Source organism: Dyadobacter sediminis (genome assembly GCF_005860765.1).
In the GTDB taxonomy this organism is placed as follows: Bacteria; Bacteroidota; Bacteroidia; order Cytophagales; family Spirosomataceae; genus Dyadobacter; species Dyadobacter sediminis.
This window is the reverse complement of the sequence record NZ_VCEI01000021.1, coordinates 519,045-634,387: the sequence shown is the minus strand read 5'-3', so window position 1 is coordinate 634,387 and position 115,343 is coordinate 519,045. Positions and strand designations below refer to the sequence as shown.

The following is a 115,343-nucleotide window of genomic DNA, read 5'->3' as shown; positions in this document are numbered from 1 at the left end:
GAAATTGTCCCGACCGAACGCGATACTTTTTTCCGGATGGCGCAGCTGCATGGCCAGGTTCACGACGAAGCCGCTGCCATGCTTGGTGGGCTCAGCGGACATGCCGGGCTTTTCGGCGATGCCAATGACGTGATGAAAGTCTGGCAAATGTATCTTCAGAATGGATATTACGGAGGCCAGCAGCTGCTCAGCAAAGATGCATTGATTGAATTTACACGTTATCAGTATCCGGAAGAAGGCAGCCGCAGAGGAATCGGATTTGACAAACCCACGTTCAAATACTCCGGCAATGCGCCGCGGTATGCAAGTCCGTCCAGCTTTGGACATACGGGTTATACCGGCATTATGACGTGGGCCGATCCCGCGTGGAAACTGAACTATGTATTTCTGTCCAACCGCGTGTACCCGACGCGGGAAAATTCCCGTATTTCCACGCTCAATATCCGGACTTCGATCATGGATGTGATTTATCAGGAATTATTAAAAAAACAATAAGCGGCTGTATCGCGGCATATAATTCTATATTTGCAATAAACATTTTTTATATGGCACAACATTACCGCTTTGACAGGGAAAAAGCTTCGCGGCGTCCCGGCATTACGCCTCTGAAAGAGGCCATTGACATGATGCTGGACAAATACAGCCTGCGAAACAGGTTTGATCAGTCATTTGTGGTTGCACACTGGGACAAAATCATGGGTTCTGCCATTGCCACCAGAACAAAGAAAGTGTACATTAAAGATCAGATTCTTTTTCTTCAGATTGAATCCGCGCCGCTGCGCAATGAACTGGTCAGGGCCAAGCCGAAAATCATTGAACTGATCAATCGTGAAATTGGCACGAACCTTGTCGAAGACGTAGTATTTATCTAAAAAATAACCCAATCCGGCATTCGCACATTGCTTTTTGTTTAATGAATGAAATTCAATTTCCGCCTTTTCTGCAGTCCGGGGATAAAATAGGGATCACAGCACCTGCAAGTGTAGTCAGATACGAAGATGTGCTTCCGGGAATCGGTCTTTTTACAAGAACCTGGGGCCTTGAAGTTGTCGAAGGAAAAACGCTTCACAGTTCTTTTAACCAGTTTTCGGATACGGACGAAGCCCGTCTTGCAGAGTTTCAGCTCATGCTCGACGACCCTTCCATAAAGGCGATTATTTCGGCACGCGGCGGGTACGGCTGCTCGCGCATTGTGGACAGACTGGATTTTACCGGATTTATGAAATCCCCGAAATGGATAGTCGGGTTCAGTGATCTTACTGTTTTTCTAGCCAGAATTCACAAGCTTGGTTTTGCCGGCATTCACGCCCAGATGGCAAAGTCCATCACTATTGAAGGCGGAACAATTGCTGCCAAATCGCTGCGACAGATGCTTTTTGGAGAACTTCCCTCCTACTCCGTTCCGGCCCATTTTCTGAACCGTACAGGAACAGCAAATGCGGAAGTTGTCGGGGGAAACCTTTGTATGCTGGCGCATATGATCGGAACGGAAACGGAAATGGATACAAATGGAAAAATCCTTTTTATCGAGGATATCGGCGAATACCTGTACAATCTGGACCGTATGATGATTCAGATGAAGCGTTCGGGAAAGCTGGACAGACTTGCCGGGCTGATTGTAGGACAATTCACCGATATGAAAGACAACAGCAAACCGACTTTCGGAAAAAATGCAAATGAGATCATTCACGAGCATGTTGCAGGTTACAGCTATCCGGTCTGTTTTGATTTTCCCGTAGGCCATGTTGCGGATAACCGGGCCATGTGCGTCGGGATGCATGCTACTCTGGAAGTAACTGAAAATTTGGTCAATTTTCAGTTTTCCCATGCTGCCTCAACAATCATTTAAGCTTTTTTGTCATGCAATCATTTAAAGATAAAGTTGTCTGGATCACCGGTGCATCTTCCGGGATCGGAGAAGCAATAGCCATGGCATTTGCCAATGAAGGCGCCAAACTGGTGCTCACTGCACGCAGGGAAGAAGAACTGCAGAGGGTAAAAAAAAGGACAGGGTTGCCGGAAACATCTGTTCTGGTGCTTCCGATGGATGTAACCCAGTTTGAAAAAGCAAAACCGGCGGCTGAAAAGGTCATTGCTCATTTTGGCCGCATAGATATTATGGTCCATAATGCCGGCGTAAGCCAGCGTTCGTACATTAATGATACCGATCTTGACGTTTATCAGATGCTGATGAATGTGAATTTTTACAGTACCGTAGCCATTACCAAAGCTATCTTACCGTATATGATCCAGCAGAAAAGCGGTCATTTTATTGTCATCAGCAGCGTTGCCGGCAAAATCGGAACCATTATGCGTTCAGGTTACAATGCTTCAAAACATGCATTGCAGGGATTTTACGATTCACTGCGCGCCGAAGGCTACAAGGACAACATCAAAGTGACAACGATCTGTCCGGGCTACATCCGCACGAATATTTCCCTGAATGCGCTGAACGAAAACGGAAGCAAATTCGGCAAAATGGACGCCAATCAGGAGAAAGGAATTGCTCCCGAAGAATGTGCTGCAAGAATTCTGGAAGCTGTCAAAAATGATAAAAAGGAAATTTACATCGGCGGCATGAAAGAAGTTGCCGCTATTTACCTGAAAAGATTTTTCCCGTCCTTTCTGTTTGACCAGATCAGAAAGAATATTCCGGAATAAAATCCGGAATACCTATTTTGACTTTGAACCGCTTTTGTCAAGATAATCAACGGCCAGCCGGCTGAGCGAACGAATGCCCAGCACAAGGCTTCCTTCATCCACGTAAAAGTCCGGCGTATGGTGCGGAGCTGCTTCCGCAACGTTTTTCCCTTTAGGCATGCCGCCCAGAAAGAAGAAAAATCCCGGCACTTTCTGCTGATAATAAGAGAAATCTTCTGCGCCTGTTTTGGCCGGGATCAGCATTACATTCTCTTTTCCGGCCACATTCTGCAGCGTACCGATCATTTTTTCGGTCAGTGGAACATCATTGTAAGTAACGGGATAAAGCACATCGATTTTCACTTGCGCCGAAGCGCCTGCGCTTTCTGCAATGTGCGTGGAAATGTCATTGACCCTTTTGTGGACATACGTATGCATGCCTTCATCAAATGTGCGGATCGTTCCGATCATTTTAACAGATTCCGGAATAATATTCTGTCTGATGCCGCCATTGATTGCACCGATCGTTACAACAGCGGGCGCCTGCGTAAGATTCAGATTTCTGCTGACGATGGTTTGCAATGCCGTTACAATCTGCGATGAAGTTACGATCGGGTCCACGCCCGACCACGGATAGGCACCGTGCGTCTGCTTTCCTTTGACATCAATGCTGAAAAAATCAACGGCCGCCATGGTTGCGCCGGGCCGGTAAGCAATTTTTCCGACTTCAATCTGGGAATCAATGTGCAATCCGAAAACAGCCTCCACTTTCGGGTTTTCCAGCACGCCTTCTTTCACCATCAGTCTGGCTCCGCCTTCTTCTCCTTCCGGCGCACCTTCTTCTGCAGGCTGAAAAATAAACTTGACGGTTCCTTTGATATCGCCTTTCATGGAAGAAAGCACTTCTGCCACGCCCATCAGGATGGCAATATGCGTATCGTGGCCGCAGGCGTGCATAACGCCCGTTTTCTGGCCGTTGTAGTCGGCAACTACCTTGGATTTAAAAGGCAAGTCTCCGCGCTCGGTTACAGGAAGTGCATCCATATCGGCGCGTAAAGCAACAACGGGTCCGGGCTTGCCGCCTTTCAGAATTCCGACTACGCCGGTATGCGCAATGCCGGTCTGTACTTCAAGGCCAAGCTGCTTCAGGTGAGCGGCCACTTTTTCAGCAGTTTTCAGCTCACGGTTGCCGAGTTCCGGATTCTGGTGAAAATCACGCCGCCATTCCACTGCTTTTTTTTCCAGCAACTGAGACTTGTCATCTATCCGGGAAACAAGTGAAGTCTGCCCATGTACTTTAAGTACAATCGGAAGTAAAAATAAAGGTAGTAAAACAAGTCTCATTAAAATCCCTGGTTTGATAATCTATATTGAAATAATACCATACAACTTAAAACCGCAGTCACCAATTTGCCGGATATTTTCAAAAATATTCGACTGAATCAATTTAGAAAAATTATTGATAACACTTTTGCCGGAACCCGGTGTGCCGTTCATTTTTCATTATCAATCTTAAAATCAGCAGAACGTAATAATACAAAAAAGTTAATAAAACAGGTATTCTGTTAACAATTATATAACGCTTGCTAAATTTTCAGGTTTTTTGTAGCAATTAATAAAATGGCAAAAAATGATCTAGTATATATATAATATTTGCTAAAATAACCCCTGATACCAAAGTAAATTTTGGAATTTCGCAATTAAAACGTTGTAATGGTTAAACTAATAATTAATTTTGCAATATTATGTTAACATAACAACCTAACTTTTTAAATCAGGTATGAGGAAGATTCTATTATCCTTACTGGGATGCTTGTTGCTGTTGAGTGCACAATTACATGCCCAGGATCGCGCAGTGACCGGTAAAGTCAGTGCCGAAGACGGCTCCGTGCTGCCGGGTGTGAACATTTCTTTGAAAGGTACTACTCGGGGTACAACTACGGACAGTGAAGGCGCTTACTCAATCAATGCTGAGACGGGCACGACACTTGTATTCAGCTTCATCGGCTTTCAGACGCAGGAAGTAAATGTAGGGAGCCAGTCAACAATCAATGTTTCCCTTAAAAATGATGTGGGCCAGCTGCAGGAAGTTGTTGTAACGGCACTCGGACAGGAGAGAAAGAGAAATGAACTTGTGTATGCTGCACAACAGGTTTCAGCCGAACAGATTACGCAGGCGCGCAGTACAAACGTTATGAATTCCCTTTCAGGTAAAGTCGCTGGTCTTGACATCAAAACCAACAACAACCTTGGCGGATCCACAAACGTGATTATCCGCGGATACAAATCCATAACAGGAAACAATCAGGCTCTCTGGGTTATTGACGGTGTGCCGGTTTCCAATGCAAATACCAATACCCAGGATCAGCAGACAGGTCGTCCGGGAACGGATTACGGTAATGCTGCTTCGGATATCAACCCGGACAACATTGCTTCTGTAAACGTTCTGAAAGGTGCTGCCGCAACGGCGCTTTACGGTTCACGCGCATCAAACGGTGTAATTTTGATCACGACCAAGCAAGGCCGCAAGAACAGCTTTGACGTTACAGTGAACAGCGGTGTTACCTGGGGTAAAATTGACAAAACTACCTTTGTAAAATACCAGAAAGAATACGGTGCAGGTTATGGCGGAGATGGCGCAAAAGACCAGTTTTACAGAGGAAATCTGGGATCGGGAGAAGGCGATATTACAGTCTTTGATGCGGATGCTTCTTTCGGTGCCAAGTTTGACCCAAGCCGTATGGTTTATCAATGGGATGCGATTGATCCTGCCAGCCCTAATTTTGGCAAAATGACGCCCTGGGTTGCTGCTCAGAACGGCCCGGACAAATTCTATGAAACTGCGGTTACCTCAAACCAGAGTGTAAACGTTACAGGCGGTGGCGACAACTCCACTTTCAAAATCGGTTTTACAAGAGCAGACGATAAAGGTGTTTTGCCAAACAGCAAGCTTGAAAAAAATCTTTTCAACTTTTCTGCTTCTTACGACCTGAGCAAAAAACTGACTGTTTCTGCAAACGCCAACTTTTCAAACATTAAAGGTCTGGGAAGATACGGAACGGGTTATAATGGTAAAAACCCTAACCAGCAGTTCAGACAATGGTTCCAGACCAACGTTGACATGCTTGAGCAAAAAGAAGCATATTTCAGAAACGAGCAGAACATCACATGGAACTGGAGAAATCCAACCGCTCCTCTGGAAAACAACGGGCCTATCTATTCTGAAAACCCGTACTTCTCCCGTTACCAGAACTATTCCAATGACAGCCGCAACAACTTCTTCGGTTATGCGCAGGCCGTTTATAAAATTGCTTCATGGGTTGATCTGACAGGCCGGTTTGCCTACAACGGCACCAATGATATGCAGGAAGAAAGAATTGCTTTCGGAAGTGCAGACCCTGCAGAATACATGCGTTATAACCGTTCGTTCAATGAGACTAACCTTGACGTAATTTTCAATTTCCGCAAGAGCATTACAAAAGATATCCATTTCTCCGGTTTGCTGGGAGGTAGCATGCGCAGATCTATGGAAGATGCGATCAGAGCGAAGACAAACGGCGGTATGGTTGTTCCGAACCTTTACTCTTTGTCCAACTCGGTAAACCCGATCGAAGCACCGTCTGAAACGTACAGACGCATTGGTGTGGATGGTCTTTATGGTCAGGCTTCTTTCGGTTACAAGGAACTTGTTAACCTTGACCTTACTGCAAGACAGGACAAATCCACTACACTTCCAACGGGTGCAAATACTTATTTCTACCCTGCAATCGGTGCAAACTTTAACTTCTCCAATCTGGAGTTGTTTAAAGTCAACTGGTTAACAATGGGTAAACTGAGTGCCAACTACGCTGAGGTAGGTAATGATGCGCCATGGGGAAGTATCTATGATGTTTATGACAAACCGACAGGTATCGGCTCGGTTCCTTACTTTACATTGCGTAATACCAAAAACAATGCAAACCTGAAACCGGAACGTACGAAAAACTACGAATTTGGTCTGGAAACAGCATTTCTTGACGACCGTCTGGGACTGAATGTGACGTACTACCGTTCAAGCACGCTTGACCAGATTCTGCCGGTAACCATTACTGCTGCAACGGGTTATGCTTTCAGATACGTAAATTCAGGAGAAGTACAGAATAAAGGGGTTGAAGTTTCAGCATACGTTACGCCGGTAAGAACAGGCAATTTCTCCTGGACAGTGAATGTAAACTTTGCACGCAACAGGAACAAAGTAATCAGCTTGTACGGCGAAGGAGAAAACAGAGTTAAAAACGTACAGATCTCTGCTCCGCAAGGAGGCGTTTCCCTGAATGCAGCAGAAGGACAGCCTTTCGGAGTAATCAGAGGAACCAACTTTGTGTACAAGGATGGCCAGAAAGTAGTGAGACCAAACGGTATGTATGAAGCTTCTGCAAGTTCTGCCGAAATCATCGGCAATCCGAACCCGGACTGGATCGGCGGGATCAGCAATAATCTTAAATACAAAAACGTTTCTTTGAACTTCCTGCTTGATATTCGCCATGGTGGAGATATCTGGTCACTGGATCAATGGTATGGAGAAGGAACGGGTATGTATCCGATCACAGCAGGCCTGAACGAACTTGGAAATCCAAAAAGAAGCCCGGTTGCACAAGGCGGCGGTGTTTTGTATCCAGGTGTACAGGCTGACGGATCTCCAAATACAGTAAGAGCTGAAAACCTGGACGGTAACGGAGCAACTGCTTACGGATACCCTGCCAACCCGCCAAGAGCCATGTACATTTATGATGGAAGCTACATTAAGTTGAGAGAAGTAGCCTTGACTTACAGCCTGCCTCAGAATGTAGTTTCCAAATTGCGTGCATTCAAAGCAATCGACCTTTCAGTAATTGGCCGTAACCTTTGGATCATTCACAAAAATATGGAATACTCGGATCCAGAAGAAGGTTTGAGCTCAGGTGTTTCCAGCGGTGCGGGTGGATACCAAAGCGGTGCATATCCGGCAGTAAGAAGCTATGGTTTCAATGTTAAATTCCGTTTCTAAAAATCATTATGAAAAAAATAATCGTTTTCTTTTTACCCATTCTGCTGCTGGCATCCTGTGTTGACAGTCTGGATGATTACAATGTGGATCAAAAGCGCCCTTCCGTGGTGCCGGCGGTTACACTTTTCTCCAATGCCCTGAAAGGCCTTGCAGATACGCTTACAATTCCGAACGTTAACGTTAATAACTATCGTTTGTATACTCAGCAATGGGCAACCACTACATACCTGGATGAGCCGAGATACAATGTAACAGCGCGTAATATTCCTGAAACTTTCTGGCGAGGAATATACAAAGGTGTGATTTCAGACTTGAATGAATCCCGCCGCATTATAAATGAAGATCAACTGCTTGCAGCTCCCAGCAAGCAAGTACAGTTGGCTCAGATTGAAGTTGTGGAAGTACTTGCATGGTCTGTTCTCGTCAACACTTTTGGCGATATTCCTTATACCGAAGCATTGAATCCTGAAAACCCGCTGCCAAAGTATGACGATGCAAAAACGGTGTATTATTCACTTCTGGATCGTTTGAATGCTGCAGTGCCAAACTTGAAAAGCGGTGGAACGCCGTTTTCAAATGGTGATCTGCTTTATGAAGGTGATGTAAACAAATGGTTCAAGTTCGGAAATTCGCTTAAATTGAAACTGGCCATGATTATTGCGGACAGCGATCCGGCAAAAGCAAAAACACTGGTGGCAGAAGCTGCTGCAAATGTATTTACTTCCAATGCGGACAACGCTGCTTTCCCATATATCAATACGCCTCCGAACTACAACCCGATTGCACAAAACCTGAATCCCTTGTATACAAGCCGTCAGGATTACGTAGCTGCTTCAACAATCATTAATCCGATGAATGAGCTGAACGATCCGAGAAGACCTGCATACTTTACAGAAGTTGACAAAAAGTTTGTAGGTGGCCAGTATGGATTTTTGAATACTTATTCTGCATTTTCACATCCAAGTGATTTAATTATCTCACCGGATCTTGAAGGCATAGTATTAGATTATCCGGAAGTTGAGTTCTTGCTGGCAGAAGCTGTTGAAAGAGGTTTTATTGCCGGATCAGCTGCTGAACACTATAACAAAGCTGTTACCTCGTCTGTAATTTACTGGACTTCAAAGCTGGAAGGTGCTACTGCTGCTTCGACTGCCGCCGCCGCTGCTGCATACCTTGCTCAGCCAAAAGTTGCATACGCTACTGCTGCGACCAACTGGAAAGAAAAAATCGGTTTTCAGAAGTGGCTTGCTCTGTACAACAGAGGTTGGGAAGCATGGGTGGAATGGAGAAGACTGGATTACCCTAAATTATTGCCTCCTTCCGGCGGTAACATCAATCCTGCAACTCCATTGTTTATTCCGGTTCGTATGATTTACCCGATCAATGAGCAAACTTTGAACGGAGCGAACCGTGAAGCTGCTGCGGCTGCCATCGGTGGAGATTTGACAACTACCAAATTATGGTGGGATAAATTCTGATCCATAGTTTAAAGTCAAAAAAGGCGGGCATATTCATTTATGTCCGCCTTTTTTTATGCTGTAATAACTGCAATGTCAATTTGATTCGCTTTACAAACGTTTTTATTTAACTTTGAAAAGTTATCCTGATCTTACACAATGGAAATTCTAAAAAGCCAGCGCCTCAACAATCTCAAATATGAAATTCGTGGTGCTACGTATCACAAAGCGCTTGAACTTGAAAGCCAGGGTTATAAAATTCATAACCTGAATATCGGAAACCCCGCTCCTTTCGGCTTCGATTCTCCGGATGAAATTGTCCATGATATCATCATGAACATCCGCAATGCCCAGGGATATTCGGATTCAAGAGGTTTGTTCGCGGCACGCAAGGCTGTCATGCATTATACACAGACAATCGGGATACAGGATGTGGAAATCAACGATATTTTTATCGGAAATGGTGTCAGTGAACTGATCCTGCTTTCCATGCAGGCTTTGCTGAATCCCGGCGATGAAATCCTGGTTCCTTCTCCGGATTATCCACTCTGGACAGCAGCCATCGCGCTCAGCGGCGGAACCCCCGTGCATTATGTTTGTGATGAAGCTTCCGACTGGAATCCTGATCTGGATGACCTTGAAAAGAAAATAACGCCGCGTACCAAAGGAATTGTTTTGATCAATCCGAACAATCCCACCGGTGCCGTTTATGAAAAGGACATTTTGGCTCGCATGGCAAAAATTGCCGAAGAACACGGCCTGATCCTTTTTTCGGATGAAATATATGACAAGATCCTTTACAACGGAGCGGTACATTATCCGATGGGCTCTTTTGTAACGGATACCTTGTGCGTTACTTATGGCGGACTTTCCAAAAATTACCGCTCAGCAGGTTTCCGCGGCGGCTGGATGATCCTCAGCGGGGCAAAACAAAAAGCAAAATCCTACATGGAAGGTTTGCTGCTGCTGGCCAGCATGCGCCTTTGTGCCAATGTCCCGACGCAATATGCCATTCAGACGGCGCTCGGCGGTTACCAGAGCATTAAGGAACTGGTGGTTCCTACGGGTCGGCTGCACAAGCAGATGAACCTCGTTTATGACCGACTGACTTCCATCCCCGGTATTACATGCGTACGGCCAAAAGGTTCTTTATATGTATTCCCGAAAATTGACCTGAAAAAATTCGGACTGAAAACCGACGAGCAGTTTGTTTACGATCTTCTGAGTGACCAGAAAGTACTGGTTGTGGCCGGAACCGGTTTCAATTACATCAGCGATGATCATTTCAGGATTGTGTTTCTGCCTACTCTTGATGAACTGAACCAGGCGATGGACAAACTGGAATTCTTTCTTGAAAACCACCGGGTATTATCTGCCAAAACCATTGAGAATGTAATTGCCTGAAACGGATCTTTGTCATTACCTCCTTTGTCAGTATATTATTAAATCCGTTCAATGACTATACCGGACCATTCAGTTCAGGAAGCTAAAAGACAGCGTCTTTTTCTTTTGCTATGCGGTATCTTCCTGACCAATGCGCTCATTGCCGAAATAATCGGCGGAAAGATATTTTCTGTTGAAACGCTGCTCGGGCTTTCGCCGGCACAATTGCCGATTGCCGGACAGAAACTTGATTTCAACATGACTGCCGGCGTCATCAACTGGCCGGTCGTGTTCATTACGTCGGATATCATTAATGAATATTTCGGGCGGAAAGGTGTGAAGCGCATTTCATTTCTGACAGCCTGCTTCATAGCCTACACGTTCATTACGATTCTGGCTGCCACAAAGCTGCCTCCCGCCAAATTCTGGCTGGACATCAACAATACGGACAGTCACGGAAATGTGTTTAACATCAATGACGCATTTACCAAAATTTTCAATCAGGGGCTTGGCATCATGATCGGCTCCATTGTAGCATTTTTGCTCGGGCAGCTGCTGGATGTGTTTGTTTTTTCATGGCTGCGCAGAAGAACCGGAAGCCGTTTTATCTGGCTCAGGGCAACGGGCTCCACGATGTTTTCACAACTTGTCGACAGCTTTGTCGTAATCACCATTGCGTTCTACGTTTTCGGGAACTGGAGTCTGAATCAGGTTTTTTCCGTTGGCAGCATTAATTACGTTTACAAAGGCATCGTTGCCATTTTACTTACACCACTTTTGTACGTAGCGCATTATTTTATAGATAATTATCTTGGAAAAGAATATGCAGAAGAACTGTCGCACAAAGCGGCGCACGAGTAATTAAAAGCTACCGCTTGACTGCATTCTGGCGACGCATATTGTCCAGCATAATAGCCGTTGCAATTCCGACATTCAGCGATTCGGCTTCTCCGATCCTTGGGATCGTAACTTTGTCCGTTACAAAAGCTTCGATTTCCTTGCTGATCCCGTTGGACTCGTTGCCCATGACAATAAACCCGCCGGAATTTGAAAAATTATAATCGTAAATGGATTTACCGCCCAGAAAAGCGCCGGCAACTTTCTTTTCCGCGGCATTGGCCGACAAGTACGAACCCAGATCGGTATAAAAAACAGTTACCCTTGTAAAAGATCCTTTGCTGGCTGAAATGACCTTCGGATTGTACATGTCCGTCGTATCTTCGGAACAGATTATTTTGGTGATTCCGTACCAGTCGGCAACACGTATAATCGTTCCGAGATTTCCCGGATCACGCACATCGTCCAGAATAAGCGCATATTCGGCCATATCGGGAGACAAAAAAGCATTATCCTTCGTTTTAGCAACGGCCAGGCACGAATCGTTGGTCTGAAATGAACCCAGGCCCTGAAGTTCCTGTAAAGTCACGGTTTCTGTTACAGCATTATGCCGGGATAAATTACTTGAGTATTTTTGCCGGAACTCTGATGTTGATAAAACAAACTCTATCTTAAAATCCGAATCAAGCAGTTCCAGCACACTTTTGGCACCTTCCACAATAAATGCCTCGTGCATTTGCCGGTACTTTTTGATTTTGAGAGCGTTAATATATTTAATACGATTTTTTGACAGCATTGAACAGTAATTACAGGATTATATATAGCTGGTTTATCTTCCTGATTTTGTCGGGAACATTTTCCTGTGCACCCAAAAACCCTTCCAATTCCAGAAGCTATTACTTAGGAAATTCCTCCATTAAAGGAAATCACATCATCAATGACTCCGAACTGGATGCATTGATTCCTCAAAAACCGAACCGGCGGCTTCTTGGCCTGCCGTTTTTCCCGTATGTCGGATTGTACCGATTCGGTGAACTGTTTTACAACAAGGAAGAAAAACAGCGGAATGTAATTGAAATCACGCAAAATTATCAGAAAGAAAGCCTTAATAAAGAAAATTCACCCCGAAAGCTGGACAAAATTCAGCGTAAGTATGCAAAAAAGCTAAAACGTGCGCAGGTGAAAGTGGAACAGGGCAATTTTTTTATGCGTGTGCTGGGTGAAGCACCGGTTTATTTCAACATCAACGAGGTTTCGCAGAATGCAGAAAAGATGCAGAAATACCTTTACAACAACGGCTTTTTTGAATCCGTTGTCACGTTCAAGCCGGATACGACTTTTAACAGGGTGAGGGTCAATTATCTGGTAACGGAAAACCGGCCGACGATGATCAAGGATATTCAGTACAAAATTAAAAATATCCTTGTCGACAGCATCATCCATGCAAACGGAAAAGGCGCTGCGCTGGTCAGCAAAAAAAGATATGACGGAGATTCTTTTGAAGAAGAAAGAATCCGGCTGGAAACCTTGCTCAGAAATGAAGGTTACTTCGGCTTTTCCAGACAAAATGTATCTTACCTCATCAATGATACGATCACCAACGCAGCTACAGACACTTTTTTCAAGTCTGTTGACGTGCAGGTCCGCGTGGATCTGCCCGGCCCGGCCAGCAAGCCGGATCGCTACAAGATCAATTCGGTTCATTTTGAAGTTTTGCCGCCTTCCGGATTGCCTGATTCGCTCTTTAGAAAAGACACGGTCCGTTATCAGGGCATTCAGTATGTTTTTTCGGATAAAAGATTTGCCACAAAAATACTTGACAGTAAAATTCAGGTTCGTCCGGGTGCTTTTTACAGCCAGAAAAAAGAAAGGGATACGCAGCAGCAATTGTCATTGACGGATCAGTTCCGTTTTGTCAATTACAGTTACACGCTTGATTCTACCGGAAAAGGAATCAACAGTTATTTCAAGGTTATTCCACTGGAAAAATATCAGATTTCAACCGATCTGGGTCTGAATGTTATCCAGCTTCAGGGCGCGCCGGGGCCATTTGCCAATCTTTCGTATAAAATCAGAAATGTTTTCAACGGACTTGAAAATTTTGAAGCCAACCTGCGCGGCGGCATTGAACTGGTTCCGGGTTTTCTGGGCGGGAACAATTCCATATACCGGAGCGAGGAAATCGGACTGAATACTTCGCTCATTTTTCCAAGATTGCTGACGCCGGGCAGCCTGTTGCAAAAGCAAACGGCGGCATACAACCCGAGGACACAGCTCGGGCTTGGCTACAACTATGTAAACAGACCCGAATACACGCGTACAAACCTTAAAGCTGCCATGACATACTCCTGGCAGCCAAGCAACACAACCCTGTTTAATCTTTCGTTAATTGATCTTAACGTTTTGAATACGCAGAATATCCGGGCCGATTTTGCAAGTTTGCTGGATACATTGCGAGATCAGGGAAATAACCTGATCAACAGTTTCAACAAATCCTTTGTATCGGATATTAATTTCAATTTCGTTTACAATACCAATTCGCTCATTGGTCCGCCGAAAAATGCCCGTTACCTGCGCATTGCACTGGAATCCGGCGGAACTTCCCTGAATATTCTGCCGAATCAGGAACGGGTCATCAAAGATGTTTTCAATGATAAAGACCTGCAGTTTTACAAATATTTCCGCATGAATGCCGATTACCGCCGTTACTGGCCGGTTGGCAGGCGGTCAGCGTTTGTTGCGAGAATAAATTCGGGGGCTATTTACAGTTATGGCAGCAACAAGGTTCCGCCGTATGAAAAGTACTTTTTCGCCGGAGGCTCAAACAGCTTGCGTGCATGGCTTCCGCGCAGGCTCGGGCCGGGCCGCTCAGAGCCCAGACGGACTTCCAACAATCTGTCGTTCGAATCACCGGGTGAATTTTTAATGGAAGGAAATCTGGAATGGCGGGGATTTCTAGCCAAATTCTTCGGGGATATCAATTATGCCCTTTTTATAGATGCGGGGAATGTCTGGAACCTCAACAGCAATGCACCCGTAGAACAAAAACTGAAAGCGGATCAGTTTTTAAAGGAAATCGCCATCGGGACCGGCTTCGGGATACGTTATGACCTTTCTTTCTTCATTTTGAGGTTTGACTTCGGAATAAAAGTTTACGATCCTTCTTTACAGCGGTTTGTACTGAATGAACTGGAACTCAACAAACTTTTCAAACGAACGCAATCCAATTTCCTGAATATCAATCTGGGCGTAGGATACCCGTTCTAACCATTGCATTAGGCAAGCAGGCTATGACAGTTTGTCAGTTTTCACCGAATTCTTTTTATATTTGTAATTCATTGCACAAGCCGGATCCATCTATTTTCCCTTGGCTTTGTCATTTATAATACGGGTTTAAGACTTTCCCTTCAAGATGGAAAACAGAATTACCGAGACTTTAAAAATACTGACCGACGCAGACAAGGAAGCCTGTGAAACGGTCCATATAACTGAAAACGAACCTGTTTCGCAAAAGAAAAGGCTCTTTATTGAAAGCTATGGCTGCCAGATGAATTTTGCGGACAGCGAAATTGTGGCGTCTGTCATGCGTGAAGCTGGATTTGCCACAACGTCGGAAGCAGAAAATGCTGATTTGATTTTTCTGAACACCTGCGCCATACGCGACAATGCCGAACAGCGCGTAAGAACCCGTCTGCGGCAGCTGAACGTTCTTAAGAAAAAACGTCCGGGCACACTCATCGGCGTACTGGGCTGCATGGCCGAGCGTCTGAAAGCCAAGTTGCTGGAAGAAGAAAAAATGGTTGATATCGTAACCGGGCCGGACGCTTACCGCGATCTTCCGCGGCTTGTTGAAGAAGCCGAAACCGGGCAGAAAGGGGTCAATGTGTTTTTGTCCCGTGAAGAAACCTATGCCGATATTTCACCGATACGCCTGAACTCCAATGGCGTAACTGCATTTATCTCCATCATGCGCGGCTGTGACAACATGTGCAGCTTCTGCGTAGTCCCGTTTACACGCGGCCGCGAACGCAGCCGGGACCCCTACTCCATTGTAAAAGAAGCACAGGCGCTGTTTAACGACGGCTATAAAGAAGTTACGCTGCTCGGACAGAATGTTGACAGCTATAAGTGGCTTGGACAACCCGGGATTTCTGCTGTAACTGAAGAACATACTGAAACTGTGTCCTCACAGGTTCAGGTCAATTTTGCTCAGCTTCTGGAAATGGTTGCGCTTGTCAGTCCTGAACTTCGTGTACGATTCAGTACTTCCCATCCGAAAGACATTACGGATGAAGTGCTTCATACGATGAAAAAACACGATAACATCTGTAAGTACATTCATTTACCTGCACAAAGCGGCAACAGCCGGGTTCTGGAAATTATGAACCGGACTTACAACCGCGAATGGTACCTGGAAAGAATCGACAGCATACGCCGCATACTTGGCGACGAATGTGGCATTTCTCAGGATATGATCGCCGGGTTCTGTACAGAAACCGAAGCGGAACATCAGGATTCCCTTTCATTGCTGGAATATGTAAAATTTGATTTTGGTTTCATGTTTGCCTATTCCGAACGTCCCGGAACGCTGGCTGCCAAAAAATTTGCAGATGACATTCCGGCGGATGTAAAGCAAAGAAGACTCGCAGAAATTATTGATTTACAGCAGCGTATTTCGCTGGAACGTAATCAAAGGCTTGTCGGAAAAATTCAGAAAGTCTTGGTTGAAGGCACTTCCAAACGATCGGAAGAAGATTTTACCGGCAGAAATGATCAGAACAAAAGAGTGGTTTTCCCAAGAGCGCATTTCAAAGTCGGGGATTATGTAAATGTCATGATCACGGATTGTACTGCTGCAACGCTCCGCGGCCATGCTGTTGTCGCCATGGAAGTTTTGCAATAATCTGGAATGAACAGATCAGACAGTATAATTTTAAAAATGTTTTAAAGGCTTACAGCAAGGCCAACAGCCATTTTCATGAATTCAGCGGAAATACAAGCAATAAAGAACCGTTTTGGCATTATCGGCAATTCACCCGGGTTGAACCATGCGATCAATGTAGCTGTACAAGTGGCAGCAACCGATCTTACCGTTCTGATTACCGGTGAAAGCGGCAGCGGAAAAGAATCATTTTCCAAAATCATACACAGCCTCAGTTCCCGTAAACACGGACCGTTTATTGCCATCAACTGCGGTGCCATTCCGGAAGGAACGATTGATTCAGAGCTTTTCGGGCACGAAAAAGGTTCTTTTACCGGCGCGCTGGACGCAAGGAAAGGTTATTTTGAAACCACCAACAGCGGAACAATCTTTCTGGATGAAGTCGGCGAAATGCCCATCGGTACGCAGGCAAGACTGCTGCGCGTTCTGGAAAACGGCGAATACATCCGTGTAGGATCTTCCAAAGTGCTCAAAACCAATGTCCGCGTAGTGGCTGCGACCAATGTAAATTTGCTGGATGCCGTAAACAACGGCAAATTCCGGGAAGATCTTTATTACCGGCTCAATACCGTTCCCATCTACGTTCCGCCACTGCGCGACCGCGGCGAAGATATTTTGCTGCTTTTCAGGAAGTTTACCAATGATTTTTCCGAAAGATACCGTACAAAGCCGGTCAGACTGGACGTGGAAGCACGCGATCTGCTGATGCAGTATGCTTTTCCGGGAAACATCCGCCAGTTAAAAAATATTGCCGAACAGATCACCATTCTTGAAACAGACAAAGATCTGCCGATCAGCCATGACACCCTGAACAATTATCTGAATCCCGTACAGCCTTCCAGCAGAAAAGCACTGGTGACGTTGCGCCAGGGAGAAAATACGGCCGAGTCTTTTTCCGAAAGAGAACTGCTTTACAAGGTTTTATTTGACATGCGCAGGGATATGACGGAACTGAAAAAACTGGTTCGCAACGTGTTGGAAAATGAAAAATACGGAGGCGATATCCTGAAAGATCATCAGGAACTTTTCAGCTCGCTCACCAATGCTGAGCCGGCTGTCACTTCACCCGCAACCGAGCCTGCGCGCCTACTTCCTCCGCCAATTTCCAGAACGGTGGATCTGGACCGGTATTCAGACGAAAGAAGTGAAATTGAAGACGTTGTGCATGTAACGGCAGAAGAAGAGTCGCTTTCTCTGGAAGACAAGGAAAAGGAAATGATCATTAAGGCACTGAGAAAAAACAACAATAAACGAAAGTATGCGGCCAGTGCATTGGGCATATCGGAAAGAACGTTATACAGAAAGATCAAGCAATACGACATTGAAGAATAATTTAAAAGCAGACCGGTATTTGAAAAACAGCATGGCGACATTCGCGAAAAAGTTTGTTCTTATACTCTTTTTCCTGCATTGCACCGTTTTTATCTCAGGATGCGGCGTGTACTCTTTTACCGGTACAAGCTTGTCGCCGGACATCAAGACTTTCAGTGTTCTTAATTTTACAACCGGAACAGCCGGCGGCCCCGCCGATCTTCCGCTCCGGCTTACCGAAGAACTGAAAGAATATTTTCAGCGGAATACAAGCCTGATCAGTCAGCCCGGTGGCGGAGACCTCATTCTGGAAGGTTCCATTACCGGATACGACGTACTGGCCGCTGCGCCGACGGCAAACGATCAGGCCGGATTAAACCGTTTGAATGTGACCGTACAAGTGCGTTTTACGAATGCAAAGGATGAAACCAAGAATTTTGACCAGTCATTTACTTATTACGCGGACTTTCCACAGGATCAAACGCTTAACCAGAACGAAGCGCGGCTTTTGCCTACAATACGGGAAAATTTGGTACAACAGATCTTCAATAAATCGGCGGCGGACTGGTAGAAGAATTTATTTTTGCCTAATTTCAATCCCCGGTTCCGGTAAAATAACAAAAGCAAATCATGGCCATTATTGAAAAAGAAGCATTCAGCCAATTGGTAAAACGTCCAAACGGAATCAATGCAGACATTATTCCGCAACTGGAAGCCACGATCAAGGCTTTTCCCTATTGCCAGATTTCCTATTCTTTACTGGCCAAGGCATCCAGCCTGGCAGGAACTGAAAAACTGGAAGAAACACGCCCGCGCGCTGCGGCTTACGCACTCAGCCGCATTGCCCTGCAGCAACTGGTTGAAAGCAATACGGAGCGTTACGACGCTACGGTGAACATAGAAGAAGCCATTGAAGCGCTGGAAAAACCGCTTGCCGAGCATAACCATGAAGTTGTTCTTACCGAGCTTGTTATAGAGGAAATTGCTCCGGTACAGCAGCAAAAATCAGAAGAGCAGAAAAAGCAGCAGCAGATCATCGAGGGTTTTATGAAGAAAAACCCGAGGATCATTCGTCAGGAAAATAACCTGGAAGCGGTATCCATCGACCTAAGCGGAAGAGTGGCGGAATCAGGTTCGGGAAGCATTGAAACCGAAGCTTTTGCGAAAATTCTGCTGCGTCAGGGCAAAATTGAGAAAGCAATTGATCTCTATCAAAAATTGATCTTGAAAAAACCGGAAAAAAGCAATTACTTTGCGAAAAAATTAAGTGAGCTTTATTCGGATGTAAAGTAACCAGATTTAAAGGTTGTAAAACGCGTTAACTCTCACATTCATTCATTCTATATTATTCTAAGGCATGTATTTGGGTTTGATTATTCTGGTTGCGATTGTCGCAGTATTGTTGATTCTGGTGGTGCTGGTCCAAAATTCAAAAGGCGGAGGACTTTCAAGCGAATTTAGCGGCGCAGGAACTACACAGATGTTTGGTGTAAAGAAAACCACCGATTTGCTGGAACAAATCACGTGGGGACTGGCAGGTGCTGTTATCTTCATTTCACTTGCGTCTTATGTCATTGTGGGCGGAGGCAATCAAGCTGGCGGCATTAACAGCGTTAATGTAGAAAAAGCCCAAAACACCGTTATTCCGGGTGGAAATATTGCACCGGCTCCTGCTCCCGGCGGCGCAGCAACTACACCGGCTGCACCTGCAGCAGCTCCTGCTGACAGTACGAAATAGATATTGAAAGCATTTAAGCATCTGTTAGCCGATGGCTTTTAGCGATTGGCTCCAAGCCTGGTTTAAACGTATTTTATACTAAAAAAGCGTCTGCAATAAATTGCAGACGCTTTTTTAGTATAAAATAATTCGAAAAATACTTTCAGGCGATATTCATTTCTTTCAGTACCAGTTTTTTGGCAACCGGCAGCAACGCTTCATGCAAAGGATAGTCGTACTTTGATTCCACAATATAAGTGGCAGGATTCGGAAGCGATCTGTTTTTTCTGGTAAGATCCACTTTGATCTGCGATACCGAATTCCCAATGCCAACACGCACCGTTTCCAGAAAAGTAGTTTTGAGATACCTTTCTTTCATTTCATTGTACAGCGCAAGCTGATACGCAAACACGCTGACCATCGGTTGAAAAGTATGCAGAAACAGCAGGTAACCTTCTTCCAGTCGTAAAGGCACGATTCCGACCGGCGAAATCCGGACATTTTCTCTGACTTCACTAAACCGCTCGGTTCCGGATTCAAGCGATCTGGTCAGGCGGGGAATGGAAAAATCCAGAATATAATTCAACTCTTCCAGATACGGATCATCCTGATGCAGCTCTTCATATTCCAGCGTCCAGGTCCTGGGATTAATCCCTGTCAGGTTTTTGGGAAACGACGTTCTGATCCGGCTTTTATTGCTTCGAATGGCCAGGCATGCATTCCGGTGTAGTTCCAGATCCGGCAAGTGCGGATGCAGCCGGTTCATTTTAAACTGATTATCAATATGCTGCAGGTAAGCAAGCAAGGTATATTTCTTGTACTCAAAATCAAAAGTTCCTTCGGTTAACCAGTTTTTCTGCAGGTGTGTCATAAGAATTCAGGTTTGATGCCGGTATAATTTAAGCATTTTCAAAAACGGAAACAATGATTTGCTTAACTGCCATGAAAAAGCTTTTATAATTATATAACGGCAGGTTTAGATACAAATTTGTCACACTTGCCGGAAAAAATGTCAGAAAGAACCTGCTGGCATAGATTGTGCTTAGCTCTAATCAGTCAAATCAATTACTGACAATCAAAAAACAAACGTTTAATATTTATGTCAACTTTAGCAGAAATACAAGTGAACGTACAACCTCTGGCTGATCGTGTTCTTGTAGAACCAGCCCCAGCCGAAGAAAAAACAGCATTTGGTATCATTATCCCTGATACTGCAAAGGAAAAGCCTCAGCGTGGAACCGTGGTAGCCGTTGGTCCCGGTAAAAAAGATGAGCCGCTTACAGTAAAAGTAGGTGATACCGTTTTGTACGGTAAATATTCAGGTACTGAATTAGCATACGAAGGAAAAGATATCCTGATCATGCGTGAGTCGGACATTTATGCAATAATCGGCTAATCTGTCTGATCCTAATTCATAGTTTCTCTTAAAGTTAATTCAAATCATTAATTGTTATGTCTAAGAAAATATTTTTTGATACCGAAGCACGCGACAAGGTAAAACGCGGTGTGGATACATTGGCTGACGCCGTTAAGGTTACATTGGGACCTCGTGGCCGTAACGTGGTAATCGATAAGAAATTCGGTTCTCCGAGCATTACAAAAGACGGTGTTACCGTAGCAAAAGAAATCGAACTGAAAGATCCTATCGAAAATATGGGTGCTCAGCTGGTTAAAGAAGTAGCTTCCAAAACGGCTGATTCAGCTGGTGACGGTACTACAACGGCAACCGTTCTTGCTCAGGCTATCTATTCGATCGGTGTTAAAAACGTAGCAGCCGGTGCAAACCCGATGGATCTGAAACGCGGAATCGACAAAGCGGTTAACATCATCGTTAAAGATCTTGAAGCGCAGAAAAAAAATATCTCTACTTCAAAAGAAATTGCACAGGTTGCAACAATTTCGGCCAACCACGATGAGGAAATCGGCCAGATGATTGCAGAAGCAATGGAAAAAGTAGGCAAAGAAGGCGTAATCACCGTAGAAGAAGCACGCGGTACCGAAACAGAAGTTAAAACTGTGGAAGGTATGCAGTTTGACCGCGGATACCTTTCTCCGTACTTTGTTACCAATACAGAGAAAATGGAAGCGGAACTGGAACGTCCGTACATCCTGATCTCTGAAAAGAAAGTTTCTTCCATGAAAGAGCTTCTTCCTGTACTGGAAGCAGTTGCTCAGACTGGCCGTCCTTTGCTTATTCTTGCAGAAGATGTTGACGGAGAAGCACTTGCTACATTGGTAGTGAACAAAATCCGTGGTGCATTGAAAGTGGCAGCTGTTAAAGCGCCAGGTTTCGGTGATCGTCGTAAAGCCATGCTGGAAGATATCGCCAAAGTAACCGGCGGAACCGTAATCAGCGAAGAACAAGGATACAAACTGGAAAATGCCACGCTTGAATACCTTGGAACGGCTGAAAAAGTGATTATCGACAAGGATAACACTACGATCGTAAATGGTAGCGGATCTCCTGAAGAAATCACCGGCCGCGTTAACCAGATCAAATCACAGATCGAAAATACAACTTCTGACTACGATCGTGAGAAACTTCAGGAACGTCTTGCCAAATTGTCCGGCGGTGTTGCAATCCTTTACATCGGTGCAGCAACGGAGGTTGAAATGAAAGAGAAAAAAGACCGTGTGGATGATGCATTGCACGCAACCCGCGCTGCTGTTGAAGAAGGTATCGTAGCTGGTGGTGGTGTAGCTTACATCCGTGCAACTTCCGCTCTTGAAGGCTTGACCGGAAACAACGAAGACGAAACAACGGGTATCAATATCATCCGCGTAGCTTTGGAAGCTCCTTTGAGAACAATTGTTTCCAACTCTGGCCAGGAACCATCCGTGGTTGTTCAGAAAGTAAAAGAAGGAACTGGTGCTTACGGTTACAACGCAAAAGACAATGTATACACAGACCTTCTGGAAGCTGGTATCATTGACCCTAAGAAAGTTTCCCGTCTGGCACTTGAAAACGCAGCATCTATCGCAGGTCTTCTGTTAACTACAGAATGCGTAATTGCTGACGAGCCTGAAGAAAATGCAGCTCCTGCCGGCCATGGACATGGCGGCGGAATGGGCGGAATGATGTAATAATTCCTCTTTCCGCTTTATATAGTTCAAAAGCCGTCCGGAATTCCGGACGGCTTTTGAACTATATACTGAATATCAAACAGTTTTTATAAAAAAATAGCCGCTCAGAAAATCCGGGCGGCTATTTGCTTTACTCAACGTTATGAAAAACTTCATTGTTTAGACGCAGAAGTTTATTCAGGTCACACATGAAGTAAAAAATATTTTTTTTATTTTATTCCAGCATCAGTCCATCCTGCATGACAAGTCGCCTGTCGGCCATTTCAGCCAGATCTTCATTGTGCGTAACGATTATAAAAGTCTGCCCGAATTCATCTCTCAGTTTAAAGAAAAGCTGATGCAGTTCCAGTGCGTTATGGGAATCAAGGTTTCCGCTGGGCTCGTCTGCCAGTACAATCGACGGCTTGTTCAGCAAAGCCCTTGCAACGGCAACACGCTGCTGTTCACCGCCGGAAAGCTGTGACGGCAAATGATCCGCTCTTCCCGAAAGTCCGAGCATCTCGAGCAGCTCCTTCCCTCTTTTCAGAATATCCGCTTCTTTCATATCCCCGTTGATATAGCCGGGCATGCATGCATTTTCCAGCGCTGTAAACTCGGCAAGCAGGTTATGGAACTGGAATATAAACCCGATTTTTTCATTTCTGAACCGGGCAAGGTCTTTGTCTTTCTGGGTAAAAACATTTGTATCTTCAATAAAAACCTGTCCTTCTTCCGGCCTGTCCAGCGTGCCGAGTATATGAAGAAAAGTACTTTTTCCTGCTCCGGAAGCGCCTACAATGGCTACAACTTCCCCTTTTTCAACTTCCAGATCAATGCCTTTCAATACTTGTAAAGACCCGTATGTACGCCTGATCCCATGCGCCCGAAGTAAATTCATGATCCGAAAAGATAATTGGACGGAAACCTACGCCCGTTTTGAATAATTCCTTAATTTGCCGTGAAAATACCAATTTACTTTTATACTCATGAATATTCACGAATATCAAGGCAAAAGCGTCCTAAAAAAATACGGTGTGCGTATTCAGGAAGGGCTCGTAGCCGACACGCCGGACAAGGCGGTAGAAGTTGCACGTGAGCTTAGCCAGCAGACTGGTACCAAATGGTATGTTGTAAAATCACAGATCCATGCCGGCGGACGTGGAAAAGGCCGGATCGTCGGAACAGAACAACGTGGCGTTGCCCTTGCAAAATCGGTTGAAGATGTGCGTACAATATCCAAAAACATTCTGGGCAAAGTACTGGTTACGCATCAGACCGGCGCAGACGGAAAGCGCGTAAACAAAGTCCTGATTGCTGAAGACGTATACTATCCGGGTCCGAGCGAACCGAAAGAATATTACCTTTCCATTCTGCTGGACCGTGCCAGAAACTGTAACGTGATTATGGCGAGTACGGAAGGCGGTATGGACATTGAAGAAGTGGCCGAGCACACGCCGGAAAAAATCATGAAGGAATGGATTGACCCGAAAGTAGGATTACAACCTTTTCAGGCGCGTAAAGTTGCTTTTGCACTGGGTCTTGAAGGCGATGCTTTCAAGGAAATGGTGAAATTCATCACTTCCCTTTACAAGGCTTACGTCGAAAGCGATTCGTCCATGTTTGAAATCAACCCGGTTTTAAAAACATCTGACAATAAAATTCTAGCCGTTGATGCAAAAGTGGATCTGGATGATAACGCGTTGTACCGCCATCCCGAACTTGCAGAAATGCGCGATACCAACGAGGAAGATCCTTTGGAAGTAGAAGCCGGAGCCAATAACCTGAACTATGTAAAGCTGGACGGAAACGTAGGCTGTATGGTGAACGGTGCCGGGCTTGCCATGGCAACCATGGACCTTATCAAGCTGTCAGGCGGTGAGCCTGCCAACTTCCTGGATGTTGGAGGTGGTGCCAATGCACGTACCGTGGAAGCCGGTTTCCGGATTATCCTTAAAGACCCTAATGTAAAAGCAATCCTGATCAACATATTCGGCGGTATCGTTCGTTGCGACCGTGTTGCTGCGGGTGTTGTGGAAGCATACAAGGCAATTGGTGAGATTCCGGTTCCGATTATCGTTCGTCTGCAGGGTACCAATGCAGAAGAAGGCGCGCGTATTATAAATGAATCCGGACTTAAAGTTTATTCTGCGATCGAATTCAAGGAAGCAGCAGCAAAAGTTTCAGAAGTTTTGGCAGATTTGGGACTTTAATAAAGTTCTGAAGCCAGATTCATATAAATCAGCAATGTCAGCCTGAGCAGCCCGTTTGCTCAGGCTGATTTTTTTTGCTCCTTAATGAAGTAAAATCAGCTTAGCAAAAACCACAGCATCATCGTTACGGCAAAACTTGCAAGTCCCTGCAATCCGGTTAGGATGGTGTGCGTGCGGTAAGTATCTCTGGTTGAAATACCAGTAAACTGCGATACAACCCAGAACCAGGCGTCGTTGGTATGCGAAACGATCATGGCGCCACTGCCTACGGCCATGACTATTAACGTAATCTGTACGGGCGTTACAAATCCCAGCGTTCCGAGTAACGGAGCCAGAATGCTAGTCGTCAAAACCATGGAAGATGTTGTCGATCCCTGCGCGGTTTTGAAAAAAGCGGCAATGACAAAAGCAATCAGCAGCAAATAGCTTCCGGACATTTCATTGTTGATCAGCCACAAACTGACTATTTCCTTCAGGCTTGTTTCTTTCAGTATTGCTCCGAAAGCGCCCCCTGCTCCTACCAGAACCAACGTGGTGCCGCAATGCTCAATACCACTTTTGAAACAGGCTGTCATTTTTTCAGCCGGATGTTCCGGAAACAATGAATAACTGAAAAATATAGCTAATAAAAACGAAACCAGCGGACTGCCAAAAAACCCGAACCATTTTATCCATACGTCAGGAAAGTTCAGGATTCTTGCAAAAGAAGCAAGCGTAATGAGAATGATCGGCAGCAGAATAGGCATAAAGGATTTCCAGGCGGAAGGAAGCTGCCTTTCGGGAATGATAACTGGTTCTTCCACGACTGAACTTTCCGCCGTTTCCATGTTGCGGGCATATTTTCCGGCAAACCACGTGGAAAGAAAAAGGCTGGGAACGGATACAATCAAACCCAGCAGAATGACCAGACCGACCGAATCTGCAATGCCGAGGTTTCCTGCTGCCGAAAGCGGCCCGGGCGTTGGCGGCACCAGCGTATGCGTTGCAAAAAGGCCGCCGGAAAGTGACAAAGCAATGGTTCCCAGCGGCTTTCCGGTTCTATTCGCTACGATCTGGTTCAGCTTGTGAAGGATTATAAAACCCGAATCACAGAATACCGGAATCCCGACAATCCCGCCGATCACGGACATGGCAAACGCCGGCCTTTTTTCTCCGAACAGTTTTAGAATGACATCCGCAACTTTGATCGCCGCGCCGGATTTGTCCAGAATGGCACCGATGACACAGCCCAGAATCACCATTAAACCGATTTTGGACATCAGTTCGCCAAAGCCTTTGCCAATGGTTTCAGCCAGTTTGTCAATGGGCAGGCCGGCAAATACGCCTACGCCCAGGGCAGCCAGCAGCAATCCGGTCAGCGGATGCATTTTCAGAACCGTGGAACTGAGTACAATAAAAATAATGGCAGCCAGAACAATTATGATAATCATGGGTTCCGGTTTTGCTACAACAGCCCTAATATCGCCTCATCGCCCATTATTGCATTTGCCGGGCGCGGATGTGCGGCATTAAAAACTTCCAGATCTTTTATTTCCAGTACTTTTGAAGGCGCTTCATTTATGTTTCCCTGGGCGTCCGTTACTGCTTTCAGGTCTAATCTGGCATGTTTCGCCATGAACGCGTACATCGCTTTTCTTTTGGAAGGGCCGAAATCGTGCTGTTCATCTGCAAGGTGCACGCTTTCAAGCATATCCTTTTTGCCATACAAACCGTAAATTTTCTGAACAAAAGGAAATTCTACTTCCGGCGTATTTTTGGTCCAGTCGCCGCCATCCGAAATCATGATCATGGGTTTCGGCGCAGCTAGTGCAGCGATTTCCACATTATTGGTCTGAAAATCGCCGTTTTTATGAATCGGCATACCGCTCTCGCAAACGCAGCCGCCAAAGAAATAAGCAGAAACCATCACCACCGGCACCGATATCTTTATACGGTTGTCCAATGCTGTCAGCAGAAAAGTCTGCGTTCCGCCGCCCGACTCGCCAGTAACAGCTATTCTTTCCGGATCAACGCCGGGAACCGACAGTAAGAAGTCCAGTGAACGGATGCTGTTGATCGTCTGCAATTTCAATGCTTTGGACATCTTGTGCTCACACTGGCGGGAATCACCTTGTCCGACCATATCCCAGACAAAAACAACGGCGCCCATTCTGGCCAGCGTTGCACAACGTTTCTGAGTTTGTTCCCGAAATCTTCCGTGCGGGTTCTCACCATGGCCGTGTGGGCATAGAATTCCGGCATATGATTTTTGTTTTTTGGAAGGTTTATACAAATTCCCGGTGACATAAACGCCCGGCATACTTTCAAAAGCTACGTTTTCAACTGTATAGCCGTCCATTTCCTTTTTGCTGTGTACAATCGGCGCGGAAGCTGGTTTTGCGGGCAAACTCTGCAGATCCATGCCTTCCCGGATCTGCTTTTTTATTTTTGCTGCGCGTGTTTCCCATTCCAGCCTGGATGAAACCGCATGTTTTTCCAGGAATTCCTTTCCTTGTGCTTCAGTAAAGTAAGCACCCTGACATAATTCGGTCTGCTGCCCGAAAGCCGCTGCGGCCAGGCAAAAAGTATTAATCAGCAACAATGAAATCGTCTTCATCTTGAACAGTAATAAGATAAACAGGTTTCTGACAAAAGAACAAAAACCGTTGCTACTACTTATTCAGGCAATTTTTCCGGAAACTACAATGAAATGACAAAGCTTCACGGAATGGCTACTTTAATGTATTTACTGATGATATGCGCTTCCAGTTTGCTGACCAATCCCTTGTATTCTCCGTCAATCTGAAAATGGGCTTCCTTGTCCGGGCAGGTTATTTCCGCCTTCTGAACAGAAATAACCTGCATGATTTCCGGATTGAAGTCGGTATTTCCCGCCAGTATCTTGGCTGTTTCGATAAAATCCAGTTTTTTGGCAATAACCAGTTCAAAAAAGCCGTCTGACATGTCGCCCGCAGGATTTATGGTAACGCCGGTTCCGTACTTCTGCGCATTGGCAATGATTACGATCAGCGCGTCCGTTTCAATGATTTCCTGATCTGTTTTAATCTGAACCCTGAAATTTTCGTGTTCGCTGAGCGTCTTGAGCATTTCTTTTGCGTAACCCAGTTTACCGCGCACATCGCTGTTTTCGTAATTCTTGACAAGCAAGGCATTCAGGCCGATATCACTCAGGTGCAAGCTGATTTCGCCGTTAATGGAAACGGCATCTATTTCCACGAAATTGGTACCAAATGCAACTTCCGTAGCCTGTGCCACAGAACCGGAAACCCCGAAATCCATTGCAAGTCCGTTGGCAGAACCCACCGGAATAATTCCCATAATGACATCAATGCCGTGAATGGCCTGTGCAACCAGTGAAATCGTACCGTCGCCGCCAGCTACAAGTACACGTTCCGGATTGATATTCTCAACCATTTCCCGGACTGTTTCCATGTCGTTTTCGCCGGTAGTAGAGTAAATACGAAGGTCATAGCCTTCTGCCTCTGCTGTTTCAATGACTTTTTCAAAAACAATATCCTTATCCACATCACCGGATATGGGATTTACTACCAACAAAACTTTTCGTTCTGGAAACATATTGTCTAAATTAGGGGACTTGAAGTCTAAGTGGATAAAGATAGTTATGAAACGTTGTGACTTAAAATTGTATCGCGGTTATGCGAATAAAAAAGAACTGGTCGTGTTCGGGCATGTCGTAAAAAAATATCCTTCCGGCGACCGTAAATACACGCGTACCGGTTTCCGATATGCAAAAACCATCATTGAACTTTTTTCGATCAAGACGCTTCCTTTTCTGAAAGTGGTTTTACGCATCGGCGATCTTACGGTGGAAACGCGGGCCGAAGAAGATGGTTATTTCCGTTTTCAGGTTCCGTTCAAGGAAGCCATGCCAAGCGGCTGGCATACGTATGAAGTTACTGTTGACGATGAAGTGGACGGAAAAAAGTATCATGCTTCCAGCAAAGAAGAGTTTTTTCTCCCGTATAAAACGTCGTACGGCATTATTTCGGATATTGACGATACGTTCCTGATTTCACACAGCCGCCGTTCTTTCAAAAAGCTTTTTATCCTGCTGTCCAGAAACGTGCAGGCGCGGAAACCGTTCGACGATGTGGTGAAGCATTATCAGCTGCTTTCGTTTGCCAGCCGGACGCATCCGCAGAAAGAAAGCAATATCTTCTTTTACGTTTCCAGCAGCGAATGGAACTTGTATGATATGATTGTACGCTTCGCCGAACTCAACGGTTTGCCCAAAGCCGTTCTGAAGCTGAAAAAAATCAAGTCCGGGCTGGACGATTTTGTGATGACCGGAGCCGGTTCTCACGATCATAAACTGAGGAAGATCAATAACATCATTACGTTTTATCCTGAACTTCAGTTTATATTACTGGGCGACGATTCGCAGAAAGACCCGGAAATTTATCAGGAAATATGCAGGACTTATCCGGACAAGGTTCGTGCAGTTTACATTCGCCAGACTACCAAGCGAAGCAAACCTCTGACTACATCCCTGATGAAAAGCATTCAGGATCTGGGTATTGATACGTGCTATTTTGCGCACAGCAACAAAGCCATCGTGCATTCGCTCGAAAAAGGGCTTGTATTTGAAGCACCTGTGGAAATACTGGAAGCAGTTGCTCCGCCGGTTGAAAACCCGTAAGCAATCTTTGTTACATCAAAACAACCAATGGATATTTCCCATATACTGAACGAACTTGGCGAAGACCGCAGCCTTTATTTCAATGCAGTAGCGCCTCCGATCGTTCAGACCAGCAATTTTGTTTTTGATTCCTTTGAAGAAATCAGGAAAGCGTTTGAAGATGAAGATTCGGCTTTTCTTTATTCCCGCGGAAAAAACCCGACAATTGAAATACTGCGCAAGAAACTGGCTGCGCTGGACGGCGCAGAAGATGCACTGGTTTTTAACAGCGGCGCTTCCGCCATCTTTGCCGCCGTGCTTGCCAATGTCGGTGCAGGCGATCACATCGTTTCCGTGGACAAACCATACAGCTGGGCATGGCGGATGTTTGACAACATGCTGCCGCGTTTCCATGTAAAAACCACTTATGTGGACGGTACCCGGATTGAAAACTTTGAAAAAGCGCTCACGCCGGAAACGCGGATCATTTATCTGGAATCGCCGAATTCGAATACGTTCGAGCTGCAGGATCTGGAGGCGGTTGCCAAGCTGGCCAGGGAACGGGGCATTCTGACCATTATCGACAACAGTTACTCTACGCCGCTGCACCAGAAACCGCATGCTTTTGGGATAGACCTGAGCCTGCAGTCGGCAACCAAATACCTCGGCGGACACAGCGATACCGTTGCCGGCGTACTGACGGGTAAAAAAGCCATGCTGAACAAAATCTTCAATGAACAGCTGCTGAACAATGGCTCGGGCATCTCGCCGTTTAATGCCTGGCTGATATTGCGCGGAATCAGAACACTACAATTAAGGCTGGAACATATTTCGGCAACAACGGTAAAGGTCATTGAATTTCTGAAAAATCATTCTAAAATTGAAAGAGTCATTTTTCCTTTTGACGATGATTTTCCGCAGATTTCACTGGCAAAAAAGCAGATGACAGGCGCTTGCGGCCTTTTTACCATTGTACTGAAAGCCGTTTCGCATGAGCAGATTGAAAGATTTACCTATTCATTGAAACATTTTCTGGTAGCAGTTTCGTGGGGCGGGCATGAGTCTTTAATCCTTCCGCAGGCAGCGGGCATGGCACCCGGACAATTTGATCCGTCTGTTGAAAAACACCGGATGGCCAGAGTTTATGTGGGCCTCGAAAATGCAGAATACCTTATCCGTGATCTGGATCAGGCACTTTCCGTTTTATGATTTATAAAAATGAAAAAGATCCTGATTGTAGAAGATGACCGCCGAATTGCACAGAATATTTTCCGGGGACTTGCATCGGAAAACATGGAAGCTGAAATTGCTTATGACGGTATTACCGGAAAACAGCTGGCGCTGGAAAAGAGATTTGATCTGCTGTTACTGGACGTAAATCTGCCTGGCATGAAAGGTTACGACGTTTGCGAGCAAGTACGGGCTTACAAGCCTTCGCTGCCCATTATCATGCTTACGGCTTACGGCGAAATTGAAGACAAAGTGGAAGGACTGAGCCGCGGAGCCAACGACTACATTGTAAAACCGTTTGATTTCCGGGAACTGCTGGCCCGTATCCATGCTGCACTGCGGGTTTCGGAACTGCTTAATCCCGAATCGCCTGACAAAATTCTGAGAATTGCCGACCTGGAAATGAACCTTGGAACCAAACAGGTAAGCCGCGGCGGAAACATCATTGACCTTACCGCCAAAGAATTCGCATTGCTTGAATATTTTATGCTGCACCGAGGCCGCGTAGTTTCCAAAATGGATCTGGCCGAGCATGTATGGCACCTGAATTTTGATCCCGGCACGAACGTCGTGGAAGTATATATCAATTATTTGCGAAAAAAAGTAGACAAGGATTTTACGGCCAAACTGATCCATACGCGTCCGGGAATGGGCTACATTATGAAGGAAGAATAGCAATGAAAATCAAAGACCGTATCGCTTTCCAGTTTACCCTTTTGGTAGCCGCGATCCTGCTGCTGTTTTCCATTGCGATTTACAGTGTTTCAGAACATTACAGACAGGAAGAATTTTATGACCGCCTGAAAAGCCGTGCAAGAACAACGTGCCGGCTTCTTGTAAAAGTAAAAGGAATTGACAAGGATCTGCTGAAAGCCATTGACCAGAATACGCTTTCTGAAATGCTGGACGAAAAAGTCCTGATTTTCAATTCCGCCAACGAACTGATTTATTCCAGTGTTGACGACAAACTGCTTACGTACCGGACATCTTTACTGAATGAAGTCCGGAAAAAAAAGTATATGGAATTCCATCAGGGTGAAAGTGAAGTAATAGGGCTGCTGTATCAGGAAGAAAGCCAGCCGCTGGTTGTACTCGCAACGGCTTACGACACTTTCGGGCACAGCAAGCTGAATAATTTGAAAAGCACGCTGGGCTGGGGACTTCTGGCGGGAATTGCGGTGACGGTCGGGCTGGGCGTTTATTTTGCCGGCAATGCACTTCGGCCGATCAGCCGCATTAACGAGCAGGTTTCACTCATTACCGCGCAGAACCTTTCCCTGAAACTGGATGAAGGCAACCGAAAAGATGAAATTGCACAGCTTGCCATTAACTTCAATACGGTGCTGTACCGGTTGCACAAAGCATTTGAACAGCAGAAAAGCTTTGTATCGCACGCTTCGCACGAACTGCGAACACCGCTTGCCGCACTCAAATCGGAAATTCAGCTTGGGCAGCGGTTTACCAAAAGCGATCCGGATCTGGAAGAAGTGTTTTCCAATCTGTTTTCGGATACGGAACGGCTGATCAGCATCACCAATAACCTGCTTTTTTTGGCACGTTCGTACGAGAATATGGGCAGCATGAAAATGGCGCCCATTCACATCGAAGACCTGGCTTTCCTGGCAAAGGAAGAGCTTTTATCGTCGCATCCGGATTACAAGGTTGAAATTGACTATGAAACGATTCCGGAAAATGAAAATGAAACGGTGATCGAAGGCAATGAAGAACTGCTTAAAAGGGTTTTTTCCAATCTGCTCGATAATGCATGCAAGTACTCAGCCGATCATACCGCCCGGATCTTGATTTCTTCCAATGAAAAATCATGTATTGTCAAAGTCAGCGATCAGGGAATCGGGATTGGCAAAGAAGATCTGCCTCATATTTTCAATCCTTTTTTCCGTTCATCCAATGCTGCCGAGCTGCCCGGTTTCGGTATCGGACTTTCCATTTGCCAAAGGATCGTGGAACTGCATCACGGCGTTATCTCGGTAACCAGCGAACCTGGCAGAGGAAGCGAGTTTCAGGTACAGCTCAATCATGTCTGAACGGCGCAATGCCTTTTTCTAATCTTTTTCTAACTTTATTCTAAGCCTCCTGTAATACTGAAGTCGGAATATCGCATACTCTAAAAGAAAGAATATGCGAGTTTACATAATAGCGCTTTTTATATGTATTTCAGGCGCTTTGCATGCGCAGGATACGTTGAAGCTTTCCATGCGGCAGGCAGACAGCCTGTTTCTCCAGAACAATCTGGAAATCCTGGCTGAAAAATACCAGATCGACATTGCCAAGTCGATTGAGATTCAGGACAGGCTCTGGAACAACCCGGTTTTCGGTGTAGAAATAAGTGCTTACAATCCGTCCAGAGGATTGCTTGATATCGGCAAGCAGGGACAAAAAGCATTTAACATACAGCAGCTGATTACGCGTGCCGGCAAGCGCAACAAGCAAGTCGCGCTGGATATTGAATCGTCCCGGAAAAGCGAATACCAATTCTACGACCTGATCAGAACACTGAAATTCGAGCTCAGACAAATTTTCTTTGAATCTTATTATCTCGGCCAGACCGTATCGTTGTACGGTAACCAGATCAATACGCTTCAGACCACGGTAACGGCTTTTGAAAAGGAATATAACAGACAAAATATCTCGCTTAAGGAAGTGGTGAGATTAAAAGCGCTGCTGTTTCAGCTTACCAACGACCGCGCGGATATTTTGTTCGAACTTCAGGAAAACCAGCGCGACCTCCGCACGTTGCTGAACACGGAACGTCCCGTCAAAGCAATTGTGGACAGTTCGGAAATTCAAAAATACCAGCTTGAAAATTACACCGCGGCTGCATTAAAAGACAAAGCATTGCAAAGCCGCAGCGACCTCAAAATCGCACAGTCTTCAACCAAACAGGCCGAGCTGAACTACACACTGCAGAAAGCCCTCGCCAAACCGGATGTTCAGATCGGCGCGGTGTACGATCAGGCAAGCAATTATGTGAACAATTATTTCGGCGTGTCCGCGTCCATGACGCTTCCGTTCTTTAACCGGAACCAGGGAAATATCCGTGCGGCCAAAAGCAACATCAGCTACAACAAAACGGCCGAAACGCTGAAAGAAAACAGTATTGTCAACGAAGTTGACGCTGCCGTACAGAAAGTCGGCATTGCAGAAAAAGCATATCAGAGCGTAGAAAACCAGTTTACCGACCAGTTTCAGCTGCTCAGCAAAGGCATTTTTGAAAATTTCCAGAAACGCAATATTACGTTGCTTGAATTCATCGACTTCATTGAAACTTACAACGAAAGCATCCGGGAATATAACCGTCTTCAGGCCGACCGCATCAAGGTTTACGAAGAGCTGAATTTCGTAGTCGGCGAAGAACTGTTTCAATAATCATACAAATCACGCGGATTAAAACTTCAAATATCATGGCATCTGCCTTTAATAATTCCCCGATGAAAAGTCCATTTTACATGGTTATGCTGGCTGCATGCGGCTTGTGGCTGACCTCGTGCGATACCCGGAAAGAACAGCCGGAAGAATCAAAAGCTTTTATGCTTTCCGATACGATGCTAAGCAGAATAAAGCTGGATACGGTGAAAACCGAGCCTGTACGCAATGAACTGACACTGGTCGGGAAAGTGGTTCCGGACGAAAACCGGATTATAAAAGTGTATCCCCTCGTTGGCGGAAACATTGAAGAAGTCAATGTTGAGCTGGGCGACAATGTCAAAAAAGGTCAGAAACTTGCTACGATAAGGTCCGGTGAAGTTGCTGATTTTGAAAGACAAATGATTCAGGCACAATCCGACCTGCTGATCGCACAAAAAAACCTTTCTTCTACGGAAGACCTTTTTGAAAGCAAGCTGGTGCCGGAAAAAGACGTGATTACAGCCCGGCAAATGGTGGATAAATCAAAAGCGGAACTGAGCCGCGTAAAGGAAATATTTTCCATTTACGGACTAGGAAAATCCACCAACTACGTTGTAAAATCGCCGATAGACGGATTTATCATCGACAAAAACGTAAACCGCGGCATGCAGCTGCGTTCCGACAATTCCGAAAGTCTTTTTACAGTCGGGCAAATTACGGACGTATGGGTGATGGCCAATGTCAACGAAAGCGACATTCCGCGTGTCAAGCTCGGGATGCCTGCGGACGTCCGTACAATCAGCTTTTCGGATGAGGTATTCAAAGGGAAAGTTGATAAAATATACAATGTTCTTGATCCTGACACCAAAGCCATGAAAATCAGGATCCAGCTTCAGAATGCCGGTTTCAAGCTGAAACCTGAAATGCATGCAACGGTAAGCCTGAATTTTGAGGAAGGCAGTGAAATGCAGTCCATACCCGCCGAATCGATCATTTTTGATAAAAGCAAAAACTGGGTAATGGTTTATCACGGCCGCTCGAATATCGAAACCCGGCCGGTGGAAGTGTACCGTTCGCTTGCCAACCGCGCATATATCAGCAACGGGCTTAAACCCGGCGAAACGGTTATTTCCAGAAACCAGCTGCTCGTTTATGACGCGCTGAATGATTAAATGCAAGTTTCAATGCGGGTCATTATTCAATCAAGATTCACTTATTCAAAAGTAAAAGATGAATAAATTCATTCGGGGAATCGTTGGTTTTTCTTTGAAAAACCGGTTCTTCATATTCTTTATGACCGGCTTGCTCATTGTTGCCGGAATCGTAAGTTACCGCGATACGCCCTTGGAAGCTTTTCCGGACGTAACCAATACGCAGATCATTATTGTAACGCAGTGGAACGGCCGGAGTGCCGAGGAAATTGAAAGGTTTGTAACCGTACCGATCGAAGTCGCCATGAATTCGGTGCAGCAAAAAACCAATGTACGCAGCACGACCATGTTCGGGCTGAGCATCATCAAGATCATTTTTGACGATAATGTGGAAGATTTCTTTGCACGCCAGCAGGTCAATAACCAGCTTCGCAACATTTCGCTTCCCGAAGGCGTGGAACCCGACGTGCAGCCGCCGTATGGCCCGACCGGCGAGATATTCCGTTTTACCCTGAAAAGCAAAGATCGTGACAGCCGCGAATTGCTGACGCTGCATAACTGGGTTATTGACAGACAGCTGAGAAGCATTCCGGGCGTTGCCGACGTGGTTGCATTCGGCGGACGTGAAAAAATCTATGAAGTGCAGGTAAATCCTACCAAGCTGGTAAAGTACAACATTACGCCGCTGGAAGTTTATCAGGCCGTTACCAAAAGCAATGTCAATGTTGGCGGCGACGTAATTGAAAAAAATGGTCAGGCATATGTCGTGCGCGGAATCGGGCTTCTGAACTCCATTCCGGATATTCAGAACATTATTGTCGAGTTTGTAAAAGACAATCCGGTGCTTGTAAAAGATGTCGCAGACGTAAAGGAATCGGATATGCCGCGTGTCGGACAAGCCGGACTGGATGGCAACGACGATGTGGTGGAAGGAATTGTGGTGCAGCGCAAAGGCGAAAACCCGAGTGAAGTGCTGGCGCGTATAAAGGATAAGGTGGAAGAACTGAACACCAAAATTCTGCCGCCCGATGTTAAAATGGTCACTTTCTATGACCGCGACAATCTGATCGAGTTTTGTGCGCATACTGTAAAGCACAACCTGGTGGAAGGCATCGTGCTCGTTACGGTTATCGTTTTTGTATTCATGGCCGACTGGCGCACGACGGTTATCGTTTCGATTATTATTCCGTTGGCTTTGCTGTTTGCGTTCATGTGCCTGAAACTAAAAGGCATGTCGGCAAACCTTTTGTCCATGGGTGCAATTGACTTCGGGATAATTATAGATGGTGCCGTGGTGATGGTTGAAGGGATTTTTGTGGCGCTGGATCACCTGGCGCATCGCAACGGGATGGACCGTTATAACAAATTGTCCAAGCTCGGACTGGTGAAAAGAACAGGCGGAGAACTGGGCAAAGCCATTTTCTTTTCCAAACTCATCATCATCACCGCACTGATTCCTATTTTCAGCTTTCAGAAAGTCGAGGGAAAAATGTTTACCCCACTGGCTTATACGTTGGGTTTTGCCTTGCTTGGTGCTTTGCTGTACACGTTAACGCTGGTGCCGGTACTGTGCTCCATTCTTTTAAATAAAAATGTACGGGAAAAGAGCAATCCGGTTGTCCGCTTTTTCGACCGCATTGTAAGCAACGGCTTTGAATGGTGCTATGCGCGCAAAAGGCTCAGCGTTTTGCTGGCAACGGCATTTCTGGTAATCAGCCTGTTTTCCGCAAAGTTTCTTGGAACGGAATTTCTGCCTACGCTGAACGAAGGTGCATTGTGGGTGGAAGCCAAAATGCCGATGAGCAGCTCGCTCAACGAAACGATCAAAATGGTGTCGGTACTGCGTGCCAAGCTAAATGAATTTCCCGAAGTAAATGGGGTATTGTCACAAACCGGCCGCTCCAACGACGGAACCGACCCGTCCGGGTTTTATTACGTACAGATGCAGGTAAATCTGAAACCCAAAGAAGAATGGACAAGAAAAATCACGCAGGATCAGCTGATTGAAGAAATGGACAAAAAGCTGAAACAGTTCCAGGGAATCAATTATAATTATTCACAGCCGATTATCGATAACGTGGCCGAAGCCGTAGCCGGAATGAACGCCAGCAATGCGGTAAAAATTTATGGCGATGACCTTGAAACGCTCAACAGCAAGGCAAACGAAGTGCTCGAAGCAATCAAGGACGTACCCGGAATCAAGGATGCGGGGATTTTGAGAAATATCGGGCAGCCGGAAGTAAGCGTAATTCTTCACGATCATCTGATGGCGCAGTACGGCGTAAGCATTGCGGATGCACAAGCGGTTATAGAAATGGCCATTGGCGGAAAAACGGCTTCCATACTGTATGAAGGCGAACGCAAGTTCGATATCAGGCTGCGTTACGAACAGCAGTACCGCCGTACCGTGGATGACATTCAGCAGCTGATGGTTCCCACGCTCACAGGCGGCAAAATACCTCTGAAGGAGATTTCCTCAATTCGTACGGTAACCGGCCCGGCATTTGTTTACCGCGACAATAACAAACGTTTTATCGGTGTGAAATTTTCGGTCCGGGAACGCGATCTGGGCAGTACGATTGCTGATGCACAAAACCGTGTAAAGCCGTTGCTTTCATCTTTGCCGAAAGGCTATTCGGTAAACTGGTCCGGAGAATTCGAGAATCAGGTGCGTGCCACTGCCCGGCTCGGTCAGGTTGTTCCGGTCAGTCTCATCGGCATTTTCATTCTGCTGTTTATCATGTTCAGCAATGCAAAAGATGCCGGCCTTGTACTGATCAATGTTCCGTTTGCTTTAATTGGCGGAATCCTTGCTTTGCACGTTACACACATGAATTTTGGTATTTCGGCGGGTGTAGGCTTTATTGCATTGTTTGGTTTATGTGTTCAGAACGGCGTCATTCTGGTTTCAGTTTTCAATAAAAATCTCGCGGCAAGAATGTCACTCGATGAAGCAATCCGGGAAGGTGTCAAATCAAGAATCCGGCCTGTGATCATGACTGCGCTGATGGCAGCAATCGGTCTTTTACCTGCTGCAACTTCCACCGGCATCGGCTCCGAAACACAGAAACCGCTTGCAATTGTCGTTATCGGCGGATTGATAACCGCAACCGTTCTTACACTGCTGATTTTCCCGGTTATTTACGATTTCTTTAACCGTAAAAAGAGATTGGCTTAACTGAAAAACGGCAATGATATGCGGGTAAATAGCTGCATGTCATTGCCGTTCTTGATTTAAAATGCCGGATTGTACCCTTTTTGCATGCAGATAAAATTATTTACCTGCTTTCTCTTGGCTGTTACTTGCCTGAAAACTGATGGTAAAAGTAGTTCCGACACCCACTTCCGACTGCACGTCGATGCGTCCGTGGTGCGCGTGGATGATGCTCATGGTCGTGGACAAACCGATGCCCATACCGTTGTTTTTACCGGTAAAGTAAGGTTCAAAAATCTTGTCCATATGCTCTTCGCTGATGCCTGAGCCGTTATCCGCAAAAATAACCTGAATGGAATCACCCAGGTTTTTTGTTGTGATCCGCAAAACGCCCTGATCTTCTTCCATGGCTTCAATGGCATTGGTAATCAGGTTCAGAAACGCCATCTGGAGAGAAACCGAATCCAGAGGCAGCGCAAGTTCTTCTTCTGCAAACTGATTGACAATCTGTATCCTTTTCAGTTGAACACGGTCCAGCGCAGCGCCAATGGCCTGCTCCAGTACCATGTGAACAGAACTTTCCACCAGTTCAATATCTGTTGAGCTGGAAGGCTGGAGAAGCTGCGAAATCAGATCATTGATCCGGTTGCAGTTACGTTTTATAATTTGTGTATAAAACTTTTGATCTTCGTCAACAAGCTCCATTTCAAGCTGTTCTGCCGAAAGATTGACATTTGTCAGCGGATTTCTGACTTCGTGTGCAAGCATGCGTACCAAACGGCCGGTAACAGCCATTTTTTCAGAAAACAGCCTTTCTCTTTCCGACTGTTTCCGGGCTGTCATGTCATGCAGACGTCCCTGAATGTATGCGTGATCGTCGTCTACTTCCACAGATGCGGAAAAAAGACAGTATTTTTTGTCACCGTCTTTGGTCAGCAGCCGCACTTCCTGATCGTGGATCGTATGGTCTTTGATATTTTCCCAATCCGTTTCAAATTCAGGTTCCTCAATGATTTCAAGAATATTCTTCAGTTTCAGGTCTTCTTCCGAATAGCCTGTAAGCATGCTGGCCGACGTATTGAAATCAATGATGTTTCCGGCCAGGTCGCTGATGAACAAAAAGTCATTCGATTCTTCAAAAATACGCCTGTACCTTCTTTCGCTGTGTCTTAACGCTTTCAGAACAGAAGTTCTTTCCAGTGCATAGCGGATGCTTCTTTCAAGCTTTTCGGCATCCAGTTCGCTCTTGATAAGATAATCTGCGGCTCCGAGCCGAAGCGCTTCCACGGCAATTTTGGTATCTCCCTTTCCGGTCAGCAGGATAATGGGTTCCTCACAATCCAGCTGACATGCCTGTTCGATCAGTTCTATTCCGGTGCTTTCGCCAAGCAGGTAATCAAACAGATACAAATCGTATTTGTTTTCCTTGATGTTCTTTACAGCTTCTCTGAACGTAGAACTCCATGTAATATCAAATCTCCAGTTTAAAAGATCCTGGAAATATTCTCTTGTAAGGAAATAATCATCCTCATCGTCATCAACTAAAAGAACTTTTATCAGTTTGTTATTCATTCTGTTTCATCCCGCTCAGTTGCCGGTAATCAAATATCAAATTGTTTCATTTTGTTGTAAAGCGTTTTCCGGTCGATATTCAGTAATCGGGCGGCCTTGCTTTTATTGAAATTGACATCACGCAAAACCTGCATGATCATATCGTATTCAGCTTCATTGGCAACCGTTTTGAGACTTGGCTTGGAATCGTCTGTCTCAACAGGTTCCGCAATGCTCACCGTACTGGCAATTACAGGAGCCGGCTCTTCATCCAGATCTTTCAGTTTTCTGTAATTCACAATTTCAAATGGCAGTGATTTTTCTTCGATCAGGTCGCCATCTGACAGCAACGTGGCTCTTTTGATCACATTTTTCAGCTCACGCAAATTGCCCGGCCAGGAATAATTTAGAAAATCAGTTTTGACTTCTTCCGAAAATCCTGAAACATTCTTGTTAAGTTCTGCATTCGTATTTTCGAGAAACGTTGAAGCAAACAGCATCAGATCGTCTTTACGATTACGGAGCGCCGGCACTTCAATCGTAAACTCATTGAAACGGTAATAAAGGTCTTCGCGGAATTTTCCGTTTTTGGCCGAATCCAGCAGCCTTTCATTACTTGCTACAATGATTCTTACATCCAGATCAATTTCCTTGGAACCGCCTATCCTGCGCATTTTTCGTTCCTGAACGACCCGAAGAAGCGCAACCTGGATTTCATACGAAAGGTTGGAGACTTCATCCAGAAACAGCGTGCCGCCGTTTGCCATCTCAAAGTGGCCGATCTTTGTCTGCAATGCTCCGGTAAAAGATCCTTTTTCATGACCAAACAATTCGCTGCCTGCCAGTTCCTTGGAAATGGCACCGCAGTCCATGGCTACAAACGGCATGTCTTTTCTCTTCGACCGGTTATGTATTTCCTGTGCAATGGCTTCTTTTCCGGAACCGCTTTCCCCATAAATGATAACGCTGAAATTGGTTGGAGCAACCAGATCGACTTGCCGGAACAGATTGTCCGATACATCGCTCTGGCCCATTACATAGCCCGATTTTGATCTTGAGTAACCTTTGCGCGGTGCTTTTACAGGCTCGCTTGTACCTCCGCCCGCAACGGGTGAGATGTATTCTGTTTCTGCATTTCTTATCGCTTCCGAATCGGCAATGGCTTTTTTTACAGTAACCAGGATTTCGTCGGGGAAAAGCGGTTTGGTAATATAATCATAAGCGCCCAGCTTCATTACGTTTACGGCTACTTTAATATCGGAATAGCCGGTTATGATCAACACAGGAACGTTGGGACGCTTTGTTTTGATTGTGGTAAGAAGCTCCGTTCCGGTAATATCACCCAAACGAAAATCAGTCATTACCAGATCAGGAGAAATGGATTCAATCAATGCAAGACCGTCTTTTCCGTTTTGCGCAGTTTCTACGATAAAATCATTCTTTGATAAAAATCTCTTTAACAAGAAGCAGATATCCGCCTCGTCATCAACAACAACAATTTTTTTCATGCAGGTTCTTAGGGCTTAAACTTAGTTTGTTCCAAGCTTTTGTATAGTTATTCTTAACGTTTATATAGTTACTCGCAGTCTTGCAGTCGGAATGTTCAACTGTTCCCGATACTTGGCAACCGTCCTTCTGGCGACTGAATAGCCTTTAACAGAAAGCATATCTGTAATCTGCTGATCGTTGTAGGGATGCCTTTTGTCTTCTTCACTTACGATTTCTCTTATTGCTTCCTGGATCTCCCTGTTGGAAACTTCGGTACCGTCTTCATTTGTAACGCCTTCGGTAAATAAATCTTTCAGCAAAACGATTCCGAACGGAGTCTGCACATATTTGTTTGTAGTGACCCTCGAAACCGTTGAAATATCCATATCGATAATTTCCGCCACGTCTTTCAGGATCATCGGGCGCAGTTTCTTGATATCTCCGGTCTGGAAATAATCATACTGAAGTTTGACAATGGCTTTCAGCGTGCTCAGCATTGTATTTTCCCGCTGTTTGATAGCGTCAATAAACCATTTTGCCGAGTTCATCTTGTTTTTGAGGAACTGGTTTGTGGCTTTATCGTTCTTCTGTTCAGCCATTTGGGTAAACAGTTTGTTAAGCCTCAGTGCCGGACTGTTTCCCCACGTAAGCTGAACTTCTATTTCACCGTCTTCGGTATACCTGAGCATAAAATCGGGCTTGATGCTCTCATTGATGATGGAATCGTTCCGCAATCCGGAAGCCGGTTTGGGGTTTAATGTGGTAATGAGCTGAATGGCTTTTTTGAGCGATTCTTCATCCAGCCCGGTAATGCGCATGATCTTGTCGTAATTTCTTGATCCCAGTTCATCAAACGCATCCGAAACGATCCGGTAAGCCCATTTCCAGGTTTCATCCTGGTTTTCGATTCGGTTCAGTTGTATAAGCAGACATTCTCTCAGGTCATTTGCAGCGATTCCGGGCGGATCGAGTTGCTGGATAATTTTCAGCATCATGTTCACTTCATCGGTATCAATGAACATGTTGTTGGCAAAAGAAATGTCATCTGCAATTACTTCGCTTTCTCTTCTCAGAAAACCGTCTTCATCCAGTGAATCTAGTATAAAATCAGCAACCAGTTGCTGTCTTTCATTTAATCTCAGAAAATGGATTTGCTGTTTCAGATCATCCCGGAATGAAATTGTTTCCACCATCGGGCGTGTATACAATTCATTATCTTCCGTCTGATTGTTTGCATATGTTTTGTAATCGGGAATATCATCATCTCTGAACTCATCCCAGTCGTAATAATCCTGAACCGAAGTATCGTCACCCGAATTTACGGCGTCTGTCGGGTCCTGGGCCTCATCACTGCTGTCTTCGGACGCATTGTCCTCCTTGCCTTCTTCCAGTATCGGATTTTCTTCTAATTCTTCCTTTATTCTTTGTTCAAGCTCCATTGTAGTCAAATGCAGTAAATTCAGCATCTGGATTTGCAAGGGAGAATATTTCAGTGTCTGTCTTTGCGTCTGCGTCTGTCTTTGCATATAGCAACCAAGGGTAAAAATTAAGTACTATTAAATCTAAACGGGTAAAGCCAAGCCGCTTTATTGTTACGTGCTTTAAATTTACAATTCTTTATCTAATCTACCTTTAAAGAATAGCTTGTTTATAAAGATTGCGTAGTTAATTCCACATTATGAGTACAATAATTCAGAATGTAGAGGTTGTTCACAAATTTGAATAGCAGCGGATTTGCCGAACTCAATGCTGGATCGGATTTTCACAGCACCGGAATTTATTTAACAAGCATCACTTCTCTTCATTCATTTTCCTGCAACTAACCATTGGTATTTCACCATGTTACTTTCAATTTCCTGCATGCAGCCAACCTTATCTCAGAACAGAAGAACAGATGAATTTCTGCTTGGGCCTGACAAGAACCTACAGGTATATAAAGCTCTTAAGCTCCGGATTCTCATGAATCATCCGGCAATATCCTATATAAGAGTAAAACCCTTGCCTGTAAAAAGCAAGGGTGTACAAAAACCCTTCTTTCAAGGAAAGGTCTGGATCAATTAGATATATATTTCCGTTTCTTATCTTATAACAACCGGTTTTTCATCCGTTGCTTTTTTGACCCAGCGAAGGCCTTTCAGCAACAACTCCCGACCCTGCGGAACGCCGTGTTTGATAATTACTTTTTCAACAACAATAGGTGCAAGAAACCTGAGCGGTGCAGGCAAACCCTTGAATGCTGTACTGGTCAGGATAGCTCCTATTCCCGAAGCATTTCCTTTTCCGGTAATCCCTTTTGAACCTTCTAGAAATAAGTCCCTCAAGTAACTGGCATTTTGCAAAACTGTTGATTTTGCGTTACTTTTTTGTGAATCTGATAATATTGTTCCCATATCCCGGATTAGATATCTGATGAAATTGCATTACTTCCGGTCAACAGCAACGACCATCGGCCGGAAGTAGCAAAATTTAAAATTTATTGATTTCCTCTTTCGCTGTATCCTTGTACTCTTCTGCCTTGTTTACAGCTGCATCTTTATATGCTTTTCCTTCTTCCTTGATATTTTCAGCGGTTTCGGTTGCTTTTTCTTTGCTTTTTTCAAGCGCGTCAATCAGATCGCTGGCAAGTGTATTGGTTTTTTTCTTGATTTTCTTTCTTGTATTATCGCCGTCTTCAGGTGCGAAAAGTAATCCGATGATTGTTCCTGCCGCAGCAGCTGCTAAAACGCCCAAAATGATTTTATTGGTGGTCATGATCCAAGTCTATTTGTTGTGGATAATTTATTTTCTTAATGAAAACTCCTATGAAAAACTTGTACCAACTTCATTTAAGCTTTTTGAAATGATCATAATTTATTAATAATGAACTATTTACAACAAAATTCATGGATTATTGGCAAAGGAACGTTTTCGATTTCTGTAAAGGAATGTTCCTATAAAGCGGAAAAGAGGGACAATGATTCTACAACCCGTCCATGCTCCCGGGCCATCCCGAACCGTTCAATCATTTGTAATTAACACCTCTTTGATGGCGATCTGAATGGCAGGATTATTTTAACCGAATGTTTATTATTACTAAACCGGACACATTTGTAGTCTGTTACCTCCGTAAAAATGAAAAAAAATCTATTTTTAACACATCGCTATGAAAATTGTAATTATTGAGGATGAAAAGGATTTAGGGATATTGATGCGCAATTTTCTAGTTAGGCAATTAAATATTAAGACTCCGGATACGACTGTCAAGGTGGCATCTTCGCTACTGGAAGGAATGAATTGTATAAAGGAATTGAATCCCGATTGGATATTTATAGACAATAACTTACCCGATGGTAAGGGGATTAATGAGATCAGGCATATAAAAGACGACAATACCGGAAGAAGGATCAAAATTGTCATGATGAGTGCGATGACCAATCTGAGAGAAGAAGCATACAAAGAAGGCGCGGATTATTTTCTTGACAAACCGATCAGTTTTGTCGAGGTCCGAAACATCCTTAACCAGCCATTTTCCTGATCAGCAGCACCATTTGAATTTTGTAACGCTCTGTGAAGCTGAGGTGAGGAATCCGTAGAAAATATTTCTCAGCAATAGTTTTGTGTATCCCTGACGATCCATCAGAATAAAACCGGACATTTGGTTCCGGAACGTGCTCTGGAGCCAGGAAGTTTTACTTTCTGGCTTTTATAACGCACTTTCTTTTTTCTGACTGCTTTTCCTTTTTTCTTCTCATAGGGAACCAGTTTGAAGTCATAGTCAGGAATAAAATAGTCTTCTTTATACTCCGCAACGGGTAAAGGCATGTAATGGCGTCCCGGAAAAGTAAGGACGTCATACTCATAATCGTACAGGTAAATCGTTACAAAACCATCGCGGCTGTATTTGATACCGATGTCTGAAAAAGGGCTGTTCTCGTCTGCAGAAGCAACAAGTTTCATCATTTCTTTCTGTTTTCCGTTGGCGAGTATCGTCATATTGTACTGAAACACACGATGCATGGAGTCAATCTGAATCGCGATTCCGAGGTAGTACTTGGCATCTTTGATGCGCTCCTGCCCGGCATAAAGTACAGCCGTATTGTTCAGGGCACTTTTATCCTGATAACTTTGGTAACTCAATCTGGCTTCATCGTATTTTTCCTGATAGCGGTACACATTGCCCTGGTTTACGTTGTAGAATTTCCTTGAAGGAGCAGCAGCCATTGCTTTTTTAAAATCCTGAAAAGAACCGTCATATCTTGCATTGGCCTCATCCGCCTGATGCCGCTGTTCGTGCCTGTTTCCTATATACGCCTGAACAATCCCGTGGTTATTGTGCAGAAACGGCAACTCCGGATTTTCTTTGACCAGACTGTCAAATAACGCCATGGAACGGTCCAGCTGATCATTTTCCAGCAAGACAACCCCCCATCCATTTTGTGCATTGATGTTTGCCGGATTGAGCGCAATGGCATTTTTGAAAACCTGATAGGCTTTCTTATACATGTCGAAATGCAGCAAAAGACTTCCGTAGTTGCTCCACATCCGGTCGTAGTTCTTTTCGTACATGAGTGCTTTTGCCATGTACTGTCCGGCTTCGGGAAACCGCTTCTGATCGATCAGGATCCCGCTCAATCCGGCAAGCGCTTCATAACGCGTCGGATCAAGGCGGATGGCCGTCAGAAAATCCTTCTGTGCTTCGGCCGGTTTTTTCAGGTAATATTCTGAAAATGCCTTTGTTACAAATACATCCGCCAGGAACTTGTTATTGACATCCAGCGCTTTCTCCGCTTTTTTAAAATCCTGCAACGCCAGCTCGTATTTTTTCTGGCCATAATAAGCAACCGCTCTTCCCAGATATGCCGGCAAGTAAGTCGAATCTTTTTTGATCACCCGGTCAAAATAGGTAAATGCAGTCTGGTATTCATGCCTGGAAAGGTACGTATTGGCAATTCCGGTCTGGAGTGCGGGCGTTTCCCGCTTCAAAGTGGCTGCAAGCCGGTAAAATCTTTGCGCTTCGGTGATCTGCTGAAGCCCGTAGTATGCATGCGCAATGCCCAGAAAAGCATCGCCGCGGAAAGTCTTGTCCCCGCTTTCCAGATACATTTCAAAAACCGTCTTAGCGGCACCGAACTGATTCAGTGAAAGCAATGCATTTGCATAACGGATTTGTGCTTTCGGGTGCTTTCTGGCTACTTTTTCAAAATCTTTGACCGCACGTTTTTCATTCCCGTTCCGCATCAGAATATCGCCTCTTTGCAGGCGGTAAGCCATTTCATCTTTCTGACGGATGGCGGCGGTTATTTCATCGGCTGCTTCCGGGAGCCGGCCTTCGAACTTATGCACAAGGCCAATGTTGAAGTTCCATTTTCCGGCCGAATTTCTGGCGGAATTGCTGCCTGCAAAGTTCAGTGCTTCCGTGTAATTCTTTTCCTTTGCATAGGCGACAAGGATATTCAGCTTGGCCTGCGTACCATTGGGAGCTTCCGCAAAATCATTTCTGGCACTGGTATATTTGCCGGATAAAAGTCCGAACAAGCCTCTGTTGTATTTTAACTGGGGATTTTGAGTGCTCAGTCCCAGTTCCTGCATGATGTGCAGCGCCTTTGGATAATTGCCGGACAATGCAAGCATCACAGCTTCATTGTTCATCTTCTGAACTGAATCCGAAGGCTGGAAATTTTCCTTGTTGTACAGCGTATAGGCAGCTTTCAGCTTTCGCAGTCCGCGCTGGTAGGATTCATCCCGGAGTAGTGACGGATCATTTTCTTCAAAGGAACGGTTAAAAACCGGCAGTAGTTCTTTAACGATCTGCTGGCATTCGCTAAAATCCTGTGCATGCGCAGTTACAGCTGTCAAAAGCATGAACATCAGCAACATGCCTGAAAAAACAAGTGTATGAATTCGCTGTACCATAACGGATCTGATGGCTCAAAAACTGCTGGCGTACCTTGATTTTACCATTACCGGATTTTATATTTTATGTTTATGGATTTATTTCGAAAAGACGCAACCTTTCCGGATTACTGCATTTCGCTTCTGGAACACGCTTTAATTTTCCGGACAAACAGTAAAATTTAAAACGGATGCCGGCGTCGGAAACAAGTTAATCCGTTTTATTATGCTGCAAAATAGTCAAAATTACAATGTTCATCATACTGAATTATCCGGCGGCTTCCATTGGATCAGAATTTATGTAGGATTAGTTATCTAAATCAAAAAACGCCTTAAACACATTTCAGCATACCATGTCCGTAGTCAATAAAGATAAGTTCATCATTTACCAGATTTTCACCCGCCTCTTCGGAAATCAGAATACAACCAATAAATTCTATGGCACGCTGGAAGAAAACGGCGCCGGAAAGTTCAATGACATTACGGATACGGCACTTGCAGCATTGAAAGGGTTCGGCGTTACCCATGTATGGTATACAGGCGTGCTTCAGCATGCAACTTTAACCGATTACGCACAGTTCGGGATCCCGGCCGACCATCCGCTGATTGTCAAGGGAATTGCCGGATCGCCGTATGCCGTAAAGGATTATTACGATGTGGACCCCGACCTCGCTGTGGACGTAAGCAATCGCATGCAGGAATTTGAGCAGCTCGTTGCCCGTACGCACCATCACGGACTGAAAGCAATTATCGACTTTATTCCGAATCACGTTGCACGTCAGTATCATTCCAAAGCGCGCGCACAGGGAATAAAGGATTTCGGCGAGGAGGATGACGATACGGTGAGTTTTAAAGCAGAAAATAACTTTTATTATATACCCAACCAGGATTTCATTGTTCCGGAAGGCCATAACCTGCCGGTGAACATTACCGCTCCTTATATCGAACGGCCTGCAAAAGCAACGGGAAATGATGTCTTTGCAGCTCAGCCCAGCCAGTTTGACTGGTATGAAACCATCAAGCTCAATTACGGCGTCGATTATCAGAACGGGAAAACTGCCTACTTTGATCCGATTCCTTCCACATGGCATAAAATGTACGATATATTGCGGTTCTGGGTTCAGAAAGGCGTGGACGGTTTCCGGTGCGACATGGCCGAAATGGTCCCGGTCGAGTTCTGGGAATGGGTGATTCCTGAAATTAAAAAGCTTGACCCGCAAGTCATTTTCATTGCTGAAATCTATAATCCGTCCGAATATCACAATTACATCCGAAAAGGAAAGTTTGACTACCTCTATGACAAAGTTGGCCTGTACAATTCACTTCGTAAACTGATGGAAGGAAACGGTACAGCGGAAGAAATTACGCGGCTTTGGCAGCAGGAATCCGGCGATATCAGCGAACATATGCTCCGGTTTCTTGAAAACCATGACGAACAGCGGATTGCCTCGAAGTTCTTTGCCGGAGACCCGTGGGCGGCTGTTCCGGCCATGACGCTGAGCGCCACTTTGCATACCGGCCCGCTGATGCTGTATTTCGGACAGGAACTGGGCGTAAACCCGACGCAGTCGGAAGGATTTCAGGGCGAGGACGGACGCACAACGATTTTTGATTACTGGGGCGTAACGGAGTTCCAGCAATGGGTAAACGTCGGGAAATTCGATCTTGAAAAATTAACGGAAGATCAGAAGAAACTGCGTTCGTTTTATGAAAGCCTGAACCGGTTTGTGCTTGACAATGAAGCTGTTTATGCCGGCGAATTTTACGATCTTCAGTATTTCAACATAGACGGGCAATGTTATAATTATGATAAAAAAGGGATGTACAGTTACCTGCGTTATACTGAAAACCAGAAGCTGTTGTTCATTTATAATTTTGACCGGAAAAGAAGCATGGAAACTGCGATAAGGATTCCGCAGGATGCCTGGACTCATTTTTTAAAACTTGAAAATACCTTTTTATACAAACTTAAACCTGTGTTTCCTGCATTTGCTTCTGAACTGAGCCTGAAAGCAACCGAAATTACTTCTACCGGCGTTCAGATCGAGTTACTGCCTGCATCCGTTTCAGTTTATGAGATTGTCCGCAAACAATGAATTGTAAAATTCGAACTGCTTTTATAACAATAGCCGCAATTTCGGCTATGCTGTAAAAGGATTACTTAAATTTGATATAAGCGGAAGCTTAAAATGGATGTTATGGAGCGTGTTGTAATACCTGAGCGCATAGACTATGTCGGAAAATTTACTGATCTAATCCGCAGTCACTGGAAAGCCAAGCCAAACAAGAACCGGCCCTTCTCTGAAATACTCTCCAGTATTTCACTGGACTGGCGGGAAAAAGAACTGATGTCCGAACAGATCCTTTCAGTACTTTTTTCAACCAAGTTTGTATCCTTGCTTACCGAATCGGAAATCGGGTCCAACAAAGGTTTCTTTTCTGATGCTTCTGCACGGCTGAGTTTCAAGTTTTTGCCTCCGGTGGATGAACCGAACGAACTGAGAACGCATTTCGACCAGCTTTTCTGCCATAAAAAGGATTATCAGTGGGTAAAAGCAATTCCGGACCACCACTGGGCTGATTTTCTTTCCAGTCTTTTCAAAGAAGTAAATCCGGCAATCCAAAGATACATTGAAAAAGAAGTTCTGAACTCCATACTCATTCTTGCACAAAGAGCTGCAACGCTTGGCGTAGATCCGGAAGTAGCCTCCAAAATCCCGAAAGTGGATGACCTCGACTCTCCTTTTCTGGGCCTGAACCGGGAAGTAATGCTCTATGTGGAAAAAAACCTGAATTCCACGGTCTACTCACTGCCTGACCGCTATGATGACTACAAGCACATTCTGGTGATGATCAGCCAGTGTAAAAGCCAGATCAGTTACATTTACCGGCACAAGGACATTTTCGGGATCAGTCTGCAGCTCACGTATCAGGTAAGGCAAATCGAGCAGTACCTGAAACGGCTTGCGCAGCTGCTCGAAATATTGCAGACAGACGATCCAAACCGCCAATGGCTTACCATTACGCAGCTTCTTAAGGAATTTGTGTATGCAGAAAATACCAAGTACAGTTTACGCAAGCACTTTTCCACCAACCTTCAGTTACTTACTTTCAAAGTCATTGAAAACACTTCCAAAACCGGAGAACACTACATTGCATCCGACAAATCGGCTTACTGGAGACTGTTCGGAAAGGCACTTGGAGGCGGAGTGATTGTCGCTTTTCTATGCATGAACAAAACCCGCCTGTACTTTCAGCATTTTCCTGTATTCTGGGAAGCTTTTTTTTACAGCATGAATTACTCCATCGGCTTTATGCTGATCCATACTCTCGGCTTCACGATTGCCACGAAGCAGCCCGCCATGACGGCCTCCACGATTGCCGCCAATCTGAGCAATAACGGTGAAAATCCCAACTGGCTGCACAAAACGACCCAATTGCTCATCCGCCTGATCCGGAGCCAGTTTATTTCACTGATTGGAAATGCTGTGATTGCCTTTCCGGTTGCCTACGCGCTGGACTGGATTTATTTTCGTCTGATGGGTTATCATATCGCCGATCCTGCAAAAGCAATCCGGCTGATTACCGAACTGAATATATGGGAAAGCCTGGCGTTGCCGCATGCCGCACTGGCCGGTTTTTACCTGATGCTTTCGGGACTGATTTCAGGGTATTACGAAAACAAATGGATTTACAACAAGTATACTTTACGCATAAAAAAGCACAGGAAACTGATCCGGCTCTTCGGACAGGAAAGGCTGAACCGCATGACAGGCTATTTCGAGCGCAATTTCGGCGGGCTGGCCGGAAACTTTTTCCTCGGTATTTTCCTGGGCTCCACCAGTGCAATCGGCTTTACATTCGGCCTGCCGCTGGATATCCGCCATATTACCTTTGCTTCCGGAAACTTCGGGCTGGCAGTTGGCGGCCTGGAAAATAACGTTTCCACTGACCTCTGGCTGAACTCCATAATCGGAATTGCGGGTATCGGTTTTATGAACGTTATCGTCAGTTTCGGTCTTTCCATTGCCTTTGCGCTGAAATCCCGGAATGCACGTCCGAGCGAAGTGAAAAGTCTGATCGGCAACTTGTCCTGGCAATTTTTTCATCACGGACTGGCGTTCTTTTTTCCGGTCAAAAATCCCGGTGAAGTAAATGAAGAGCTGCCGGAAGCATTGCCAAACCGCCATTTATAAGATTGCAATTGGGCCGATTCGTCATTATTTTTACAATAATCTCGATTTTAGAGATTAATTTTCTGCTTACGTTCTCTCAGTAAAAAAATGATTACAATCCGCATGATCAGAATTATAGTTCTTCTTGTATTAATGCTAGCTTCCACTTGCACGTTTGCCCAGACAAGCCCTCAAAAGACTTTCGGGCAAAAAATGGAACTGCCGGACAGCAGAGATATCGGAACGCAGGTGCTGCGGATGAGCGAGTCGTTTCTGGGAACGCCTTATATTGCCGGAACTCTGGAAGGAAACCCGACTGAACGGCTGGTCTGCAAATTCGACGGACTGGATTGCACAACACTGGTGGAAAGTTCAATAGCGCTGGCCATTTCCAAAACGGAAAACCCGAGTTACGAAGGGTACAAAAACGAACTCACCAAGCTGCGCTACCGTGAAGGAACCATTGAAGGATACGCTTCCCGGCTGCATTATATTCTCGACTGGATGTATGAGAACCAGAAACGCGGCCGGCTGGAAGACATTACGGCCAAAGTAGGCGGCGTTCCCTTCAAAAAGGAGATCAATTTCATGAGCAATCATGCCAACCTGTACCCGGCCATGGCTGAAACCGAAGTCTGGGAAAAAATCCGCGAACAGGAAAACATCATCAATTCCAGAGAATACAGTTACATCCCGAAGGCGGGAATCCAGAAAACAGAACCTATGCTGCACGATGGCGACATTGTTGCATTTACCTCTTCGGTGGAAGGACTGGATGTAAACCATATGGGGATTATAACCCGGATCGGCAGCCGCGCTTATCTGATACATGCTTCTTTAACGGGCAAAAAAGTAATTATGTCCAATGTTCCGCTGGCCGAGTATGTTGCTTCGGTCCCAAAACATACCGGAATGATCGTAGCCCGCCTTAATGATAACTGATGTCATGAATGATCTGTTGAAAATACTGGATCATGAAAATTACCCCTGGCTGGTTATTCTGACTTCCGGAATTATCGGATTGGTCGTCAGCGGAATTATTGTCAATCTGATTAAAATCACCGCTTCCAGAAAAGAGTGGCAGTCGGTGCGGTCCATAAAGGAAAACCTGACCAATGTTTTACACTTCTTCATTCCGCTGCTCTTTATTACGGCCACAATCAAGACCTTTTCGCTGACGCACAGGGATTACTTCTGGATTTTCTCGATCAGCAAAATTCTCCTGATTGCGGCTACAACGTGGCTGATGATCCGCGTTGTGGTCATTATTGAAAAGCTGTTGATCGATCAGCTGGATTTTGATTCGCCGGACAATAACCAGGCAAGACGCATGTTCACAAAAATCAAATTTGTGAAACGCATTGTCATCATCATGATCATTCTGTTCGGCATTTCCATTCTGATGCTAAGCTTTGAAAGTGTACGGCAGTACGGCGTGGGCATCCTTACTTCGGCGGGGATTTTCAGTGTGATCATTGGTTTTGCAGCACAGAAATCGCTCGCTAACCTCATGGCAGGCATTCAGATCGCATTTACCCAGCCTATTAAAATTGATGATGTTGTGATAGTGGAAGGCGAATGGGGACGCATTGAAGAAATAAACCTGACTTATGTGGTTGTCAATATCTGGGACCTCAGAAGAATTGTGCTGCCCATTACCTATTTTATTGAAACGCCTTTTCAGAACTGGACGCGAAACGACAGCACGCTTATCGGAACTGCTTTTTTCCATCTGAACTATCTCGCCCCGATTCCCGCATTAAGGGAAAAGCTGAAAGAAATCCTGGACGAAACGCCGTTATGGGACGGAAAATCCTGGGCACTGCAGGTTACGGATACGCAAGGCCAGCTGATGGTGGTAAGAGCAACCATGTCCGCCCGGAATTCATCACATACGTTTGATCTGCGTTGTCTGGTGCGGGAAAAGATGATCGAGTACATTGCCCGGGAGCTTCCCGATTCGCTGCCGAGTTACCGGATCGAAGAAGCAAAACAGGCTGAATCTTTCATTCAGGATAAAGGTCTGAAATAAAAAAATTGGCTTTCGGAAAATCCAAAAGCCAATTCTTCCTTACTACTCACCTAACTCAATTTAACTCAATACAGTTTCTCTTTGATTTCTTCTGGCTGCGAGCGGATGGTCCGAAAGAGCAATATGATATCCAAATCCGATCAGCTCCATTTGCCCGCCTGCCTGTTCATAGTCATTTTTAAATCTGGTTATATTTTCCATCACGGTATGATCCACGTATGGCGAATTGGAAAAATCCACCTGTACAATCTTACCTTTGGGTATGGCTTCGAGCTTGGCTTTCAGGCTGAGGTAATTGGTAAAAACCGCAGCGCGCGGAACATGCACGAAGAAAACCTCATGCTCGGATTTCACCTCAATCTTTGGCGAGAAAATATGCGAAGGTTTAACGCCATAAAACAGCTGGATCATAATTTTAACAAGAATACCGCAGGCGATTCCGATCAGAAGATCAGTGCTTAACGTAACGATAATGGTGACAAGGAATATAATCAGCTGCTCTTTGCCGATGTAATAGATATGTTTGAACTCGGCAGGAGAAGCAAGCCGGAAACCTGCGAAAATCAGCATGGCCGCGAGTGCCGCCACCGGAACCATTCTGATAACCGGAGAAAGAAGCACTACGAAAATCAGCAGGAAAATACCGTGGAAAAGATTGGCCCAGCGCGTTTTGCCGCCATTGCTGATATTGGCCGAACTGCGTATGACTTCTGAAATCATCGGAAGCCCGCCCAAAATACCTGCAACTACATTGCCGGCACCCACCGCAGTTACATCACGGCTCAGTTCGGTTTTACGTCTGTAAGGATCAAGCAGGTCAATGGCTTTGACGGTCAGCGACGATTCAAGGCTTCCGATCAGCGCAAACATGACTACATATTTCATAAACACAGGAAGCAGATCACCTTTGATTCCGCTGAAATCGACATGAAAAGCAAATGAAAATTCTCCCGGATTGATCAATGGCTTGAAATCCCGGTAAGTTGGTTCAAACAAGTGAAAAAACTGTCCGAGCACAATGGCCACTAAAAGAACTACCAAAGCCGGCGGCATTTTCTTAAAGATGGAAAAAGACAGGTATTTCCAGCCAAACATGATCATCAGCCCGACAAGGCCGATAATGGCAATATGGTACTCGATATTCATCAGGCTGTGCGGAACCATGGCAATCAGTTCCAGCGGCCCTTTGCTTTTCAGCTCAGATGGCGCAATGCCCACCGCAAGGTGAATCTGTTTTGACATGATAATGATCCCGATTGCAGCCAGCATGCCGTGAATGACGGAAAGCGGAAAGAAATCGGCAAATCTTGGCAATCTGAAAGCCCCCATCAGCATCTGGACGATGCCGGCTGCAACAACAGCACCAAGCGCAAGGTGCCAGCCGGTTATCATATTGCCTTTCCCAAGATCGTCCACCGCACCCGCAGCAATAACGATAAGGCCGGCAGTAGGGCCTTTGATAGTCAGCTCGGAACTGGTAAAAAACGAAACGAGGACACCTCCGACAATGGCTGTCAGAATGCCCATCATCGGAGGAAAATTACTGGCGCCGGCAATGCCAAGACTTAGCGGAAGTGCAATGAGCGATACCAGAAAACCGGACAGCAAATCATTCTTCCAGTTTTCTGTGAATCCCCTGATACCCGTTGCGGGCTTCCATGCTGCGGACTTTCTGATCTTCATCTCGACTGACAGGAATTGGTGTTTCCCGACGTACAGAAAACGGTTGACAACAGGCGGGATAAAAGCAAAGAAATACGCTCCATAGCAGGCACAAATCAAGGCGGTGATTTATGCTACAAATGACTTCTGAATGTGTTAAAGGCACATTAACGCAGAATTAAAAGTGAATTAAAAAGGAGGAAATTTCAGAATAAAGGTCGTTCCGGACCCCAGTACAGACTCTACTTCGATGCTCCCGCCCTGCATGTTGATGATCCTCTTGGTAAGGGAAAGTCCGATTCCGTAACCGGCTTTGCTGATGGTAGTCGCACTTCTGTAAAAGGTATCAAATATGTAAGGCAGTTCTTCTTTTGAAATACCGGTGCCCACATCTTTGAACAAAATCTTGATGAGATCTTTCTGAATCTGAAGATAAACGTTGACGGTCTTATTGTTGGAGTATTTGCAGGCATTGTCCATCAGGTTCATAAAGGCCGTTTTCAGCAGGCTTTCGTCTCCGTAGCGTTTCAGTTGCTCTTCGTCATCCGGAATTTTATCATAATGGATATGCACTTCGTAACCCGGATTTTTCTGCTGGACCGAAGCTTTTGCCTGCCATAATACCTCGTCAATACGGATTTTGGAAAACATGACCTTAAAGGTATTTTCCTCTGTACGCGCCAGCTCAAGCAGCCTGCTCACCAGCTCGTTCATTTCCTTTGCTTCTGCCCATATTCCTTTGAGCGCAACCTGATATTCATTGGGCGAGCGTTCTTTCATCAAGCTCAGTTCTGCTTCGCTCATGATCAGTGCAAGCGGTGTCCTGAGTTCGTGAGAAGCATGGGAAACAAAGTTTTTCTGAGCTACAAAAGCGATTTCCAGCCGGTTCAGCATCTGGTTGAAAGTCTGGGCAAGAAATGCAAGCTCGTCCTTTTCCCTTCCGACCGTTACTTTTTCATGCAGGTTTCCTGCCGAGATATTATTGACCTGATCAATGATATCGGCTACCGGCTTGATTGCATCATTGGCAAACTGCCAGCCGGCAACGCCTACCAGAACCAGTGACAACAGCCATCCGATCACCAGGATTTCCCGAAGCCGTTTCAACTGATTCATGCCCGAATAATCATTGGCAACGGCCATAACGACCCAGGGCTTGCGGTGATCCTGTAAAATATGGCGGATGATGATGGCTTCCTTTTTCTGGTATTTTGTGCGTATTTCGCGGCCTTCCCTGGCTTCGTTCAGCAAGGATTTCGAGAGTTCAAATTTTTCATTTCCGCTTGTAAAAATAACCGAGTCCGCTCCGTCATAGATCGTTATCTCTTCGTCCAGCAAAATGGTGTTGTTTTCTTTTTCAATCTGCCGGATATCTGCTTTGCTGATGCTGTTACTCGCTTCCACCAGTTGCGCAATCGTTTGTCCGCGTTCGTTCAGAAAGGAATAAAACTGCTTTTCACGGTACTGATCGTAGAAAAAGTAGATGGACAGGCAGAACAGCGCCATGATGGAACCCACCAGCATGGTAAAAAGGAGCGTAAGCCGGGATTTGATGTTCATTCTTCCTTGAAAATATAGCCCATTCCCACGACCGTATGGATCAGTTTGTTCGGATAATCCTTATCCACTTTTTTCCGCAGGAAGTTGATATAGACATCAATCACGTTTGTTCCCGTATCAAACCGGATATCCCAGACCTGCTCGGCAATGTCCACGCGTGACACCACCCTTCCTCTGTTCCGCATCAGATATTCCAGCAGCGCAAATTCCTTTGCAGTAAGGTCAATGCGGTTTCCGCCGCGGCGAGCCACTTTTTCATCCAGGTTAAGTTCCAGATCGGCAAGGCTCAATACCTGATGAGACTGTTCCCGTGAGCTGTTTCGTTGCGAAAGCACTTTGATTCTTGCAATCAGCTCCCGGAATTCGAACGGCTTTACAAGGTAATCGTCGCCGCCGGCTTCAAAACCATCCAGTTTGTCATCAATGGTGCCCAAAGCAGTCAGAAAGAGAATCGGTGTTGCGAGGCCGTCATTCCTTAGCTGCCTTGCCAGATCATAGCCATTCAGCAACGGCAGATTGACATCCAGAACAATGACGTCAAAGCGGTAATTGGAAGCCATTTTCTTGCCGACCTGTCCGTCATAAGCCAGCTCTACTTCCCAGGATTGTTCTTCCAGACCACGTTTCAAGAAACCGGCCAGTTTGGGCTCATCTTCAACAATCAGAATTTTCATAGCTATGATTAAGAGTTTCAATGCTAAATGCTGCACAGAAGTTTTTCAAAAAAAGCTGCCCGGCATTTCGGGCAGCTTTAATGTTTATGACTGCAAATTCAAAAATAGTCATTTCAGGATTACAGATCACGATCGGGATGCATGAAAGTGTTTACAGAACCATATCGTAAAAGCCTGCATGAAGCCTCAAACTACTTGTAAAATCAGTAATAATCTGCTCCGTTGTCAAAGTCGGAACGGTCGTCAAATGCGCCGTAATCATCTTCTTCCAGGCGCATGCCCTTCACTGCTTTTTTTATGATTCCAACCTGCCCGATATGATAAACATCATGCTGGATAACACCGTGAATCAACGTGTAATAAGAATAATCTCTTCCGGGAACAAACTCTTCAAGGAAACTGTCGCTCTCGATTTTTTCAAGTTCCGAAATCAGTTCTTCCTGCGAAAGGCTCAGCTCCATCTGAATAGCTTCCCATTCAAATTCGTCAACAACCGGAAACTTTTTCCAATCCTTGTCCTGCGTTTTTATATCAAATTCTGCATCACCCTGAAGTTTACGTACCGTGAAAATCCGCCATGTAGTCATGTGATAAACAATTTCGGCAATGGAATGTGTGTTATTGCTTAATCTTGCTTCTGCCATTTTCGGCGTCACATCCCGCAAAGCCTCCACTACGGACGGGCCATACCAGGCCTCCTCACTTTCGTAAGTATCATTGAGTACATCTATGATCCTTAATATTTCTTCTTTTGTTTCCATAAATTTTAATAATAAGCCTAGCTCCGGTTGTATTTATTCGAATCAAACACTGTTCCAGATCATTTTGGTTCTGGATCAGTTTTTATAAGGCAGTCCCTTGCCAAAGTTGCATTGAGCGCCAGTTCAGGCAATGCCAGGGCAAATGATTTCGGGCTTACTCCAACCAATTCAGAAGATTCGTAGTCCGGTAAATACCGTTAACGTTTAAAACTAAAAAATTGAGCCGAGAAATGATCCATAATAAAATGTTCAATTTCAAATTTCGTTAATTTATTATATTTAAATACAAGAATAAACATGTTAAAGAAAGCTTCAATCATCTTGTTAATAGCCGGACTGGGTTTCATTTCCTGCTCCAAAGATCCTGTCAGCGATCTTTCCACCGAGGAATCGCTGGTGTATGTAACGAATTTCAACAAATCTGCAAATTTCAAGCAGTATAAAACTTTCAGCATTGTGGATTCAGTTCTTGTTGTTGAAAATGACCGCTCCGGAACGGCCCTGACAGAAATTGACAGAAGTCTGTTGCAGCGTATCATTACGAACATGGAAGGTCTGGGGTACAAATACGTAAGCCCGAAAAGCAATCCGGATGTCGGTATCAATGCGGCATGGATTACAAATACTTATCTGAATGTTGCTTCCTTGCCGTTATCCTCTTATTATGGCGGTTACTGGGGCGGCGGATTTGGCGGTTATGGCTACGGTTATCCGAGTTATTATCAATATTATGAAACCAGCGAAAGCTACTGGCTCGTTTCCATGCTTGATTTCAAGAACCCGAACAAGGCAGACTCCACGGTCAACGTCATCTGGAATGCACAAATCCGTGGTTCAGGCATTGGCAGCCCGCAACATATTGATAAAATGGTCGATTCTGTTTTCGGCCAGTCAGGTTATTTAAAAAATAATTAAAATGAACAAAACAGCATTAATAGCCTTTTTTTTCGCAGCCGCACTTCCTGCATTTGCGCAGGATGCGCCCAAGATCTATACGCTTCCTTCTCCTTTTGACCGCTACACGCATTACCTTGCCACGGCACGTTTTACAGGAGCAGCTCCGCTGGGATCTTTTTCGGACCAGTATATCAGCAAATCTTCTTTTCAGAATTTCTCGGCTTCGCTTGAATGGGTTTTAAGGAATTCCCCTTTTTCTGTCGGCGGTGAAGTGGGTTCTACTTACTTTAAAGAACGGCTTCCGCGTGCGCTATACGTAAATGGCGAAGAAACGATCTCGGCCGTGCAGACACGGACCGTTTCACAGTATCCGATTGAAGTGTTCGGCAATTATCATTTTCTGGGCAAAGCATCCAATATTCAGCCGTATGTTCAGCTAAGCGGCGGAATCAGTATTCTGGATTACGTTGTTTATTATGGCAGCTTGTCCAATCAGGACCAGAAAATTGCGCCTAAATACGGTATTGGTATCGGTTCCAAATTCCTGTTTAAAAAAGACGGTTCATTTGGTGTGGATGTGCGTGTAAAGTACAACGGCACCTCCTACAAGCATGACTATATCGAAAATGGAATCTCATCTCTGGACGGTTCGGTAGGTATTTTTTATCGCTGGTGGTAAGTTTTAAGGACGGGCGGGAAGTTCAGCTTTCCGCCCTTATTTTTGTTCTTCAATTCCTTCATTACCGGTGCCTGTTAAAAACAAAGTATTGTCAAAAACATCTTTTATCTGGATTTCAGCCGTTCTGGTGATCCTTTCCGCTTCCGCTTTTTGGGTATGGAGCCGCTTCGGTCCTTCCAGGAACAATGTGTATACCGAGCAAATCAAGGGTTTTCCTGTTGCCCGCACGCTCGATTCTGCGGCTGCATCCTGCGATCTTACCGTACGCCGCTACAAACAGATTGGCCGGGAAATGCAGTTTGAACTGGCCGCCAATGCCGGTGGGCTGGCTCCGTATGAAGTGGAAATAATTCAAAACGGCAAAAAACAGCATTTCAAGCAAATACCGCACCGTTTGGGAATCTGGCTTACTGTTCCCGAACTTGACCTTGAACAAGGCGCGGCACAAATCAGGGTAAGCAGTCTCGGACAATCCGGCTGCGAAACCGTGGCTTCTTTTGATTACAATGCTTCCCGCAAAAATGAAATCCTTCCGGCAGAAAAATGGATCCGGCAAGGCAGTAAAGACAACTGGCTCGACGTACGTCCGGTTACAGTCAACAACAAGGTTTTTCTGAAAGATTTTGCCGCTTATGATGATGGGCGTACCAAAGTAATCATGATCGACGGAATCGAGGTTAAAGATCTGGAAAAGGGTTTTGAAATACAGCCGGGCTACTTATACTCCGTAACGGCTCGCTGGATCGACGCGCCTTACAATGACTGGTGGAATGAAATGCGCAACCGTTCATTGCGCCAGCAGAATATATGGATTACCGCAGCAGCCGGAACAAAGGAAAACACAGTCCTGACCAGAATCGAGATCCCGGAATGGTTTGCTCCTTCCGCTTCGATCAATGCAGATTTTGATATGCGTTTTCCTGAATTTCAGCCGGTACAGGGAAAGCTTGTGATGCAGTACAGACTGAACGCAAATGTGCCGCCGGCCAATTATTACAACCGCGGAGTGAACTATCTGAACGGCTGGGAAAAAGATTTGCCTTACAGCCGGATGCACTGGACGGCCACGCCCAATTATTTTGCCGATAAGGATGACAAATGGTTTGCAACCTTATCAAAGTCCGAAGTGGAGTCACGCGCACAAGTTCCGGATTTTGGCGTTTATGCCTATGATTTTGAGTTCTGGAACCAGCATTATACACCCGAAGTAAAGCAACGGCTGATCTGGTTTTCTGAAACAATACGCAAAAATCATCCGCAGATGCATCTGATGGATTACTGGGGCGGCGGCGCTTACACCAATCCGCATATCAATACAACCGGGGGCGCAAACCCGAAGGACTTTATAAAGGATTACGAACAGCCAAAAGCCAACAATCCGAACTTTGATCCGTTGCCGAACGGCGAAAGTTTTCAGCACATTTTCAATACGACGCCAATTGACGTTTATCCCAAGCCCATGTTCATGAAGGACGAACAGGGCAATACGCCAAACAATTTCGTCCTGCTTTCCGCCATTCATTCGCAAAGGATCAACAAACTGATCCCTTATCAGAAAAATAACAAGTTTATCTTCTACGCATGGAACCGTTATATGCCGCTTTACAAAGATCCGATTGTTCCGTGGAACTATAACCTGACGGCTCCAAAAGGGGAACTGGTTATGAATCAGCTTGAAATGATGCCCGCAAGCCAGGCACTGAGCCTTTCCCTGTTTTCACTCGTTTTGTTTGACGGTTACTATTTATGGCACGACAGCGGACCTTACGGAAATGATCCCAATGCATACACGGTTTCCAAAGATGCTCCGGGCTGGGGCCATGAATGGTATCCTGCAGACGGGAAAATACCGGAAAGCGAAATCGGCAGCAAATCGGAAAAACAAGGTGCACCGCCCTACTGGGATTATCCAACGGAGTTTTACGTTCTGGGAAACTGGATGGCCAAACAGGTTGAAGACGTCATTGTCGGCGGTATAAACAAAGACCTTGCATTTCAGCTGAACGGCAAATGGACATTGCCCCGGAAAGAACAGGCACTTCTGGCTATTGAAAAAAAAGAGCCGTTCATAACGTCAGTCATAAACGGCAAAAAGATTGTTGTTCTGGGTATTGATTCTTTTCAGGCGCCCAATGCAAAAAAGAAAGTCAAAGTGCGCCTGCCGGATGGAACCGAGACGGATATTGAACTATACGGCAACTGGCCATCCTTGTATAAAGGCACTCTGAAAAACTAACCTGTTCAGGAAACACGGACATAACTTCCGAGCCATTTCAGGTGCGTTCCGTATTTGTGCATGATTTCCTTTACCGGCGCATCTTCCACATGTCCGAGAAATTCCACCAGAAACCAGGTCCTGAAAGCGGCTTCGCCTCTTAATGGCCGGCTGTCGATTTTGGTAAGGTTTATGCCGCGGTCGTTGAAGTCTTTCAGGAATTCATAAAGCACGCCGGGACGGTTTGTGTTCGGAAGATTGGCAATAATGGTCGTTTTATCATCATCGCTTTTCACATTCACAAAATCCTTTGCAAGGATCAGAAAACGCGTCCTGTTCTGATTGCTGTCTTCTATGTTGTCAAAAAGAATCGGAACACCGAACAGACTGGCGGAAATGGACGAACAGATTGCTGCCGAATCTACTTCCTGAGAAGCCAGCTTGGCCGCTTTTGCTGTGGACTCAACCGGAATCAGTTCTATGCCCATGCCATCCAGGTATTCGTTGAGGAACTTTCCGCACTGACGAAAAGCAATGTCTTTGGAATAAATGCGGCGAATGTTCCTTAAAGTGTCCGATTGCGAAGCAAAGGTAAAATGTACTTCCAGCAAAACTTCGGCTACAATGGACAGATCTTTATCCCGGAGAAAATCCACGGTTTCAATGACAATTCCTTCCTGATTATTTTCAATAGGAACTACACCGAATTTGGCACGTCCTGTTTCCACGCTTTCAAATACCGAATGGATGGTTGGCAAAACCAGGTATTCACTCATTCCTCCAAACCGGCTTTCTGCAGCCTGATGTGAAAAGCTGCCCTCCGGTCCGAGATAAGCAATGCGTTCCGGCAGTTCAAGATTCCGGGAAACTGCAAAGATTTCGAAAAAAATGGCATCGATTGCTTTGCGCGTCAAAAGACCGTTGTTCCGTTTTTCCAGTCTGTCCAGAATCTGTTTTTCTCTTTCCGGACGATAAATAATGGATTGGGACGAGCGTTTCAGGTCGCCGACTTTCTGAACAAGTTCCATACGCTCGTTCAGGATATTCAGCAACTGATCATCAAGTGTATCGATTCTGTTTCTTAATTCCTGTAAATCCACAAAGAACTATTTTATTGTGTAAGGTTAACTGCCGGAACAGGAAAGGAATTGCAAACCTTCCCGTTCCGGAGATCTTTAAATTTGCCAAATATAAGCAAAGTGCCTGCTAACCTGCCAATGCAAGTTCTTCTATATTCTTTTCGATTTTCAAGTTGTCAATTATAAACCGCTGTCTTTCAGGTGTATTCTTACCCATAAAGTAGCTCAACAATTTCTGTATGGAAGTTTCCTTCTGCAGAATCACCGGTTCCACATGCATGTCTTCTCCGATGAACTTGCCGAATTCCTCAGGCGAAATTTCTCCAAGGCCTTTAAACCGGGTAATTTCCGGCTTGCTGCCCAGCTTGTTCACCGCAGCCTGTTTTTCCTCTTCGCTGTAACAGTAAATGGTTTCCTTTTTATTGCGGACCCTGAAAAGCGGTGTTTCCAGAACAAACAAGTGACCGTTGCGAACAAGGTCCGGGAAAAACTGAAGGAAAAACGTCATCAGCAGCAAACGGATGTGCATTCCGTCCACATCCGCATCCGTAGCAATTATAATCCGGTTAAAACGCAGGTTCTCAACGCCGTTCTCAATGTCCAGTGCATGCTGAAGAAGATTGAACTCTTCATTTTCATACACAATCTTTTTAGTAAGACCAAAGCAGTTCAGCGGCTTTCCGCGCAAGCTGAAAACGGCCTGTGTCTGTATGTTTCTGGACTTGGTGATGGACCCGCTTGCCGAATCACCTTCCGTGATGAACAGCGTACTTTCATAACGCAGGTCATTTTTCAGATCGGTCAGATGCAAACGGCAGTCTCTCAGTTTTTTATTGTGAAGATTTGCTTTTTTGGCACGGTCGTTCGCCAGTTTCTTGATTCCGGCAAGTTCCTTTCTTTCCCGCTCCGACTGCTCAATTCTTTTCTTCAGTGCATCCCGGGATTCCGGGTTCATATGCAGATAATTGTCCAGCCTTTCCTTTACAAAATCATTTACAAAAGTCCGGATCGTTGTACTGTTCGGGTCCGGCGTAATCGTATTGGAACCCAGCTTGGTTTTTGTTTGGGATTCAAAAACAGGTTCCTGAACGCGGATGGCAACGGCGGCAATAATGGACGAACGTATATCTTCCGGCGCATAATCCTTGTTGAAATGTTCTCTTACAGCACGTACAACCGCTTCACGGAATGCTGCAAGATGCGTTCCGCCCTGTGTGGTGTACTGGCCGTTAACAAACGAATAATACTCTTCGCCATACTGGTTTCCATGCGTCATGGCAAATTCAATGTCTTCCCCTTTCAGATGAATAATTGGGTAACGCAGTGAATCCGGATCTGACTTGGACTTGCTCTGAAGCAGGTCGAGCAAACCGTTCTGGGAAAAATATTTCTGTCCGTTGAAATTAATTGTCAGGCCGGCATTCAGGTAACAGTAGTTCCAGATCATATTGTCCAGATACTGGGGAATATACCTGAAATTTTTGAAGATGGCGCCATCCGGTTCAAACGCAATGTGTGTGCCGTTGCGCTGGTTTGTTGCCAGTTCTTTCGACTCATTGAGAAGTGTTCCCTGCTGAAATTCAGCATTTTTGGTTTTCCCTTCCCGAAATGACTGCACTTTGAAATGATAGGAAAGTGCATTGACCGCCTTCGTTCCGACTCCGTTCAGCCCGACCGATTTCTGAAATGCTCCGGAATCATACTTTCCACCTGTATTGATCTTTGAAACACAGTCAACGACCTTTCCGAGCGGAATACCCCGGCCATAATCCCTTACTTCCACCCTGTGCTCGGAAATCTTGATTTCGATGGTTTTTCCGTTTCCCATCATATGCTCGTCAATGGAATTGTCAACTATTTCTTTTACAAGCACGTATATACCATCATCGATTGCGGAGCCGTCTCCCAATTTCCCGATATACATGCCCGGCCTTAATCTTATATGTTCTTTCCAATCGAGTGATTTGATACTGTCCTCATTGTACTGAACGCTGGTACTTTCCATAAAATATTTGTCCCTTTCAGGAAGATAGGTGATTTTAAATATTGTATTTTAATAATTCAGGGCATTTGTCGTTACCCTGTTATAACTTTACATCCGCCGCTCAGGCCACTTGCCGTGCCGCTCGAAAGTTCAATTAACAGAATTTCTTTAAAAATAGGAAAAATCTAATTTACTTTGCCAAGATATACACATTCAAATATTAGCATGCTCATAATAGAAGTTTAAAAATACTGGTCATTTATGTAGTTTTAATTAATTATCAGCATTTTAATAGTACAAAAATATTCATATGAACAGATTCGGATTGATCAGTAGTTTTAAAAGCATTTTCCCATATTTCCTCAGTTTCATATTTTGTACGCCTGCCCTTTCTCAGGTCATTCCTGGGGTACCATCTACAACTGCACCGATCCTGACATCTCCTGTACAGGGAAATCCGACAACCGGTAATCCAAGAAGCAACACAACAGGCACTGGCCAGGGCAATCAGCAATCCGGCTCCATACAGCAGCAGGCTGGAAACCAGAACGCTGCAAACCAGCAAAATGCCGAAACTCAGGTGAATGACAAAGGAAAAAATGCTGCTAATCAAGCTTCCGATTCACAAAACCAGAGTAAAATAAACTCCGAAACTTCTGCTTTATTAACACCGGAAGAGCAGGAAAAGCTCGCTTTACGGCAAAAAATATTCGGATATTCCATTTTTGCAAACAAGCAGCTAGACCCTATCCCAAATCTGGATATTGCAACTCCTACCAATTACATAGTCGGGCCTGGCGATGAACTGAAAATTTACCTCTACAACTATGCAGAAAGTACTCATAATGTTATCGTTACCAAAGACGGTTTTATTTCTCTGCCGCGCGTAGGAAATGTTTATGTGTCCGGTAGAAGTATTGAAGAGGTCCGGAAAATACTGATCGACAAGTTTTCAAAATTTACGCCCGGACTGATCGGAACCAATGGTGAAACGGCCAGAACCAAACTCACGGTATCCTTGGGTGAAGTCAGATCTGTAAAGGTGTTTGTAACAGGCGAAGTCATCAATCCGGGCACCTATGAACTGCCTTCGCTCGCCTCTGCCTTCAACGCATTATATCAGGCGGGCGGACCGAACGAAATTGGATCTTTCCGTGATGTACGCGTTGTCAGAAACGGAAAAGTTGTATCGCGTATGGACATCTACGATTATCTTGTCAATGGTAAAATCGATGGCGATATCCGTGTTCAGGACAACGATAATATCATTGTCGGTTATTATCTGAAACGCGCTGAAATAACCGGAATGATTAAACGTCCAGGCATTTACGAAGTAAAACCGGAAGAAAAACTGATGGATGTGATCCGTTATTCCGGCGGGTTCAATGACAAGGCGTACCGGGCAAGGCTCAAAATTCAGCGGATTACTTCAAAAGAGAGAAAAATGCTGGACGTCTCGGAAGAGAACTATAACACTTTCGATCTGGTATCCGGCGATTCGATCCATGTAGAAACCGTTCTGGACCGCTTTGAAAATATCATTACCATTCAGGGTGCCGTCATGCGTCCCGGTGATTATTCGCTGGACAACAGCCCGTCGCTGAAAAAACTGATCGATAACGCGCAGGGGTTACGAGAAGATGCATTTGTAGGCCGAATCAGTGTGCTAAGAACCCGCGAAGACCTGACCATCCAGAATATCTCGCTGAATTACTCGGATATTGTCAATAACGTCATTCCGGACCTTGTACTGACCCGACTGGATCAGGTTATTGTTCCTTCCAAATTCGATATGGCCGAAAGTGCTTACGTGAGCGTGGAAGGAGAAGTCAATAATACAAAGATCAATGTGAATGACGGGAAATTCCCCTATACGATCGATATGACGCTGGAAGATCTGCTCGTTCAGGCGGGCGGCCTTAAAGAATCCGCGTATAATTCTGAGATAGAAGTAATCAGGCGTAAAAGAAACAGTGTTGCAGGCGCAGCAAACGCGCAGATTTCGGAAGTATTCAAGTTCAATGTAAACCGCGACCTTTCGATGAACAGCAAAGAGTCCAACTTTGTGCTGCTGCCTTTTGATCAGGTTACCGTTCGCAAGTCGCCCAATTACGTAGAGCAGCAAACCGTTTTTCTGGAAGGTGAAGTGCTTGTTCCCGGACCTTACACGATCATCAATAAAAATGACAAGATAAGCGATATCATCCGAAGAGCCGGCGGGCCTACCGAGCTTTCCTATCCGGAAGGAGCCACCTTGCTGCGAAGAACAGTTGTCCGCAACCTGGAACAGCCGACTGATTTTGACCAGATCGAACAATCGGAAACGAGCATCAAGAAAGGCGCCATCATCGGCGACGTACCGAATGTCAAAGAAGAATCCATTGGCATCAAACTGAAGAACATTCTTAAAAACCCCGGTTCTTTTGAAGACCTGATCGTTCAGGAAGGTGACATCATACGTATCCCGAAAAGACTGGAAACGGTTCAGGTTACAGGCTCTGTTCTGTATCCGACAACGGTCAAATATGGCAAGGGAATGTCCTTTACGGATTATATTTCGCAATCCGGCGGTTTTACGGTACAGTCTCTTAAAAAGAGTTCCTATGTAAAATACCCCAACGGAAATGTGGACCGCACGAGAAGATTTCTGTTCTTTAATGTATATCCGAAAGTGGAACCGGGATCAGAAATTTATGTTCCTTTGCGGACTGCACCAATACTAAACACACAACAAACAATTTCAACTGCTACCGGCTTATTGAGCTCAGTCATGAGTTTGATCTTTGCGGTTCTAGCTTTCCGAACCATCCGATAAAATGTCCGCTACACTAACAACACAGCCAGTTCCTGAGGACGAATTAACGCCGAAGGACGTCATTGAAAAGGTACTTGTAGTTAAAACCGCTATCCTGCGCAATTGGAAAATGCTGTTGCTTTTGCCAATTATCGGTTTCGGAATCGGCTATGCCATGGACACCTATATGAAAACGCCGAACAAGTACGAAGCCAACGTGGTATTTAACCTGGGCAGCGGAAGTCAGGCTGCCGGACTGGGCGATGTAGCCGGTTTGCTTGGACTGGGTTCTGCGCCGGACGCCAATATTTTTACAGGAGAGAACTTCTTCTACTTTGTAAAATCACGTCCGGTTCTGGAAAGAAACCTGATGAAAGAAGTGGATGTTCACGGAAAGAAAATGATCCTTGCCAATTTTTACATTGATTCCAGCGGGATCAAAACTTCGGACTGGGAGGAAATGCCGTACCGGCAGAATTTTCATTTTACAACCAATGATATTAACAAACTGGATATGAATTCCAGGGTTGTGCTGAATGAAATCGTTAAAAAAACGGCTGGCGCAACCGACATTGCGTCACTTGACCGTAAATCTTCCTTCATTTCGCTTTCCTGTACTATGGAAAATGAAACACTTGCAGGATTATGGGTAACTACGCTGCTGAAAACCGTAGAGGAAATGTACACTGCAAACCAGACCCAGAAAACAAGTAAAACGCTGCGACTGCTTACAAACCGCGCCGATTCCCTAGCATCCGTACTGGGCATCGCAGAACACAAACTGGCCAAGCAACTGGATTACAGTCAACAGCTGATGTTTCCCGAGGCGAAGGTGACGGCCAGCAGTATGGAAAGAAAATCAACTTTCCTCCAGCAGCTTTATTACGAAGCCATGGCCAATGCGGAGAAAATGCGTGTTTCGCTTATTCGCGAAGCGCCACTTTTTACCGAAATCGAAGGCATTAAAGTTCCGCTTGACATGAAGTCGGAGGATAAAAGAAGAGCGAAGATCGGCGCTCTGGCCGGTTTGATGATCGCGCTGATTTTTACCTATTTCAGAACCGTTTTCACCACTGTTCCCAAAGCAGCAAAAGCATAATGGCAGGACAACACACAATTACGATCAAGGCGGGCGGATCTGAAAAGGATTACTGGAAAGATTTATGGCTGAACAGACAGCTGCTCTGGATTTTGTCCAAAAGAGATATTTCGGTTCGTTACAAACAAACGCTTCTAGGCGTTGCATGGAGCGTTCTGCGGCCGCTGGCGACCATGATCGTAATGGTTTTTGTATTCAGTTATCTTGCAAAAATCAAAAGTGATCCCGGCATTCCGTATCCGTTAATGGTGCTGAGCGGCCTGACGATCTGGACGTTCTTCTCAAATACCTTTACCCAGATCAGCAACAGTATCCTGATCAATTCCAATCTGGTTTCAAAAGTCTACTTTCCGAGATTGCTGATGCCGCTCAGCTCGATTGCCGTAGGTTTTGTCGATTTTCTGATCACATTCGGCATTTTTCTGTTACTTACTTTATTTTTCAAACATCCGATCAGCTGGCATATTGTATTTCTTCCTTGCTTCATTTTACTTACATTTATTACTTCATTGGGTTTCGGCCTCTTTTTTGCAGTGCTGAATGTACGTTTCCGGGACATAGGTCAGTTGATTCCGTTTCTGGTGCAAGTCGGAATGTATGCTTGTCCGGTCGCTTACAGCAGTACGCTGGCCCAGGGCACATGGTTTGAAAAATATTACAATCTGAATCCGCTTGTCGGCATTATTGATGGTTTTCGCTGGTGCCTTCTAGGAGATCAGGCTTATTTTAATCCGCAAAGTCTTTACTCAACAGCTGTATTAAGCATTATCATATTGATATTATCTTTGATTTACTTTCGTAGAAAAGAAAACACTTTCGTAGATCATATCTGAAATTACACTTAAGCATGCCTGTAATCGTAGCTGAAAACATCAGCAAAAAATATATTATTGATCACCAACGTAAAACCGGTTCTCCAAGCCTGCGTGATATTGTTACGGATACCTTGGACAAATGGTTTTCCGGCAAGCGGGACGATTCAGGATTTGCTGAAAAGGAAGAGTTCTGGGCATTACGCGATGTCAATTTCAGTATTGACCAGGGCGATCGCATCGGGATCGTGGGACATAACGGTGCCGGAAAATCTACTTTACTGAAAATACTTAGCCGGATTACAGAACCCACAACCGGCCAGATCAAAATAAACGGCAGAATTGCCAGTTTGCTGGAAGTTGGCACCGGATTTCATCCCGAACTGACCGGACGTGAAAATATTTTTCTTAACGGCGCCATACTCGGCATGTCCAAAAGTGAAATCAGGCAGTCATTTGATGCGATCGTTGATTTTGCCGGTGTGGAAAAGTTTCTGGATACGCCTGTTAAAAGATACTCGTCCGGCATGTATGTAAGGCTCGGGTTTGCCATTGCTGCACACCTGAACCCTGAAATCTTGATCGTGGACGAAGTTCTCGCAGTTGGAGATACGGAATTTCAGAAAAAATGTCTGGGTAAAATGCGCGATGTTTCGGAAAGTGGCCGGACGTTACTGTTTGTAAGTCACAATCTTACCGCTATTCAGGCACTTTGCAACAAATCTTTTTACTTCGAAAAAGGTCGGCTGATTGATCAGGGCGAAACCACACACATCATTACCAATTACCTGAGCAAGGTTTCGCATAAAATGCTGGAAAAGCATTGGGACAACATAGAAAGTGCGCCCGGAAATGATCAGGTCAGGATCAAAAGTTTCAGACTCATCCCTGAATATCAGGATGATCTTCACCATATCGACGTAAGAACGCCGGTCAGTTTCGAGTTTGAATTCTGGAACCTGATCGAAGAAGCAAATCTGAACCTGAGCATGCATTTATACACCTTTACAGGCGAATGCATTTTTAACGTAGGAACACAATCGGAATCTTTTGCCAAAGGACTTGTCAGCGGAAAATGCGAGCTGCCGGGCAATTTCCTGAATGACGGCTCCTATGTAGTTTCCATGATGATTGTAAAAGATACGAGTACCGTTCTTTACAATATGGAAGAGGCGCTTGTTTTTGATATTGAGGATTATCGTGAAAATGTTACCTGGTATGGCAAATGGCCCGGATATATTCGCCCTCAACTTAATTTTTCCATTCGCCAAATTGAACATGCAGTGAATGATTAACGTCACAAAGACTTTTTTACCCGATCAGGAGAAATATCTGCAGTATGTCCGGGAAATTTGGGAACGCGGGTATCTTACAAATAATGGCCCGCTTTTGCAGGAACTGGAAGCGCAGTTAAAAAATTACCTGCAGGTCGATCATCTTTATTTCTGCGGAAACGGCACTATCGTTCTGCAAATTGCAATCAAGGCACTGGAGATTACCGGCGAAGTCATTACTACTCCGTTTTCCTATTGTGCCACTTCCAATGCCATTCTCTGGGAAAAATGTACGCCGGTGTTTGTGGACGTTGATGCTGCCAGTTTCAATATCAATCCCGATCTGATCGAAGCTTCCATTACGCCCGCTACAACGGCCATTCTGGCCACGCATGTGTACGGCAATCCCTGCGATGTTGAAAAGATTGAAGCTATAGCCAAAAAGCATAACCTGAAAGTGATTTACGACGCCGCACATGCATTTGGCGTCAAGTACAAAGGCCGCTCCCTGCTTTCATTCGGGGATATCAGTACATGCAGTTTTCATGCAACCAAGGTTTTTCATACCATTGAAGGCGGGGCGCTCATTTCCAATCACCCCGAGCTTGACAGGAAACTATCTCTTTTGCGCGCTTTCGGGCATCAGGGCGATGAACATTATCTGTATGCCGGCATAAACGGTAAAAATTCCGAATTTCATGCTGCCATGGGCTTGGTAAATCTGCCGCATGTTCCGGAAATTATTCATGCAAGAAAAGAAGTCTTTGCGGCTTATGACCGTTTGCTGAACTGGGATTTGCTTTACAAGCCGGTCCTGAGCAAAGACATTGAATATAATTATGCGTACTATCCTGTTGTATTTTCTTCAGAACAGGTGATGTTCCGTGTTATGGAAGCTTTACGGGTGGAAGAAATCATTCCGCGCCGATACTTTTATCCGTCTTTAAACACACTTTCGTTCATGCCGAAGCAAATTGCATGTCCGGTTTCAGAAGATATTTCAGCAAGAGTGTTAAGTTTGCCATTGTATGTCGGGCTTCCGTATTCGGATATAGAGCGGATCGCCGGCATTATTAACGGTCACTTATAACCATAGTTTATGGTCCTGCTTTATTGGCTAACATTCTTACTGTTTATATACGGCATTGGTTTTGTCGCAAAAAGAATTGCTCAACAGTCGCTTACAGAGTGGATCATTGTATGCTTCGTTTTGTTTGTCGGAAGCATTATTCCAACCGGATTTGTATTATCAGCCTTTAATCTTACTGCTAATAGCTATGCATGGATGGCAGGTACTTTCCTTGCGCTTGCACTGCAATATGTAATCTGGAACATTTTGATCCTGCAAAAACCGGATTATAAAATTCGTGGCGTTCTGTCCAACCGGGCTGTTACATTCCGGTTATGGATCAGGGAATTGTCTCCGTACCTGAAAACTATTTTCCTGATCCTGTTCGGAACGATGGCCATTATTGCAGTTACGAACCTGATTCTGGTACTTTTTACGCCGCCAAACGAATGGGACAGCATGACCGGACACCTGAACCGGGCAATACGGTACATTCAGCGCGGTACGATGGAACATTTCGGCGGTACCAACTGGAACATGGATACGTATCCGAAAAGTGTTACAACCATTCAGATTTACACGTATCTGATCAGCGGGAAATTTGAAAATGCGTTCAAACTGATTCATCATCTTTCCTATTACATCACGCTGATTTCGGTATTTGGAATCGCGCAGCGCATCGGAAGGAATCTCTCGGCGAGTTTTTTCTGCGCCCTGGCTTACGCCATGTTCCTTGATTTTCTGATGCAGGCGGTCACCACGGAAACTGATATTGTATTAACTGCGTATCTGAGCTGCCTGCTTTACTTCCTGTTTACCTATTTTACGACGCGGGAAAACAAATACCTGTATCTGGCGGGCATGACATTCGGAATTGTATTCGGACACAAAATCACCTTTGCGCTGCTGCTGCCTTCGGTTTTTGTCATCATGCTTTATACCGTATTTCTGGCGCCGAATTTCAATATTTTCCTGAACCGGTTTGTAAAACTGGCAGCTGCCATTTTCATAGCGGTTCTGATTTATACGTTGCCAACGGGCTATATTAAAAATGTCATGGTTTTCGGGCATCCGATCGGGCCGCCGACTGCATTAAGGCATCAGTCCATTGAACGCGCGGGGCCGTTGTCCAATCTGTTTGAACAGGGAAGCCGGAATGTAGTTCGCTATGCGTATGATTTTTTCAATCTGGACGGCATCCGGAATGCGCAGTGGGGTTATAATCTGAATACAGTCGTACGCAAGCCGATTGTAGTGCTGGAAGACAAACTGCATATGCGGCTGGACGAAGAAACCGATTTCTCCATTGTGCCGTTCAGTTTTCAGCGGCGTTTCGATTTTTACAATGCTAATCCGTACTGGGGAATTTTCGGATTTGCACTGATTATTCCCTTGCTAATTCTGGTTTTGATCCGTGTTTTCCGTTCACGCGTGCACTGGTTTCTGGCACTGGCGTTCTGCCTGCATTTTGCCGCCATTTCCTATTCCGCGCCGTACGATCCGTTTAAAGGACGTTATTTTATTGAAACCGGGCTTTTCGGCGTACTGTTTCTTTTGCTGTTGTTTTCGCATCACCGGCTGTCCATTACAAAGCCGAGAAGGAATGTGTGGAAAGGTTATGTTTTACTGATTGTTTTTCTGGCCTGCGTTTCAGCAGTTATGTCGGTTTATCTCAACATTCGCTGTCTGCCGATCGGTGCATATGGCTACAAATCAGCTTTAAAAACAGAACGCATCGCATTTCAGACCTTTGCCCGCCCGGACGTCACGAAAGCATATCAGCATTTTGATTCCATCGTTCCGCAGGATGCTACAGTGGCGCTTGCGACCATTAACGACGACTTTGAATACCCGCTTTACGGTGCGAAACTCACGCGCAAGCTGATTTCGATCAATCCGTTTGAACAAGGATTGAAGCCCGTTCCCAAAGAAGCTGATTACCTTTTTTACGCAAAAAGTGTAATTAATGACACCAGTCGTATAAAATCTTTACCGGAGGATATACGTTTAGGTTCTGACACAACATTTACAAACCTCATCGTTAAAGGAGAAGATTATTATTTAAGAAAGCTCAAATAACCGTATCAATGACCATTGCCATCATGCAGCCCTACATATTTCCTTATATAGGGTATTTTCAGCTCATTCATGCGGTTGACAAGTTTATTTTATACGATGACGTCAACTTTATCAATAAAGGCTGGATCAACCGGAACAATATTCTTGTTTCCGCGCAGCCGCACCTCTTTACAATTCCGCTGAAAGACGCAAGCCAGAATAAACTGATCCATGAAGTTGAATTGTCGAACAGCGATCCGTGGCAGAAAAAGCTGCTGAAAACAATCCGGCAATCGTATCAGAAAGCACCGTATTTTGAAAAGGTTTTTATTCTGATTGAAGAAATTGTAAATTTAAAAGTTCAAACAATTCATGAGCTTGCCACAAGTGCCATACAGCAGACCTGCGCATTTCTGGAAATTCAGACCGTCATTGAACCTTCCTCAACGATCTATAAAAATACCCATCTGAAAGGGCAAAACAGGATACTCGATATCTGTAAACAGGAAAACGCGGACCATTACATCAATCCGATCGGAGGAATGGCGCTTTATGACAGGCATATATTTGAAACGGAAGGCATCAAACTTGATTTTATCAGCAGTAAATCATGCCCGTATCCGCAGTTTAAAAATGCCTTTGTACCCTGGTTATCCATTATCGATTTGCTGATGTTTAACAGCCCGGAAGAGATGATGAAACATTTAAAGGCTTACGAACTGATTTAAGAATGGCCAAGATTATTGTTTTTGGAGTACTTGATACCGCAGAACTAGCACACTATTATCTGACGCATGATTCGGAACATGAGGTGGCTGCCTTTACCGTAAACCGCCAGTATATGCAGGAAGAGCAGTTTAAAGGATTGCCTGTTGTGGCTTTCGAAGACGTTGAAAATCTTTTTCCGCCGGGAGAATACGCCTTTTTTGCCCCGATGACGGGCCGGAACATGAACCGGAACCGCGAAAATATTTACAATGAGGCCAAAGCAAAAGGGTATCCGTTTATTTCCTACATCAGCTCACGCGCTACGATTTTTGATAATGCAATCGGTGAAAACTGCTTTATACTGGAAGACAATACCATTCAGCCTTTTACGACTGTCGGGAACAATGTTGTGATGTGGAGCGGCAATCACATCGGCCATCACGGGCAAATCAAGGATCATGTTTTTTTCACTTCACATGTCGTACTTTCGGGGCATTGTGTTGTGGAACCGTACTCTTTTTTCGGCGTGAACAGTACAATTCGCGATTACACTTGCATAGCACAGGGCACGTTGGTTGGGATGGCGTCTGCAATTACCAAAGAAACCGAGGAATGGAGTATTTATGTCGGAAATCCGGCTAAAAAAGTGCCGGGTAAAAAGAGTTTTGAAGCTTACTGATTTACTTTCCGCAAAAGAGATTTGTAATCGGGTGATCCAGGGTTTGAGATAGCAATTTATTTGGTTAATGGAGCAGAAGAAAATACTATTTGTAAGTCACGACGCAAACAGGGCGGGCAGTCAGCTGCTGCTTTTGCAGTTGCTGAGGCTTTTGAAAGAAAGGAAAGTTCCCATGCACCTTCTGCTTTGTAACGGCGGCGAGCTGGAACGTGAATTCGAAGAAGTAACAAGTATCACAAAGCTTTACCAGAACTTTAAAGTAGCCCCTGCACCGCTTACCGGCAGGCTGCTTAAAACGGTCAATCTGTACAGAAGATATCAGGAACGCTCCGTGCAGAAGATCAACGACCGGATTATTGCGGAAATCGAACTTCAGAACATCGGGCTTGTATTTATAAACTCCATTGCCAATGCGGGCGTTTTTCATGATTTCCTGAAATTCCTTAACCATTTGCCGCTTGTGTTGTTTGTACACGAACTGGGCATGTCGGTAAAAATTTACACGCACGAAAAACACCTTCATTTCCTGCTTAAAAAGACAGACGACCTCATTGCCGTTTCCAAAGCAGTTGCCAGTTATTACATCAAAAGGTTCGATTTCCCTGAAAGCCATGTAAGTACCTTTACGCTTTTCGATCATGAACATATTGATCAGAAACTGAAATCGGTCCAGCGCGATTTACTTGAAAAAACATACCATATTCCAAAGGATGCCATCGTGATCGGCGGCTGCGGCAATGCGGAATGGCGTAAAGGAAACGACATTTTCAACTGGATCGCAAAAAGCGTGATCCATAAAACCAGTCCGCTGCCTGTTTACTTTGTGTGGGTCGGCGCCGGGCCTCAGCATGAAATTTACGAACTCATAGAAAGCGATATCCGCCAGATGGGTTTAAGCGACCGGATCATTCTGGTCCCTCCTACCCCGCATGCGCTGGATTATATCAACCGTTTCGATGTACTGCTGCTCAGCTCGCGCGAAGACCCGTATCCGCTGGTTGTACTGGAAGCCGCTTTACAGGAAATCCCGGTTGTATGCTTTGACAATGCCGGCGGCGCACCGGAACTGATCGAGTCGGATGCAGGATTTGTGATCCCGTTTATGGATCTTTCGGCAGCATCGGACGCCATTATTCAGCTTATACTTGATCCTTCTTTAAGAGAAACGCTGGGCCGCAACGGCCGCAAAAAGGTTTTGGAAAGGCACAATACGGATAAAAGTCTTGCCCGCATTGAAGCCATCATTCAAAAGTACTTACCCTTACAGGTTTCGGAAAATCATAATCAATGACCATTGCCTTTACGATTTGTTCAATCAATTATCTGGCTCAGGCGCGGACTTTAGGCGACTCCCTGAAATCGACCAATCCTGAAATAAAATTCATTATCGGGCTTGTTGATTCGGTTAAAAATGTGGTTTTTGATGAAAGCTACACGCCTGAATTCCCGATGATTGAAATTGACAGGATTGACATAAAGGATTTTCAGGAAATGGCCGGCAGGTATAATATTACCGAACTGAACACGGCCGTCAAACCTTTTTATTTCACTTACTTTTTCAAACAATACCCGGAAGCTGAAAACGTCATCTATTTTGATCCGGATATCATTGTATTTCAGCCTTTAACCGGGTTACTCGATTCTCTTGCAAAGCATAAGGCCGTTCTGACGCCGCACATCAATTCACCGATTGAAGACCGCCTTGTCCCGAACGAACTGCATCATTTGAATACCGGGATTTATAATCTTGGCTTTGCTGCATTCCGGCGTTCGGAAGAAACGACGAAGTTTGTTCACTGGTGGGAAGAAAAACTGCGTTATGAATGTCTGATTGATCTTTGCAACGGTCTTTTTGTAGATCAGAACTGGATGAATTTTCTGCCGATTTTTATGCCGGAAACGCATATTGAAAGAAACCCGGGCTACAATGCAGCTTACTGGAACCTGCACGAGCGCACTTTTTCCGTGAAGAACGAGACGGTTTTTGTAAATGAAATTAATCCGCTGATTTTTTTTCATTACAGCGGCTACGATCCTGAAAAACCGGATGTGTTGTCGAAATATCAAAACCGTTTCGAGTTGAAACAACGCGCGGATCTCACCATACTGTTTGACCTTTACAGAAACAAACTTCTGGAGAACGGAAATGCCTATTATCGCAAATTTCCGTGTTCTTATATCAGGCCGGCACAAATCCGGCGTTATCAGAGAGTGAGAAAATGGCTGAAAATGCCATTGCGATATTTAATTGACCAGCTGGAAACAACCTGATGAAAGAACTTGTATCTGTAATAATCCCCATACTGAACCCCGAAATCAATCCTACGGAAGAAAAACTTCTGCATCATTGCCTGGAAACACTCGCCAGCTTTCCGCTGATTTTTATTACTTACGAAGGTGCGGATTTGTCCATTATCAAAGAGCATAACGAAAATATAGACGTCGTTCATTTTCCCCAAAAATATTTTAAATCCCGGCAGCATCTTTCCAGTCTGCTGCTCATGGAAGATTTTTATGATCGTTTCAACTGGTCGGAATTCCTGCTTGTGCATGAACTGAACAGCTGGATCGTGAAAGATGAACTGTATTACTGGTGCAAGCAAGGTTATGATTATCTGAAAGCCGGGCCTGTTTATAACGATGTGATTTCAGCTAAAAATAATTCCATTTCCAGATTTCTGGGCATGAATGAAGCGGAGAAAACCTCATTTGCAAACGGCTATGAAAATAACGGACTGTACCTTTGCCGGATTGAACGGATGACAAAAGCATTGAAAGGGAAAAACAGGGAAGCGCATCAATACCGGCATACGGAGAATATGCCCAATGCGGATTCTGTTTTCTGGGATATCGAAGCCAACCGTTTCTGGCCGTATTTGCGAAAACCTACAGATATTGTCCGAAACCATTTTGCATTGAATGCCATTACGCTGGACAATACCGAAACCAGAAACCTGCCATTTGCACTGACCGGAATTTCCAGATCAAACATTCAGCAATTGCCTTATTTCAAAACCTTGCCGGAAGCAGAATAATTACGCATGAAAATCCTTTTTACCGTTTGCAACCGAACAAACCTTGCCCACGCACTCGTTCTGGCCGATTCTGCACGGCTTCATCAGCCGGACTCTGCTTTTTATGTATGCTGGATTGATTCGGTTCCATTGAACAATCTTCCGGCACATATAAATTTACTTACCGCAGATCAGGCCAACTTTCCGGCGTGGAATGCCATGCAGCAAGAGTACTTTGACTATGAACTGCCTGCGGCATGCCGGCCATGGTTTGCACTGGAACTGCTCCGGCTGCATGAAAACTGCACCCGGCTTACATTTTTGTCGCCGTCTGTTTTTCTGAACGCGCCTTTTGATGAAGTTGTAAGTTCGGAAGCAACTTTTTTCCTGACCGTAAATATTCATAAACCTTTGCCGCATTCCCGGTTTCTGGACGATAAAAGAATCCTGAATGCAGGCATGTTCCATTCCGGAAGTTGGACGCTTAAACCTTCGGAAACAACGCTCCGCGTGCTGAATTGGTGGGCCGAACGTACTGCCGACCGCGCCCGATTCGATCTTTGCAACGGCATGAACACGGATCAGTTATGGCTTAATTATGTGCCCGTATGGGTTCAGGAAACCACGCAGGTTTCGCATGCCGGCTGGCATTACGGACTCAACTCGGTTTTAAACAGAAATCTGGAAATCGGGAACGGCCAGTATCTTGTGGATCGGAAACCCCTTGTCTCACTCGATTTTGCCGGCCTTGACTTCTTTGATCCGATCTGGTCCGATCATATCGGACTGCTTTCGCACAACAAAACTTTCAAAAAACTTTTTGCTGATTACCGGGTAAAGGTTGAAGAGAAGAAAAAAATGCATGGCGTAAAAGGATTTCCTGAATATGGAAAAGTATCCGAAATCAAAGAAAACAGACTTTTCAGAAATAAATTTGCAAAAAGGTTAAAGGCCGTTTCCACATATATTGACCAGTTTTAACAATTAAAAGCGGAATCCGTACAGCATGAATTTCCTTAAAAAAAACACGCACGAATTGCGGAACTTCCTTTCCGGACTGAAAATGGATTCTGCAAAGCGTTCATCAAGTAAGTCTGAATTTCCCAAACTCACCGTCATTACGCCGTCGTACAATCAGGCAGATTTTCTGGAACGTACGATTCTCAGTGTTCTGAACCAGAATTATCCCAATCTCGAATACATTATTGTTGACGGCGGTTCTACTGACAAAAGTGTTGATGTAATCAGAAAATACGAAAAACACCTTTCCTGGTGGGTTTCTGAAAAAGACCGCGGCCAGGTTCATGCCATCAATAAAGCACTTGAAAAAGCGACCGGAGATTACATCAGTTTCCAGAATTCAGACGATGTTTATTTCCCGGATACTTTCAGGATTTTCGGGGAAGCTGCGCGCAAGAGTGCCGACGATATTCTGTATGGAGATCTGTACATGATCACAACGGACGACGAGGTTACCGAAATCCTCAAAACCACGTCTTATAACCTGAACTGCCAGATTCTGGAAGGCATGCAGATTCATAATCAATCTCTGTTTTTCAAACGTTCTCTTGTGGAAAAGTACGGAAAATTCGATGAAAGCTTCCGCTTTGCCTTTGATTATGAATTTATAACCCGCTATACGGCTGACAAAACGGCAACGATCCGTAAAGTGGAAGGACTTGGCGGTGCTTTAAGGGTTCATGCAGATGCAAAATCTTCCACCATTGCATCCGTTGGAAAAGAAGAACACCTCCGAGTGCAGAAAATGTACCTTACGGAAAATGCTTCCGCTCCTCTCAACAAAATAAGGTATCTTAGTTGCCGGATTCGTAAAGTAGCCTATTTCGCCTTGCGATTTGATTTCCAATATATCCGTTTCAGGTATTCAAGATGAATTGGAGTTTATTCAGCATCAGCAATAATTTCACCAACCTCCGATATTCGCTGGGCATCGCCATGATGTTCAACGGTTTCCCGCTGATTTTCTTTTTCCGGGATACGCTGGGTATCGGTCCGGCGAGCAGCGTGTTTACGGCCGCTTTTTTTACGCTTGCCCTGCTGCTGATGACACCGGTGCATCTTTTTAAAAAACTGTACAAACCCAACACGATTCTGCTGAATCTCGGGCTCGGATTTCTGCTGCTTACCTTTTATTACTTCCTGTTTATCAACTCGGTCGGAAAATCTGTTGCAGACATCGGCAATTATGTTTTTATTTTTGGCTTCATGGTTTTGCTGCTGCATGTTCCGAACGATGTCAAGGATACGCTCATTGCAGTTTTGTTTGTCCTTTCCTTTTTTGCCAATATTACACTGGTTTATTCCTTGCTGACGGACCCCAACTGGACGCCGGGCATGCGTGCAGCCGTAAGTTTTGCGAACGACGGCGCACAGCCGGGCGGAAATCCGCACATAACAGCCCGTAACGGCGTCATATGCATACTTACAGCCACGATTATGCTCGTCAGAACAAAGGGTATTTTCACCAAACTGTTCCTTTTTTTCTCTGTTCTGTTCAGTCTGGCCGTAGTTATTCTTTCGCTTGCGAAATCAAGTTATCTTGGTTTGGGGCTGATGATCGGCGCTTACCTGCTGTTTCAGTTCCGGGTTTCCAGTATTTTCTCAGCCGTCGGGAATGCGTTCAAATTCCGCAATATGCTGATCATCATCCTTATTTTTGCCGGCATTAACTATTTTCTCAACCGTTACGGCGATATTCTGAACCTTTTGCTTGGCTATTGGGACGTTTTTGAAAACCGGATTATGGATGTCATTTTTACATCAACGGGTTTGAAACTTTCCGAAACAGCCGATGTCGACTATTCTGCGATGGGGCGTGTCAGCGGTTTTGGCGAATTCATCGAAACACTTTTTTCATGGAATGTTTTTCTTGGAAGAGGATATAAATCCGATTATCTGGACGTTCCGATTCTGGAATCCTGGGTAAATCACGGCTTTTTCGGATTTGTTTTCTTTGCAGGTTTCAACTTTTTCCTGCTGATTTTTGCCATTCGCGAGATAAAAAGAAATACAAACCAGCTTACCATTTTCCTTGCCTATTTTTTCTTGTCGCTGATGGTTTTGCTCATCACCGGCGGAAGGCCGTACGACATTGCGTTCTGGTTTCCATATGCCGTTATGATCCGTTTTCTGGGAATCAGATATCCGCAAAGCATGAAGCCGGCCGCCGTAAACAGGCTTGCTGCGTCGGTTTCCTAAATTTAATATTCTCACCCATCAGAAATGGCATCCGGAAAAGCCGGAAAATATTTCGGCAACACACATGAAAGAACGAGTAGAACAACTTGACGGATTAAGAGGCGTATTTTCCATTCTTGTCATTGCTCATCATCACAATGCATTCAAAAGCTCCGTTTTTTACAATAACTTTTTTGTAATCCATTCCAGCCTTTTTGTCGACTTCTTCTTTGTCCTGAGCGGATTTGTTATTGCCATGAATTACATCGGTCGCATCCGCACTTCCGGAGATTTTGTAACATTTATCAAGAAACGCTTCATACGACTGTATCCGCTTCTGTTTTACACCGAGATCATTTTCATCCTTGCCAACCTGGCCGGAGAAGAAAGTTCCATGAAAAATGCCGGAAGCCTCGGTATCGAATATTACTTATCAACTGCGCTGGATACGCTTACGTTCATGGGTTCTACGCCGGTGTTCGGCAGCTGGATGAGCATTAATTATCCGGCATGGTCCATTTCCGCGGAAATGGTTTCCTACTTCGTCTTCGGGATTGTCATTCTGCTTCTGCCGCGATTCAAATACTTGTTTTTTGGCATGATTACCGCTGTCTCCGCCTTGTTCATCCTTTCCAGAGGCGAATATCTGCTGGCTTACGACTATGGTTTTGTACGCGGACTGCTGTGTTTCTGCATCGGCATTTACACGCATCTTTTGCTGAGTAAAAGAAGGTTTCGTCTGGCTGCACTTGAAATTCCTTTTCTGGCTTTTCTGGTTGCTGCCATGTATTTTACGCATCACTGGAACCTGAATTTATGGAAACTGGCTTTTCCGCTTATCTTTTCAATCGGAATTATCATTTTCGCAAGCTCCGACGGCATGGTTTCAGAACTGCTTTCCAGCAAGCCGTTCCAGTATCTGGGCAAAATTTCCTATTCCATTTACCTCAATCATGCCATTGTTCTCATTTTTGTCAATGTAGTTCTTTTCCGCATCCTGAAATCGCCGGCAACAGAACCAATGATCGGGATTTCGTTGCTGGCTTCCATTCTACTGACCGTTACATATTCTCATTTTACTTACGAATTCATTGAGAAACGAGTCGGCAGATTTCTCAAATCGAAACTGGAATGATGTTTTTTGTTCTTTTAAAAACCATCCTGAGTGCAGCTTCTTTTCAGGATTTCCTAAACCTTTCGCAGGCAGGATTGGTTAATTGTATAGGACTAAAAACGTAAAATCATGGCCACATTTTCAGAACTTATCAACAGCAACAAGCCCGTTCTCGTGGATTTTTCAGCCGAATGGTGCGGACCTTGTAAAATGATGAAGCCCATCCTGGAACAAGTGAAATCCGAGCTTGGAGATTCCGCCACAATCATTAAAGTGGACGTGGACAAAAACCAGTCTGCAGCGAATGCGTACAAAATTCAGGGTGTTCCGACATTGATCGTATTCAAACACGGCAAACCGATGTGGAGGCAATCGGGTGTTGTACAGGCGGATCAGCTTAAATCGGTTATCAAAAAATATATTTAATTAAACGTAAAAATGGCAGTAGGCAGCAATCTGGAATTTGTAAATAACGTTGATTTCAGCCGGGAACCGCTTCCGGACACCAGTTTTGAACAATATAAATTCACAAACTGTACCTTTTCGGATCTGGCTGGAATTGATTTTATCGACTGCATTTTCCAGGATTGCAACATCAGTAATGCAAGTGTGAAAAATTGCAAGATCTCCGACATTGCTTTTATTAACTGCAAACTGACCGGCGTCAATTTTTCCGAAAGCAAGGATTTTGCATTTGCGGCCAAATTTGAGAACTGCATTCTGGATTATGCCATTTTTGAACAGAAAAAGCTGAACAAAAGTGTTTTTAACAATTGCCGCATTCACGGTGCAGACTTCACGCAGGCGGATATGTCGAAATGCAAACTGAACAACTGCGATTTCATGGATACCGTTTTTTATAATACCAACCTAGCAGGCGCTGACTTTTCGAACAGTAAAAATTTCACCATTGATCCGGCCAGCAATAATGTCAAAAAGGCCAAATTCCTGGCTTCTGATCTGGCCGGCCTGCTTACCAGATTTGATATAATTATCAAATAGTATTTTGAACGGCTGCATTTTTTCTGTTAATTGAACAGACCGTAGCTTATAATCAGCCTTATGATGTCTGTTCAATTGTTTGCAGAAAAAGTTTATACCGGAAACAGCGTTCTTGAAAATCAGCTTATTCAGGTAATGAATGGTAAAATATCCGCTATGGAGTCTGCCATTCCCGATCCTGAGATCACCAAGGTTGCCAATCTGTCCGCCGGATTTTTTGACAGCCATATCAACGGCGGTGAAAGATATTATTTTACGCAAAAAGCGGATGAAGAAGCCATTGACGACATTTATAATGCCAGCGTAAGCACCGGAACAGCATACGTCCTTCCTACGCTGATTACTTCTCCGCCTGAGAATATTCTGAAAGGCATTGAAGCCGTTAAAAATTATCTTTCTGCCAACCCGGGTTCTGGCGTTCTGGGCATGCATCTGGAAGGGCCTTTTCTGAATCCTGTAAAAAGAGGCGCACACGTTAAAGAATTTGTCCGCGCTCCGACGAACGCCGAGCTGGAAGAAATTATCCGTTACGGAAAAGACGTGATCAGACTGATGACGATTGCGCCTGAAATGTTCACGGATGAGCAAATCCAGATGCTTGTGGAATCCGGAATTATCATTTCTGCCGGCCATTCCAATGCAACTTATGAAGAGGCGATGAAGGCATTTTCGCAGGGTATCAATCTGGTTACGCATTTGTACAACGCCATGTCCGCATTCGGCCATCGTCAGCCCGGGCTTGTAGGAGCAACTTTTGATTCGGAACAGGTGTACGCGCCGATTATCATTGACGGCGTGCATTGCGATTTTGGAGCTGCAAGTGTTGCCTATAAAATCAAAAAAGACAAGCTTTTTCTCATTTCAGATGCCTTGTTCCTGGGCGAAAAAGTCACTGAATTCAAATGGGGCGAATTTGATGCTTATCTGAAAAACGGAAGATACACGAATTCGGACGGAAATCTGGCGGGTGCGACCATTTCACTGGGCGACGCCGTGCGAAATGCGGTTCAGGTTTTGGGAATTCCTTTACAGGAAGCGATTGAAATGGCAACCATACGGCCGGCAACTGCGCTTGGAATGGCGGATCAGATCGGAAGTGTTTCCATAGGTTATCCGGCTGTTTTCACCACTTTTGACGATGATCTTCACATTTTTGAAGTACTGAAACTTTAAATCACCAGCAAGCCGCTGTGCTTTAAATCCTTCCATGTTTTTGAACCCATGAAATGCTCGAAACTTCCCAGTCCGGCAGCTTCGTAACCTGCTTTCAGTTGTTCCAAAGAATATGGCGCCGGATTCATAATCAGCAATTTTGGCAAAGTATCAACAAGCCATTCAGCCGTTTGCACTTCTGTTTCAACAGCCCACTCCTTTTTCTTGTCGTAAAAAACAAGTTCGGCAATTTCAATCGTTCCGGATCTGTGGCTTTCTTCAAAAACAGACATTTCCGGCAAATTTCCCATCCATACGGCAACCGCATTGGGCCGGTTCACAGCATCCGGCAATTCGCTGATGCTTTTTGCAATGTACTTCGGAGGAATGGAAGTTGCAGGAACATTGAAATCAAACCATTCGGAAAGCGGAAAATCAATGCAGACGCCGTGCATGTAATTGAAAAGTGATTTACGCAAACCTTCTGCAAAACGGTCGTGTTCAGCGCCAAGCGGATCTTTGTGTTCCAGATCATTATGGGCAAATTTTCCAGTATCCGGGCCAATCTTCATCACGTCAAAATCTTCCGGATGCAAGCCGACGGGACTGTGCGCAGTCATCGCAAACCGGTGCCAGAACCCGGACTGTACAATGCCGTTTTCAAATAACTGCCGCACCATTTCCAGCGCATCAATTGTTTCCTGTGCAGTCTGTGTCGGAAATCCGTACATCAGATACGCATGCACCATAATGCCCGCCTGCGTAAATGCATCCGCCACACGCGCAACCTGCGCAACGGTAACGCCTTTTTTCATCCGGTCCAGCAAACGGTCGGAAGCAACTTCCAGCCCCCCGGAAATCGCAATGCAACCGGACGCTTTCAGTAAAAGGCAAAGGTCATGCGTGAAGTTTTTTTCAAAACGGATATTCGTCCACCAGACTACGGTCAGTTTTCTTCTGATAATTTCCAGCGCAAGATCCCGCAATAATGCCGGCGGAGCCGCTTCATCCACAAAATGAAAGCCGTTCTGTTGAGTCTGTTCAATGATTTCTTCAATGCGATCACACAGCAAAGCAGCCGTTAACGGTTCATAACGGCGGATATAGTCGAGTGAAATATCGCAAAACGAGCATTTTCCCCAGTAGCAGCCATGTGCCAGCGTCAGTTTGTTCCATCTTCCGTCACTCCACAGCCGATGCATCGGATTGACGATCTCGATAACGGACAAGTAATCATTCAGAGGCAGATCGCTGTAATCGGGCGTTCCGGTATCCCGTTGCGGCACATCCTTTTCTCTGGCTCCGTTATGATAAATCACTTCGCCGTTTACACAGGAATAAACCCTTTTGAGTTGAGAAATTTCTCTTTTTCCGTCCAGATATTCCAGCAATGACAAAAGCGGTGCCTCGCCATCGTCCAGACAAATAAAATCAATGTAATTGAAAACGCGGGGTTCTTTCAGAGAACGAAGTTCGGTATTTGGAAAACCGCCGCCCATCACGACTTTAATCTCCGGATAATTTCTTTTGATATATTGTCCGCACTTGAACCCGCCGTAGAGATTGCCAGGAAACGGCACAGAAATACAAACCATATCCGGCTGAAATTGCTGTATTTTTTGTTCCAGCAAATCCGTCAGGATTTCTGATAATAGTGTGTTTGGCATTTCAAGTGCCTTTTCCATTTCGTCAAAGTGCGTTGCGGACCGGCCAAGGCGTTCGGCATAGCGGCTGAACCCGAAATGCGGATCAATCGCTTCCTGGATCAGATCACCAATATCTTCCAGATAAAGTGTGGCCAAGTGCCGCGCTTTGTCATGAATTCCCATGGTTCCGAAAGCCCAGTCCATATCTTCAAGCTGTTGAAACCGGCTGGCTTCGGGAAGGTAACTGCGGTCACAAATGCTGTGGGCCAAAGTCGGATTACGATTTTTAAGAAACCTGATGACCGGATCAATCGTGCTGATATATTCCTTACTGAGCGCATAAACTCTGAAACTGTTCTCGGAAAGCTCCATGTCAGAATCTTCAAGAATGGCAAACATCCTTTTCAGGCCTTTGGAAGAAAACAATTCGAGGATCACATCAATACCCAGATCAGCCTGATACGACGTTCTTCCCAGTGTATTCAGAAAACCTTTCAGATAAGCTGTTGCAGGGTAAGGCGTATTTAACTGTGTAAACGGCGGAGTTATGAAAAGTGTTTTCTTTTGCACAATGCTGATATTCTTGAAACTGCAAAATTAAGTGTTTTCGAAATCAATGCTCTTTGAGCAGTCAGATTACTTAAACGCAAAAAGCAGACGGAAGTTCCTGCAAATTTCGGTTATTTGTTTCAAGAAGATTACTCTGATACTTGCAACCTTGTTAATGCGGTTCAGGATTTTTCAGATAGGAATGAAAGTTGACATTCGATAACTTCCCTCCTCTTACAGAAGGTTGCATTCTTGAAAAAGCCCATAATATGTAAGAAGTGATGTCAGTGTAAGCACCTGATTTTATCGGAAACAATCCGTCTCCGTTCCGCAGCGCATTAGTAAACATAACGATCAGGATGTCATCCGGACCTTTTATCCATAAACTTCTAAAACCTTTGGGCTTTCCATTATCCAGCTGATTATACCACCATCCGTCGTGGTAACTGAATTTTCCCTGGGGCATGACAACACTGTAACTTCCCAGCCCGGAAACCAGTACCGAATCCTGCAAAGATGGAGAAAGCACTGCATTGCTTCCTGTTGTAAACAAATTAGAATATACTTTAAAAGCTTCATTCGCGGATAAATAAATGCCGTAAGCACCTGAAACATCCCGAAAATCCCCAGGGTTAAAACCCTCTGTTCCCATAGTATACGGATGATCATAACCGAACGTCGGAGCTGCAGCCGGATTGGTTAATATATCTTTGGAATCCACACCTGCTTTTTTCAGAATGTTTTCATTGATGTACTTCTCATATATTTTCTGCGTTTCCTGATCGTCTTCCATATCGTCTCCTGAAAATGGATAGCCAAGTATGGCCGGTATCAAAATTCTGTACAAACCAAAATTGGCATTCTGATAGCATTGATTGCCCCTATTTCCCGTCTTTACGCCTTTGGCAATCAGGCTTTGTAATCCGTACCAGTAATTTTCAAGGAAAGAGCCGTTCAAACATTTATCGCCCAGACCCGTTATGCCGCTGCGATGCGTAAGTAAATCCCGGAAAGTAATTTTATCAATGTTTTCTCCTTTAACCCATTTTTGTGGAAGGTACTTGATGATTTTATCCGTTGTTTTGATCCCTTTTTCACTTGCCAGTTTCAAAAAAGCAGCTGCTGTAAGCGTTTTGGTCATACTGGCAATCTGCATTTTCGTATCCAGCGTCACCGGTTTTTCACCTACTGCCTCTACGGCTCTTGACTGAAATCCTTCCGATGCCGAACCGATAATTTTATTTTTTCTGGAAACGATAAAGCTGTATCCGAAACCGTGGTTTGTAAGCGAATCTTTCAGGGTTTTTACCAGACGTTTTGCATAATCTGCTTCTGTTACAAATTCTGCGACTTTTCCGTATCGGATTTCGGAACTTGTCCTGACATAAGAACGGACACAATACTTAGTATTTGGTTTCAATTGTGTTAATTCGCCAGAAAACCGAAGATCGGCAGGGAGGGTTTTGCCCAGTTCTGTAAGATTATTGGCTAACGTAGGAATGCCGGAACCTTCAATCCAGACATGACCATATTGAACAATGCCTGTGAAATTGGCTGTTTCAAGTTTGGTTGTTGCGACGGCAGAAATATCAAATACCTGGCTTAAATCTGTATTTTCAGATAATGCCGTTACTTTTTCGGCTGGCTCCGGGTTTTTGTCACAACCCAGAAAAGTTAGAATGGTTGCAAACAGCAACAGCGGAAAAGCAAAACGGATGGACCAATCAGATCTGGACATTAGTGAAAATTAAGGATCAAAACCTTATTATTAAGACGCTGATTTGTCAAAAGAGTAACATCAAAAAAACTGATTATTTTTCAGGACTTGCACGGAGTTAATCCGGATTACTGATTAATTGCATGCAAAACGGCGTTTTACTTGCCCGCAGCCCAGAAAATGGCGTTTTTGAAAATGGTTTTATACACTTCATCTTCAAACAGAACCGGCGAATGCCCCATGAAAATGTAAATATTTTTTGCCTGCATTTCCGGATTTGACCAGATTACCGGATGATCGCCCATTTTGATCTTGGAATCGGGGACATAAGTCGTTTCGTCCACACTTGCAATCACTTTCACATTCAGCCGCGGACTTTTATCATAAATATACCATTCTTCCTTTTTGACCTGAAATGAAGCCGGAACATCTTTCATAACCGGATGACTTTTGTTTTCTACATGGACAGTCGCAGCTGCAAAGTCAGGAATGTAATTTTTGTAACGGATACCACCCATGAAATCAGAAAACCACGGCCAGATTTTATATCCGTCGAATTCACCCAGCAAAGTGGCGTGATGAAAACCGATCCAGCCGCCTTTTCCTTCACTGATGTACTTTTCAAAAGCAGCCGCAGCAGCCGGTTTCCAGCCGTAAGGAACATAATCCAGTTGTATAATCAACTGATATTTTGCAAGATGCTGATTTGTAATCGAATCTGTTTTGTCAATGTAATCAATGGAAAGGTTATTCTTCGCAGCCAGTGAATCCAGCCATTTTTTTGCTGCTCTGGAATATTCAATATGATGCCCGCCCGGCTCGGCCATAACCAGAATGCTTATCGGCACTTGCTTCGATTGAGCAGTAACTTCCGACCGGAAAAATGAAAGTATCCCGAGAAAAATTAAAACGAATTTGACTTTCATGGAAGGAATAAAATAAATTGGGAATATACGTATCAAAAATAAAGAAGAATGCGGATGACATGCTCAAAACTTTTTACCTTCCAGATAAATTGCCTTAACCAACTGCAATGAGACGCATTCTTAAAAAGCTTTTTATGATCATTTTTGTTCTTCTGATTTTACTTGTTGGCGGTGTAATGCTATTTATGCAGCAGCCTAAATTTGGCAAACAACCGTCAGGCGCCCGTCTGGAAAGAATCAGAAAATCACCCAATTACCGTGACGGAAAATTTCAGAATCTGAGCTATACGCCTGACCTTGCGGAAGGTTCGAGCTATCTGAAGGTCATGACCAAATTCTTTTTCGGTAAAAGCAAATACAACATTCCAGGCGCTGTGATCCCGTCGCAAAAAACGGATTTGCTGCACCTGAACCCGAAAGAAAACGTGCTTGTTTGGTTCGGACATTCCTCCTATTTTATGCAGATTGACGGTAAAACATTTCTTGTTGATCCCGTTTTCAGCGGCAGCGCCTCACCGGTTCGTTTTACGACACCGAGTTTTAAAGGAACGGACGTTTACAAAGTGGAAGATTTTCCCGCTATTGATTATCTGCTGATTTCTCATGATCACTGGGACCATCTTGATTATGAAACGGTTCTGAAATTAAAATCTAAAGTAGGCAGGGTTGTAACGGGACTTGGAACAGGCGAGCATCTGGAACACTGGGGCTATACGCCGGAAACAATCATTGAAAAAGACTGGAACGAAGAATACAATGCAGGCAACGGTTTTATTTTCAACATTACGCCGGGAAGGCATTTCTCAGGAAGAGGGCTGAGCAGAAATCGTGCCATGTGGGTTTCATTTGTTGTTCAGACACCCACGATGAAGATTTTTATTGGCGGAGATTCCGGATACGATACGCATTTCAGGCAAATCGGAGAGAAATTCGGTCCTTTTGACCTTGCGATCCTGGAATGCGGACAGTACAATGAAGCCTGGAAATACATTCATATGATGCCGGAAGAAACGGTAACAGCGGCTCACGACCTGAAAGCGGCTAAACTTATGCCCGTGCACTGGTCAAAGTTTTCACTTGCACTTCATGACTGGAACGAGCCTGTTCAGAGGGCAGTTCTTGAAGCAGGCAAGCAGCATATGCCGCTGGTTACACCTATGATCGGTCAAAAAGTAAATCTGAAAGAACAGCAGATTTTTACAGAATGGTGGAATGATAAAGCTTTGCAGCCGGAGAAATAGAAAGCCCGTTTTACTTCAAAACTTACCGTTTATAAAAGGTCAGGAATATTAACTTCATAGGCAAATAGAGCATTAACAGCTTAGAAATTAACTTGTTTGGTATCTTATTGACAAAGTCAGGCAGTAACTTCTCTTACCAGATCGAAAGGGTCATTTCCCCACGAGTATGAAATAATACCGTCCTTAAAGTAGCAGCAACCGTCATTTCCTTTTACAATATCGCCGTAATCGTGCTCGATTTTTACAACAGGCGGATGATTTTTTCTGCGTGCTTCTTCAGGGTTTCTCACTTCGTATACTTTGCCTTTTTCTAACTGTATCATGGTTCAGTCTTAATGGTTTAAATTTTTCAGAAAGATATTACAATCCTGAAATACCGTCAGAATGAGTGTGGTCACCGCCATAATAATTGGGGTTGAAAGGCTATTTTTTGAACTGAACAACTATAAATCTGTTTGTTTTGCCCGGATCAAAATCCTGATTTAATGCTAAATTAAATGAATATACTTATTAAAAATCTGCGAAAAATGCGGAGCAATCCAAATACTTGCAATTACAGCCAGCACCAACAGACATAGTAATTTGATGCTTATACTATTTAATTACTAAACTAAGCAATATGCTTGTTAACGAAAGCATTAAGCCTGGATTTAATAACATCGCTTTTTTATACAGCCTGCTTAAGGTAAGATAAATGAACCCTGGTAATTGCCAGGGTTCGTGCTTACATGTATGTTAGTAATTAATTATTTTTCCAACTTGATGATCCTGCTGGACCTAAGTCTTCAATAGCATATTTCCCAATAGAAACATTAAAATAAGAATCTTTAACTTCTCCGTTAGGATGGTAACCATCAATCTTTATACTAGTATCGCTTAATGCATTGAATTCAATGGTTTCCTTAATCCATTGATTTGCTCTGCCTAAAAAGCTGACTCCTTTATTCCAGGTATAAGGTGCCTTTCCATAACCTGCCAACTCTGGGTTTGTCTCTTTGGTTGATACCCATAACATAACACCTGCTGCATTAGGAGTACCTATTCCCAAAGATGAAGGCAAATCAGACGGCTGAACACTGCTCGTAGACACATAAAATGTTAATCTGTATCTATTCCCTCTTTTTAAGTTTTTAAGTGTAGTAAACACAGAGCCATTATGATCTTTTGTATTTTTCCCGGTAACAAAAGTTTCTACGCCCGGCTCAGGCTGAGCAAATTGTGTTAACCATCTTCCTTCCTTATTTCCTAAGTACTCTGTGTTTGAAGAACCGTATTCCATATAAGAACTACCCCATCCATATGGAAAAACTCCTTTTCCTGATTGGTAAAGAGTAGTAGGATACGTGTACTGAATAAATGTATTAGGATTAATAGTACCGCCAGCAGTGCCACCGATGGTCGTTCCTCCTGTCTCTCCTCCCGAACGCATGTTTGCATCATCTTTCAAGCTTGCGGATTCCGGCTGCGGCGTGAGTGCATCTTCTTTGGAGCAGCTGCTCATAAACAGCAAGGCAGAAAAGCTGGCAGCAACAACGGAGGCTGATAGTTTTGATTGTAGTTTCATTGACATTAAAAAAATTAAGTGAAAAAAATTGATTTTACGCCAACAAAGCAAATTGAATAAAACGGATTTCGGTAATGGCATTAACAATCGGCTGGAAGTGAATTATCAAACGTTAAAATTGTGCAATCAGAGCTGATTAGTATAAGTAATGAAGCTTTTCGTATAGTTATGGTGATTTAAAATAAGCAGAAAAAGATGATTACACTTAGCGTAAAGCATTTACCGAAATTATGATTATTCCAAGCCGATTGATCCTGCCGGTTATGGATTTGTGTGAAATACAATGAAGTTTTTCAAATATAAAGCAGCCGCTTTTTACCGATTGGGAACCAGTTCTGTACACTGGGTAACTACAGAATTAATTAATCATGAAGTGTTATCTTCTTTACAGTGGTCGAACCACTTTTTTAACACTAAAAATGATAATTCAAGATGAACCGAGTTCAAAAATTACCTATTAGCCTGCTGGGTGCCTGTTTTTCTGCACTTGTAGTAATGAGCAGCTGCTCTAAAGAAGATTCCCTTGTTCCGAAACCGGAAGTTTCCGCCGTTTCCGTCAAATCAGAGGATGGTGCAAAGTATAAAACCAATGCGCTGCTGCCGGTTCTTGCTCCGACGCAAGGACAGATTTGCCAATGGTGTAAGCCTGACGGATATTCTGTAAAGAACCAGATCAGTGCGATTGGAATGTCAAATTCTCAATATTTGTTTGGTAATCCTGCAACGCCGTGGATAAATCCCTTACGCACAAAGTCTGATACCTCTAAAACCTTTTTGACAATTGGAAAAGCTAATGGTGACAACGGTTATGTAGGGATATACGTTAGCAATCTGGTTCAGGGAAAGAAGTACAGTTTAACTTACAGCGTATCTACGATGCGTGCCAAAAACGCTTCGGGACTTGGGCAGTCACCTTATGCTTATTCATTTATTGTAAAGGCTCCGAGCGGAGGCCCGCTTGCATACAAGAGCACTTATCTGACAGGCAAAGAGAACAAGTGGATTACAGAAACCATCGAGTTTACACATGATGCTAAAACAACTACAGGTGAAATCAGGATCATTTTGTCCAACTTCTCCAACGTTACGGCATATGGAAACATCCATATTCCGGTGGATGCCATTAAGTTGGTAAACTAGCCTGAATGGATTTGGTAAAATAAATTTTAAGGCTGCCTTTTCGACCGGGGCAGCCTTGCTTTGTTGTTATGGCTGAATCCCTGAAACATTTTCCGATAATGCCCGCAGCAATACGATGCCAAGAAACAAAAAAACCGCCTCAATTAAAAATTGAGGCGGTTAACAGTGATGTTTGAAAGTGCTTACGCACGGTTTTGTGACCCATAGGGGAATCGAACCCCTGTTTCAACCGTGAAAGGGTCGTGTCCTAACCGCTAGACGAATGGGCCGACTGGTCTCCTACTTCGCGCGTTTTTTCAACACTTTCTTTCACTTTTCGTTTTCCTTTTCCGAAAACGTGGTGCAAAGATGCACGTCCGTATTTTAAATTCCAAACTTCTTTTGAAAATATAATGAATTTATTTTACAGCTCCTTGATTGTCAGACGCTTCAAATGAAAAGTTTTTTTTATTCTTTTTGTCATAACCTAAAATGCAGGTAACTTTCTAATTTTGGGATTGCTGATTTGTTAAAATTACGTCCTAAACTTATGTATAAATATTTCTGCTGCTTTCTGTTGCTTGCACAGTTTCATTTTGCCTCGGCACAGAACAAAACGCCCGATCAGTTCCTGGGCTATCCGCTGGGTTCCAAATTCGCCTTTCACAGCAATATCACCGATTATTTTAAATCCATTCAAGCTGCAAACCCGGATCGTGTCAAGCTTGTGCAATATGGAAGCACCAACGAAGGGCGGCCTTTGATGCTGGCATTTATTTCTTCTGCAGAGAATATTTCCAATCTCGAGAAAATCCGGACCAATCACCTGAAAAGCGTAAAGCTTATGGAAGGCAAACCGGATGCAGGCGTTCCGCCAATCGTATGGCTGAGCTACAACGTGCATGGAAATGAATCGGTATCCGCCAACACCAGCATGAAAGTGCTTTACGAATTGCTGAACAAAGACAATGCGCTTACGCAGGAATTCCTGAAAAATATGGTAATCATGATCGATCCGTGCATTAATCCGGATGGCTATGAACGCTATACGCAATGGTATAACCGCGTACAGAATGCAACGCCGGACGTAACGCCTTTTGCCCTTGAACATGACGAACCATGGCCGGGCGGAAGGTTTAATCATTACTTATTTGACCTGAACCGTGACTGGGCATGGCAAACCCAGAAAGAAACGCAGCAGCGAATTGTAATTTACAATCAGTGGATGCCGCATTTTCATGCCGACTTTCATGAAATGGGGTCGTCCAGAAGCTATTATTTTCCGCCTGCGGCCAAGCCTTACAACAAAGATGTTACGCCATGGCAGCGCCAGTTCAACGAGCTGATCGGAGAATATTGCCGTAAATATTTTGATAAAAACAACTGGACGTACTTCACAAAAAATGATTATGACCTCTTCTACCCAAGCTATGGCGACACATGGCCAACGGCGAACGGTGCAATCGGCGTAACCTATGAACAGGGCGGTGGCGGACGTGCCGGGCTGGGCATCAAACGAGAAGATGAGCATGATACCTTGACGCTGCAAAGCCGGATTTCGCATCATTATGCAACGAGCCTTGCCACGCTGGAAGCCGTCATGTCGCAAAAAGAGCGTGTTGTTTCAGAGTTTATAAAATTTCACGAAGATGCTGCAAATGCGCCGGTCGGCAATTTCAAAACATACGTCATCAAAACAAAAGGCAATGAAGAGCGCGTAAGGTCATTCGGCGACTGGCTCGACAAGCAGGGTTTCACGTACGGAATTGCAGGAAAATCGCTTTCTACGCGCGGAACAGAACTTACCAGCGCTGTGGAACAGTCCCTGAAAGTTGAAAATAACGACATTTTGATCAGCGCGTATCAGCCGAAATCCAATCTGCTGAGAATCCTTTTTGATCCGAAACCGGTACTGGAAGATTCTGTTACATACGATGTGACGAGCTGGGGACTTGCCTATATATTTGGATTGAAAGCCTATGGATTGAAAGAGAAACTGACGCCGGCAACTTATCAGGCTGAACAGATCCGGAATCCGGTTCCGGCGACTTCACCTTACGCTTACATTGCTTCCTGGTCGGCAGCCGAAGATGCCGCTTTCCTTGCTGATCTGCTTAAAAACGGCATCCTGGTAAAAAGCTCCAATGTTCCGTTTGAAATGGATAAAATGACTTACAAGGCCGGAACGCTGATCATTACAAAAAAAGGAAACGAGAACCCGGATTTTGACAAGCTCGTTACTTCTCTTGCAGACAAGCATCATGTCCGGCTTGTGGCGGCAAAAACAGGTTATGTAAGTTCAGGAGCTGATTTTGGCGGCGATAACGTGGTTTTTCTTAAAACCCCAAAAGTTGTACTGGTTTCTGGAGACGGCATTTCGGCTACGGCATTTGGCGCTGTATGGCATTACTTTGAACAGCAGATCCATTATCCGGTGACAATTGTCAATGCAAACCGGCTGGGCAGTTTGCCATGGAGTGAAATCGACGTGCTGATTTTGCCGGATGGAAGGTATTCGGATCTTATTAATGACAAACAACTGGAAGCAATGCAAAGCTGGGTCCGGAACGGCGGTAAGGTCATTGCGATGGAAGGTGCTACGAATGCTTTCCTTAACAAACCCGGTTTTGCCTTAACAAAGAAATTTTCAGAGAAAAAGAAAGATGCGGATTCCTTTAAAAAATTCGGAGATCAGCAACGGGAAGATGCCAGCGATTCGTCACCCGGAAGTATGTTCCAGATTACGATGGACCCGACGCATCCGCTGGCGTTTGGCTGCAATGAAGAGTACTTCACCATTGTACGCGACGCTTACGAACGCGATTTCCTGAAAGAAGGCTGGAACGTGGGTTACTTCACTGAAAACAATTACAAAGCGGGATTCGTCGGCAATAAAATGACGGACAAGCTTAAAAATACGCTGATTATGGGCGTTCAGGAAATGGGGCGCGGCCAGGTTGTGTACCTTATGGACGATCCTGTTTTCCGTGCCATGCTGTACAACGGGAAAATACTTTTCAGCAACGCCGTTTTCAGGTAGTTTATAGCTGTTAGCTGTTAGCTGATAGCTGTTGACGATTGGTGGTTAGTGGTTGAATTTTGATCAAATGAAATCCAATGGCATGGAGTGAAGCCGAAATTTAAGATTCAATCCGGTTTATAACTAAAAAATCGCCTGATTCAACTGAACTTCGCCCACTTTGAAAAAAGCTTAAAGCCAACAGCTCATAGCTAACAGCCAACAGCTAACAGCCAACAGCTAACAGCCAACAGCTAACAGCCAACAGCCATTTTCAACTGACAAAATACCGGATGGCCATTTCGTAACCTTTCAGGCCCAGTCCGCAGATCATGCCTTTGCAGCGGGATGTGAGGTAACTGTGGTGACGAAACGGTTCTCTTGCATGAATGTTGGAAATATGGACTTCCACAGCCGGCGTTATAACCGCAGACAAGGCGTCGGCAAGCGCAACGGATGTATGCGTGTAACCTCCGGCATTAATGATGATCCCGTCAAAGGAAAAACCGGTTTCATGAATTTTGTCAATCAGCGCGCCTTCATGATTGGATTGAAAATAAATCAGTTCGGTTTCTGGAAAAAGGTTTTTCAAGGTCTCGAAATAATCTTCAAATGACTGATTGCCATAAACTCCCGGCTCCCGTTTTCCCAGAAGATTCAGATTGGGGCCGTTCAGGATCAATAGCTTTTTCATGGATTTGTACAGCGTTAAATAATTCTTTTTTCCTTTACTATGTGGCAAAGCTACATCAAACAATTTAAAAACTATCTCCGGCTGGAACGTTCACTTTCCGGCAATTCCGTGGATGCATACGTGCGGGATGTTGAAAAGCTGGCAGAATTTACCGAGCTGGCAAAAATGGATGTGCCGCCTGTGCGCATTACCGAAGAGCATTTAACAGCATTTCTCAAGTATCTGTCGGAACTGGGCATGGCCGCGCATTCACAGGCACGCATGCTGTCCGGGATCAAGGCTTTTTACAAATACCTTTTACTGGAAAATGAAATAACGGACGATCCTACCGAACTGCTGGAATCGCCGCGCCTGCCGCGCAAACTTCCCGACGTGCTTTCTTACGAGGAAATTGAAACCATGCTGGCTGCTATTGACCATTCCACACCCGAAGGAACGCGTAACCGCGCTATTATTGAAGTTTTGTACAGTTCGGGTTTGCGCGTTTCCGAACTCACCGGCCTGCAACTGACCCATTGCTATTTTGATATCGGCTTCCTCCGGATTCTGGGAAAAGGAGACAAAGTGAGGCTCGTACCGATCGGAAAAGAAGCGATCAAATACACGCAGCTTTATCTGGATCATGTGCGTAATGAACTGACGCCTGCGAAAGACAGCGAAGACATTGTTTTCCTGAACCGCCGAGGCGCGCAGCTAACGCGTGTAATGATTTTTATTATGATCAAGGACATTGCAGAAAAAGCCGGCATTCAGAAAACCGTTAGTCCGCATACTTTCCGGCATTCCTTTGCAACGCACCTGATCGAGGGCGGAGCAAGCTTGCGGGCGGTTCAGGAAATGCTCGGGCACGAATCCATTACAACGACGGAAATTTACACGCATCTTGACCGGGATTATCTGCGTCAGATCATCACGGAATTTCATCCAAGAGGCTAGGCATTATTTTACTTCTTCCAGCAGCGAATCCAGCAAAAGAGAATCCGAATCGGGCGTGGCGCCGGGCAATGCGCGGTTGAGCTGCTTGGGCCTGTTCCACGGCGCCGTCGTGCGACTGGACATGTCGTAGGAAATATATGCGAACAATGCCACAAACAGTATGAATACGATTACGAATATGTTGCGGTTCCGGTTTGATTTCTCCATTTTATTCAGCTTCTCTTACTTCACGCGGCGTTTTGTACAAGTTCAGATTTCCGGTTTTTGCAGAAATTTCAGCCCAGTTCAAACCTTCAAAATCAATCATGGCCATACTGCCTTTTTTCATTGAACCGAGATTTGATCCGGTCAGATATTCTGCAAAGTAAGTAATATCCGGGTTATGCCCGAACAGCATCAGCATGGAAAAGTTTTCCGGCACCGCGTTTACTGCATTCAGATAGGACTGCGGCCCGCCATCATAAATTTCTGCATTGGTGATCAGCGAAGAGGCATTTACACCCAGTTCTCCGGCAATGATCTCAGCAGTTTTGTAAGCTCTGGAAGCCGGGCTTGTGACGAAAACATCCGGTCTGATTCCGGAACCTGCCAGCCATTTTCCCATTGCTTCCGCTTCCGCCAAGCCTTTGCTGTTCAGGTTTCTGTCAAAATCCTTTGTTCTGAAATTCTGGTCTTCCGCGGTAGCATGGCGGACAAGAACGAGTGTCTTCTTCATGTTTGATTTTTTTTTAAAATATAAAAATATCAACGGATAAATTCAGGCGGTTTACCGAAAAACCAGAAAGGTTTTTTTTACCTTTTAAGATGCATTAACAACCTTTCGACATTAATTATTCTGCAATGCGCGACAATTAATCAATATTTTTGTTCTTTACATATCGATGAAATAAAATCTCTTCATTCCACATAGTATGTTACAATTTTTTAAATATGTTCTGGCCACTTTTGTCGGCATCATCATTTTCATATTTGTATCCGTTTTTATCCTGGCCGGCATCGGTTCCAAGTTATCTTCTGAAGACACCGTTGTTATCGCTGAAAAATCCGTACTGAAACTGGACCTGAACAAACCCATACAGGAAGTTGGTGTTGAAAACCCGTTTGCCGATATTGGCGGCCCGTTCGGTGGCGACGAAAATGCAGTCGGGTTAAAGGATATTCTGGAAGCCCTGAAGAGTGCACAGTCAGACAGCAACATCAAAGGAATTTATCTGAAAACGGAAAGTCCGGAAGCCGGCTGGGCTACGCTGGAAGAAGTTCGGAATCAGCTTATAAAGTTTAAAAAATCCGGAAAATTCATCGTTACTTACGGCGAATCTTTTTCTGAAAAAGGCTATTACATTGCTTCGCTTGCGGATAAAATATATCTGAACCCGGTTGGCGGAATTGAATGGAACGGGCTTTCGGCGGAGTACAGTTTCTTTAAAGGAACTTTCGACAAACTCGGCATCGAACCAATGGTTTTCCGTGTTGGTGAATTTAAAAGCGCCATCGAAATGTTTTCTCGCCAGGATATGAGCGAAGCCAGCAAAAAGCAATCCATCGAGCTGCTTACCGCAATCAATGACAATTTTCTGAAAAACATTTCGGATTCACGCAAAATCCCGGTAACAGAACTGAAAAGACTGGCGGACTCGCTTGGTGTTGAAAGTCCGAAACTGGCTCTGCAGCATAAGTTTGTCACCAACCTTGGATATCAGGACGAACTTGAAGCCGTCTTGAAAAGAGATCTGAAGGTGGAAGAGAAAAAAAATATTTCCTACGTCGGTGTAGACAAGTATCTGAAAGGAGAAAGTGCTGTAAATGACGGAGATTTCAACAAACGGATCGGTGTTCTGGTTGCAGAAGGAGAAATAACTTCCGGCGAAGGCGGTGACGATAATATCGGCTCAGAGAAGTTTGTAAAAGAACTGAAAGAAATCCGGGAAAACGACAAGATAAAAGCGGTTGTAATCCGTATCAATTCTCCGGGCGGAAGTGCCCTGGCTTCGGATGTTATGTGGCGTGAAATTCAGGTTACTGCCAAAAAGAAACCTGTGATTGCCTCCATGTCGGATGTGGCGGCTTCCGGCGGCTATTATATGGCAATGGGCTGTGATACCATTGTGGCTCAGCCTAATACCATAACCGGCTCAATCGGAATCTTCGGGCTTGTTTTCAACGTAACGGATTTTATGAACAACAAACTGGGCGTAACTTTTGACGGCGTAGGCACCAGCCCGCATGCAGACTGGCCGACCGCTACACGGGATATGACTGAATTTGAGAAATCCATGATTCAGAAAAGTGTCAATGAAGGTTACGAAACGTTCACCAAAAAGGCAGCAGCAGGCAGAAAAATGTCCGTCGAAAAGCTGAAAAGCCTGGCTCAGGGCCGCGTATGGTCAGGAATCGAAGCGAAGCAAAACGGTCTTGTCGATGTAATCGGCGGCGTTGACGATGCCATTAAAATTGCGGCCAAAGCGGCCAAACTGAATGAAGGTGATTACCGCGTCCGCTATTATCCGGAAAAGAAAAAGCCGCTCGACGAACTGCTGACCAAATTCATGGGCGATACAGAGGAAAAAGTCACTTCCAAAAATCTGGGCGAACTGGCTCCTTATGTGAAAATGTACAAAAAGCTCATGAACATGGGCGGAACACAAACCAGAATGCCTTTCGAGTTGACTATAAGGTGATTAGCTGTTAGCTATTAGCCGTTAGCTTTTGGCTTTTAAAATAGTGGATATGTTTACTGAGAAGCTTGTAAAAAACGTCTAATAAAGACAACATACAATTGGCCATTATATAAGAAGAGCCGGATTTACCTTGCATTAAAGGCTGATCCGGCTCTTTTTTATTTCTGTTACAAATTTTTAAATATTAGTATGAAAGCAGAAAGACAAATTCTAAATGCCAATAGTGAATGGCCAGCAGCTAGCATTAATCCGTGATCAGCTTCCCGGTTTTTTCGTCAATTTCCTTTCTTATAATAACGACAGCATGCTTGTTGGGCATAATGCCTACGCCGTCCAGTTTGGCATAAACTTTTGTAAACTCGGCCCCGAAATACAGGATAATGGATGAATAATAAATCCACGTCAGCAAAATGACAATCGATGCAGAAGTTCCGTAAGTAGCCCCGAGGTCGGATTTGCCCAGATAAAAGCTGATTGCAAACTTACCGATCAAAAATAATACAGCTGTGAATCCGGCACCGATCATGCATTCTTTCCAGCGCAGTTCACCATCCGGCAAAACCTTGAAAATGACTGTAAACAATGCAGTTATGATCGTCAGTACAAGGCCGAGGTTAATGATGTAGAAAAGGATAACCGAAGCCTCGGAAAAGTAACGTTCAAGCCGGTTGCTAAGCACATCGACCAAGGCACTTGCGCCAAGTGAAACAACAAGTAAAAAACCCAGTGTAAGGATCAGCGAAAAGGAAATCAGGCGGTTTTTGAGATATTGCAGCCAGCCTTTTTTGGGTTTGGATTTGATGGCCCATATAAAATTGATGGAGTCCTGCATTTCGGCAAAAACCCCCGTGGCACCAATGAGCAACGTTCCGATACCCAGCGCCGCAGCAATGCCGGACTTGTTTGACAGTTCGGCATTTTTAAGAATTTCCTGCAACTGCAGTGCAGCACTCGATCCGACCAAACCTCTGATTTGTCCGAACAATTCACCCTGAATCGCATCTCTGCCAAAAAAAATGCTGAACACCGAAATGATGACCAGCAACATGGGAGCAAGTGAAAAAATGGTATAATAAGAAAGGGCTGCACTTAATTTCAGCCCGTTGTCATTCATAAATTCACTAAAACTCTCTTTTAAAACAGAAAAATACAGCTTTACGTTTTTCATAAATATTTCTAATCTTGCTTGTCATACCCTGCGGCATACTGATAAGACACAAATATTCATGCCAACGTAACAGTCTTTTGTTATTTCACAGAAGCAATCCGGCCAGCGTTGCAGACATGTAAGAAGCCAGCGTTCCGCATATCAGCGCCTTGAACCCCAGTCGGGCAAGATCGGCCCGGCGCGATGGAGCCAGTTCTCCGATACCACCGACCTGAATGGCAATGGAGCTGAAATTGGCAAATCCGCATAATGCAAAACTGGTGATCACGATCGTTTTATGATCCAGCGTATCTTTCAGTTTTACCAGTTCGAGATAAGCTACAAATTCATTGATAACCATTTTGGTACCCATTAAGGAACCGGCCGCTTCAATGTCCTTGCCCGGAACGCCCATTGCCCATGCGAACACGGAAAAGAATTTGCCCAGAATGAAGTTGAAACTCAGTTGAGGAAAGGAAAACAAACCGCCAATGTAACCTAGCAGATAGTCAAAAAGCGCAACAAGTGCGATAAAACCGATCAGCATGGCAATAACGTTAAATCCCACTTTCAGGCCTTCACCAGCCCCTGCCGCAATGGCGTCCAGCAAATTGGCATGCGTCTTCTGGATTTCCAGCTTCACCGCGCCTTTTGTGTTGGACTGCTCTGTTTCCGGAAATACGATTTTTGAAATCACAAGTGCGCCGGGTGCAGCCATAAGGCTTGCCGCGATAAGATAAGGCGCAGGAACGCCGAGCGAAATATAAACGGCCATTACTCCGCCGGCAATGCATGCAAAACTGCCCGTCATCGAAGCCATCAGCTCGGAGTTGGTCATATTTTTCAGGTACGGTTTGATCATGATCTGCGCCTCTACTTGTCCTACAAAAGTACTTGCCACGTTGGAAAGTGCTTCTGCCCCGCTTACGCCCATTAACCAGTAAACACCGCGCGCAATAATACTGACTACGCGCTGCATAATGCCCAAATGGTAAAGCATATTGACCAGAACGGCCACAAAAATAATCGTTGGAATAACCTTGAAGAAGAAGACGAAATCGTTACCCGGCCCGAAGGCCTTTTGCATCAGGTCCGGCCGTACCAATGTACTGAAAACAAAATCGGCACCTTTGTCTGAAAAAGATAAAAGTTTCTGTACTTTTTCGCCCAGCCACTGAAAAACCGCTTGTCCGGTTTCAGTACGGAGAATAAAAACAGCAAGGCCGAACTGAAGTGCAAGCCCTACTCCAATCGTCCTGTAATTAATTGCTTTTCTGTTGTTTGACATTGCGAATGCAACGCCGAGAATCAGGACAATACCGAGCAGTCCAGTAAATCTTTCCATATATAATCAAATGTCGCCTTTGCCCAAAAGCTGCAAAATAACAACAAAATAATTGCAAGTCACATATGGTTGAAAATATACGGGATCAGGCGTATTATCTGGAAGTTTTATCCGGTTTTCTGATTGAAGTCAGTTTATCGGCATGCCGGTGGATAATTTTCCATTCACCGCCTTCTTTCCGGAACAGAATTGTTGCCTGAAAATTAACCGTTTTCCCGTTCGGAAATCCGTACTGTTCCGTTTGTACAAGATGAGCCTGCTCCGCGCCGGAACTGCCGCCTATTTTCTCAAAAATGTAAGTATTGGCACCTACAATCTGCTTTGATGAAAGTTTCAGGGCAGTTTCCACAGATTCCCAGCCTTTTCCCGTATCGGCCGCATGACCTGTAAACATCGTTACGTCATCTTTACGGGACCACAAGGCTTTTGCCAGAGAATCATTTCCATGCGCGAGATCAAGGTTTGCCTGCTGCATTTTTCCAATTGCTTCATTCAATGAATGATCAGCGGCGGCCACTTCATGCACAGGCTGAAGACTTGTAAGGTGCGGCTGGATGCTTTCCGTAGCTTTGGTCCTGTACTTGTATGAAGATGCAAGCAGGATCAACAGGATAAATACACTTATATTTCTTTTCATGGCTAATAAATTTCAAGATTAATATGCAAATCTTTATTACAAATATTCAATTTAATATCATAAGAAAATAGCGTATTTATACCTGATTACTACACATTATACCCATTTACTACGCTTAAATCAATTAAAATAGTATACCGGATACATATAAAAAAAGGGAGAACAGGCTAACCCGTCCTCCCAATGAACCTTAATTTGTAAAATCAGTAACCCAGAACGGGCGAAAGCCATTTTTCTATTTCTTCCAAAGACATATTTTTTCTTCGTGCATAATCTTCAACCTGATCTTTAAAAATCTTTCCAACTGGAAAATACCTGCTTTCGGGATGTGAGAAATACCAGCCGCTTACGCTGCTTGCCGGATACATCGCATAACTTTCTGTTAACGTAATACCCAGTTTCTCAGCTTCCAGCAAGTCGAACAGCATGCGTTTTTCGGTATGGTCCGGGCATGCGGGATAACCCGGAGCCGGACGGATGCCTGCATAAGATTCTTTAATGAGTTCTTCGTTGGAAAGCGTTTCGTTTTTTGCATAGCCCCACAATTCTTTTCTTACGCGTTCATGCATAAGTTCTGCAAGTGCTTCCACCAAACGATCCGCCAGCGCTTTTACCATAATGCTGTTATAGTCATCATGATCTTTTTCGTATTTATCCAGAAGTGCTTCAATTCCCAATCCCGCAGTTACCGCAAAACCTCCGATATAATCCGTTTTGCCGGTTTCAAGCGGCGCAATAAAATCGGACAGACAGTAATTCGCGAGATTGGATGCTTTCTGGCTTTGCTGGCGCAAATGATGCAGAACCGCAGACGTGTCCGCCACAAGTTCCCCGGCATTCAGATTATCCGTTCCATGCTGGCTGATCCGGTACTCGATATGCTGGTGAGAGCCGTGTCTTTCACAAGGAACTTCACGGTTTTCTTCCTCAAAATGATGCAATACAATGTCGTCCTGAATGGAATTGGCCGGCCAGAACCCGATCACTGCTTTTGCTTTCAGCGATTTGTCACGGATCATTTCGCCCAGCAACACGGCGGCATCTTCATAAAGCCTCATGGCCTCTGCGCCTACAACCTTGTCTTCAAATATTTTCGGGTATTTTCCATGTAACTGCCATGTCTGGAAAAACGGCGTCCAGTCGATGTATTTTGCAATATCAGCTAGATCGTAATCGTCGTAAACTCTTGTGCCGAGAAACTGCGGTTTTTTAGCTTTAAAGTTTGTCCAGTCTATTTTAGCCTTGTTTTCACGTGCGTTGACAATGGAAATGTGCGCTTTTTCACCGCCTCTTTTGGCATGGTCTTCACGAAGTTTGGCATATTCCGCCTTTATATCCGACAATACTTCCGCCTGACTTTGCTCGTTCTGAATCAGTTTTCCGGCAACAGGCACCGAACGCGACGCATCCAGCACGTGAATGACGGGACCAGAATAATTCGGATCAATTTTTACAGCCGTATGAATACGCGAAGTTGTGGCACCGCCGATCAGCAAAGGCATTTTCAGGTTTCGGCGCTCCATTTCCTTGGCAACACCCACCATTTCATCCAGTGAAGGCGTAATCAGTCCGGACAATCCGATGATATCCACATTATGTTCTATGGCAGCGGCCAGGATTTTGTCCGTCGGAACCATGACGCCCAGATCAATAATTTCGTAATTGTTGCAGCCGAGCACTACGCCGACAATGTTTTTTCCAATATCGTGCACGTCGCCTTTTACAGTTGCAAGCAGGATTTTTCCGGCAGAATTATTTCCTTCGCTTTTTTCCGCTTCAATGAACGGTTGCAAGTAAGCGACGGCTTTTTTCATTACCCTTGCCGATTTTACTACTTGCGGAAGAAACATTTTTCCTTCTCCGAACAAGTCGCCGACAATGCTCATACCGTCCATCAAGGGACCTTCAATCACTTCCAGCGGCCGGCTGAACAGTTTTCTGCATTCTTCCGTATCTTCATCGATATAATCTGAAATCCCTTTTACAAGCGCGTGTGAAATCCGCTCTTTAATCGGCAACTGTCTCCACGAAAGATCAGGGCCGCTTTGCGTCTTTCCTTTATCTTTTACCGTTTCGGCATACGTCACAAGGCGTTCAGTAGCATCTGAACGGCGGTTCAGCAGTACATCTTCAACGAGTTCCAGTACATCTTTCGGTATTTCGTCGTAAATCCCGATCTGTGCGGCATTCACAATGCCCATATCCATTCCTGCGCGGATCGCATGGTATAAAAATGCCGTATGAATCGCTTCCCGCACAGGTTCATTGCCGCGGAAACTGAAAGAGACGTTGGAAACACCGCCCGAAACTTTGGCATGTGGCAGATTTTCCTTGATCCAGCGCACGGCATTGATGAAGTCCACCGCATAATTGTTATGCTCTTCCATTCCCGTCGCAACGGTCAGAATGTTCGGGTCAAAAATAATGTCCTCTGCCGGAAAGCCGACTTCATCAACTAAAATCCGGTATGCTCTTGAACAGATTTCGATACGGCGTTCGAGATTGTCCGCTTGGCCCTGTTCGTCAAAAGCCATGACAACCGCAGCCGCGCCATAGCGCAGTACCGTCCGGGCGGATTCCCTGAATTTTTCTTCTCCTTCTTTTAAAGAAATGGAATTTACAATGGATTTCCCCTGCACGCATTTCAGCCCGGATTCAATTACTTCCCATTTGGACGAATCGATCATCAGCGGAACCTTGGAAATATCCGGTTCCGAAACAATCAGGTTCACAAATGTTTTCATGGCTTCCACACCGTCGATCATTCCTTCGTCGAGGTTGATATCAATAACCTGTGCACCGCTTTCCACCTGCTCGCGCGCAATGCTCAATGCTTCGTCATACTTGCTCTCGCGGATCAGACGGGCAAACTTTTTGGAACCGGTCACGTTGCAGCGTTCACCGATATTGACAAAATTCGACAACTGATTGATTTTGACTGGTTCCAGACCCGACAATTTCATGACCGTTTCGGCAGCAGGCAACGTTCTTGGACTGTGCTTTTTGGCAAGATCCGCAATGACACGGATATGGGCCGGCGTAGTTCCGCAGCAGCCACCGATTATATTCACCAGATTATCTTTCAGAAAACCGTCAATGACTTCGCCCATTTGTTCCGGCGATTCGTCGTACTCGCCCATTTCGTTGGGCAAGCCGGCATTCGGGTGCGCCGAAGTATAGAAAGGCGCTTCTTTCGCAAGAATCTGAACATACGGACGCATCAGATCCGCACCCAGAGCACAGTTCAGGCCGACAGACAATAATGGCAAATGCGAAACCGAAGTAAGAAAAGCTTCCGTCGTCTGCCCGGATAATGTCCTGCCGGATGCATCCGTAATTGTACCCGAAATCATCACCGGCAGCGCTTCGCCCGGCGCCGCTTTCCACGAAGGCAAATGCTCTACTTTTCCGTTTCTGGCATCGGTAAAAAACTGATCAATTGCGAAAAGTGCTGCCTTCGCATTCAGTGTATCAAATATCGTTTCCACAAGCAAAAGATCCACGCCGCCATCCGTCAGACCTTTGATTTGCTCGTAATAGGCTTCTACCAACTGATCAAAACTGATGGCGCGGTAACCGGGATTGTTTACGTCCGGTGACAGAGAAGCCGTCCGGTTTGTCGGCCCGATGGAACCGGCAACGAAACGGGGCTTTTCCGGTTCACGTTCGGTGAATTCATCGGCAACTTCCCTTGCAAGCCGTGCCGATTCAAAATTCAGTTCGTAAACAATTTCTTCCATGCCGTAATCCGCCATGGCGATCGTTGTTCCTGAAAAAGTATTGGTTTCGGCAATATCCGCTCCCGCTTCAAAATAAGCCGCATGTATTTCCTTGATGATGTCCGGCCGCGTCAGCGAAAGCAAATCATTATTGCCTTTAACATCCTTGGGCCAGTCACTGAACCTTTCTCCTCTGTAATCATCATCTTCCAGTTTGTACCGCTGGATCATGGTACCCATAGCGCCGTCAAGTACCAGAATACGGTTTTTAAGAATTTCTCGGATATCTGCCTTTTGCGTTGCTATCATAATTTTATCTTTTGTGTGGTTAATTGAACCTTTGAAAAGCAATGGCTTTCCAATATGCAGACAAATTTAGCGCAATAGATGTTTTGTTTCATATAATGAAAAAATTCAGATTAATAGTCTGCCAGAATTTACTTAGACAAATAAGTTATCTATATTCGGCACTTGTGAAAAGTGAATAAAGATATTCTATCTATGTACAATCTGGATGAAACCGATGCAAAAATCCTGCATTTCCTGCAACAGGATGCAACTTTAAAAACACGGGAATTATCAGAAAAGTTGAATCTGTCCTACACACCGGTCTATGAAAGAGTGAGACGGCTTGAAAAAGAAGGCGTTATCAAGAAATACGTGGCATTGGTGGACCGTGAAAAAATCGGCCGCAAGCTCATGGCCTTCTGCAACATCGCCTTAAAGGAACATTCGAAAGTCATGGGCGAAAAGTTTGTCAAAGCAGTCATCGCGATGCCGGAAGTAATGGAATGTTTCAATATTTCAGGTGACTACGATTTCCTGCTCAAAGTCGTTGTAGACGACATGTCGCAATACCAGCAGTTTCTGATGCAGAAACTGGGTTCTCTGGAAAATATCGGCAGCACGCACAGTCTGTTTGTGATGGGCGAAATCAAAAATTCCTCCGCGCTGGAAATGTTTGCTGTAAAAAAATAAATACGGAACCGGAAAATCCGGTGCCGTATTCCAACTCACCCCTAACAAAAATTTTCAGTGCTTTTTATGCCTTTTTCCAGACTTTTCCAGTTCCTTGCTGAAAGTACCGTCCGCATTGAAAAGCAACACTTTAACAACATCATTGGTCGTAATTGCTACAAAATAAGCGCCGTCTGCATTCGTAGCTGCGGTCGAAACCGTTGAGCCGGCGTAATTGGCCGTAATATAAGCCTTAATTGCCGCCGGAAGCGCGCTAACCTCGATTTTGGTCAACTTGGCCTTGTGCGCATGCTGTTTCAGCTCTTCCGCAAACGTTCCGTCCGCGTTAAAAAGCAATCCTTTTGCCGTTCCGTCAGCCAGAGTAATGGCCACAATGATTTTTCCGGACGGGTCTTTTGCAGCAAATTTGATTTCAGAGCCGGCATAAGTAGCCTTAACGTAATCCGTAACGGTTGCCGGCAAATCAGCCGCTGCCACTTCGGTAAGCTTTCCCTTGCATTTCCCGATCGTGACTGAATCCGTGGAAATGGAATACCTTGCAGCCGTTGAAACCACACTTTCAAAATCCGCCGTTTCCACAGCCGGATCAACGGCGGAACCATTCTTTTGACATGCAGAAAACCAGATTCCTGCCAGCACAACCAATAAAAGCGACACTCTTTTCATAAACTCTCCCTTACGTTTTTTATAAATAATCAAACTGTTTTCATGCATTACGCAGCGGGAAGAAAAATTTGTTGCAAGTCAAAATGCAGTTACCTGAAATTAAATGTTAATAAGCTATTTATCTTTAACTTAGAAGAGCCGTTTTTATATTTATTCAGATAATTTGTAAAAGTCTGCAACAGATGATCATTCTTGTACGTAACCCATATTAAGAATTCAATCCCTGACAATCTGGCTTTGCTCTTCGGACGAAAAATATCTTTTAACGAAAACGACTTTGAATCGGTCGTTGCAGCGTGCATTGCTGGAAACAGCCAGGCACAACGTTATTTGTACAAGCAGTTTTTTGGATATTCCAAAAGCATTTGCCTCCGTTATACTTCCACAACGGAAGAAGCGGAAGAAGTCCTGAACGAAGGTTTTCTAAAGATTTTCAACAATCTTGAAAAGTATGATTCCACGCATCCTTTCAAAGCCTGGCTGAGAACCATTATGGTCAATACGGCCATCAGTTATTACCGGAAACACAAAAAACACAGCGAAGACGTCATTGCACTGGAAGATGCACCGTACCCGAAATTTGACGAGGACGTGATCAGCCAGATCACAGCGGACGAAATCCTGGAATTGATTCAGCAGATAAAACCGGTGTATAAAAATGTGTTTCTGATGTATGTCGTGGATGGCTATAATCACCGTGAAATTGCAGACATGCTGCAGATTAATGAAGCAACAGTACGGTCACATTATGTACGTGCGAGGGCACGCCTGCAGCATCTGATCAAACAATATTACCCGAATCTCTTCCCAAGTGATTGGGCTGTAAAGTCATTCAAAGGAAATGAAAACTAGTAAATTTGAAAATACTATACGCCAGAAACTAGAAAGTATCGAACCGGACTTTCAGGAACAGGACTGGGCCAAAATGCAGCGTTACATGCAGGCTCATACCCCGCCTACTTTCTGGCAGCAGTACAGTTCCTGGATCGGTTACGCTGCGGCGGCTTCCATAACCACGGTTATGGCATTTCTGTATATTAATCAGCTTTCAAAAAACAATCATCTGACGGCGGATGTAAAAAGTCTCAAGAATCAGATTGAAGTCATAAAAAGCACAACCTTGCCGGCGGCTAAAACGGATACCATTTACATTGTTCGGAAAGAGCATACTGAAAGAGCCAACGAGCCTTTATCCAGTGAAAACCGCAATGCATATCAGACTGTAAAACGAGGCCCCGAGCGTTACAATGTAGAAATTAAGAACTTTGAGGCTACCGATGAAATTGCAGGGAAAATAGATCATACGGTTAAGGACCATACCATTGTAAAAAATAGACAACCGTTTGAAAATCTGCGTAGCATAGAAAAAACGCCGAACAATACGGATTTCAACCCGGCAAGAAGCGGAGAAATAGTTGCTTACGGCAATCCTGAAAGCATTGCGGAACAAAGGAATCCGGGTTTTGATATAAAGTCTGATGCCGGAAGAGAAATTAAAACCCGTTTGGCTGAAAATCAAAGAATTCTGAACACCGAATTCAGTCTTGACAACATTGAAATTGCAGCTCTGAGTAATAAGGAAAATCCGGTTCCGCGCAAAATGAATTACAATCTTGCAAGCCGCATTTCAGCAAGACAAGTGAATAAAAGCCTTTTGGCAGTTTCTGCCTCCGTTCCGAAAACGCTGGTTGCAGTAAAAAATGCAGAAAAAACGAACAAAACGGAGAATGTAATTCCTGAGCTGAATCTAAAAGTTCCGTACCGGTTTGGCGGTGGCGTTCAAGTGGAAAGTAACGGGACTTCCAAAGCAATTTTAGGTGAAGTTCTTGTTTCCAGAAAGTTTTCGGTTTCGGCGGGTATCAGCTGGCTGAAAGTAAAACCAATGGAGTTTTTTACGGAAAAAATGTTCCGCGATAAAAACAGGAAGGATTTCAAAAGATCTCATCCAGATGAAGTGCCGCTTGCATTGGAAGTGTTCAACATTAAAGTCAGCCCGACTCTCGTGCAGATTCCGCTGACTGTCGCATTCCGCAATACGGTAAAAAATGACTGGTCTTATTACGGCAGTGCCGGAACGAATATCAGAGTTTCATCCAAGGAAAGTATTTCCTTCGCGTGCCGCGCTCCGAACAATGAATATCTTAACCAATCGTTTGACCGGAAAACGGATATGCCGGCTGTCAGTTCCATGAATGTGGCACTCGGAATCGAAAAAATGTGGCACCCGATCGTGGTTCAGGCGGAAGGATATTTATACACTTATTTCAAGCCGCTTACGCCGCTCAGCCATAATGCCGGCCCGGGTGTAAAAGTAAAGCTGATGTATCAGATAGGCGGTAAAATGTAAATGAGAAAGCCGAATTTTTACATGCATTAATGTATCTTGTTGCTTAATGTTCTATTTTTGGCTTTTATTTACTCCCCTATTATATAGCTTTTGAAATTCGCTGCAATTGATATCGGATCAAATGGTGCCCGCATGCAAATATCTTCGGTGTTGCATGATGAAGGCGTCTCTCGCTTTAAAAAAGTAGAATACGTTCGCTTTCCGCTTCGTCTGGGCCATGACGTATTTACGCAGGGCAGGATTACTGCCCATAGTGAAGACCGCATGATCAAACTCATGCTTGCTTATCAGCTTTTGATGGAGCTGCATGAAGTGGACGATTACATGGCTTGTTCCACTTCTGCCATGCGCGAATCCGATAACGGGCATGAAGTCCGGGACCACATCGAAAAACGTACGGGCATTTACATCCAGATCATTGACGGCCAGAAAGAAGCAGAACTGGTTAATAATGTTGTTGTAAAATCCCTTGGCGAAGGCCAGTATATTCACATTGATGTCGGCGGCGGCAGTACAGAGCTGAACATCTACAAAGACAGACAGAAAATCAATGCAAAATCATTCAAGCTAGGTTCTGTCAGGTTGCTGGAAGGAAAAGAGTCCAAAAATGTGTGGCCGAAAATCAAGGAATGGATTAATCAGAACGTAGATTACAACCAGCCGATTCAGGCAGTCGGAACCGGCGGAAACATAAACAAACTGTTCGATCTTTCTTCAAAGCTTACGGAAAGTTCGACCAGTCTGGATGAAATCATCCGAATGAAAGATTACATAGCACAGTTTTCGTTGTCGGACAGAATCAACAAACTTCAGCTGAACCCGGATCGTGCCGATGTCATTGTTCCAGCCGGCGACATCTATACTTCTGCAATGAAATGGGCCGGAGCCGACATTATCCATGTCCCGGACGTTGGCCTCAAAGACGGCATGTTACAATTGTTGTATGACCGCGCCTGCCGCAAGAAAAAAGCCTGAGCACTATTACCAAACGTGCTCCATGTCTTTGGCCGTATATTTGTGATTTCTTTCTACGAAAACAGAATCCTTTGCTTCTCTTTTTAAAGCAAGCATATTCTTTTTTCCGAGTCTTGCAATAAGAGCAACGGGAAGAAGAATGAGAAAGAAGACAAACGATAGCAAAATTTTTCCATTAATTGTCCCTAAAATTTCTGCCAGTTTATACCACAACTTAACAATTAAATTTCCCGCTGCCGGAACAGCAAGGCTTATTATGCCAATGCCGGCTGCGGCAAACAGGAAGTATACATACTGCGATTTAAATATAAAATACAGGACAATTAATCCGGTAACAATAACAAGTTGCGCTTTGAGCTTTTCTGATTCTTTCATCCGTTGAAAAGTTTAGTACAATGACATACTTGTACTCTATGCCCTTGTACAATGAAATCTGATTGGAGAATTAATAACTACCTATAAGTTAAAACAGAGTATAAATAAACGGAGCCACAGCAGAACCTCCGCCAATCACGATCAGAATGCCAATCAGTAACAGTACAATAATCACGGGGGCCAGCCACCACTTCTTGCGCTCTTTCATAAACGCAAACAAATCAGTTAAAAAATCCATAGTTCAAGTATCAAATGTGTGTTTCAATGTTGTTTAAGGTTAGGCTTCATTGCTTCGAATAAGTTGTCGGCAATCAGGCTGTTAATGACAGAACTTGCATGTCCGTCATTCTTTCCAACAATCCGGTCCTTTTCCGGTACCTTGGCAATCATATTATTTAAAGTAATTACATTAACTCTTTTTGATTTCAGAAAACTTTCAACCGGCTTTGTATAAGCTGCACTTTTATCCAGTTGAAACAAAAAAGGGATAAACACAGTGTACATTTCAGCTTTATTAGCTTCTTTATAAAGCGTTAACCGTGATAAATCGCGGAGATGCGCATTAAGTACGGTTGTATCTGTATACGCTGACTGAACAAATTTTTCAAACGTACTGAATCCGGTATGCGGCAGTTGCCAGTAAACAAAATTGGGTAGATAAAACCGTTTTACTAACATAGAAAAAGGGCCATGCAAGTCGACATAAGGCTCGGCACCGGACAGAGAAAGACCATTTTCTCTTCCAGCTTTCTCAATATCGTTCGGAAAGTACTGCAGGATAATAATATCCGGTTTTACCGGAAACTCTTCAAGCCTTTTTGCTTCATCCCGGGTATCTGCTCCGGAAACGCCTAGATTATAAACGCTGTATCTTTTAGTACCCAGCTTTGCCTGTAAAATATCTGAAAAACGTTCGTTTACGTTTTTAAGGCCATGTCCGGCAGCAAAGGAATCACCAATAACCAGTACTTTGATCTTTCCCGTTTCATCCATTATTTTCTTATCCCGATATCCTAACTCATTAACTGGATGCCAGTATTTTTCCCACCATATCTGAGAAGCTTTTGACAAAATCCCTTCGTGGCTTTGCGGAACATACATGAATATGACTTCGAGAAGAATCAATGTGATAGCAAGAGGAACCACAATAGTAACGATATTGGCAACAAGCCCCTGCATTTTGCTTTTTATGATACTATAATAAAAAACACGCAGTATTTCAACAGAAACCAGAAACCAGAAAGCCAGCTTTGTTAATCTTATATACCAGTTGTCGCTAAGTGGAAATCCTGTGTATTCTATTTTAATCTTAAGTTTATCAGCAAAAAACAGAAGCAGGAAAAATACACCAAGAAACAATATGCGTACAAAACTTGTGAAAACTTTAAACTTCATTCTTTGATCAGTGTGTTAAAAGACAATCAATCCAAAACGAACTCCTCTTTCCAATTATCTTTTTCTAGCCATTCCGGCTGTTGCTTTTTATCAAAAATGAAGTCTCCAATAACCAAGTAATCCATTTCTGTTCGCATAAAACAACGGTAAGCATCATTTGGAGTACACACAATCGGTTCACCGCGTACATTAAAACTGGTATTTACAATTACTGCATACCCGGTCAGCTCTTTGAATGAACTGATCAGTTCGTAATAACGCGGATTTGTTTCCTTGTGAACAGTTTGAATACGAGCGGAATAATCAATATGCGTTACAGATGGAAGATCAGAACGCTGGAAATATAGTTTTTCACGAAGATCCATTGCATCATAATTGGCCGGAACCGGCTTGCGACGCTGTTTTGCTACCGGATGAACAAGCAGCATATATGGCGAATTTCCTGCATATTCAAAATAACTGGAACATTCTTCGGCTAAAACGGATGGAGCAAATGGCCTGAATGATTCCCTGTACTTTATTTTGAGATTTAATTTCTTTTGCATCTCTGCATTTCTGGGATCACCCAGAATACTTCTCCCACCCAATGCCCTTGGCCCGAATTCCATTCGTCCCTGTATCCAGCCCACTACATTTCCCACCGCCAGCAAACGGGCCGCCTCTCTGGAAAGTTCTTTAAAATCATTGTATTGTGTATAAACTGCCTTGTACTTCTTTGCCGTCAAAATCACTTCAAGCTCTGAGAAAGTCGGACCGAGATATGAGCCGCGCATGGCATCAGCTTTCCAGGTAACCTTCCTGTCATTACCAAAATAAATGTGATTAGCTGCCAAGGCAGCACCCAATGCACCGCCGGCGTCTCCGGCTGCAGGCTGAATAAAGATGTCTTTGAATAGATTGGCTTTCTGAAGTTTACCGTTGGAAACACAATTCAGTGCCACGC

Annotated in this window: 95 protein-coding genes and 1 tRNA gene (2 of these 96 cut by a window edge); 59 read left to right on the top strand and 37 right to left on the bottom strand. The window is 44.6% G+C overall.

Annotated features, from left to right (window positions below; all coding sequences use genetic code 11):
• The 4 genes in view from FEM55_RS09945 to FEM55_RS09930 are tightly spaced (at most 50 nt apart) and all read left to right on the top strand, a layout consistent with a single transcriptional unit that may run on beyond the window.
• A protein-coding gene (locus FEM55_RS09945) for a serine hydrolase domain-containing protein (RefSeq protein WP_138281173.1) crosses the window boundary here: on the top strand, window positions 1–495 show its end. Its footprint begins 2,475 nt before the window's first position; only the last 495 of its 2,970 coding nucleotides appear in the window; its start codon lies beyond the left edge, outside the window; the stop codon is at window positions 493–495.
• Between the two features lie 50 nt (window positions 496–545).
• A complete protein-coding gene (locus FEM55_RS09940; RefSeq protein WP_138281172.1) occupies window positions 546–872 on the top strand; it encodes a DciA family protein in 327 nt (108 codons plus the stop codon).
• A gap of 41 nt (window positions 873–913) precedes the next feature.
• Window positions 914–1,849: a S66 peptidase family protein gene (locus tag FEM55_RS09935; protein WP_138281171.1), complete on the top strand. Its 936-nt coding sequence runs from the start codon at window positions 914–916 to the stop codon at window positions 1,847–1,849.
• Window positions 1,850–1,860: 11 nt separating this feature from the next.
• On the top strand, window positions 1,861–2,661 hold the full coding sequence (locus FEM55_RS09930; protein WP_138281170.1) for an SDR family oxidoreductase: 801 nt from the start codon (window positions 1,861–1,863) through the stop codon (window positions 2,659–2,661).
• Window positions 2,662–2,673: 12 nt separating this feature from the next.
• Here FEM55_RS09930 and FEM55_RS09925 read toward each other — a convergent pair whose 3' ends face one another.
• The gene (locus tag FEM55_RS09925) at window positions 2,674–3,984 is read right to left on the bottom strand and encodes an amidohydrolase (protein WP_138281169.1); all 1,311 of its coding nucleotides are present in this window, start codon (window positions 3,982–3,984) and stop codon (window positions 2,674–2,676) included.
• Between the two features lie 436 nt (window positions 3,985–4,420).
• On the opposite strand from FEM55_RS09925, the gene FEM55_RS09920 reads away from it, so the two are divergent.
• The 4 genes from FEM55_RS09920 to FEM55_RS09905 all read left to right on the top strand — a co-directional run bounded on the left by FEM55_RS09920 (window position 4,421) and on the right by FEM55_RS09905 (window position 11,367).
• Window positions 4,421–7,666, top strand: a complete 3,246-nt coding sequence (locus FEM55_RS09920; protein WP_138281168.1) for a SusC/RagA family TonB-linked outer membrane protein — start codon at window positions 4,421–4,423, stop codon at window positions 7,664–7,666.
• 8 nt (window positions 7,667–7,674) lie between these two features.
• Entirely contained in the window at window positions 7,675–9,144 is a 1,470-nt protein-coding gene (locus tag FEM55_RS09915) for a SusD/RagB family nutrient-binding outer membrane lipoprotein (protein WP_138281167.1), read from the top strand.
• Between the two features lie 138 nt (window positions 9,145–9,282).
• Window positions 9,283–10,527 (top strand): pyridoxal phosphate-dependent aminotransferase, encoded by a 1,245-nt coding sequence (locus FEM55_RS09910; protein ID WP_138281166.1) that lies wholly within the window; start codon window positions 9,283–9,285, stop codon window positions 10,525–10,527.
• Window positions 10,528–10,578: 51 nt separating this feature from the next.
• Window positions 10,579–11,367 carry a queuosine precursor transporter gene (locus FEM55_RS09905; protein WP_138281165.1) on the top strand — a complete coding sequence of 263 codons (789 nt, stop codon included), beginning with the start codon at window positions 10,579–10,581 and terminating at the stop codon, window positions 11,365–11,367.
• A gap of 7 nt (window positions 11,368–11,374) precedes the next feature.
• Here FEM55_RS09905 and FEM55_RS09900 read toward each other — a convergent pair whose 3' ends face one another.
• A complete protein-coding gene (locus FEM55_RS09900; protein WP_138281164.1) occupies window positions 11,375–12,139 on the bottom strand; it encodes a TrmH family RNA methyltransferase in 765 nt (254 codons plus the stop codon).
• Between FEM55_RS09900 and tamL the strand changes: the two genes are divergently transcribed.
• From tamL to secG, 6 genes are all read left to right on the top strand, one after another.
• Window positions 12,130–14,610 carry a translocation and assembly module lipoprotein TamL gene (gene tamL / locus FEM55_RS09895; RefSeq protein WP_229209184.1) on the top strand — a complete coding sequence of 827 codons (2,481 nt, stop codon included), beginning with the start codon at window positions 12,130–12,132 and terminating at the stop codon, window positions 14,608–14,610. The two genes, FEM55_RS09900 and tamL, sit on opposite strands and share 10 nt — an antisense overlap.
• 145 nt (window positions 14,611–14,755) lie before the next feature.
• Window positions 14,756–16,246, top strand: a complete 1,491-nt coding sequence (miaB, locus tag FEM55_RS09890) for a tRNA (N6-isopentenyl adenosine(37)-C2)-methylthiotransferase MiaB (protein WP_138281163.1) — start codon at window positions 14,756–14,758, stop codon at window positions 16,244–16,246.
• Between the two features lie 75 nt (window positions 16,247–16,321).
• On the top strand, window positions 16,322–17,617 hold the full coding sequence (locus FEM55_RS09885; RefSeq protein ID WP_138281162.1) for a sigma-54 interaction domain-containing protein: 1,296 nt from the start codon (window positions 16,322–16,324) through the stop codon (window positions 17,615–17,617).
• 31 nt (window positions 17,618–17,648) lie between these two features.
• The gene (locus FEM55_RS09880) at window positions 17,649–18,167 is read left to right on the top strand and encodes an LptE family protein (protein ID WP_138281161.1); all 519 of its coding nucleotides are present in this window, start codon (window positions 17,649–17,651) and stop codon (window positions 18,165–18,167) included.
• A gap of 59 nt (window positions 18,168–18,226) precedes the next feature.
• Window positions 18,227–18,889, top strand: coding sequence for a DUF8458 domain-containing protein (locus FEM55_RS09875; RefSeq protein WP_138281160.1), 663 nt, complete (start codon window positions 18,227–18,229; stop codon window positions 18,887–18,889).
• Window positions 18,890–18,953: 64 nt separating this feature from the next.
• The gene (gene secG, locus FEM55_RS09870) at window positions 18,954–19,334 is read left to right on the top strand and encodes a preprotein translocase subunit SecG (protein WP_138281159.1); all 381 of its coding nucleotides are present in this window, start codon (window positions 18,954–18,956) and stop codon (window positions 19,332–19,334) included.
• A 142-nt stretch (window positions 19,335–19,476) separates the two neighbouring features.
• Here secG and FEM55_RS09865 read toward each other — a convergent pair whose 3' ends face one another.
• Entirely contained in the window at window positions 19,477–20,184 is a 708-nt protein-coding gene (locus tag FEM55_RS09865; RefSeq protein ID WP_138281158.1) for a hypothetical protein, read from the bottom strand.
• Window positions 20,185–20,412: 228 nt separating this feature from the next.
• On the opposite strand from FEM55_RS09865, the gene FEM55_RS09860 reads away from it, so the two are divergent.
• Window positions 20,413–20,709, top strand: a complete 297-nt coding sequence (locus tag FEM55_RS09860; protein WP_031526862.1) for a co-chaperone GroES — start codon at window positions 20,413–20,415, stop codon at window positions 20,707–20,709.
• A 56-nt stretch (window positions 20,710–20,765) separates the two neighbouring features.
• Window positions 20,766–22,397: a chaperonin GroEL gene (gene groL, locus FEM55_RS09855; RefSeq protein ID WP_138281157.1), complete on the top strand. Its 1,632-nt coding sequence runs from the start codon at window positions 20,766–20,768 to the stop codon at window positions 22,395–22,397.
• Between the two features lie 214 nt (window positions 22,398–22,611).
• Here groL and FEM55_RS09850 read toward each other — a convergent pair whose 3' ends face one another.
• Window positions 22,612–23,274, bottom strand: a complete 663-nt coding sequence (locus FEM55_RS09850) for an ABC transporter ATP-binding protein (RefSeq protein WP_138281156.1) — start codon at window positions 23,272–23,274, stop codon at window positions 22,612–22,614.
• 88 nt (window positions 23,275–23,362) lie between these two features.
• Here FEM55_RS09850 and sucC point away from each other — a divergent pair, with 88 nt between their 5' ends.
• Window positions 23,363–24,586: an ADP-forming succinate--CoA ligase subunit beta gene (sucC, locus tag FEM55_RS09845; RefSeq protein WP_138281155.1), complete on the top strand. Its 1,224-nt coding sequence runs from the start codon at window positions 23,363–23,365 to the stop codon at window positions 24,584–24,586.
• A gap of 95 nt (window positions 24,587–24,681) precedes the next feature.
• On the opposite strand, the gene FEM55_RS09840 is transcribed toward sucC, so the two are convergent.
• The 3 genes from FEM55_RS09840 to FEM55_RS09830 all read right to left on the bottom strand — a co-directional run bounded on the left by FEM55_RS09840 (window position 24,682) and on the right by FEM55_RS09830 (window position 28,162).
• Complete coding sequence (locus FEM55_RS09840) at window positions 24,682–26,016, bottom strand: GntP family permease (RefSeq protein ID WP_138281154.1); 1,335 nt, start codon at window positions 26,014–26,016, stop codon at window positions 24,682–24,684.
• A gap of 14 nt (window positions 26,017–26,030) precedes the next feature.
• Window positions 26,031–27,182 carry an alpha/beta hydrolase family protein gene (locus FEM55_RS09835; RefSeq protein ID WP_138281153.1) on the bottom strand — a complete coding sequence of 384 codons (1,152 nt, stop codon included), beginning with the start codon at window positions 27,180–27,182 and terminating at the stop codon, window positions 26,031–26,033.
• Between the two features lie 104 nt (window positions 27,183–27,286).
• A complete protein-coding gene (locus FEM55_RS09830; RefSeq protein ID WP_138281152.1) occupies window positions 27,287–28,162 on the bottom strand; it encodes a diacylglycerol/lipid kinase family protein in 876 nt (291 codons plus the stop codon).
• Window positions 28,163–28,208: 46 nt separating this feature from the next.
• On the opposite strand from FEM55_RS09830, the gene FEM55_RS09825 reads away from it, so the two are divergent.
• From FEM55_RS09825 to FEM55_RS09795, 7 genes are all read left to right on the top strand, one after another.
• A complete protein-coding gene (locus FEM55_RS09825; protein ID WP_138281151.1) occupies window positions 28,209–29,246 on the top strand; it encodes an App1 family protein phosphatidate phosphatase in 1,038 nt (345 codons plus the stop codon).
• Between the two features lie 27 nt (window positions 29,247–29,273).
• A complete protein-coding gene (locus FEM55_RS09820; RefSeq protein ID WP_138281150.1) occupies window positions 29,274–30,434 on the top strand; it encodes a trans-sulfuration enzyme family protein in 1,161 nt (386 codons plus the stop codon).
• A 9-nt stretch (window positions 30,435–30,443) separates the two neighbouring features.
• Entirely contained in the window at window positions 30,444–31,130 is a 687-nt protein-coding gene (locus FEM55_RS09815; protein WP_138281149.1) for a response regulator transcription factor, read from the top strand.
• Window positions 31,131–31,132: 2 nt separating this feature from the next.
• Window positions 31,133–32,500, top strand: coding sequence for a sensor histidine kinase (locus FEM55_RS09810; protein WP_138281148.1), 1,368 nt, complete (start codon window positions 31,133–31,135; stop codon window positions 32,498–32,500).
• Window positions 32,501–32,594: 94 nt separating this feature from the next.
• The gene (locus FEM55_RS09805; RefSeq protein ID WP_138281147.1) at window positions 32,595–33,842 is read left to right on the top strand and encodes a TolC family protein; all 1,248 of its coding nucleotides are present in this window, start codon (window positions 32,595–32,597) and stop codon (window positions 33,840–33,842) included.
• Between the two features lie 35 nt (window positions 33,843–33,877).
• Window positions 33,878–34,993: an efflux RND transporter periplasmic adaptor subunit gene (locus FEM55_RS09800; protein WP_374756475.1), complete on the top strand. Its 1,116-nt coding sequence runs from the start codon at window positions 33,878–33,880 to the stop codon at window positions 34,991–34,993.
• Window positions 34,994–35,051: 58 nt separating this feature from the next.
• Window positions 35,052–38,150: an efflux RND transporter permease subunit gene (locus FEM55_RS09795; protein WP_138281146.1), complete on the top strand. Its 3,099-nt coding sequence runs from the start codon at window positions 35,052–35,054 to the stop codon at window positions 38,148–38,150.
• Window positions 38,151–38,246: 96 nt separating this feature from the next.
• Here FEM55_RS09795 and FEM55_RS09790 read toward each other — a convergent pair whose 3' ends face one another.
• The 5 genes from FEM55_RS09790 to FEM55_RS09770 form a co-directional block, all read right to left on the bottom strand.
• Entirely contained in the window at window positions 38,247–39,698 is a 1,452-nt protein-coding gene (locus FEM55_RS09790) for a hybrid sensor histidine kinase/response regulator (protein ID WP_138281145.1), read from the bottom strand.
• A gap of 29 nt (window positions 39,699–39,727) precedes the next feature.
• A complete protein-coding gene (locus FEM55_RS09785; RefSeq protein WP_138281144.1) occupies window positions 39,728–41,185 on the bottom strand; it encodes a sigma-54-dependent transcriptional regulator in 1,458 nt (485 codons plus the stop codon).
• Between the two features lie 60 nt (window positions 41,186–41,245).
• On the bottom strand, window positions 41,246–42,691 hold the full coding sequence (gene rpoN / locus FEM55_RS09780) for an RNA polymerase factor sigma-54 (RefSeq protein ID WP_138281143.1): 1,446 nt from the start codon (window positions 42,689–42,691) through the stop codon (window positions 41,246–41,248).
• Between the two features lie 552 nt (window positions 42,692–43,243).
• Window positions 43,244–43,486 carry a hypothetical protein gene (locus FEM55_RS09775; protein WP_138281142.1) on the bottom strand — a complete coding sequence of 81 codons (243 nt, stop codon included), beginning with the start codon at window positions 43,484–43,486 and terminating at the stop codon, window positions 43,244–43,246.
• Window positions 43,487–43,631: 145 nt separating this feature from the next.
• A complete protein-coding gene (locus FEM55_RS09770; protein WP_138281141.1) occupies window positions 43,632–43,916 on the bottom strand; it encodes a YtxH domain-containing protein in 285 nt (94 codons plus the stop codon).
• Between the two features lie 391 nt (window positions 43,917–44,307).
• Here FEM55_RS09770 and FEM55_RS09765 point away from each other — a divergent pair, with 391 nt between their 5' ends.
• Window positions 44,308–44,679 carry a response regulator gene (locus FEM55_RS09765; protein WP_138281140.1) on the top strand — a complete coding sequence of 124 codons (372 nt, stop codon included), beginning with the start codon at window positions 44,308–44,310 and terminating at the stop codon, window positions 44,677–44,679.
• Between the two features lie 101 nt (window positions 44,680–44,780).
• Here FEM55_RS09765 and FEM55_RS09760 read toward each other — a convergent pair whose 3' ends face one another.
• Complete coding sequence (locus FEM55_RS09760) at window positions 44,781–47,057, bottom strand: tetratricopeptide repeat protein (protein WP_138281139.1); 2,277 nt, start codon at window positions 47,055–47,057, stop codon at window positions 44,781–44,783.
• 332 nt (window positions 47,058–47,389) lie between these two features.
• Between FEM55_RS09760 and FEM55_RS09755 the strand changes: the two genes are divergently transcribed.
• From FEM55_RS09755 to FEM55_RS09740, 4 genes are all read left to right on the top strand, one after another.
• A complete protein-coding gene (locus FEM55_RS09755) occupies window positions 47,390–49,132 on the top strand; it encodes an alpha-amylase family protein (RefSeq protein ID WP_138281138.1) in 1,743 nt (580 codons plus the stop codon).
• A gap of 102 nt (window positions 49,133–49,234) precedes the next feature.
• Window positions 49,235–51,232: a site-specific recombinase gene (locus FEM55_RS09750; protein ID WP_171036527.1), complete on the top strand. Its 1,998-nt coding sequence runs from the start codon at window positions 49,235–49,237 to the stop codon at window positions 51,230–51,232.
• A gap of 102 nt (window positions 51,233–51,334) precedes the next feature.
• On the top strand, window positions 51,335–52,153 hold the full coding sequence (locus FEM55_RS09745; protein WP_138281136.1) for an N-acetylmuramoyl-L-alanine amidase-like domain-containing protein: 819 nt from the start codon (window positions 51,335–51,337) through the stop codon (window positions 52,151–52,153).
• 4 nt (window positions 52,154–52,157) lie between these two features.
• A complete protein-coding gene (locus FEM55_RS09740) occupies window positions 52,158–53,243 on the top strand; it encodes a mechanosensitive ion channel family protein (RefSeq protein ID WP_138281135.1) in 1,086 nt (361 codons plus the stop codon).
• A gap of 60 nt (window positions 53,244–53,303) precedes the next feature.
• Here the strand turns inward: FEM55_RS09740 and FEM55_RS09735 are convergent, their stop codons facing one another.
• From FEM55_RS09735 to FEM55_RS09720, 4 genes are all read right to left on the bottom strand, one after another.
• A complete protein-coding gene (locus tag FEM55_RS09735) occupies window positions 53,304–54,926 on the bottom strand; it encodes a SulP family inorganic anion transporter (RefSeq protein WP_138281134.1) in 1,623 nt (540 codons plus the stop codon).
• A 168-nt stretch (window positions 54,927–55,094) separates the two neighbouring features.
• Window positions 55,095–56,465: a sensor histidine kinase gene (locus FEM55_RS09730; RefSeq protein ID WP_138281133.1), complete on the bottom strand. Its 1,371-nt coding sequence runs from the start codon at window positions 56,463–56,465 to the stop codon at window positions 55,095–55,097.
• Window positions 56,462–57,139, bottom strand: coding sequence for a response regulator (locus FEM55_RS09725; RefSeq protein WP_138281132.1), 678 nt, complete (start codon window positions 57,137–57,139; stop codon window positions 56,462–56,464). Before FEM55_RS09725 ends, FEM55_RS09730 begins: the two co-directional genes overlap by 4 nt.
• Window positions 57,140–57,342: 203 nt before the next feature.
• Window positions 57,343–57,900: a DinB family protein gene (locus FEM55_RS09720; RefSeq protein ID WP_138281131.1), complete on the bottom strand. Its 558-nt coding sequence runs from the start codon at window positions 57,898–57,900 to the stop codon at window positions 57,343–57,345.
• Window positions 57,901–58,197: 297 nt separating this feature from the next.
• Between FEM55_RS09720 and FEM55_RS09715 the strand changes: the two genes are divergently transcribed.
• The 3 genes from FEM55_RS09715 to FEM55_RS09705 all read left to right on the top strand — a co-directional run bounded on the left by FEM55_RS09715 (window position 58,198) and on the right by FEM55_RS09705 (window position 61,712).
• Window positions 58,198–58,815 (top strand): DUF4136 domain-containing protein, encoded by a 618-nt coding sequence (locus FEM55_RS09715; RefSeq protein ID WP_138281130.1) that lies wholly within the window; start codon window positions 58,198–58,200, stop codon window positions 58,813–58,815.
• A gap of 1 nt (window position 58,816) precedes the next feature.
• Window positions 58,817–59,476 (top strand): hypothetical protein, encoded by a 660-nt coding sequence (locus FEM55_RS09710; RefSeq protein ID WP_138281129.1) that lies wholly within the window; start codon window positions 58,817–58,819, stop codon window positions 59,474–59,476.
• A gap of 88 nt (window positions 59,477–59,564) precedes the next feature.
• A complete protein-coding gene (locus FEM55_RS09705) occupies window positions 59,565–61,712 on the top strand; it encodes a hypothetical protein (RefSeq protein WP_229209182.1) in 2,148 nt (715 codons plus the stop codon).
• Between the two features lie 5 nt (window positions 61,713–61,717).
• Here the strand turns inward: FEM55_RS09705 and pheA are convergent, their stop codons facing one another.
• Complete coding sequence (gene pheA / locus FEM55_RS09700) at window positions 61,718–62,791, bottom strand: prephenate dehydratase (RefSeq protein ID WP_138281127.1); 1,074 nt, start codon at window positions 62,789–62,791, stop codon at window positions 61,718–61,720.
• 106 nt (window positions 62,792–62,897) lie between these two features.
• Window positions 62,898–64,775, bottom strand: a complete 1,878-nt coding sequence (locus FEM55_RS09695; RefSeq protein ID WP_138281126.1) for a DNA topoisomerase IV subunit B — start codon at window positions 64,773–64,775, stop codon at window positions 62,898–62,900.
• A gap of 289 nt (window positions 64,776–65,064) precedes the next feature.
• Here FEM55_RS09695 and FEM55_RS09690 point away from each other — a divergent pair, with 289 nt between their 5' ends.
• From FEM55_RS09690 to nagA, 18 genes are all read left to right on the top strand, one after another.
• On the top strand, window positions 65,065–67,569 hold the full coding sequence (locus FEM55_RS09690) for an SLBB domain-containing protein (RefSeq protein WP_138281125.1): 2,505 nt from the start codon (window positions 65,065–65,067) through the stop codon (window positions 67,567–67,569).
• A 1-nt stretch (window position 67,570) separates the two neighbouring features.
• Window positions 67,571–68,647, top strand: coding sequence for a GumC domain-containing protein (locus tag FEM55_RS09685; RefSeq protein WP_138281124.1), 1,077 nt, complete (start codon window positions 67,571–67,573; stop codon window positions 68,645–68,647).
• Window positions 68,647–69,480, top strand: a complete 834-nt coding sequence (locus tag FEM55_RS09680; RefSeq protein WP_138281123.1) for an ABC transporter permease — start codon at window positions 68,647–68,649, stop codon at window positions 69,478–69,480. Before FEM55_RS09685 ends, FEM55_RS09680 begins: the two co-directional genes overlap by 1 nt.
• Before the next feature lie 14 nt (window positions 69,481–69,494).
• Window positions 69,495–70,754, top strand: coding sequence for an ABC transporter ATP-binding protein (locus FEM55_RS09675; protein WP_138281122.1), 1,260 nt, complete (start codon window positions 69,495–69,497; stop codon window positions 70,752–70,754).
• Window positions 70,747–71,823 (top strand): DegT/DnrJ/EryC1/StrS family aminotransferase, encoded by a 1,077-nt coding sequence (locus tag FEM55_RS09670; RefSeq protein ID WP_138281121.1) that lies wholly within the window; start codon window positions 70,747–70,749, stop codon window positions 71,821–71,823. Before FEM55_RS09675 ends, FEM55_RS09670 begins: the two co-directional genes overlap by 8 nt.
• Before the next feature lie 9 nt (window positions 71,824–71,832).
• The gene (locus tag FEM55_RS09665) at window positions 71,833–73,881 is read left to right on the top strand and encodes an ArnT family glycosyltransferase (RefSeq protein ID WP_138281120.1); all 2,049 of its coding nucleotides are present in this window, start codon (window positions 71,833–71,835) and stop codon (window positions 73,879–73,881) included.
• Between the two features lie 8 nt (window positions 73,882–73,889).
• Window positions 73,890–74,588: a WbqC family protein gene (locus FEM55_RS09660; protein ID WP_138281119.1), complete on the top strand. Its 699-nt coding sequence runs from the start codon at window positions 73,890–73,892 to the stop codon at window positions 74,586–74,588.
• A 2-nt stretch (window positions 74,589–74,590) separates the two neighbouring features.
• Window positions 74,591–75,247, top strand: a complete 657-nt coding sequence (locus FEM55_RS09655; RefSeq protein ID WP_138281118.1) for an acetyltransferase — start codon at window positions 74,591–74,593, stop codon at window positions 75,245–75,247.
• Between the two features lie 67 nt (window positions 75,248–75,314).
• The gene (locus FEM55_RS09650) at window positions 75,315–76,538 is read left to right on the top strand and encodes a glycosyltransferase family 4 protein (RefSeq protein WP_138281117.1); all 1,224 of its coding nucleotides are present in this window, start codon (window positions 75,315–75,317) and stop codon (window positions 76,536–76,538) included.
• A complete protein-coding gene (locus tag FEM55_RS09645; protein WP_138281116.1) occupies window positions 76,535–77,518 on the top strand; it encodes a glycosyltransferase in 984 nt (327 codons plus the stop codon). Before FEM55_RS09650 ends, FEM55_RS09645 begins: the two co-directional genes overlap by 4 nt.
• On the top strand, window positions 77,518–78,282 hold the full coding sequence (locus tag FEM55_RS09640) for a DUF5672 family protein (RefSeq protein WP_138281115.1): 765 nt from the start codon (window positions 77,518–77,520) through the stop codon (window positions 78,280–78,282). Before FEM55_RS09645 ends, FEM55_RS09640 begins: the two co-directional genes overlap by 1 nt.
• Before the next feature lie 6 nt (window positions 78,283–78,288).
• On the top strand, window positions 78,289–79,242 hold the full coding sequence (locus tag FEM55_RS09635) for a hypothetical protein (protein ID WP_138281114.1): 954 nt from the start codon (window positions 78,289–78,291) through the stop codon (window positions 79,240–79,242).
• Between the two features lie 25 nt (window positions 79,243–79,267).
• A complete protein-coding gene (locus FEM55_RS09630; protein WP_138281113.1) occupies window positions 79,268–80,155 on the top strand; it encodes a glycosyltransferase family 2 protein in 888 nt (295 codons plus the stop codon).
• The gene (locus tag FEM55_RS09625) at window positions 80,152–81,480 is read left to right on the top strand and encodes a hypothetical protein (RefSeq protein ID WP_138281112.1); all 1,329 of its coding nucleotides are present in this window, start codon (window positions 80,152–80,154) and stop codon (window positions 81,478–81,480) included. The genes FEM55_RS09630 and FEM55_RS09625 overlap by 4 nt, the downstream gene beginning before the upstream one ends.
• A gap of 64 nt (window positions 81,481–81,544) precedes the next feature.
• Window positions 81,545–82,594, top strand: a complete 1,050-nt coding sequence (locus tag FEM55_RS09620) for an acyltransferase family protein (RefSeq protein ID WP_138281111.1) — start codon at window positions 81,545–81,547, stop codon at window positions 82,592–82,594.
• Window positions 82,595–82,702: 108 nt separating this feature from the next.
• The gene (trxA, locus tag FEM55_RS09615; protein ID WP_138281110.1) at window positions 82,703–82,999 is read left to right on the top strand and encodes a thioredoxin; all 297 of its coding nucleotides are present in this window, start codon (window positions 82,703–82,705) and stop codon (window positions 82,997–82,999) included.
• A gap of 12 nt (window positions 83,000–83,011) precedes the next feature.
• Window positions 83,012–83,575, top strand: coding sequence for a pentapeptide repeat-containing protein (locus FEM55_RS09610; RefSeq protein ID WP_138281109.1), 564 nt, complete (start codon window positions 83,012–83,014; stop codon window positions 83,573–83,575).
• Between the two features lie 60 nt (window positions 83,576–83,635).
• Window positions 83,636–84,748 (top strand): N-acetylglucosamine-6-phosphate deacetylase, encoded by a 1,113-nt coding sequence (nagA, locus tag FEM55_RS09605; RefSeq protein WP_229209181.1) that lies wholly within the window; start codon window positions 83,636–83,638, stop codon window positions 84,746–84,748.
• On the opposite strand, the gene FEM55_RS09600 is transcribed toward nagA, so the two are convergent.
• The 3 genes from FEM55_RS09600 to FEM55_RS09590 all read right to left on the bottom strand — a co-directional run bounded on the left by FEM55_RS09600 (window position 84,745) and on the right by FEM55_RS09590 (window position 89,565).
• Window positions 84,745–86,943, bottom strand: coding sequence for a B12-binding domain-containing radical SAM protein (locus FEM55_RS09600; protein ID WP_138281108.1), 2,199 nt, complete (start codon window positions 86,941–86,943; stop codon window positions 84,745–84,747). The two genes, nagA and FEM55_RS09600, sit on opposite strands and share 4 nt — an antisense overlap.
• A 151-nt stretch (window positions 86,944–87,094) precedes the next feature.
• Complete coding sequence (locus FEM55_RS09595) at window positions 87,095–88,660, bottom strand: serine hydrolase domain-containing protein (protein ID WP_138281107.1); 1,566 nt, start codon at window positions 88,658–88,660, stop codon at window positions 87,095–87,097.
• A 137-nt stretch (window positions 88,661–88,797) separates the two neighbouring features.
• On the bottom strand, window positions 88,798–89,565 hold the full coding sequence (locus tag FEM55_RS09590; protein ID WP_138281106.1) for a ThuA domain-containing protein: 768 nt from the start codon (window positions 89,563–89,565) through the stop codon (window positions 88,798–88,800).
• 107 nt (window positions 89,566–89,672) lie between these two features.
• On the opposite strand from FEM55_RS09590, the gene FEM55_RS09585 reads away from it, so the two are divergent.
• Window positions 89,673–90,806 (top strand): MBL fold metallo-hydrolase, encoded by a 1,134-nt coding sequence (locus tag FEM55_RS09585; protein ID WP_229209180.1) that lies wholly within the window; start codon window positions 89,673–89,675, stop codon window positions 90,804–90,806.
• Between the two features lie 116 nt (window positions 90,807–90,922).
• Here FEM55_RS09585 and FEM55_RS09580 read toward each other — a convergent pair whose 3' ends face one another.
• Both FEM55_RS09580 and FEM55_RS09575 read right to left on the bottom strand, forming a co-directional pair.
• Window positions 90,923–91,129 carry a hypothetical protein gene (locus tag FEM55_RS09580; RefSeq protein WP_138281105.1) on the bottom strand — a complete coding sequence of 69 codons (207 nt, stop codon included), beginning with the start codon at window positions 91,127–91,129 and terminating at the stop codon, window positions 90,923–90,925.
• 419 nt (window positions 91,130–91,548) lie between these two features.
• Window positions 91,549–92,370 carry a hypothetical protein gene (locus FEM55_RS09575; protein WP_138281104.1) on the bottom strand — a complete coding sequence of 274 codons (822 nt, stop codon included), beginning with the start codon at window positions 92,368–92,370 and terminating at the stop codon, window positions 91,549–91,551.
• A 432-nt stretch (window positions 92,371–92,802) separates the two neighbouring features.
• Between FEM55_RS09575 and FEM55_RS09570 the strand changes: the two genes are divergently transcribed.
• Window positions 92,803–93,510: a hypothetical protein gene (locus tag FEM55_RS09570; protein WP_138281103.1), complete on the top strand. Its 708-nt coding sequence runs from the start codon at window positions 92,803–92,805 to the stop codon at window positions 93,508–93,510.
• 197 nt (window positions 93,511–93,707) lie between these two features.
• Here FEM55_RS09570 and FEM55_RS09565 read toward each other — a convergent pair.
• Window positions 93,708–93,779: transfer RNA gene (locus tag FEM55_RS09565), tRNA-Glu, on the bottom strand.
• Between the two features lie 260 nt (window positions 93,780–94,039).
• Here FEM55_RS09565 and FEM55_RS09560 point away from each other — a divergent pair.
• Window positions 94,040–96,529 carry a M14 family zinc carboxypeptidase gene (locus FEM55_RS09560; RefSeq protein ID WP_138281102.1) on the top strand — a complete coding sequence of 830 codons (2,490 nt, stop codon included), beginning with the start codon at window positions 94,040–94,042 and terminating at the stop codon, window positions 96,527–96,529.
• Between the two features lie 253 nt (window positions 96,530–96,782).
• Here FEM55_RS09560 and aroQ read toward each other — a convergent pair whose 3' ends face one another.
• A complete protein-coding gene (gene aroQ, locus FEM55_RS09550; RefSeq protein ID WP_138281101.1) occupies window positions 96,783–97,202 on the bottom strand; it encodes a type II 3-dehydroquinate dehydratase in 420 nt (139 codons plus the stop codon).
• A gap of 39 nt (window positions 97,203–97,241) precedes the next feature.
• Here aroQ and xerD point away from each other — a divergent pair, with 39 nt between their 5' ends.
• Window positions 97,242–98,138 (top strand): site-specific tyrosine recombinase XerD, encoded by an 897-nt coding sequence (gene xerD / locus FEM55_RS09545; RefSeq protein WP_138281100.1) that lies wholly within the window; start codon window positions 97,242–97,244, stop codon window positions 98,136–98,138.
• A 3-nt stretch (window positions 98,139–98,141) separates the two neighbouring features.
• Here the strand turns inward: xerD and FEM55_RS09540 are convergent, their stop codons facing one another.
• Window positions 98,142–98,345: a hypothetical protein gene (locus tag FEM55_RS09540; protein ID WP_171036526.1), complete on the bottom strand. Its 204-nt coding sequence runs from the start codon at window positions 98,343–98,345 to the stop codon at window positions 98,142–98,144.
• A 1-nt stretch (window position 98,346) separates the two neighbouring features.
• Window positions 98,347–98,853 carry a SixA phosphatase family protein gene (locus FEM55_RS09535; protein WP_138281098.1) on the bottom strand — a complete coding sequence of 169 codons (507 nt, stop codon included), beginning with the start codon at window positions 98,851–98,853 and terminating at the stop codon, window positions 98,347–98,349.
• A 196-nt stretch (window positions 98,854–99,049) separates the two neighbouring features.
• Between FEM55_RS09535 and sppA the strand changes: the two genes are divergently transcribed.
• Window positions 99,050–100,816, top strand: coding sequence for a signal peptide peptidase SppA (sppA, locus tag FEM55_RS09530; RefSeq protein ID WP_138281097.1), 1,767 nt, complete (start codon window positions 99,050–99,052; stop codon window positions 100,814–100,816).
• 244 nt (window positions 100,817–101,060) lie between these two features.
• On the opposite strand, the gene FEM55_RS09525 is transcribed toward sppA, so the two are convergent.
• From FEM55_RS09525 to metH, 4 genes are all read right to left on the bottom strand, one after another.
• Entirely contained in the window at window positions 101,061–101,984 is a 924-nt protein-coding gene (locus FEM55_RS09525; RefSeq protein ID WP_138281096.1) for a YihY/virulence factor BrkB family protein, read from the bottom strand.
• An 85-nt stretch (window positions 101,985–102,069) separates the two neighbouring features.
• Window positions 102,070–103,308 (bottom strand): NupC/NupG family nucleoside CNT transporter, encoded by a 1,239-nt coding sequence (locus FEM55_RS09520; RefSeq protein ID WP_138281095.1) that lies wholly within the window; start codon window positions 103,306–103,308, stop codon window positions 102,070–102,072.
• A gap of 94 nt (window positions 103,309–103,402) precedes the next feature.
• Complete coding sequence (locus FEM55_RS09515; protein WP_138281094.1) at window positions 103,403–103,945, bottom strand: nuclear transport factor 2 family protein; 543 nt, start codon at window positions 103,943–103,945, stop codon at window positions 103,403–103,405.
• Window positions 103,946–104,148: 203 nt separating this feature from the next.
• Window positions 104,149–107,973, bottom strand: coding sequence for a methionine synthase (gene metH, locus FEM55_RS09510; protein ID WP_138281093.1), 3,825 nt, complete (start codon window positions 107,971–107,973; stop codon window positions 104,149–104,151).
• A gap of 192 nt (window positions 107,974–108,165) precedes the next feature.
• Between metH and FEM55_RS09505 the strand changes: the two genes are divergently transcribed.
• On the top strand, window positions 108,166–108,642 hold the full coding sequence (locus FEM55_RS09505) for an Lrp/AsnC family transcriptional regulator (RefSeq protein WP_138281092.1): 477 nt from the start codon (window positions 108,166–108,168) through the stop codon (window positions 108,640–108,642).
• A 54-nt stretch (window positions 108,643–108,696) separates the two neighbouring features.
• Here FEM55_RS09505 and FEM55_RS09500 read toward each other — a convergent pair whose 3' ends face one another.
• The gene (locus FEM55_RS09500; RefSeq protein ID WP_171036525.1) at window positions 108,697–109,308 is read right to left on the bottom strand and encodes a PepSY-like domain-containing protein; all 612 of its coding nucleotides are present in this window, start codon (window positions 109,306–109,308) and stop codon (window positions 108,697–108,699) included.
• Between the two features lie 237 nt (window positions 109,309–109,545).
• On the opposite strand from FEM55_RS09500, the gene FEM55_RS09495 reads away from it, so the two are divergent.
• The 3 genes from FEM55_RS09495 to FEM55_RS09485 all read left to right on the top strand — a co-directional run bounded on the left by FEM55_RS09495 (window position 109,546) and on the right by FEM55_RS09485 (window position 112,630).
• Window positions 109,546–110,160: an RNA polymerase sigma factor gene (locus tag FEM55_RS09495; RefSeq protein WP_138281660.1), complete on the top strand. Its 615-nt coding sequence runs from the start codon at window positions 109,546–109,548 to the stop codon at window positions 110,158–110,160.
• Window positions 110,150–111,655: a hypothetical protein gene (locus FEM55_RS09490; RefSeq protein ID WP_138281090.1), complete on the top strand. Its 1,506-nt coding sequence runs from the start codon at window positions 110,150–110,152 to the stop codon at window positions 111,653–111,655. Before FEM55_RS09495 ends, FEM55_RS09490 begins: the two co-directional genes overlap by 11 nt.
• 90 nt (window positions 111,656–111,745) lie before the next feature.
• Window positions 111,746–112,630: a Ppx/GppA phosphatase family protein gene (locus FEM55_RS09485; RefSeq protein WP_138281089.1), complete on the top strand. Its 885-nt coding sequence runs from the start codon at window positions 111,746–111,748 to the stop codon at window positions 112,628–112,630.
• Window positions 112,631–112,636: 6 nt separating this feature from the next.
• Here FEM55_RS09485 and FEM55_RS09480 read toward each other — a convergent pair whose 3' ends face one another.
• The 4 genes from FEM55_RS09480 to FEM55_RS09470 all read right to left on the bottom strand — a co-directional run.
• Window positions 112,637–113,005, bottom strand: coding sequence for a hypothetical protein (locus FEM55_RS09480; RefSeq protein WP_138281088.1), 369 nt, complete (start codon window positions 113,003–113,005; stop codon window positions 112,637–112,639).
• An 88-nt stretch (window positions 113,006–113,093) separates the two neighbouring features.
• Entirely contained in the window at window positions 113,094–113,243 is a 150-nt protein-coding gene (locus FEM55_RS24935; RefSeq protein ID WP_171036524.1) for a DUF5989 family protein, read from the bottom strand.
• Window positions 113,244–113,266: 23 nt separating this feature from the next.
• Window positions 113,267–114,400 carry an SGNH/GDSL hydrolase family protein gene (locus FEM55_RS09475; RefSeq protein ID WP_138281087.1) on the bottom strand — a complete coding sequence of 378 codons (1,134 nt, stop codon included), beginning with the start codon at window positions 114,398–114,400 and terminating at the stop codon, window positions 113,267–113,269.
• Between the two features lie 26 nt (window positions 114,401–114,426).
• A protein-coding gene (locus tag FEM55_RS09470) for a carbamoyltransferase family protein (protein WP_138281086.1) crosses the window boundary here: on the bottom strand, window positions 114,427–115,343 show its end. Its footprint extends 946 nt past the window's final position; 917 of the gene's 1,863 nt are visible here — the last part of the coding sequence; its start codon lies off the right edge, out of view — the gene reads right to left on this strand; it ends in the stop codon at window positions 114,427–114,429.

Bases quoted from the DNA above. Each gene is read 5' to 3' on its own strand.
- FEM55_RS09940 (WP_138281172.1), top strand. From the start codon at position 546: ATGGCACAACATTACCGCTTTGACAGGGAAAAAGCTTCGCGGCGTCCC.
- FEM55_RS09935 (WP_138281171.1), top strand. From the start codon at position 914: ATGAATGAAATTCAATTTCCGCCTTTTCTGCAGTCCGGGGATAAAATA.
- FEM55_RS09930 (WP_138281170.1), top strand. From the start codon at position 1,861: ATGCAATCATTTAAAGATAAAGTTGTCTGGATCACCGGTGCATCTTCC.
- FEM55_RS09925 (WP_138281169.1), bottom strand. From the start codon at position 3,984: ATGAGACTTGTTTTACTACCTTTATTTTTACTTCCGATTGTACTTAAA.
- FEM55_RS09920 (WP_138281168.1), top strand. From the start codon at position 4,421: ATGAGGAAGATTCTATTATCCTTACTGGGATGCTTGTTGCTGTTGAGT.
- FEM55_RS09915 (WP_138281167.1), top strand. From the start codon at position 7,675: ATGAAAAAAATAATCGTTTTCTTTTTACCCATTCTGCTGCTGGCATCC.
- FEM55_RS09910 (WP_138281166.1), top strand. From the start codon at position 9,283: ATGGAAATTCTAAAAAGCCAGCGCCTCAACAATCTCAAATATGAAATT.
- FEM55_RS09905 (WP_138281165.1), top strand. From the start codon at position 10,579: ATGACTATACCGGACCATTCAGTTCAGGAAGCTAAAAGACAGCGTCTT.
- FEM55_RS09900 (WP_138281164.1), bottom strand. From the start codon at position 12,139: ATGCTGTCAAAAAATCGTATTAAATATATTAACGCTCTCAAAATCAAA.
- miaB (WP_138281163.1), top strand. From the start codon at position 14,756: ATGGAAAACAGAATTACCGAGACTTTAAAAATACTGACCGACGCAGAC.
- FEM55_RS09885 (WP_138281162.1), top strand. From the start codon at position 16,322: ATGAATTCAGCGGAAATACAAGCAATAAAGAACCGTTTTGGCATTATC.
- FEM55_RS09880 (WP_138281161.1), top strand. From the start codon at position 17,649: ATGGCGACATTCGCGAAAAAGTTTGTTCTTATACTCTTTTTCCTGCAT.
- FEM55_RS09875 (WP_138281160.1), top strand. From the start codon at position 18,227: ATGGCCATTATTGAAAAAGAAGCATTCAGCCAATTGGTAAAACGTCCA.
- secG (WP_138281159.1), top strand. From the start codon at position 18,954: ATGTATTTGGGTTTGATTATTCTGGTTGCGATTGTCGCAGTATTGTTG.
- FEM55_RS09865 (WP_138281158.1), bottom strand. From the start codon at position 20,184: ATGACACACCTGCAGAAAAACTGGTTAACCGAAGGAACTTTTGATTTT.
- FEM55_RS09860 (WP_031526862.1), top strand. From the start codon at position 20,413: ATGTCAACTTTAGCAGAAATACAAGTGAACGTACAACCTCTGGCTGAT.
- groL (WP_138281157.1), top strand. From the start codon at position 20,766: ATGTCTAAGAAAATATTTTTTGATACCGAAGCACGCGACAAGGTAAAA.
- FEM55_RS09850 (WP_138281156.1), bottom strand. From the start codon at position 23,274: ATGAATTTACTTCGGGCGCATGGGATCAGGCGTACATACGGGTCTTTA.
- sucC (WP_138281155.1), top strand. From the start codon at position 23,363: ATGAATATTCACGAATATCAAGGCAAAAGCGTCCTAAAAAAATACGGT.
- FEM55_RS09840 (WP_138281154.1), bottom strand. From the start codon at position 26,016: ATGATTATCATAATTGTTCTGGCTGCCATTATTTTTATTGTACTCAGT.
- FEM55_RS09835 (WP_138281153.1), bottom strand. From the start codon at position 27,182: ATGAAGACGATTTCATTGTTGCTGATTAATACTTTTTGCCTGGCCGCA.
- FEM55_RS09830 (WP_138281152.1), bottom strand. From the start codon at position 28,162: ATGTTTCCAGAACGAAAAGTTTTGTTGGTAGTAAATCCCATATCCGGT.
- FEM55_RS09825 (WP_138281151.1), top strand. From the start codon at position 28,209: ATGAAACGTTGTGACTTAAAATTGTATCGCGGTTATGCGAATAAAAAA.
- FEM55_RS09820 (WP_138281150.1), top strand. From the start codon at position 29,274: ATGGATATTTCCCATATACTGAACGAACTTGGCGAAGACCGCAGCCTT.
- FEM55_RS09815 (WP_138281149.1), top strand. From the start codon at position 30,444: ATGAAAAAGATCCTGATTGTAGAAGATGACCGCCGAATTGCACAGAAT.
- FEM55_RS09810 (WP_138281148.1), top strand. From the start codon at position 31,133: ATGAAAATCAAAGACCGTATCGCTTTCCAGTTTACCCTTTTGGTAGCC.
- FEM55_RS09805 (WP_138281147.1), top strand. From the start codon at position 32,595: ATGCGAGTTTACATAATAGCGCTTTTTATATGTATTTCAGGCGCTTTG.
- FEM55_RS09800 (WP_374756475.1), top strand. From the start codon at position 33,878: ATGGCATCTGCCTTTAATAATTCCCCGATGAAAAGTCCATTTTACATG.
- FEM55_RS09795 (WP_138281146.1), top strand. From the start codon at position 35,052: ATGAATAAATTCATTCGGGGAATCGTTGGTTTTTCTTTGAAAAACCGG.
- FEM55_RS09790 (WP_138281145.1), bottom strand. From the start codon at position 39,698: ATGAATAACAAACTGATAAAAGTTCTTTTAGTTGATGACGATGAGGAT.
- FEM55_RS09785 (WP_138281144.1), bottom strand. From the start codon at position 41,185: ATGAAAAAAATTGTTGTTGTTGATGACGAGGCGGATATCTGCTTCTTG.
- rpoN (WP_138281143.1), bottom strand. From the start codon at position 42,691: ATGCAAAGACAGACGCAGACGCAAAGACAGACACTGAAATATTCTCCC.
- FEM55_RS09770 (WP_138281141.1), bottom strand. From the start codon at position 43,916: ATGACCACCAATAAAATCATTTTGGGCGTTTTAGCAGCTGCTGCGGCA.
- FEM55_RS09765 (WP_138281140.1), top strand. From the start codon at position 44,308: ATGAAAATTGTAATTATTGAGGATGAAAAGGATTTAGGGATATTGATG.
- FEM55_RS09760 (WP_138281139.1), bottom strand. From the start codon at position 47,057: ATGGTACAGCGAATTCATACACTTGTTTTTTCAGGCATGTTGCTGATG.
- FEM55_RS09755 (WP_138281138.1), top strand. From the start codon at position 47,390: ATGTCCGTAGTCAATAAAGATAAGTTCATCATTTACCAGATTTTCACC.
- FEM55_RS09750 (WP_171036527.1), top strand. From the start codon at position 49,235: ATGGAGCGTGTTGTAATACCTGAGCGCATAGACTATGTCGGAAAATTT.
- FEM55_RS09745 (WP_138281136.1), top strand. From the start codon at position 51,335: ATGATCAGAATTATAGTTCTTCTTGTATTAATGCTAGCTTCCACTTGC.
- FEM55_RS09740 (WP_138281135.1), top strand. From the start codon at position 52,158: ATGAATGATCTGTTGAAAATACTGGATCATGAAAATTACCCCTGGCTG.
- FEM55_RS09735 (WP_138281134.1), bottom strand. From the start codon at position 54,926: ATGAAGATCAGAAAGTCCGCAGCATGGAAGCCCGCAACGGGTATCAGG.
- FEM55_RS09730 (WP_138281133.1), bottom strand. From the start codon at position 56,465: ATGAACATCAAATCCCGGCTTACGCTCCTTTTTACCATGCTGGTGGGT.
- FEM55_RS09725 (WP_138281132.1), bottom strand. From the start codon at position 57,139: ATGAAAATTCTGATTGTTGAAGATGAGCCCAAACTGGCCGGTTTCTTG.
- FEM55_RS09720 (WP_138281131.1), bottom strand. From the start codon at position 57,900: ATGGAAACAAAAGAAGAAATATTAAGGATCATAGATGTACTCAATGAT.
- FEM55_RS09715 (WP_138281130.1), top strand. From the start codon at position 58,198: ATGTTAAAGAAAGCTTCAATCATCTTGTTAATAGCCGGACTGGGTTTC.
- FEM55_RS09710 (WP_138281129.1), top strand. From the start codon at position 58,817: ATGAACAAAACAGCATTAATAGCCTTTTTTTTCGCAGCCGCACTTCCT.
- FEM55_RS09695 (WP_138281126.1), bottom strand. From the start codon at position 64,775: ATGGAAAGTACCAGCGTTCAGTACAATGAGGACAGTATCAAATCACTC.
- FEM55_RS09690 (WP_138281125.1), top strand. From the start codon at position 65,065: ATGAACAGATTCGGATTGATCAGTAGTTTTAAAAGCATTTTCCCATAT.
- FEM55_RS09685 (WP_138281124.1), top strand. From the start codon at position 67,571: ATGTCCGCTACACTAACAACACAGCCAGTTCCTGAGGACGAATTAACG.
- FEM55_RS09680 (WP_138281123.1), top strand. From the start codon at position 68,647: ATGGCAGGACAACACACAATTACGATCAAGGCGGGCGGATCTGAAAAG.
- FEM55_RS09675 (WP_138281122.1), top strand. From the start codon at position 69,495: ATGCCTGTAATCGTAGCTGAAAACATCAGCAAAAAATATATTATTGAT.
- FEM55_RS09670 (WP_138281121.1), top strand. From the start codon at position 70,747: ATGATTAACGTCACAAAGACTTTTTTACCCGATCAGGAGAAATATCTG.
- FEM55_RS09665 (WP_138281120.1), top strand. From the start codon at position 71,833: ATGGTCCTGCTTTATTGGCTAACATTCTTACTGTTTATATACGGCATT.
- FEM55_RS09660 (WP_138281119.1), top strand. From the start codon at position 73,890: ATGACCATTGCCATCATGCAGCCCTACATATTTCCTTATATAGGGTAT.
- FEM55_RS09655 (WP_138281118.1), top strand. From the start codon at position 74,591: ATGGCCAAGATTATTGTTTTTGGAGTACTTGATACCGCAGAACTAGCA.
- FEM55_RS09650 (WP_138281117.1), top strand. From the start codon at position 75,315: ATGGAGCAGAAGAAAATACTATTTGTAAGTCACGACGCAAACAGGGCG.
- FEM55_RS09645 (WP_138281116.1), top strand. From the start codon at position 76,535: ATGACCATTGCCTTTACGATTTGTTCAATCAATTATCTGGCTCAGGCG.
- FEM55_RS09640 (WP_138281115.1), top strand. From the start codon at position 77,518: ATGAAAGAACTTGTATCTGTAATAATCCCCATACTGAACCCCGAAATC.
- FEM55_RS09635 (WP_138281114.1), top strand. From the start codon at position 78,289: ATGAAAATCCTTTTTACCGTTTGCAACCGAACAAACCTTGCCCACGCA.
- FEM55_RS09630 (WP_138281113.1), top strand. From the start codon at position 79,268: ATGAATTTCCTTAAAAAAAACACGCACGAATTGCGGAACTTCCTTTCC.
- FEM55_RS09625 (WP_138281112.1), top strand. From the start codon at position 80,152: ATGAATTGGAGTTTATTCAGCATCAGCAATAATTTCACCAACCTCCGA.
- FEM55_RS09620 (WP_138281111.1), top strand. From the start codon at position 81,545: ATGAAAGAACGAGTAGAACAACTTGACGGATTAAGAGGCGTATTTTCC.
- trxA (WP_138281110.1), top strand. From the start codon at position 82,703: ATGGCCACATTTTCAGAACTTATCAACAGCAACAAGCCCGTTCTCGTG.
- FEM55_RS09610 (WP_138281109.1), top strand. From the start codon at position 83,012: ATGGCAGTAGGCAGCAATCTGGAATTTGTAAATAACGTTGATTTCAGC.
- nagA (WP_229209181.1), top strand. From the start codon at position 83,636: ATGATGTCTGTTCAATTGTTTGCAGAAAAAGTTTATACCGGAAACAGC.
- FEM55_RS09595 (WP_138281107.1), bottom strand. From the start codon at position 88,660: ATGTCCAGATCTGATTGGTCCATCCGTTTTGCTTTTCCGCTGTTGCTG.
- FEM55_RS09590 (WP_138281106.1), bottom strand. From the start codon at position 89,565: ATGAAAGTCAAATTCGTTTTAATTTTTCTCGGGATACTTTCATTTTTC.
- FEM55_RS09585 (WP_229209180.1), top strand. From the start codon at position 89,673: ATGAGACGCATTCTTAAAAAGCTTTTTATGATCATTTTTGTTCTTCTG.
- FEM55_RS09580 (WP_138281105.1), bottom strand. From the start codon at position 91,129: ATGATACAGTTAGAAAAAGGCAAAGTATACGAAGTGAGAAACCCTGAA.
- FEM55_RS09575 (WP_138281104.1), bottom strand. From the start codon at position 92,370: ATGAAACTACAATCAAAACTATCAGCCTCCGTTGTTGCTGCCAGCTTT.
- FEM55_RS09570 (WP_138281103.1), top strand. From the start codon at position 92,803: ATGAACCGAGTTCAAAAATTACCTATTAGCCTGCTGGGTGCCTGTTTT.
- FEM55_RS09560 (WP_138281102.1), top strand. From the start codon at position 94,040: ATGTATAAATATTTCTGCTGCTTTCTGTTGCTTGCACAGTTTCATTTT.
- aroQ (WP_138281101.1), bottom strand. From the start codon at position 97,202: ATGAAAAAGCTATTGATCCTGAACGGCCCCAATCTGAATCTTCTGGGA.
- xerD (WP_138281100.1), top strand. From the start codon at position 97,242: ATGTGGCAAAGCTACATCAAACAATTTAAAAACTATCTCCGGCTGGAA.
- FEM55_RS09540 (WP_171036526.1), bottom strand. From the start codon at position 98,345: ATGGAGAAATCAAACCGGAACCGCAACATATTCGTAATCGTATTCATA.
- FEM55_RS09535 (WP_138281098.1), bottom strand. From the start codon at position 98,853: ATGAAGAAGACACTCGTTCTTGTCCGCCATGCTACCGCGGAAGACCAG.
- sppA (WP_138281097.1), top strand. From the start codon at position 99,050: ATGTTACAATTTTTTAAATATGTTCTGGCCACTTTTGTCGGCATCATC.
- FEM55_RS09525 (WP_138281096.1), bottom strand. From the start codon at position 101,984: ATGAAAAACGTAAAGCTGTATTTTTCTGTTTTAAAAGAGAGTTTTAGT.
- FEM55_RS09520 (WP_138281095.1), bottom strand. From the start codon at position 103,308: ATGGAAAGATTTACTGGACTGCTCGGTATTGTCCTGATTCTCGGCGTT.
- FEM55_RS09515 (WP_138281094.1), bottom strand. From the start codon at position 103,945: ATGAAAAGAAATATAAGTGTATTTATCCTGTTGATCCTGCTTGCATCT.
- metH (WP_138281093.1), bottom strand. From the start codon at position 107,973: ATGATAGCAACGCAAAAGGCAGATATCCGAGAAATTCTTAAAAACCGT.
- FEM55_RS09505 (WP_138281092.1), top strand. From the start codon at position 108,166: ATGTACAATCTGGATGAAACCGATGCAAAAATCCTGCATTTCCTGCAA.
- FEM55_RS09500 (WP_171036525.1), bottom strand. From the start codon at position 109,308: ATGAAAAGAGTGTCGCTTTTATTGGTTGTGCTGGCAGGAATCTGGTTT.
- FEM55_RS09490 (WP_138281090.1), top strand. From the start codon at position 110,150: ATGAAAACTAGTAAATTTGAAAATACTATACGCCAGAAACTAGAAAGT.
- FEM55_RS09480 (WP_138281088.1), bottom strand. From the start codon at position 113,005: ATGAAAGAATCAGAAAAGCTCAAAGCGCAACTTGTTATTGTTACCGGA.
- FEM55_RS24935 (WP_171036524.1), bottom strand. From the start codon at position 113,243: ATGGATTTTTTAACTGATTTGTTTGCGTTTATGAAAGAGCGCAAGAAG.
- FEM55_RS09475 (WP_138281087.1), bottom strand. From the start codon at position 114,400: ATGAAGTTTAAAGTTTTCACAAGTTTTGTACGCATATTGTTTCTTGGT.